Origin of the sequence: Embleya sp. NPDC008237 (assembly GCF_042956465.1) — a bacterium.
Taxonomy (GTDB): Bacteria; Actinomycetota; Actinomycetes; order Streptomycetales; family Streptomycetaceae; genus Embleya.
In genome coordinates this window covers 279,413-394,755 of the sequence record NZ_JBIBGL010000001.1, presented here as the reverse complement: position 1 = coordinate 394,755, position 115,343 = coordinate 279,413, and the positions used below count along the sequence as shown (strand labels likewise).

98 protein-coding genes, 5 tRNA genes and 2 pseudogenes (2 of these 105 running past the window's edge) are annotated in these 115,343 nt (G+C 71.5%); 35 read left to right on the top strand and 70 right to left on the bottom strand.

Annotated elements, in window-relative coordinates; translation table 11 throughout:
- The 7 genes and pseudogenes from ACFZBU_RS01615 to ACFZBU_RS01585 all read left to right on the top strand — a co-directional run.
- A protein-coding gene (locus ACFZBU_RS01615) for an adenosylcobinamide amidohydrolase (RefSeq protein ID WP_391581419.1) crosses the window boundary here: on the top strand, positions 1–586 show its 3' portion. It extends 143 nt beyond the left edge of the window; 586 of the gene's 729 nt are visible here — the last part of the coding sequence; the start codon falls outside the window, past its left edge; the stop codon is at positions 584–586.
- Positions 587–847: 261 nt separating this feature from the next.
- The gene (locus tag ACFZBU_RS01610) at positions 848–2,014 is read left to right on the top strand and encodes a PucR family transcriptional regulator (RefSeq protein WP_391581418.1); all 1,167 of its coding nucleotides are present in this window, start codon (positions 848–850) and stop codon (positions 2,012–2,014) included.
- A gap of 97 nt (positions 2,015–2,111) precedes the next feature.
- A pseudogene (locus tag ACFZBU_RS01605) lies at positions 2,112–3,047 on the top strand (ACP S-malonyltransferase); the annotation flags it as partial.
- Positions 3,048–3,366: 319 nt separating this feature from the next.
- Complete coding sequence (locus ACFZBU_RS01600) at positions 3,367–4,377, top strand: beta-ketoacyl-ACP synthase III (protein ID WP_391581417.1); 1,011 nt, start codon at positions 3,367–3,369, stop codon at positions 4,375–4,377.
- Positions 4,378–4,457: 80 nt separating this feature from the next.
- Positions 4,458–4,703: an acyl carrier protein gene (locus tag ACFZBU_RS01595; protein ID WP_391581416.1), complete on the top strand. Its 246-nt coding sequence runs from the start codon at positions 4,458–4,460 to the stop codon at positions 4,701–4,703.
- Between the two features lie 133 nt (positions 4,704–4,836).
- Positions 4,837–6,138 carry a beta-ketoacyl-ACP synthase II gene (fabF, locus tag ACFZBU_RS01590; protein WP_391581415.1) on the top strand — a complete coding sequence of 434 codons (1,302 nt, stop codon included), beginning with the start codon at positions 4,837–4,839 and terminating at the stop codon, positions 6,136–6,138.
- A gap of 103 nt (positions 6,139–6,241) precedes the next feature.
- Complete coding sequence (locus ACFZBU_RS01585; protein WP_391581782.1) at positions 6,242–7,687, top strand: acyl-CoA carboxylase subunit beta; 1,446 nt, start codon at positions 6,242–6,244, stop codon at positions 7,685–7,687.
- 347 nt (positions 7,688–8,034) lie between these two features.
- On the opposite strand, the gene ACFZBU_RS01580 is transcribed toward ACFZBU_RS01585, so the two are convergent.
- A complete protein-coding gene (locus ACFZBU_RS01580) occupies positions 8,035–8,529 on the bottom strand; it encodes a DUF3145 domain-containing protein (RefSeq protein ID WP_391581414.1) in 495 nt (164 codons plus the stop codon).
- A 352-nt stretch (positions 8,530–8,881) separates the two neighbouring features.
- On the opposite strand from ACFZBU_RS01580, the gene ACFZBU_RS01575 reads away from it, so the two are divergent.
- Complete coding sequence (locus ACFZBU_RS01575) at positions 8,882–9,829, top strand: SGNH/GDSL hydrolase family protein (protein WP_391581413.1); 948 nt, start codon at positions 8,882–8,884, stop codon at positions 9,827–9,829.
- 167 nt (positions 9,830–9,996) lie between these two features.
- Here the strand turns inward: ACFZBU_RS01575 and ACFZBU_RS01570 are convergent.
- Positions 9,997–10,070: transfer RNA gene (locus ACFZBU_RS01570), tRNA-Ile, on the bottom strand.
- Between the two features lie 225 nt (positions 10,071–10,295).
- Positions 10,296–11,270, bottom strand: a complete 975-nt coding sequence (locus ACFZBU_RS01565) for an LLM class flavin-dependent oxidoreductase (protein ID WP_391581412.1) — start codon at positions 11,268–11,270, stop codon at positions 10,296–10,298.
- Between the two features lie 107 nt (positions 11,271–11,377).
- Here ACFZBU_RS01565 and ACFZBU_RS01560 point away from each other — a divergent pair, with 107 nt between their 5' ends.
- The gene (locus tag ACFZBU_RS01560; protein ID WP_391581411.1) at positions 11,378–11,914 is read left to right on the top strand and encodes a nuclear transport factor 2 family protein; all 537 of its coding nucleotides are present in this window, start codon (positions 11,378–11,380) and stop codon (positions 11,912–11,914) included.
- Positions 11,915–11,973: 59 nt separating this feature from the next.
- Here ACFZBU_RS01560 and ACFZBU_RS01555 read toward each other — a convergent pair.
- Positions 11,974–12,049, bottom strand: a tRNA-Asn gene (locus ACFZBU_RS01555).
- Between the two features lie 162 nt (positions 12,050–12,211).
- Between ACFZBU_RS01555 and ACFZBU_RS01550 the strand changes: the two genes are divergently transcribed.
- Positions 12,212–12,511 (top strand): YtxH domain-containing protein, encoded by a 300-nt coding sequence (locus tag ACFZBU_RS01550; RefSeq protein ID WP_391581410.1) that lies wholly within the window; start codon positions 12,212–12,214, stop codon positions 12,509–12,511.
- Between the two features lie 168 nt (positions 12,512–12,679).
- Here ACFZBU_RS01550 and ACFZBU_RS01545 read toward each other — a convergent pair whose 3' ends face one another.
- From ACFZBU_RS01545 to rpsP, 18 genes are all read right to left on the bottom strand, one after another.
- Positions 12,680–14,152 (bottom strand): FGGY family carbohydrate kinase, encoded by a 1,473-nt coding sequence (locus tag ACFZBU_RS01545; protein ID WP_391581409.1) that lies wholly within the window; start codon positions 14,150–14,152, stop codon positions 12,680–12,682.
- Between the two features lie 61 nt (positions 14,153–14,213).
- Positions 14,214–15,341 (bottom strand): RNA polymerase sigma factor, encoded by a 1,128-nt coding sequence (locus tag ACFZBU_RS01540; protein ID WP_391581408.1) that lies wholly within the window; start codon positions 15,339–15,341, stop codon positions 14,214–14,216.
- 141 nt (positions 15,342–15,482) lie between these two features.
- On the bottom strand, positions 15,483–17,417 hold the full coding sequence (gene dnaG, locus ACFZBU_RS01535; protein WP_391581407.1) for a DNA primase: 1,935 nt from the start codon (positions 17,415–17,417) through the stop codon (positions 15,483–15,485).
- A gap of 52 nt (positions 17,418–17,469) precedes the next feature.
- Positions 17,470–18,777, bottom strand: coding sequence for a deoxyguanosinetriphosphate triphosphohydrolase (locus ACFZBU_RS01530; protein WP_391581406.1), 1,308 nt, complete (start codon positions 18,775–18,777; stop codon positions 17,470–17,472).
- Between the two features lie 66 nt (positions 18,778–18,843).
- Positions 18,844–19,692: an RNA polymerase sigma factor WhiG gene (gene whiG, locus ACFZBU_RS01525; RefSeq protein WP_020553224.1), complete on the bottom strand. Its 849-nt coding sequence runs from the start codon at positions 19,690–19,692 to the stop codon at positions 18,844–18,846.
- Between the two features lie 751 nt (positions 19,693–20,443).
- Positions 20,444–21,613 (bottom strand): DNA-processing protein DprA, encoded by a 1,170-nt coding sequence (gene dprA, locus ACFZBU_RS01520; protein ID WP_391581405.1) that lies wholly within the window; start codon positions 21,611–21,613, stop codon positions 20,444–20,446.
- Positions 21,610–23,220 (bottom strand): YifB family Mg chelatase-like AAA ATPase, encoded by a 1,611-nt coding sequence (locus ACFZBU_RS01515; protein WP_391581404.1) that lies wholly within the window; start codon positions 23,218–23,220, stop codon positions 21,610–21,612. Before ACFZBU_RS01515 ends, dprA begins: the two co-directional genes overlap by 4 nt.
- A 2-nt stretch (positions 23,221–23,222) precedes the next feature.
- Complete coding sequence (locus tag ACFZBU_RS01510; RefSeq protein ID WP_391581403.1) at positions 23,223–23,666, bottom strand: YraN family protein; 444 nt, start codon at positions 23,664–23,666, stop codon at positions 23,223–23,225.
- A gap of 126 nt (positions 23,667–23,792) precedes the next feature.
- Complete coding sequence (locus ACFZBU_RS01505) at positions 23,793–24,119, bottom strand: DUF2469 domain-containing protein (protein ID WP_020553228.1); 327 nt, start codon at positions 24,117–24,119, stop codon at positions 23,793–23,795.
- A gap of 145 nt (positions 24,120–24,264) precedes the next feature.
- Positions 24,265–24,834 carry an NUDIX hydrolase gene (locus ACFZBU_RS01500; protein ID WP_391581402.1) on the bottom strand — a complete coding sequence of 190 codons (570 nt, stop codon included), beginning with the start codon at positions 24,832–24,834 and terminating at the stop codon, positions 24,265–24,267.
- A 93-nt stretch (positions 24,835–24,927) separates the two neighbouring features.
- Positions 24,928–25,893, bottom strand: a complete 966-nt coding sequence (gene lepB, locus ACFZBU_RS01495) for a signal peptidase I (RefSeq protein WP_391581401.1) — start codon at positions 25,891–25,893, stop codon at positions 24,928–24,930.
- Positions 25,894–26,105: 212 nt separating this feature from the next.
- Positions 26,106–27,245 carry a signal peptidase I gene (gene lepB / locus ACFZBU_RS01490; protein WP_391581400.1) on the bottom strand — a complete coding sequence of 380 codons (1,140 nt, stop codon included), beginning with the start codon at positions 27,243–27,245 and terminating at the stop codon, positions 26,106–26,108.
- Positions 27,238–27,900 (bottom strand): signal peptidase I, encoded by a 663-nt coding sequence (gene lepB, locus ACFZBU_RS01485; RefSeq protein WP_391581781.1) that lies wholly within the window; start codon positions 27,898–27,900, stop codon positions 27,238–27,240. The genes lepB (ACFZBU_RS01490) and lepB (ACFZBU_RS01485) overlap by 8 nt, the downstream gene beginning before the upstream one ends.
- A gap of 521 nt (positions 27,901–28,421) precedes the next feature.
- The gene (gene rplS / locus ACFZBU_RS01480) at positions 28,422–28,781 is read right to left on the bottom strand and encodes a 50S ribosomal protein L19 (protein ID WP_020553234.1); all 360 of its coding nucleotides are present in this window, start codon (positions 28,779–28,781) and stop codon (positions 28,422–28,424) included.
- Between the two features lie 153 nt (positions 28,782–28,934).
- On the bottom strand, positions 28,935–29,753 hold the full coding sequence (gene trmD, locus ACFZBU_RS01475) for a tRNA (guanosine(37)-N1)-methyltransferase TrmD (RefSeq protein WP_391581399.1): 819 nt from the start codon (positions 29,751–29,753) through the stop codon (positions 28,935–28,937).
- Positions 29,750–30,469 (bottom strand): ribosome maturation factor RimM, encoded by a 720-nt coding sequence (gene rimM, locus ACFZBU_RS01470; RefSeq protein ID WP_391581398.1) that lies wholly within the window; start codon positions 30,467–30,469, stop codon positions 29,750–29,752. Before rimM ends, trmD begins: the two co-directional genes overlap by 4 nt.
- Positions 30,470–30,625: 156 nt before the next feature.
- Positions 30,626–30,865, bottom strand: a complete 240-nt coding sequence (locus tag ACFZBU_RS01465) for an RNA-binding protein (RefSeq protein ID WP_020553237.1) — start codon at positions 30,863–30,865, stop codon at positions 30,626–30,628.
- A gap of 2 nt (positions 30,866–30,867) precedes the next feature.
- Positions 30,868–31,335 (bottom strand): 30S ribosomal protein S16, encoded by a 468-nt coding sequence (gene rpsP, locus ACFZBU_RS01460; protein ID WP_126642843.1) that lies wholly within the window; start codon positions 31,333–31,335, stop codon positions 30,868–30,870.
- 260 nt (positions 31,336–31,595) lie between these two features.
- On the opposite strand from rpsP, the gene ACFZBU_RS01455 reads away from it, so the two are divergent.
- Positions 31,596–33,302 (top strand): proline--tRNA ligase, encoded by a 1,707-nt coding sequence (locus ACFZBU_RS01455; RefSeq protein WP_391581397.1) that lies wholly within the window; start codon positions 31,596–31,598, stop codon positions 33,300–33,302.
- A 268-nt stretch (positions 33,303–33,570) separates the two neighbouring features.
- Here the strand turns inward: ACFZBU_RS01455 and ACFZBU_RS01450 are convergent, their stop codons facing one another.
- The 7 genes from ACFZBU_RS01450 to ACFZBU_RS01420 form a co-directional block, all read right to left on the bottom strand.
- The gene (locus ACFZBU_RS01450; RefSeq protein WP_391581396.1) at positions 33,571–35,829 is read right to left on the bottom strand and encodes a bifunctional serine/threonine-protein kinase/ABC transporter substrate-binding protein; all 2,259 of its coding nucleotides are present in this window, start codon (positions 35,827–35,829) and stop codon (positions 33,571–33,573) included.
- A 205-nt stretch (positions 35,830–36,034) separates the two neighbouring features.
- Positions 36,035–37,753, bottom strand: coding sequence for an alkyl sulfatase dimerization domain-containing protein (locus tag ACFZBU_RS01445; RefSeq protein WP_391581395.1), 1,719 nt, complete (start codon positions 37,751–37,753; stop codon positions 36,035–36,037).
- 26 nt (positions 37,754–37,779) lie between these two features.
- Positions 37,780–38,343: a GNAT family N-acetyltransferase gene (locus ACFZBU_RS01440; protein WP_391581394.1), complete on the bottom strand. Its 564-nt coding sequence runs from the start codon at positions 38,341–38,343 to the stop codon at positions 37,780–37,782.
- 81 nt (positions 38,344–38,424) lie between these two features.
- Positions 38,425–39,993 carry a signal recognition particle protein gene (gene ffh / locus ACFZBU_RS01435; protein WP_391581393.1) on the bottom strand — a complete coding sequence of 523 codons (1,569 nt, stop codon included), beginning with the start codon at positions 39,991–39,993 and terminating at the stop codon, positions 38,425–38,427.
- A 317-nt stretch (positions 39,994–40,310) separates the two neighbouring features.
- Positions 40,311–42,641: a [protein-PII] uridylyltransferase gene (locus ACFZBU_RS01430; RefSeq protein ID WP_391581392.1), complete on the bottom strand. Its 2,331-nt coding sequence runs from the start codon at positions 42,639–42,641 to the stop codon at positions 40,311–40,313.
- A gap of 130 nt (positions 42,642–42,771) precedes the next feature.
- A complete protein-coding gene (locus ACFZBU_RS01425; RefSeq protein WP_360310627.1) occupies positions 42,772–43,110 on the bottom strand; it encodes a P-II family nitrogen regulator in 339 nt (112 codons plus the stop codon).
- A complete protein-coding gene (locus ACFZBU_RS01420; protein WP_020553249.1) occupies positions 43,107–44,420 on the bottom strand; it encodes an ammonium transporter in 1,314 nt (437 codons plus the stop codon). The genes ACFZBU_RS01425 and ACFZBU_RS01420 overlap by 4 nt, the downstream gene beginning before the upstream one ends.
- Before the next feature lie 606 nt (positions 44,421–45,026).
- On the opposite strand from ACFZBU_RS01420, the gene ACFZBU_RS01415 reads away from it, so the two are divergent.
- The 9 genes from ACFZBU_RS01415 (at position 45,027) to ACFZBU_RS01375 (ending at position 58,714) form a co-directional block, all read left to right on the top strand.
- A complete protein-coding gene (locus ACFZBU_RS01415; RefSeq protein WP_360310631.1) occupies positions 45,027–45,977 on the top strand; it encodes an ABC transporter permease in 951 nt (316 codons plus the stop codon).
- The gene (locus ACFZBU_RS01410; RefSeq protein ID WP_391581391.1) at positions 45,974–46,900 is read left to right on the top strand and encodes an ABC transporter permease; all 927 of its coding nucleotides are present in this window, start codon (positions 45,974–45,976) and stop codon (positions 46,898–46,900) included. Before ACFZBU_RS01415 ends, ACFZBU_RS01410 begins: the two co-directional genes overlap by 4 nt.
- Before the next feature lie 132 nt (positions 46,901–47,032).
- Positions 47,033–48,100, top strand: a complete 1,068-nt coding sequence (locus ACFZBU_RS01405; protein ID WP_391581390.1) for an ABC transporter ATP-binding protein — start codon at positions 47,033–47,035, stop codon at positions 48,098–48,100.
- Positions 48,097–49,515, top strand: a complete 1,419-nt coding sequence (locus tag ACFZBU_RS01400; RefSeq protein WP_391581389.1) for an oligopeptide/dipeptide ABC transporter ATP-binding protein — start codon at positions 48,097–48,099, stop codon at positions 49,513–49,515. Before ACFZBU_RS01405 ends, ACFZBU_RS01400 begins: the two co-directional genes overlap by 4 nt.
- 261 nt (positions 49,516–49,776) lie before the next feature.
- Positions 49,777–51,327 (top strand): ABC transporter substrate-binding protein, encoded by a 1,551-nt coding sequence (locus tag ACFZBU_RS01395; protein ID WP_391581388.1) that lies wholly within the window; start codon positions 49,777–49,779, stop codon positions 51,325–51,327.
- Between the two features lie 330 nt (positions 51,328–51,657).
- Entirely contained in the window at positions 51,658–53,277 is a 1,620-nt protein-coding gene (locus ACFZBU_RS01390) for an ABC transporter substrate-binding protein (protein WP_391581387.1), read from the top strand.
- A 202-nt stretch (positions 53,278–53,479) separates the two neighbouring features.
- Complete coding sequence (locus tag ACFZBU_RS01385) at positions 53,480–55,090, top strand: ABC transporter substrate-binding protein (RefSeq protein WP_391581386.1); 1,611 nt, start codon at positions 53,480–53,482, stop codon at positions 55,088–55,090.
- A gap of 147 nt (positions 55,091–55,237) precedes the next feature.
- Positions 55,238–56,824 carry an ABC transporter substrate-binding protein gene (locus ACFZBU_RS01380; RefSeq protein ID WP_391581385.1) on the top strand — a complete coding sequence of 529 codons (1,587 nt, stop codon included), beginning with the start codon at positions 55,238–55,240 and terminating at the stop codon, positions 56,822–56,824.
- 345 nt (positions 56,825–57,169) lie between these two features.
- Positions 57,170–58,714, top strand: a complete 1,545-nt coding sequence (locus tag ACFZBU_RS01375; RefSeq protein WP_391581384.1) for an ABC transporter substrate-binding protein — start codon at positions 57,170–57,172, stop codon at positions 58,712–58,714.
- A gap of 58 nt (positions 58,715–58,772) precedes the next feature.
- Here the strand turns inward: ACFZBU_RS01375 and ACFZBU_RS01370 are convergent, their stop codons facing one another.
- Positions 58,773–60,284, bottom strand: coding sequence for a hypothetical protein (locus ACFZBU_RS01370; protein ID WP_391581383.1), 1,512 nt, complete (start codon positions 60,282–60,284; stop codon positions 58,773–58,775).
- A 306-nt stretch (positions 60,285–60,590) separates the two neighbouring features.
- Between ACFZBU_RS01370 and ACFZBU_RS01365 the strand changes: the two genes are divergently transcribed.
- Positions 60,591–61,262: a bifunctional DNA primase/polymerase gene (locus tag ACFZBU_RS01365; protein ID WP_391581382.1), complete on the top strand. Its 672-nt coding sequence runs from the start codon at positions 60,591–60,593 to the stop codon at positions 61,260–61,262.
- Between the two features lie 72 nt (positions 61,263–61,334).
- Here the strand turns inward: ACFZBU_RS01365 and ftsY are convergent, their stop codons facing one another.
- Positions 61,335–62,519, bottom strand: coding sequence for a signal recognition particle-docking protein FtsY (ftsY, locus tag ACFZBU_RS01360; RefSeq protein WP_391581381.1), 1,185 nt, complete (start codon positions 62,517–62,519; stop codon positions 61,335–61,337).
- Positions 62,520–62,720: 201 nt separating this feature from the next.
- On the opposite strand from ftsY, the gene ACFZBU_RS01355 reads away from it, so the two are divergent.
- Positions 62,721–63,716, top strand: a complete 996-nt coding sequence (locus tag ACFZBU_RS01355) for an LLM class flavin-dependent oxidoreductase (protein ID WP_391581379.1) — start codon at positions 62,721–62,723, stop codon at positions 63,714–63,716.
- A 101-nt stretch (positions 63,717–63,817) separates the two neighbouring features.
- Here ACFZBU_RS01355 and smc read toward each other — a convergent pair whose 3' ends face one another.
- Together smc and ACFZBU_RS01345 are read right to left on the bottom strand one after the other, a co-directional pair.
- Positions 63,818–67,474: a chromosome segregation protein SMC gene (gene smc / locus ACFZBU_RS01350; RefSeq protein ID WP_391581378.1), complete on the bottom strand. Its 3,657-nt coding sequence runs from the start codon at positions 67,472–67,474 to the stop codon at positions 63,818–63,820.
- A gap of 399 nt (positions 67,475–67,873) precedes the next feature.
- Complete coding sequence (locus tag ACFZBU_RS01345; protein WP_078975259.1) at positions 67,874–68,080, bottom strand: hypothetical protein; 207 nt, start codon at positions 68,078–68,080, stop codon at positions 67,874–67,876.
- 353 nt (positions 68,081–68,433) lie between these two features.
- Here ACFZBU_RS01345 and ACFZBU_RS01340 point away from each other — a divergent pair, with 353 nt between their 5' ends.
- Complete coding sequence (locus tag ACFZBU_RS01340) at positions 68,434–69,261, top strand: CAP domain-containing protein (RefSeq protein ID WP_391581377.1); 828 nt, start codon at positions 68,434–68,436, stop codon at positions 69,259–69,261.
- 77 nt (positions 69,262–69,338) lie between these two features.
- Here ACFZBU_RS01340 and ACFZBU_RS01335 read toward each other — a convergent pair whose 3' ends face one another.
- From ACFZBU_RS01335 to rsmD, 8 genes are all read right to left on the bottom strand, one after another.
- The gene (locus ACFZBU_RS01335) at positions 69,339–69,941 is read right to left on the bottom strand and encodes a hypothetical protein (RefSeq protein WP_391581376.1); all 603 of its coding nucleotides are present in this window, start codon (positions 69,939–69,941) and stop codon (positions 69,339–69,341) included.
- Between the two features lie 26 nt (positions 69,942–69,967).
- Entirely contained in the window at positions 69,968–70,846 is an 879-nt protein-coding gene (gene mutM / locus ACFZBU_RS01330) for a bifunctional DNA-formamidopyrimidine glycosylase/DNA-(apurinic or apyrimidinic site) lyase (protein ID WP_391581375.1), read from the bottom strand.
- A 192-nt stretch (positions 70,847–71,038) separates the two neighbouring features.
- On the bottom strand, positions 71,039–71,779 hold the full coding sequence (gene rnc / locus ACFZBU_RS01325) for a ribonuclease III (protein ID WP_379989192.1): 741 nt from the start codon (positions 71,777–71,779) through the stop codon (positions 71,039–71,041).
- 8 nt (positions 71,780–71,787) lie between these two features.
- Complete coding sequence (gene rpmF, locus ACFZBU_RS01320; RefSeq protein WP_026218805.1) at positions 71,788–71,961, bottom strand: 50S ribosomal protein L32; 174 nt, start codon at positions 71,959–71,961, stop codon at positions 71,788–71,790.
- Between the two features lie 2 nt (positions 71,962–71,963).
- Positions 71,964–72,479: a YceD family protein gene (locus tag ACFZBU_RS01315; RefSeq protein ID WP_391581374.1), complete on the bottom strand. Its 516-nt coding sequence runs from the start codon at positions 72,477–72,479 to the stop codon at positions 71,964–71,966.
- A 317-nt stretch (positions 72,480–72,796) separates the two neighbouring features.
- Positions 72,797–73,735 (bottom strand): cell division initiation protein, encoded by a 939-nt coding sequence (locus tag ACFZBU_RS01310; RefSeq protein WP_391581373.1) that lies wholly within the window; start codon positions 73,733–73,735, stop codon positions 72,797–72,799.
- Positions 73,736–73,843: 108 nt separating this feature from the next.
- Positions 73,844–74,326: a pantetheine-phosphate adenylyltransferase gene (gene coaD / locus ACFZBU_RS01305; protein WP_020553272.1), complete on the bottom strand. Its 483-nt coding sequence runs from the start codon at positions 74,324–74,326 to the stop codon at positions 73,844–73,846.
- A gap of 60 nt (positions 74,327–74,386) precedes the next feature.
- Complete coding sequence (gene rsmD, locus ACFZBU_RS01300; protein WP_391581372.1) at positions 74,387–74,956, bottom strand: 16S rRNA (guanine(966)-N(2))-methyltransferase RsmD; 570 nt, start codon at positions 74,954–74,956, stop codon at positions 74,387–74,389.
- 258 nt (positions 74,957–75,214) lie between these two features.
- Here rsmD and ACFZBU_RS01295 point away from each other — a divergent pair, with 258 nt between their 5' ends.
- Positions 75,215–75,589 (top strand): hypothetical protein, encoded by a 375-nt coding sequence (locus ACFZBU_RS01295; RefSeq protein ID WP_391581370.1) that lies wholly within the window; start codon positions 75,215–75,217, stop codon positions 75,587–75,589.
- Between the two features lie 89 nt (positions 75,590–75,678).
- Here ACFZBU_RS01295 and ACFZBU_RS01290 read toward each other — a convergent pair whose 3' ends face one another.
- The 4 genes from ACFZBU_RS01290 to ACFZBU_RS01275 all read right to left on the bottom strand — a co-directional run bounded on the left by ACFZBU_RS01290 (position 75,679) and on the right by ACFZBU_RS01275 (position 80,879).
- Positions 75,679–76,260, bottom strand: a complete 582-nt coding sequence (locus ACFZBU_RS01290; protein ID WP_391581369.1) for a hypothetical protein — start codon at positions 76,258–76,260, stop codon at positions 75,679–75,681.
- On the bottom strand, positions 76,257–76,805 hold the full coding sequence (locus ACFZBU_RS01285; protein WP_391581368.1) for an RNA polymerase sigma factor: 549 nt from the start codon (positions 76,803–76,805) through the stop codon (positions 76,257–76,259). The genes ACFZBU_RS01290 and ACFZBU_RS01285 overlap by 4 nt, the downstream gene beginning before the upstream one ends.
- Before the next feature lie 85 nt (positions 76,806–76,890).
- On the bottom strand, positions 76,891–79,155 hold the full coding sequence (gene recG / locus ACFZBU_RS01280; RefSeq protein ID WP_391581367.1) for an ATP-dependent DNA helicase RecG: 2,265 nt from the start codon (positions 79,153–79,155) through the stop codon (positions 76,891–76,893).
- Between the two features lie 59 nt (positions 79,156–79,214).
- Complete coding sequence (locus ACFZBU_RS01275) at positions 79,215–80,879, bottom strand: DAK2 domain-containing protein (protein WP_391581366.1); 1,665 nt, start codon at positions 80,877–80,879, stop codon at positions 79,215–79,217.
- A gap of 245 nt (positions 80,880–81,124) precedes the next feature.
- Between ACFZBU_RS01275 and rpmB the strand changes: the two genes are divergently transcribed.
- The gene (rpmB, locus tag ACFZBU_RS01270; RefSeq protein WP_079026714.1) at positions 81,125–81,310 is read left to right on the top strand and encodes a 50S ribosomal protein L28; all 186 of its coding nucleotides are present in this window, start codon (positions 81,125–81,127) and stop codon (positions 81,308–81,310) included.
- A 129-nt stretch (positions 81,311–81,439) separates the two neighbouring features.
- Here the strand turns inward: rpmB and thiD are convergent, their stop codons facing one another.
- Both thiD and ACFZBU_RS01260 read right to left on the bottom strand, forming a co-directional pair.
- Positions 81,440–82,240, bottom strand: coding sequence for a bifunctional hydroxymethylpyrimidine kinase/phosphomethylpyrimidine kinase (thiD, locus tag ACFZBU_RS01265; RefSeq protein ID WP_391581365.1), 801 nt, complete (start codon positions 82,238–82,240; stop codon positions 81,440–81,442).
- Between the two features lie 46 nt (positions 82,241–82,286).
- Positions 82,287–83,237: a thiamine-phosphate kinase gene (locus ACFZBU_RS01260; protein WP_391581364.1), complete on the bottom strand. Its 951-nt coding sequence runs from the start codon at positions 83,235–83,237 to the stop codon at positions 82,287–82,289.
- Between the two features lie 164 nt (positions 83,238–83,401).
- Between ACFZBU_RS01260 and ACFZBU_RS01255 the strand changes: the two genes are divergently transcribed.
- Both ACFZBU_RS01255 and ACFZBU_RS01250 read left to right on the top strand, forming a co-directional pair.
- Positions 83,402–83,638, top strand: a complete 237-nt coding sequence (locus ACFZBU_RS01255) for an Lrp/AsnC family transcriptional regulator (RefSeq protein WP_391581363.1) — start codon at positions 83,402–83,404, stop codon at positions 83,636–83,638.
- Positions 83,639–83,683: 45 nt separating this feature from the next.
- Positions 83,684–84,187, top strand: coding sequence for a DUF3515 family protein (locus ACFZBU_RS01250; RefSeq protein ID WP_391581362.1), 504 nt, complete (start codon positions 83,684–83,686; stop codon positions 84,185–84,187).
- Positions 84,188–84,248: 61 nt separating this feature from the next.
- On the opposite strand, the gene ACFZBU_RS01245 is transcribed toward ACFZBU_RS01250, so the two are convergent.
- The 3 genes and pseudogenes from ACFZBU_RS01245 to ACFZBU_RS01235 form a co-directional block, all read right to left on the bottom strand.
- On the bottom strand, positions 84,249–85,391 hold the full coding sequence (locus ACFZBU_RS01245; RefSeq protein WP_391581361.1) for a D-alanine--D-alanine ligase family protein: 1,143 nt from the start codon (positions 85,389–85,391) through the stop codon (positions 84,249–84,251).
- Positions 85,392–85,876: 485 nt separating this feature from the next.
- Positions 85,877–86,872, bottom strand: a complete 996-nt coding sequence (locus ACFZBU_RS01240) for an NAD(P)H-dependent glycerol-3-phosphate dehydrogenase (RefSeq protein WP_391581360.1) — start codon at positions 86,870–86,872, stop codon at positions 85,877–85,879.
- Between the two features lie 329 nt (positions 86,873–87,201).
- Positions 87,202–87,876, bottom strand: a pseudogene (locus ACFZBU_RS01235) (lysophospholipid acyltransferase family protein); the annotation flags it as partial.
- Positions 87,877–88,129: 253 nt separating this feature from the next.
- On the opposite strand from ACFZBU_RS01235, the gene cofC reads away from it, so the two are divergent.
- Together cofC and ACFZBU_RS01225 are read left to right on the top strand one after the other, a co-directional pair.
- Positions 88,130–88,849, top strand: a complete 720-nt coding sequence (cofC, locus tag ACFZBU_RS01230; protein WP_391581359.1) for a 2-phospho-L-lactate guanylyltransferase — start codon at positions 88,130–88,132, stop codon at positions 88,847–88,849.
- A gap of 47 nt (positions 88,850–88,896) precedes the next feature.
- The gene (locus ACFZBU_RS01225) at positions 88,897–89,109 is read left to right on the top strand and encodes a hypothetical protein (protein ID WP_360310697.1); all 213 of its coding nucleotides are present in this window, start codon (positions 88,897–88,899) and stop codon (positions 89,107–89,109) included.
- Between the two features lie 150 nt (positions 89,110–89,259).
- Here the strand turns inward: ACFZBU_RS01225 and ACFZBU_RS01220 are convergent, their stop codons facing one another.
- The 4 genes from ACFZBU_RS01220 to leuC form a co-directional block, all read right to left on the bottom strand.
- Complete coding sequence (locus ACFZBU_RS01220; protein ID WP_391581358.1) at positions 89,260–90,066, bottom strand: HU family DNA-binding protein; 807 nt, start codon at positions 90,064–90,066, stop codon at positions 89,260–89,262.
- 116 nt (positions 90,067–90,182) lie between these two features.
- Positions 90,183–90,443 carry a hypothetical protein gene (locus tag ACFZBU_RS01215; RefSeq protein WP_379992908.1) on the bottom strand — a complete coding sequence of 87 codons (261 nt, stop codon included), beginning with the start codon at positions 90,441–90,443 and terminating at the stop codon, positions 90,183–90,185.
- A gap of 143 nt (positions 90,444–90,586) precedes the next feature.
- A complete protein-coding gene (gene leuD / locus ACFZBU_RS01210; RefSeq protein WP_391581357.1) occupies positions 90,587–91,183 on the bottom strand; it encodes a 3-isopropylmalate dehydratase small subunit in 597 nt (198 codons plus the stop codon).
- A gap of 3 nt (positions 91,184–91,186) precedes the next feature.
- Entirely contained in the window at positions 91,187–92,599 is a 1,413-nt protein-coding gene (gene leuC / locus ACFZBU_RS01205) for a 3-isopropylmalate dehydratase large subunit (protein ID WP_391581356.1), read from the bottom strand.
- 219 nt (positions 92,600–92,818) lie between these two features.
- On the opposite strand from leuC, the gene ACFZBU_RS01200 reads away from it, so the two are divergent.
- Positions 92,819–93,544: an IclR family transcriptional regulator gene (locus ACFZBU_RS01200; protein ID WP_026218813.1), complete on the top strand. Its 726-nt coding sequence runs from the start codon at positions 92,819–92,821 to the stop codon at positions 93,542–93,544.
- Positions 93,545–93,742: 198 nt separating this feature from the next.
- On the opposite strand, the gene ACFZBU_RS01195 is transcribed toward ACFZBU_RS01200, so the two are convergent.
- The 5 genes from ACFZBU_RS01195 to ACFZBU_RS01175 all read right to left on the bottom strand — a co-directional run bounded on the left by ACFZBU_RS01195 (position 93,743) and on the right by ACFZBU_RS01175 (position 95,321).
- A tRNA-Glu gene (locus ACFZBU_RS01195) sits at positions 93,743–93,815 on the bottom strand.
- 50 nt (positions 93,816–93,865) lie between these two features.
- Positions 93,866–93,941, bottom strand: a tRNA-Glu gene (locus ACFZBU_RS01190).
- Positions 93,942–93,992: 51 nt separating this feature from the next.
- Positions 93,993–94,064: transfer RNA gene (locus ACFZBU_RS01185), tRNA-Gln, on the bottom strand.
- 184 nt (positions 94,065–94,248) lie between these two features.
- Positions 94,249–95,049 carry a fumarylacetoacetate hydrolase family protein gene (locus tag ACFZBU_RS01180; protein ID WP_391581355.1) on the bottom strand — a complete coding sequence of 267 codons (801 nt, stop codon included), beginning with the start codon at positions 95,047–95,049 and terminating at the stop codon, positions 94,249–94,251.
- Between the two features lie 86 nt (positions 95,050–95,135).
- Complete coding sequence (locus ACFZBU_RS01175; protein ID WP_391581353.1) at positions 95,136–95,321, bottom strand: hypothetical protein; 186 nt, start codon at positions 95,319–95,321, stop codon at positions 95,136–95,138.
- Between the two features lie 618 nt (positions 95,322–95,939).
- Between ACFZBU_RS01175 and ACFZBU_RS01170 the strand changes: the two genes are divergently transcribed.
- The 5 genes from ACFZBU_RS01170 (at position 95,940) to ACFZBU_RS01150 (ending at position 102,107) form a co-directional block, all read left to right on the top strand.
- Positions 95,940–99,965 carry a nitrate- and nitrite sensing domain-containing protein gene (locus tag ACFZBU_RS01170; RefSeq protein ID WP_391581352.1) on the top strand — a complete coding sequence of 1,342 codons (4,026 nt, stop codon included), beginning with the start codon at positions 95,940–95,942 and terminating at the stop codon, positions 99,963–99,965.
- Complete coding sequence (locus ACFZBU_RS01165) at positions 99,962–100,390, top strand: roadblock/LC7 domain-containing protein (RefSeq protein WP_020553297.1); 429 nt, start codon at positions 99,962–99,964, stop codon at positions 100,388–100,390. Before ACFZBU_RS01170 ends, ACFZBU_RS01165 begins: the two co-directional genes overlap by 4 nt.
- Entirely contained in the window at positions 100,282–100,761 is a 480-nt protein-coding gene (locus ACFZBU_RS01160) for a DUF742 domain-containing protein (RefSeq protein WP_391581351.1), read from the top strand. The genes ACFZBU_RS01165 and ACFZBU_RS01160 overlap by 109 nt, the downstream gene beginning before the upstream one ends.
- The gene (locus tag ACFZBU_RS01155) at positions 100,742–101,332 is read left to right on the top strand and encodes an ATP/GTP-binding protein (protein WP_161364843.1); all 591 of its coding nucleotides are present in this window, start codon (positions 100,742–100,744) and stop codon (positions 101,330–101,332) included. Before ACFZBU_RS01160 ends, ACFZBU_RS01155 begins: the two co-directional genes overlap by 20 nt.
- A gap of 310 nt (positions 101,333–101,642) precedes the next feature.
- A complete protein-coding gene (locus ACFZBU_RS01150; RefSeq protein WP_391581350.1) occupies positions 101,643–102,107 on the top strand; it encodes a hypothetical protein in 465 nt (154 codons plus the stop codon).
- Positions 102,108–102,125: 18 nt separating this feature from the next.
- Here ACFZBU_RS01150 and cimA read toward each other — a convergent pair whose 3' ends face one another.
- The 11 genes from cimA to ilvN form a co-directional block, all read right to left on the bottom strand.
- Positions 102,126–103,754 carry a citramalate synthase gene (cimA, locus tag ACFZBU_RS01145; protein WP_391581349.1) on the bottom strand — a complete coding sequence of 543 codons (1,629 nt, stop codon included), beginning with the start codon at positions 103,752–103,754 and terminating at the stop codon, positions 102,126–102,128.
- Between the two features lie 333 nt (positions 103,755–104,087).
- Positions 104,088–105,218, bottom strand: coding sequence for a branched-chain amino acid aminotransferase (locus ACFZBU_RS01140; protein WP_391581348.1), 1,131 nt, complete (start codon positions 105,216–105,218; stop codon positions 104,088–104,090).
- A gap of 246 nt (positions 105,219–105,464) precedes the next feature.
- Positions 105,465–106,508, bottom strand: a complete 1,044-nt coding sequence (locus tag ACFZBU_RS01135) for a 3-isopropylmalate dehydrogenase (protein WP_391581347.1) — start codon at positions 106,506–106,508, stop codon at positions 105,465–105,467.
- A 499-nt stretch (positions 106,509–107,007) separates the two neighbouring features.
- Complete coding sequence (serA, locus tag ACFZBU_RS01130) at positions 107,008–108,597, bottom strand: phosphoglycerate dehydrogenase (protein ID WP_391581346.1); 1,590 nt, start codon at positions 108,595–108,597, stop codon at positions 107,008–107,010.
- Positions 108,598–108,846: 249 nt separating this feature from the next.
- Entirely contained in the window at positions 108,847–109,239 is a 393-nt protein-coding gene (locus ACFZBU_RS01125) for a hypothetical protein (protein ID WP_391581345.1), read from the bottom strand.
- A gap of 85 nt (positions 109,240–109,324) precedes the next feature.
- Positions 109,325–110,146, bottom strand: coding sequence for a hypothetical protein (locus ACFZBU_RS01120; protein ID WP_391581344.1), 822 nt, complete (start codon positions 110,144–110,146; stop codon positions 109,325–109,327).
- 31 nt (positions 110,147–110,177) lie between these two features.
- Complete coding sequence (locus ACFZBU_RS01115; RefSeq protein WP_020553308.1) at positions 110,178–111,008, bottom strand: hypothetical protein; 831 nt, start codon at positions 111,006–111,008, stop codon at positions 110,178–110,180.
- Positions 111,009–111,063: 55 nt separating this feature from the next.
- Positions 111,064–112,758: a PP2C family protein-serine/threonine phosphatase gene (locus ACFZBU_RS01110; protein ID WP_391581343.1), complete on the bottom strand. Its 1,695-nt coding sequence runs from the start codon at positions 112,756–112,758 to the stop codon at positions 111,064–111,066.
- A 175-nt stretch (positions 112,759–112,933) separates the two neighbouring features.
- A complete protein-coding gene (locus tag ACFZBU_RS01105) occupies positions 112,934–113,449 on the bottom strand; it encodes a SigE family RNA polymerase sigma factor (RefSeq protein WP_391581342.1) in 516 nt (171 codons plus the stop codon).
- Positions 113,450–114,049: 600 nt separating this feature from the next.
- Entirely contained in the window at positions 114,050–115,048 is a 999-nt protein-coding gene (gene ilvC / locus ACFZBU_RS01100; protein ID WP_391581780.1) for a ketol-acid reductoisomerase, read from the bottom strand.
- 140 nt (positions 115,049–115,188) lie between these two features.
- Positions 115,189–115,343, bottom strand: partial view of an acetolactate synthase small subunit gene (gene ilvN, locus ACFZBU_RS01095; RefSeq protein ID WP_391581341.1) — the end only. Its footprint extends 373 nt past the window's final position; 155 of the gene's 528 nt are visible here — the last part of the coding sequence; the start codon falls outside the window, past its right edge; it ends in the stop codon at positions 115,189–115,191.

Genomic DNA, 115,343 nt, shown 5'->3' with positions numbered 1-115,343 from the left:
CGGCGGCGGCATCGGCGAGCGCGCGTGGGTGCTCAACCTCCAGGTCCGACCCGGCTACGACCGGATGGACCCGGTCGCCCACCTGACCGAGGTGGCCGCGCCGTTGGGCCTGACCGGAGCCGGGGTCGGCCTGATGACCGCCGCCGACGTCACCGCCTGGACGCACGGCGCCGACGAGGGCGTCGAGGCCGCGGTCACCACCGGGATCGGCATCCCCACCTGGGCCGCCGCCCCCGTCCCGGGCCGCCCCGGGGCACCGCCCCCCGGCACCATCAACATCCTCGCCGCCGTCCCCGCCGCCCTCTCCGACGCGGCCTTGATCAACGCGGTGGCCACAGCCACCGAGGCAAAGGTCCAAGCCCTCCTCGACGCCGGCTACGCGTGCACCGGAACCCCCTCCGACGCGGTCTGCGTCGCCGCCCACACACCGAATCCGTCCCGGCCGACGGAACCCTTCGGCGGTCCACGCTCCCTATGGGGCGCCCGCCTGGCCCGAGCGGTGTACACGGCGGTACTGCGCGGCGCCCTCGACGACCGCCACCGCAGACACACCACCCCGAAGCCACCCCCACCCCAAGAGCGCTGACCCCACCCACGACGCAACCCCCGGAAGCGGCACCCGTTCCCCCGGCCACCACAGCAACCCCCCGGTACAGCCCCCACCGCCCACCCCCGGCACGTCAGCGCCCCCGACCCTCGCCGCCCCCGGTGATCGACGCGCGCGGCGCGGAGAGCGGCGGAGCCGCAAACCAAGACCTCGTGGTCCGGGGCGAAGCGGAGGAGAGAAAAAAGTGGTGCCTCGCGAGCCGGCGACGAAGTCGCCCGACAGCCGGAGGATGATGGCCCTGTGAGTTCCAAGCCCGATTTGCGCGCCGCGACCGTCCGCAGGCTGGAGAAGTCCGCCGGCGCACTGGCCGGAGCGGCGCTGGCCAGGATGGACGAGGCACTCCCCTGGTACCGGAACATGCCCGCCGACAACCGTTCCTGGATCGGCCTGGTAGCCCAGGCGGGTATCTCCGCGTTCACCGAGTGGTTCCGGCATCCGGAGACCCCGCAGAAGGTCAGCGCCGACGTGTTCGGCACCGCGCCGCGCGAGTTGACCCGCACCATCACGCTGCCGCACACGGTGGAGTTGATCCGCACCACGATCGAGGTGGTCGAGGCCGAGATCGCCACGCTTGCCGCGCCCGGCTACGAACAGGCGCTGCGCGAGGCACTGTTGCTGTACTCCCGCGAGATCGCCTTCGCCACCGCGCAGGTGTACGCGCACGCCGCCGAGACGCGCGGCGCGTGGGACGCGCGACTGGAGGCGCTGGTCGTGCACTCGCTGCTGCGCGGCGAGGCGGACGAGGGCATCCTCTCCCGCGCCTCGGCGCTGGGCTGGGGCTCGCCGGACTCGGTCATGGTGGTGGTGGGCAACGCGCCGGACGCGGACTCCCAGGCGGTGGTGGACGGCATCCACCGGGCGGGCCGACACGCCCGACTCAACGTGCTCACCGGCGTCCAGGGCGAACGGCTCGTGGTGATCCTGGGCGGCACCGACGATCCGATCCGGGCCACCCGCTCGCTGATCGGCCAGTTCGGCCCGGGCCCGGTGGTGGTCGGCCCCGAGGTGCCGGACCTGCTGGCCGCGGTGCGCTCGGCGCAGGCGGCGATGTCGGGACACCGGGCCTGCGTCGCGTGGCCGGACGCTCCGCGCCCGGTGTCCGCCGACGATCTCCTGCCCGAGCGGGCGCTCGCGGGTGACGAGGAGGCCCGGGAGCAGTTGGTGGAGGAGATCTACATACCTCTGCACGCGGCGGGCTCCGCATTGTTGGAGACACTCTCCGTGTACCTGGAGCAGGCGGCGAGCCTGGAGGGGGCCGCCCGAATGCTCTTCGTACACCCGAATACCGTGCGCTACCGGCTGCGACGCGTCGTCGACGTGACCGGACTCGTACCGACGGAGACCCGTTCCGCATTCACCCTCCAGGTCTCGCTGATCCTCGGCCGGCTCGCCGCAATCGAGATCTAGTCGAGACTATTTTGTAGGAAACCCACAAAGTCACCATCGGATCTTCGTCCCTGCCGATAAGGGGCTCACACCCCTCGCAGGAGAGAGGCTTGACCTCGTGCTCGTACTCGTCGCTCCCGGACAGGGTGCCCAGACGCCCGGATTCCTCGCCCCTTGGCTCGACCTCGACGGTGTGGCCGATCGGCTGCGCTGGTGGTCCGCCGTCACGGGCCTCGACCTGATCCACTACGGCACCAAGGCCGACGCGGACGAGATCCGGGACACGGCGGTGGCCCAGCCGCTGCTCGTCGCCTCGGGTCTGGTGGCCGCCCTGGCCCTGTTCCCGCACCCCTCCGACGCCTACCGCGTGGTCGGCGCCGCCGCCGGCCACAGCGTCGGCGAGCTGACCGCCGCCGCCGGCACCGGCGTGATCACCGCCGAGTCGGCGATGACCATCGTGCGCGAGCGCGGCAAGGCGATGGCCGCAGCCGCGGCCGTCACGCGGACCGGCATGAGCGCGGTACTCGGCGGCGACCCGGAGACGGTGCTCGCGAAGATCGCCGAACACGGGCTCACCCCGGCGAACATGAACGGTGCGGGCCAGATCGTCGCGGCCGGCACCCTGGAGCAGCTCGCCGCGTTCGCCGCCGACCCGCCGGAGAAGGCCCGCGTACGTCCCCTGTCGGTGGCCGGTGCCTTCCACACCGAGCACATGGCCTCCGCGGTGGACCGGCTCGCCGAGCTGGTCCCGGGCGTCACCGTGCGCGACCCGCGCACCCCGTTCATCTCCAACTCCGACGGCGCCGTGCTGCACGACGGCCGCGCCGTGGTCGGGCGGCTGGTCACCCAGGTCTCCAACCCGGTGCGCTGGGACCTGTGCATGGAGACCATGAAGGACCTAGGCGTCACCGGTCTGATCGAAGTGGCCCCGGCGGGCACCCTGACCGGTCTGGCCAAGCGCGCCCTGCCCGGCGTGGAGACGGTCGCCCTCAAGACCCCGGACGACCTGGAGGCGGCCCGCAAGCTGGTCGAGCGGCACGGCAGCCCCAGCGCGATCGACGCCTCGCCCACGTGGCGCCTGGTGGTCGCGCCGTTCAAGGGCATCATCGAACTCACCGACATCAAGTCGGGCGACGCCCTGGTGCCCGGTGCCCGGGTCGCCACGGTGCGCTCGCACCGCGACGAGCAGAGCATCACCGTTCCGCACGGCGGCACCGTGGTCGAGTGGCTCGTCGAGGACGGCGACCCGGTCGCGCCCGGCATGCCGCTGTTGCGCATCCACCCGCAGAGCGCGCTGTGACACACGTCGCAACACCCGCTCCGCACCCGGCCGCGAACCCACCCGGCCTCGAACCCGTACGGGAGGACCACGCGTGACCGCTTCCATCACCCCCCGCGCCGGAGCCGCACACGCGCGCATCCTCGGCGTCGGTGGATACCGCCCGGCTCGGATCGTGCCCAATTCCGAACTGGTGGACCGGATCGACTCGTCCGACGAGTGGATCCAGACCCGTTCCGGGATCAAGACCCGGCGCTGGGCCTCCGCCGAGGAGACCGTCGCGGAGATGTCCATCGCCGCGGCGGGCAAGGCACTCGCGCACGCCGGTCTGGATGCGTCGCAGGTGGGTTGCGTGATCGTCTCGACGGTCACGCACCTCAAGCAGACCCCGGCGATCGCGACCGAGATCGCCCACCGCCTGGGTGCGGGCGGCGGGCGGGCGGCGGCATTCGACGTCTCCGCGGCCTGCGCCGGCTTCTGCTACGGCGTCTCGCTGGCCAGTGACATGGTCCGCGGTGGCAGTGCCGAGTACGTCCTGGTGATCGGGGTCGAGCGACTGAGCGACCTGACCAACCTGGCGGACCGCGGCACCGCGTTCATCTTCGGCGACGGCGCGGGCGCCGTGGTGATCGGTCCCTCGAGCACGCCGGGCATCGGCCCGGTCGTGTGGGGTTCCGACGGCTCGCAGTCCGAGGCGATCACCCAGACCGTCGACTGGAACGAGCTGCGCGACCGGCCCGAGCAGGAGTTCCCCACGCTCAAGATGGAGGGCCAGAAGGTCTTCCGGTGGGCCGTGTGGGAGATGGCCAAGGTCTGCGAGCAGGCGTTGGACGCGGCCGGCATCAAGGCCGAGGACCTGGACGCGTTCATCCCGCACCAGGCCAACATGCGCATCACCGACGCGATGATCAAGGCGCTGAAGCTGCCCGCCGAGGTGCCGGTCGCCCGCGACATCGCCGAGAACGGAAACACCTCCGCCGCGTCCATCCCGCTCGCCATGGAGCGCATGCTCGAAAGCGGCGAAGCGGTCAGCGGCGGAACCGCACTGATCATGGGATTCGGGGCCGGCCTCGTCTACGCGGGCCAGGTCATTACGCTTCCGTAGTCCCCCGTCGGTCCACGCCGGCGGACGAGCAACACACACGCAGTACCCGTCACCGCAGAAGATTCGAATCAAGGAGCAACATGGCTGCCAGCCAGGAAGAGGTCCTCGCGGGCCTCGCCGACATCGTGAACGAGATCGCCGGCGTCCCGCAGGACGAGGTCGAGCTGGACAAGTCCTTCATCGACGACCTGGACGTGGACTCGCTGTCGATGGTCGAGGTCGTCGTGGCGGCCGAGGAGAAGTTCGAGGTCAAGATCCCGGACGACGACGTCAAGGGCCTCAAGACCGTTCGCGACGCGGTGGACTACATCGTCAAGGCCGCCTAGGTCGGATGTAGTACGGCCGTTTTCCGGGCCGGACCCGCGTCCGCGAGTCCGGCCCGGTCCGTCTCGGCCACACCGGGCCCCGGCCCGCTCGGCCGCCGGATCCCCGAAACAAGAGCGTGAGAGTGAGAAGACAGTGAAGTCGACCGAGCGCAACGACGCCGCGCGAACCGTGGTCGTCACCGGTCTGGGCGCGACCACGCCGGTCGGCGGCGATGTCGCGACCACGTGGTCCGCGCTGCTCGCGGGCACGTCCGGCGCGCGGGCGCTGACCGAGGAATGGGCCGCGGAGCTGCCGGTGACCTTCGCCGCGCGGATCGCCGTCGAGCCACTCGAGGTCATGCCCAAGGTCGAGGCGCGTCGCCTGGACCGGTCCGGCCAGTTCGCGATGATCGCCGCCCGCGAGGCCTGGCTGGACGCCGGCTACGCGGCGAAGAACACCGCGAACGAGGACGCCCCGGACGCGCTCGTGGTGGACCCGGTCCGCCTCGGTGTGGTCATCGCGTCCGGCATCGGCGGCGTGACCACCCTGCTCGACGCGTGGGACACCTTCCGCGAGAAGGGCCCGCGCCGGGTCGGCCCGCTCACCGTCCCGATGCTCATGCCCAACAGCCCGGCCGCCAACGTCGGCATCGAGCTGGGCGCGCGGGCCGGTGTGCACACCCCCGTCAGCGCGTGCGCCTCCGGCGCCGAGGCGGTCGCCTACGGCCTGGAGATGATCCGTTCCGGCCGCGCCGACGTGGTCGTCTGCGGCGGTACCGAGGCGGCGATCCACCCGCTGCCGATGGCCGCCTTCGCGAACATGATGGCGATGTCCAAGCGCAACGACGAGCCGCAGCGCGCGTCGCGCCCGTACGACAAGGGCCGCGACGGCTTCGTGATGGGCGAGGGCGCGGGCGTCCTGGTCCTGGAGAGCGCCGAATACGCGGCGGCCCGCGGAGCGCGCGTGTACGCCGAGGTCGCGGGCGCCGGACTCAGCTCCGACGGCCACCACATCGCCCAGCCCGAGCCGACCGGCCGCGACATCGCCCGGGCGATGGCCCTGGCCCTGGCGGACGGCGCGATCGAGCCGGAGGAGGTCGTGCACGTCAACGCGCACGGCACCTCGACCCCGGCGGGCGACGTCACCGAACTCAAGGCGATCCGCGCCACGCTGGGCGACGCGGCGGCCGACAAGGTCACCGTCACCAGCACCAAGTCGATGACCGGCCACCTGCTCGGCGGCACCGGCGCGGTCGAGTCGGTCGCCACGGTACTCGCCCTGTACCACCGCACGGCGCCGCCCACGATCAACGTGGACGACCTCGACGACGAGGTCGACCTGGACGTCATCCGGGACGAGCCGCGCACCCTGCCCGACGGCAACGTCGTCGCCCTCAACAACTCGTTCGGCTTCGGCGGCCACAACGTCGTCGTCGCCTTCCGCACGTTCGGGTGACCCCCGAACTCCTTGCGCCGGCTCGCGACGCGTGCCGCCGGGCCGCACCATGCCCGGCGCGCGTGCCGCGGTCGGCAGGACGGACCAGACAGCCGTGACCGTGATGGACAACCGACCCGGCACCGAGGCCGCACCCGCGCCCACCGCCCGGCCCACCCGTCCACACCGCGACGACGACCCGCGCAACCCGAGACTGCGGCTGCGGAAGCTGGTCGATCCGGGTTCGTACGAGGAGATCTCGGCCTACGAGACCACCTCGGGCACTCTCGCCTGTGTCGGCACGATCAACGGCGCCCGCGTGGTGGCCTACGCGTCGGACCCCACCGTCCAGGGCGGGGCGATGGGCGAAGAGGGCTGCGCCATCGTGGTCGAGGCCTACCAGCGCGCGATGGCCGAGCAGGCGCCGATCATCGCCCTGTTCCACTCCGGCGGCGCCCGCCTCCAGGAGGGGGTGGCGAGCCTGCACGCGGTGGGCCGGATCTTCCACGCGATGACCATGGCCTCGGGTCGCATCCCACAGATCTCGGTCGTGCTCGGCGCGGCCGCCGGCGGCGCGGCCTACGGACCCGCGCTCACCGACATCGTGATCCTGGCGCCCGAGGGCCGCATCTTCGTCACCGGACCGGACGTGGTCCGCTCGGTCACCGGTGAGGACGTCGACGCGCTGCGCCTGGGCGGCCCCGAGCCGCACGGCCGGCGCAGCGGCGTCGTGCACGTGGTCGCCGAGTCCGAGCAGGACGCGATCGACCGGGCCCGCGGCCTGGCCGACCTGCTGGCCAACCAGGGCGAGATCGACCCGGCCACCCTCGACCGCCGCGAACTGGGCGCGCTGCTGCCCGAGTCCGCCAAGCGCGCCTACGACGTGCACCCGGTGGTCGACGGGCTGCTGGACGAGCCCGGCCAGGAACTGCACCCCAAGTGGGCGCCGAACATCGTCACCACACTCGGCCGGCTCGGCGGGCGCACCGTCGGCCTGGTCGCGAACAACCCACTGCGGCTGGGCGGTTGCCTGGACTCGGCGTCGGCCGAGAAGGCCTCGCGCTTCGTGCGCATGTGCGACGCGTTCGGCGTGCCGCTCGTGGTGGTAGTGGACGTGCCCGGCTACCTGCCCGGCGTGGGCCAGGAGTGGGACGGCGTGGTGCGCCGCGGCGCGAAGCTGCTGCACGCGTTCGGCGAGTGCGTCGTGCCGCGCGTGACGATGGTCACCCGCAAGGCGTACGGCGGGGCGTACATCGCGATGAACTCGCGCTCGCTGGGCGCGACTCGGGTACTGGCCTGGCCGACCGCCGAGGTCGCGGTGATGGGCGCGGTCGCCGCCGTGCGCATCCTGCACCGCCGCCGGCTCGCGGAGGTTCCGGACGAGCTGAAGCCGCAGGTCGAACTGGAGCTGGCGGCCGAGCACGAGAAGGTCGCGGGCGGCCTGGACCGGGCGATCGAGATCGGCGTCGTGGACGAGGTGATCGACCCGGACGAGAGCCGGCTCGCGATCGCGAAGGCGATCGCCGCCGCCCCGCGAACCCGCGGCGCACACGGCAACATCCCGCTCTAGGCCGTATCCGGTGGATCTTGGTGGATGAGGTCGCGTCGTCCGGTGCCGTGGCTCGGCGTGCCGGAGAAGCAGCCGCATAGTGGTTCCATTCGGCCGTTTCTCCGGTGCGGCGAGGCGCGGTGCCGGGCGGCGCGGCCCCACCGAGATCCGCCGGACACGGCCTGGGTTGCGTCTGCGGATCTCGGTCCGCACCCGGCACCCGGTACTCCCGCGGCCCCGATGGGCCCGAAGGCGGAGACGCGGGGGGCCCTTCCGGATGATTCGGAAGGGCCCCCCGCGTCGGTATGTCTATACGTATGTCTTCTCCCCGGCCGCTCCGGCCGCCGTCGCAGGCCCGCCCGCCACGCTCAGACCACCTGGTGCAACCAGCGCACCGGCGTGCCCTCCCCCGCGTAGCGGAAGGGCTCCAACTCGTCGTCCCACGGCTTGCCGAGCAGCTTCTCCACCTCGGTACGCAGGTCGACCTCGCCGCGCGCCGCACGACCGAGCACCGCGCGCAGCCGATCCTCGGGGATCAGGATGTCGCCGTGCGCCCCCGTGACCGCGTGGAAGATACCGAGGTCGGGGGTGTTGCTGTAGCGCTCCCCCTCGGCATTGGCCGAGGGCTCCTCGGTGGCCTCGAAGCGCAGCAGGTGCCACCCGCGCAGCGCCGAGGCCAGGCGCGACGCAGTACCGGGCGCGCCCTGCCAGGACAGCTCGGCCCGCAACATGCCGGGCGCCACCGGCTGGCGGACCCAGTCAAGACTCACGCGCACGCCAAGAACGCCCGCTGCGGCCCACTCGACGTGCGGGCACAGCGCACGCGGCGCGGAGTGCACGTACAGAACTCCACGTGTCGTCACCGGGACCTCCAGGCTTCAAGGACGAGGTTCGCCTTCCCCAGCGGCCTCAAGCCTTGTCTCGGACTGCCTGTTCGAATCCCGGTCTTCCATTGTGCCCCACGGACCACGGATGTACCACAGGCACCAGTTGCTGTCCGTAATCACATGTGGGCAATTGTCCGATGCGAAGGAACAATTCGTTACTCACCGTCTCGGAATGGTGAGCCACTGCACTCAACGTGCCCGGCCGCCGACAACGCCACTCCCGGCAGTGTCGGCCTTCACACGAAGGAGTGACGTACCGTCGATGGACATCGTCGTGTCGATGCTAGGGGTCGGAGGGGGCGGCGTGGGTGGGAAACGACGAGTAGGGGTGGCAACCGCGACGATGGTCGCGACCTTGTTGACGCTGTCCTCCTGTAACGACTCGGCCGGGGGCAAGAGTGCCGCGCCGGCCGCGGTCGGGGCCGGCGCGGCGGCCGAGCCGAGTGGGGGGAAGACCGGCAAGCCCGGCAACCCGAGCGCGTCCGAACAGCCCAACGCAAAGGCGCTCGTGCCCACTCCGGACGCGCCGGCGACCGCGACCGCCCCGCCGCGGCCGCGCTCGATGGCGGCCCTGGGCGACTCGATCACCCGCGGCTTCGACTCGTGCTCGCCGCTGCGGGACTGCCCGGAAAAGTCCTGGGCCACCGGCACCTCTTCCGACGTGAACAGTCACGCCAAGCGGCTGGGGTTGCCCGCGGACGCGGTGTTCAACAACGCCGAGACAGGCGCCCGGATGTCGGATCTGGCCGGCCAGGCCCGCGAGGCGGTCCGGGAGCGGGCCGACTACGTGACGATCCTGATGGGTGCCAACGACGCGTGCCGCCGCACCGAGGCCGAGATGACCTCGCCGGGCACGTTCGAGAGCCAGTTCCGCGACGCGCTGTCGGTGTTGCGCGAGGGACTGCCGCACGCGCGGGTGCTCGTGGTCAGCGTGCCGGACCTGGGGCGGATGTGGGAGACCGGCCACGACGAGATGGTGGCCCGCGCGGTGTGGTCGATGGCGAACGTGTGCCAGACGATGCTGGAGGACCCGCAGTCGGCCAAGCCCGCGGCGCTGGACCGCCGGCAGCGGGTGCGCGACCGGGTCACCGCCTACAACGCGAAGCTGCGCGAGGTGTGTTCGTCCTGGTCCAACTGCCGCTACGACGGCGGCGTCGTGAACACCCAGCGGTTCGGCAAGAACGACGTCAGCCACTGGGACTGGTTCCACCCCAGCGTGGCCGGTCAGCGCACGCTCGCGGAGGTGACGTCCCGCCAGGGATATACATGGGGATAGCCCGTATGAGTGATTTCCCTCCCGGAATCCCCGGCGAGCCCGCTAAGCTCTCACTCGACTACGGAATAGAGTCGCTCGACGACACACAGCGACGACGCATGGTGACGAAAGCAGCCGACCGGGACATACGACGCGAGAACACACTGCGAGACGCCGACCTGAGTGGGTGGGGCGGGTGGGACTCGAACCCACGGCCAGAGGATTATGAGTCCCCTGCTCTAACCAGCTGAGCTACCGCCCCTCGCCGTCCGCTGCCGGACAACCTGAGGCAGCATAACCGGTCAGGCACGACCATCGCCCGGGGGGATCCTCGCGAGCGTGGTCTCATCCTGCCCGAAAGTGTTCGCTTCCCGTCCCCGGGTCGCACCGGGGCCGGCGCGCGCCATGCCCGCCGCCGAACCGGGCTGTCGCCGCGATTCGCCCTTCCGCTCGCCCGCCGGGCCGGCCGGGCCGGCCGGGCCGCCGGTCAGGCCAGCAGCGGCGCCAACCGTGAGCACAGCGTGGTCACGTGGGTGCGCACCATCTCCTCGCCCATGCCGCTCAGCGAGGCGAAGAACCACACCGTCTCGATCGGCGTATCGGCCACGTACGCCCGAATCTCGCGTGCCGCGTCCTCGGGCGTCGCGTGCAGGAAGTGGCCGGGTGCCGCGGACAGCCCCCGCGCCCGCCACCGGTCCGGGTCGATCGGGCGCGGCGGCGCCGCGTCGGTGCCCTCGACCGCGTAGCGGTGGTAGCCGTCCCACTGGTGCGCCAGGTGCCGGGAGACCACCGGCCAGTCCCGGTCGGGATCCTCGGTGATCCAGCCGTTCAGCAGTCCGGCCATCCGGGCGCCCGCCGGGTCGTGGCCCGCCTCGCGCAGTCCGTCCAGGTAGGGCGCGGCCATCGCCGGGTTCGCGGTGAGCAGCGATTCGCCGAGCAGTCCGGCCCGACGTGCGCCCTGCGGACCCTGGTAGCCGAGCCAGATCCGCGGCCGACGCTGGACCGGGGCCGGCGTGATGGTCCCGCTCTCCCACAACCGGCGGATCTCTCGGGCGCTCGCGTCGGTGGCCGCGAACCGGGTCCTGAGCAGCTCGGTCCGGTCGAAGAGGTCGTACTCGGGCTGCCGGTATCCGGTGCCGATGCCCAGCTCCAGCCGGCCGCCGCCGATCAGGTCCACGATCGCGGCCTCCTCGGCCAGGTGCGCCGGGTGGCGCAGCGGCGCGATGGTGACGCCGGTGCCGATCCGGGCCCGCCGGGTGCGCGCGGCGATCGCGGCGGCCAGGGTGAGCGGCTGGCTGAGGTAGCCGTCCTCGAAGCCGTGGTGTTCGGTGGTCCAGATCGAGTGCACTCCGAGCCGGTCCGCCTCCTCGCACAGTTCCAGGGTGAAGGCGTACAGCCGGGACCAGTCCTGCCGCCACTCGACCGGATTGCGCAGGTCCAGGTAGATGCCGACGTTGACCACGCGACGCTCCCCACGGGTGGGTGCCCGGATGGGCCGACCCGGGGCGTCGCCTCGGTCGGCCATCTGACACGGTGATATCTGACTGACCGTCAGCTTACGGAGGCAGCATGTCCGACCCGATCACCACCCGGCTGGATCGCCTGGAGGCGCACGAACAGATCCGCCAACTCGCCGCCCGCTACGCGCTCGCACTGGACAGTCGGGACGTGCCGGCGCTGGCCGCACTGTTCGTGGACGACGTGCGCACGGGTGACGGCGGGGTCGGTCGGGATGCCCTGGCCCGGTGGTTCGACCCGGTCCTGCGCCCGTACGGGATCACGTTTCACCTGATCGGGAACCACGTGATCGACCTGGTGGACGAGGATCACGCCACCGGGGTGGTCTACTGCCGCCCCGAACACGAGGTGGGCGACCTGTGGGTGGTGATGCCGATGCAGTATCTGGACCGCTACGAACGGCGGGACGGGCGGTGGTACTTCCGCAGCCGCAAGCCCCGGGTGTTCTACGCGGCGGACGTCCTGGAACACCCGCTGTCCGTGCCCGACCGGTTCCACTTTCCGAACAACCCGCTGATCACGGACGCCCGACTCCCGCAGGCGTGGCCCTCGTGGCAGGAGTTCTGGGCCCGCACCGGAAGCGAGTGAGCCGGACCCGCTCCACAACGCACGAACGCCCGCCGGATGGACCCGGCGGGCGCTCGTGATGGCTCCCGCAATTGGACTCGAACCAATAACCTGCCGGTTAACAGCCGGCTGCTCTGCCAATTGAGCTATGCGGGATTGCGTCGGACCGTGTGGCGGTCGCTGCGTGGAATACATTAGCGCATTCCCGGGGGTGGCCCGCACCAGGGTTTTTCCGGTAGGACCTCACAGGTTGCCCACGCACCGCGCCCGGGTAGGCGCTGACGTGCACGGGCGGGACACACGACCGCGGAGGACATCATGATCAACAAGCTCACCTTCGTCACCGGCCTCGCCATCGGCTACGTCCTGGGGACGAAGGCCGGGCGGGAGCGGTACGAGCAGATCCGGAAGTTGTCCGGCACGGTGGCGGGCAGCCCGCCTGCCCGCAAGGCCGGGCACGCGGCGGCCGGACTCGGCCGCGAGGCCGGCGTCAAGGCCGGTCGGGCCATCGGCGACCACCTGCCCGAGCGGGTGGGACGACACCTGCCGGACCGGTTCGGCCGACACCACACGAACGGCACGTCGGTGACGACCTCGCGCTACGGACAGGGGCTGTAACGGCCCGCAGCAGCGGATGAACGGGCTGCGGACCGGGTTCGTGGCGACCCCGGGCGGCCCGCGTGGAGGTTTTCGGATACCCACGGTCGGCGGCGTCGGCGGGGTGGGTCGGACACCGGGTTCGCCCGGCGCCGGCCCGCCCCGCCGGCGCCGGCATCCGCCGTCCGGTCACCCCCTGCGGTGGCGCCCACCCACCTCCGCGCCCTCGCGCGGAGGCGGCACCGCGCCCGGGTGCAGCCGATCGCGCACCTCGCGGTACTGCGCCCGGACCGCGTCGCCGAGTCCGAGTTCCTCCTCGGGGGGTTGCACGAAGGCGCCGACCCCCGAGGGCCACGCCGGCAGCGCCCCGAACAGCGCCCACGCGGCCTGACGGGCCGCACCCTGGGCCACGAAGCGTCCGGCGAGCGACGCCGCGGGCACCGCGGTGGGCACGCCGAGCAGGGCCGGCGCGATCGTGGACACCGCGGCCGAGCGGGCGCCGGGGCCGACCAGGATCACCCGGTCCACCACCACGTCCCGATCGCGCAGCACGTCCAGTGCGTCCGAGATGCCGCACAACATGCCCTCCACCGAGGCCCGGGCCAGTGCCGCCGGCGTCATGCTCTCCCGGCGCAGCCCGGTGAGCGTGCCCGCCGCGTGCGGCAGGTCGGGGATCTGCTCGCCGTCGAGGTAGGGCACCAGGACCAGTCCGCACGCGCCCGGCGTGCACTCCAGCGCGACCCGGTCGAACTCGTCGGCGTCCAGCCCCAGCATCGTCGCGGTCCCGCGCAGCACCCGGGCCGCGTTGAGGGTGCGCGCCAGCGGCAGGTGCCGCCCGGTGGCGTCGGCGTAGGAGGAGACCACGCCGGTGGGATCGGCCACCGAGACCGGATGCGGCGCGAACGCGGTGCCGGTGGTACCGATGGCGACCACCACGTCGCCGTCGGACAGCCCCGCGCCCAGTGCCAGCGCCGCCTCGGCGCCGGTGCCGGCCGAGACCAGGATGCCTTCGGGGGTGTGTCCCGCGACGCCGCCCGGCGGCAGCACGATCGGCGTGCGCGGCACCCGACCGATGGCCAGGTGCAGCAGGTCCGCACGCCACTCTCCCGTGGTGGCGTAGTAGCCGGTGGTGGAGGCGTCCGCGCGGTCGGTGACCGGGTCCGGCGGACAGCCGAGCAGTTGCCAGGTGACCCAGTCGTGCGGCAGCAGCACGGAGGCGATCCGGGTCACCGCCTCGGGTTCGAACCGGGCGAATCGGCGCAGTTGGGCGATCGCCGAGGACGAGCCCGGCACCGAGCCGGTCGCGGCGGTCCATGCGGCCGGCCCGCCGAGTGCGTCGACGAGGTCCGCGGCGGCCCCGGAGGCGCCGGGGTCGTCCCCGGGCAGCGGATGCCCCAGGATCACACCCTGTGCGTCCAGCGGGACCGCGCCGTGGTTCTGTGCGGCCACCGCGATCGCCGCCACGCCGTCGAGGAGGCCGTCCGCCGCGGCCTCGCCGAAGGCCCGCAACCACGCGCCCGGCGTGGTCGCGGCGCCCTCGGCGTACGCGGCGCGCCCCTGGCGCAGGGGCGTACCGGTCGCGGCGTCGCAGACGAGGATGCGCAACTGTCGCGCTGAGCAGTGCACCCCGGCGACGAGGGTGGGTGTCGGGCTTGTCGGCATGGGCGAATTCTGACAGCAGACGACCGACGACAACCGGTCTCCGGGTCACAACGGTCGAGGATCAGTCGAGATAGCCTCGCAGTTGCTCCGAGTAGGACCGTTCGCGAAGTCGGGACAGCGTGCGCGACTCGATCTGGCGAATGCGCTCGCGGGTCACCCCGAAGACCCGGCCGATCTCCTCCAGCGTGTGCGGTTCGCCGTCGGCCAGCCCGTAGCGCAGTTGCACCACCCGGCGCTCGCGGTCGCCCAGCGTGGACAGCAGCGCCTCCAGGTGTTCGCGCAACATCAGGGACGCGGCGGCCTCGGCCGGGGAGGTCGCGTCGGTGTCCTCGACGATGTCCCCGAGCAGCACCTCGTCCTCGCCGACGGGGGTGTGCAGGGACACCGGCTCCTGGGCCAGCCGCAGGATCTCGGTGACCCGCTCGGCGGTCAGGTCGAGCACCTCGCCGACGTCCTCGGCGGTGGGCTCCTCGCCGCGTTCCTGGAGCAGTCGGCGCTGCACCCGGATCACCCGGTTGATCAGTTCGACCACGTGGACCGGGACCCGGATGGTGCGCGCCTGGTCGGCCAGCGCCCGGCTCATCGCCTGGCGGATCCACCAGGTCGCATAGGTGGAGAACTTGTAGCCGCGGGTGTAGTCGAACTTCTCCACCGCCCGGATCAGGCCCAGATTGCCCTCCTGGACCAGGTCGAGCAGGCCCAGGCCGCGTCCGACGTAGCGCTTGGCGATCGAGACGACCAGGCGCAGGTTGGCCTCGATCAGGCGGCGCTTGGCCCGTTCGCCGTCGTGGACCAGGGTGGTCAACGCGTCGCGGACGGCGGGGTCCGCGGGCGGGTCGTCGAGCAGGCGTTCGCCGGCGAACAGGCCGGCCTCGACCCGACGGGCCAGGTCCACCTCGTCCGCGGCGCTCAGCAGCGGCACCCGGCCGATCTCGCGCAGGTACTGGCGCAGCAGGTCGGCGGCCGAGCCGCCGGACTCCGTGGTGCGCGGGGCGTCCCGCGGGGCATCGTCGGCGGCCGGTCGCTCGACGTCCTCGGCCGTGGCCGGTGCGGGTGGCGCGGGTGGCGCGGTTCCTGGGGTGACGTACTCCGTGAGGACGGTGGCCGGGCCCGGTTCAGGCTCATCCGTCCGATCCGTATGGGTGGGGTCTCCGCCGGGCGTTTTCCCCCCTCTGGTGTGCCGATGCACCTTCCCCAGTCTGCTGTACGAGGGGGCCTGTAGCCGAGAGTTGGGCGCGGAAATCTCGCCGGCCCCAAGGCGATTCGGGCGATCGACGTGGCCCGATGCCCCGGGCGGGGGCCGTTTTTCTGCCGGCCGGCGGCCGAACCGTCAGCCGCCCGGGGCGTACAGCGCCTCGGCGCCCCGGTCGACCAGGGCGCGCTTGTACGTCTCCAGCGTGTTCAACTCCTGCCAGACCAGCGCGTACTCGTCCGCGTCGCGGACCGGATCGATGCGCAGCAGGCGGGACTTGGCGTCCGCGATCCGGCGTTCGGCGGAGAACACCCGCAGGCGCACCAGGTTGCCGTCGGCGTAGGCCCGGTCCGGGTCGGCGGTGCGGTGCAGGCTCTCCACGGCAAGTTCGGTGACCATGTGCCGGACGACGTCGTCGGGTGCGGCCGTGCGCACCTCGGCGACCCAGTTCGCGGTCTGGGCAAGCTCGCAGCACACGCCGCCGGCGGCGGTGATGGCCGCACGCACGGCCGCGTACGGCGGCGCGGTGAACTCGTCGACCTCGTAGTGGTCGAACGCCGGTGCCACCAGCGCGGGAGCCTGCAACGCGAGCTTGAGCACCTCGCGTTGCACGGCCTGGCACATGTCGCGCGGGTCGGGTCGGAAGCCGGCCGGTCGTTGCGGGGCCTGCGGTTGCCGGCCGGGCTGTGCCGGGACCTGGCCCTGGTGGGCGCCCCGCTCGCCGCGCGCGGCGCGCTCGCGCTGCCACCGGTTGACCTGGGCGACCCGGGCGACCACGAACCGCTCGTCCAGGAAGCCGAGCATGGAGTCGAGTCGGACCGCGTAGGTGTGCCGCAGGGCCTGGTCCTTGATGCCCGCGATGACCGGCGCGGCCGCGTCCAGGGCGGCCACCCGGCCCTCGGCGGTGGACAGGTCGTGGCCCTCGATCCGGGACTTGATGGCGAACTCGAACAGCGGGACGCGCGCGTCGATCAGACCGAGCACGGCCTCGTCGCCGTGTGCCAGGCGCAGGTCGCACGGGTCCAGGCCGCGCGGCTCGACCGCGACGAAGGTGCGGGTGACGAACTTCTGGTCCTCCTCGAACGCCCGCAGCGCGGCCTTTTGGCCGGCCGCGTCGCCGTCGAAGGTGAAGATCACCTCGCCGCGGAACTCGCCGGAGTCCATCAGCAGCCGGCGCAGCACCTTGATGTGCTCGTCGCCGAAGGAGGTGCCGCACGTGGCGATCGCGGTGCCGGCTCCGGCGAGGTGGCAGGCCATCACGTCGGTGTAGCCCTCGACGATGACCGCCCGGCCGGATTTGGCGATCTCCTTCTTGGCCAGGTCCAGGCCGTAGAGCACCTGGGACTTCTTGTAGATCGGCGTCTCGGGGGTGTTCAGGTATTTGGGGCCGTTGTCGTCGTCGTAGAGCTTGCGCGCGCCGAAGCCGATCACGTCGCCGGTGATGTCGCGGATGGGCCAGATCAGCCGGCCCCGGAAGCGGTCCATCGGGCCGTTGCGGCCCTCGCTGGCCAGGCCGCCTTCGAGCATCTCCTGCGGGGTGAAGCCCTTGCCGCGCAGGAATCGCACCAGGTTCTCCCAGCCCTTGGGCGCGTAGCCGAGCGCGAACCGTTCGGCGGCGTCCTGCTCGAAGCCGCGGTCGGCGAGGAATTGGCGGGCGGTCTGGGCCTCGGGGCCGGCGAGCTGATCGGCGAACCAGCGTGCGGCGATCTTGTGCGCCTCGACAAGCCGGGTGCGCCGGCCCTGTTGGCGGCCGGGTGTGTAGCCGCCCTCCTCGTAGCGCAGCTCGATGCCGTACTGCTGGGCCAGCCGCTCCACGGTCTCCGAGAACGTGGTGTGGTCCAGGCGCATGACGAAGTCGAGAACGTCGCCGCCTTCGCCGCAGCCGAAGCAGTACCAGAGGTTCTTCGCCGGGCTGACCTGGAAGGACGGGGACTTCTCGTCATGGAAGGGGCACAGCCCCTTGAAGTTTCCTCCGCCCGCGTTGCGCAGTTGCAGGTGTTGTTCGGCGATCTCCGCGATGCGTGCCGTCTCGCGGACCCGCCTGACGTCTTCCTCACGGATACGGCCGGCCACAATCATCGAGTCTACGGGGCCGTGCGAGGGGTGGCGGCGCCGACCGGGCGGCTCACCGCGAGCTCAGCGCGGCGTGCAGGGTGATCGCGGCGCGGTCGGTGAGCGAGGCCACCTGGTCGACGACCACCCGCAGTCGGGCCGCGTCGTCCGCGGCCTGGGCCCAGTCCTCGCGCAGCGACGCGTCCAGGACCTCGGGGCCGCCGGCCACGAGCAGTTCGACCAGTTCGGTGATCACCGCGCGCTGGCGCTCGCGCAGCCGATCGGCACCCTCGCGGGCCATCACGTAGCGCGCGGTGACCGCCTTGAGCACGGCGCATTCGAGCCGGATGTCGCGCGGGACGATCAGGTCGGCGGTGTAGCGGGCGACCGGGTCGGTGCCGTACAGCTCGCGGGTGGCGTGTTCGGCGGCCAGGCAGAAGCGGCCGATCAGACCGCTGGTGGCGTTCTTGAGCCGGGCCTGGGCCCGGCGCGAGCCGTCGTAGCCCACCGGCCAGAAGTCGAGCGCGAGCAGGCGGTCCAGCGCCTCGCCGAGTTCGTCGGCCGCGCAGTCGGGTCGGTAGCGGCGCACGGTGAGGTCGAGCAGTTCGCGTCGTTCGCCGGCGTCGCGCAGTCGGACCAGGTCGAGCCGGTGCGACTGCACCGCGTCCTCCAGGTCGTGCACCGAGTAGGCGACGTCGTCGGACCAGTCCATCACCTGGGCCTCCAGGCAACGGCGGTTCGGGTCGGCGCCGGCGCGCACCCACTCGAACACGGCCAGGTCGTCTTCGTAGGCGCCGTAGGAGTGGGTGTCGCGCCGGCGCGGCCACGGGTACTTGAGCACCGCGTCCAGCCCGGCGCGGGTCAGGTTCAGGCCCACACTGCGGCCGTCGGGGCCGAACGTCTTGGGTTCGAGCCGGGTGAGCAGGCGCAGGCTCTGGGCGTTGCCCTCGAAGCCGCCGCAGCTCTTGGCCGCCTCGTCCAGGGCACGCTCGCCGTTGTGGCCGAACGGCGGGTGGCCCAGGTCGTGGGCCAGGCACGCGGTCTCCACCAGGTCCGGATCGCAGCCCAGCGCCTGGCCCAGCTCACGACCGATCTGGGCGCATTCGAGCGAGTGGGTCAGCCGGGTGCGCGGGCTGTCCTGGCCCGCGGCGGCGGTCTCGCCGGGGACCACGACCTGGGTCTTGCCCGCGAGGCGGCGCAGCGCGGCCGAGTGCAGCACCCGGGCCCGGTCGCGCTCGAACGCGGTGCGCCCGGGCCGCTTGTTGGGTTCGGGGACCCACCGGGCGAGATCCTCGGCCCCGTAGTGGCCGCGCCCGGATCGATCCTCCGCCCCGGGACGGGCCGCGGGAAGTCCTGTCGTGCATGCCGATTTGCTGTCCACTTGTCCACATTAAGGAATGCCACCGACATTCGACGAAGTCCGGGCCGCGAACACCGGGGGAACCCTTCACCGCGCGTCGGACAACTTGCCGCGCAGTTGCAGCACCGCCTTGGTGTGGATCTGGCAGGTGCGGCTCTCGGTCACCCCGAGCACCTGGCCGATCTGGGACAGGGTCAGGCCCTCGAAGTAGTAGAGCGTCACGACGGTCTTCTCCCGTTCGGGCAGGGCGTTGACCGCGCGGGCGAGCAGGTGTCGCATCTCTCGGCTCTCGGCCACCTCGACCGGGTCGTCGGCGGTGGTGTCCTCCAGCGTGTCCACCAGGCTGAGCCGATCGCCGCCGTCCTGCCCGGTGTGCAGGAGTTCGTCCAGGGCCATCACGTTGATCAGCGAGAGTTGGCTGAAGATCGCGTGCAGGTCCTCCAGCGCGATGCCCATCTCGCGCGCGACCTCGACCTCCGAGGGCGTGCGATTGAGCTTGGCCTCCAGGCCCGCGTAGGCCAGTTCGACCGCGCGGGCCTTCTGCCGCACGGACCGGGGGATCCAGTCCAGCGCGCGCAGTTCGTCGATGATCGCGCCTCGGATGCGGCTGATCGCGTACGTCTCGAACTTGATCGCGCGGTCGAGGTCGAACTTCTCGATCGCGTCGATCAGGCCGAACATCCCGTACGAGACGAAGTCGGCCTGGTCCACATTGGCCGGAAGGCCGACGCCGACGCGCCCGGCGACGTACTTCACGAGCGGCGAGTAATTCAGGATGAGGCGTTCCCGCAGGGTGGGATCCCCCGAGCGCTTGAAGTCGCTCCAGAGGTTCTCCAGCGCGCGGTTGGAAGCGCCACCGTCCTCGACGGTGACGGCCGGTCCGTCCTGGGACGCGGCCGCGGTGGCGCTCTTACGCCCTGGGGTTTGCTTGGGCATGCGTGGCCTTGTGTCGTTCCACGGAGACGTGCGTGCAGATCTGGGTCCTCGCGAGCGTAGCGTGACCTGACGACTCCCGAGCGCTACGAAGATCCCGCCCGGGCCGGATCGGCCGGGTCGCGGCGGTGCGGCCGGGGCCGCGCCGATCGCACCCGGCGGATTCGATCGGGCCGGCGGCGGCGGCTTCCCCCGGGGCCGGGGGCGCCGGTCGGGGCGGCCGGGCCGGCGGTTCGGCCGGACGGCGGGCGGCAGACGGGATCCGGCCCACGCGGTGCCGCCCACCGGCGATGATCCACCGATCGAGGGTGCCCGCCGGCCGGTCTGCCCGAGGCGGCGTGTGCATGTGCCCGACCGTGCTCGGCGTCCGCGCCGTGGCGCGCCCGCGCACGGCGATCGCGCCTCCCCGAACGGGTGTACCCGCCGCCCCGCGGGCCGGCCCGGCCGCCGCCGCCACCGGGAGGTCGCGGGCCGGTACGGGCGTGTCGTCGCGTGTCGGGCAGACACCGCCCGGGCACGCGCGTTCGAGCGGACCGCGGGCGGCGTCGTGCCGGATGCGCGGGCGCGGGCCGAACCGTCGGGCCCGGTCGCGGTCCGCCGGTCGGGCGGGCGCGGCCGGCGGTGGGGCGATCCGGTCGGGGCCGCCGGTGTCCCCTTCCTCGGCCGCAGCCTCGGCCACGCTCTCGTCGGTCACGGGGTATGGCACCTCCTCGATTGGGCCTCCCCTCACGGTGATGATCACTGCCGCCCCAGGTCAAGCACCGCCACGGCGACGCCACCCCTTCGAGGTGCGATCGACCAGTTCGCGGGCGGCCAGGACGTCGAGATGGCGGCGGGTGGCGGCGGGCCCGATGCCGGCCTCGCGGGCGATCCGCGTCGTGGACGAGGCGCCCCGGGTCGGCACAGTCTCCAGGATCCGGCGCGTCGGCGGCGCCAGATCGTCGCCCGGCCGGACCGGGCCGGACAACACCGGCGCGAGGTCGTCGCCGATCAGCCCCACCTGTTCGATCACCTCGGCCGCCCGGGTGACCAGCACCGAGCCCGGCTCGCGCAGCAGCGCATGCACACCGGCCGAACTCGGCGATCCGACCGGCCCCGGCACGCCCATCACCTGGCGGCCCAGCCGCGCCGCCCGCCGCGCGCTGATCAGCGCCCCGCTGCGCAGCGCCGCCTCGACCACCACGGTGCCGCGGGTCAGCGCGGCGATCACCCGGTTGCGCTCGACGAAGCGGTAGCGGGTGGGATGCGCGCCCGGCGGCAGCTCGGTGACCAGGGTGCCCTCGTCGGCGATCCGGGCGAGCAGCCGCTCGTGGCCGCGCGGATAGTTCACGTCGATCCCGCACGCGAGCACCGCGACGGTCGGGCCGGCCACCACGAGCGCGCCGCGGTGCGCGGCGGCGTCCACCCCGTAGGCGCCACCCGAGACCACCGTCCAGCCCGCCTCGGCCAGGTCGGCGGCCAGCGTCGCGGCCACGTGCGCGCCGTAGTCGGTGCACGCCCGCGCGCCCACGACCGCCACCGAGCGCAGCGCGGCGAGCCGCAGCGGAACCGCGCCGCGCACCCACAGGCCCAGCGGCCGGACATCCCCGAGGTCGTCGAGCTGGCTGGGCCAGCCCGGGTCGCCCGGGACCACGAAGGCGCCGCCCAGCCCGGCGATCCGGGCCAGGTCCCGCTCCGGGTCGTGCCCGCCCAGCCGGACCCGGTAACCGGCCGGATCCCGCCGGGCCGGCTCGACCGGCAACGCGGCGCCGGACCGCAGGTCGGCCCACAGCCGGGCGGCGCCGTGGGTGCGCACCGCACGGCCGAACGCCGCGTCGCCCGGCTCCACCAGGCGGGTCAGCGCCGCCCGGGCCACCCGCTCCGCCGCGGCGTCCCGGGCGGGCGGGTCCGACTCGTCCCAGGGCAGCGGATCCGGCCCCGTCACGGCGCGGGCTCGCCGTCGCCGGCCGAGTCGCCCCGGACGATCCCGGTCCGCAGCTCCAGGGCCGCGTCCACGTCGGCCCGATCGGGCCGCTCGTGCCCGCGCAGGTCGGCGACGGTCCAGGCGACCCGCAACACCCGATCCAGGCCCCGGGCGGTGAGCAGGCCGCGCTCCATGTCCCGGGCGGCGCGATCCAGCGCGTCCGGCTCGACGCTCCAGCGGGTGCGCAGCTCGCGCCCGGGCACCTCGGCGTTGACCGCCCACCCGGTCCCGGCCAGGCGCCGGGCGGCCCGCTCCCGGGCCGCGAGCACCCGCGCGGCCACCACCGCGGACCGCTCCCCCGACCCCTCGGGTGCGAACAGCTCGGCCCGGGAGACCGCGTCCACGGTCACCCGTACGTCGATCCGGTCCATCAGCGGCCCGGACAGCCGGGAGAGGTACTTGTGCCGCATCAGCACCGAGCACGTGCAGTCCAGGCCGCGCCCGGAGAACCGCCCGCACGGGCACGGGTTGGCCGCCATCACCAGCAGGAACCGGGCCGGGAAGCACAACATCCCGCCGCTGCGCGCCACGGTGACCGTGCCCGACTCCAGCGGCTGCCGCAGTGCGTCCAGGACCCGCCCGGAAAATTCCGGGCTCTCGTCCAGGAACAGCACGCCTCGGTGGGCCAGGGAGACCGCGCCGGGGCGGGGCAGGCCGTTGCCGCCGCCCACGATCGCGGGCATCGTGGCGCTGTGGTGCGGCGCGCAGAACGGTGGCGTGGTCACCAGTGGCAGGTCCGGGCGCAGCGTGCCGGCGATCGAGTGCACCGCGCTGACCTCCAGCGACGCCGGGCCGTCGAGCGCGGGCAGGATCCCGGGCAGCCGCTCGGCCAGCATCGTCTTGCCCGCCCCCGGGCTGCCGAGCAGGAAGAGGTGGTGTCCGCCCGCCGCGCACACCTCCAGCGCCCGCCGGGCCCGGCCCTGTCCCGCGACATCGGCCAGGTCGGGCGGTTCGGCGCCGGCCGGCGCGGGGCCCGCGGCCAGGGTGCCGACCACGGCCAAGGGGTCCGGGCCCAAGCCGATGTCGGCCACCGCGCGTTCCTGCACGGGCACCGGTTCACCGCGCAGCAGGGCGAGCAGGTGGCGCAGCGAGGTCACCCCGCACACGGTGATGCCGGGCACCAACTCGGCCTCGCCGGCCACCACGGCGGGCACCACGACCCGGGCACAGCCCGCCGCGGCGGCGGCCATCACCGCCGGCAGCACCCCGCGCACCGGCCGCAGGCGCCCGTCCAGGCCCAGTTCGCCGACCATCACCAGGTCCTCGATCACGCGGGGGTCGAGCACACCCGCCGCGGCCAGCACGGCGGCGGCGATCGGCAGGTCGAACCCGGACCCGGTCTTGGGCACGGTCGCGGGTGACAGCCCCACCGTGAGCCGTCGCTGCGGCCACTCCTCCCCGCTGTTGACCAGCGCGGCGCGGACTCGTTCCTTGGACTCCACGAGGGTCTTGTCGGGGAGTCCCACCAGCGTGAACGTGGTCACGCCGGGCTCCAGATCGGCCTGGACCTCGACCACCACGCCGTCCACGCCCAGCAGGGTGACCGAGCGGGTACGTGCAAAGCCCACGGTCAGCACACCCCCCGGATGTGCTCGACCCGGGCCGCCCCGCGCTCGGCCGGGATCACCGCGACCAGGTCGATCCGCACCTCGCGCCCCGGCGGGCCGCCGAGCGGGTGGGCCAGCAGCCAGCGCTCCGCGAGCAGCCGCAGCCGCTCCGCCTTGACCGCGCCGACCGCCTCCAGCGGGTGTTCGAAGCCGCCCGCCCGGCGGGTCTTGACCTCGCACACCACGAGCGTGGGCCCGTCCCGGGCGACGATGTCGATCTCACCGTCGCGGCAGCGCCAGTTCCGATCCAGGACGGCCATCCCGGCCCCGATCAGGAACCGGGCCGCGACCCGTTCGCCGTACCGCCCCACCGCCGTGTTGCGCGACCGGCGGGCCGGGCCGGTCCCCTCCCGCGCGCCCCGGGGCCCGTTGCCCCGGTCTTCGCCGCCACCTGCTCCGATTCGCACGACGACCACCTCCGGTACCGACAGTGCCGGTGCCGAAGGTGGTCGAGAGCGCGTGCGCGACCGGCTGTGCACAAACCGGTCGTTGTGGATGCCGCCCTTGCGGGTAGGGAACCGCGTCCGGGCCGCTCAGCCGCCGAACCCTTCGTTGCCCGAGGGCATCTCGAACTCGCTCTTGGTCAGTTCCTCGACGTTGACGTCCTTGAAGGTGAGGACTCGGACATTCTTCACGAAACGCGCGGGTCGATACATGTCCCACACCCACGCGTCCGCCATGGACAACTCGAAGAAGACCTCCCCGTCGGCCGACCTCACGTGCAGCTCGTACTGGTTGGTGAGGTAGAAGCGCCTTTCCGTCTCGATGACGTACTTGAAGAGACCCACGACGTCGCGGTACTCGCGGTAGAGCTGCAGCTCCATCTCGGTCTCGTACTTTTCGAGATCTTCCGCACTCATGCGCGCCCCTCGCTCCTGCGCTTCGCTGTCGTCTCCCATTGTGTACCGGCGACCCACGCGACCACCGGCGCACCATGGCACAACCGTCCGGGAGCCTGCGGGCGGCCCGGATCAGCCGGGCGGATCCCGGCCCGCCGGCCGTACCTCAGCCGTTCCACCACTCGAACGGCTCGTCGATCAGCTCGCCGGCCAGGAACGGTTCCAGCAGCTGCGGCAACCGGCCGGGATAGAACCGCGCCGGGGCGGCCGCGATCTCGGCCGGCGACCACCACACCGCCTCCTGGTACTCGGCCAGCTCCTCGGCCGTCCACTGCGACCGGTCCTCGCCGACCGTCGGCGCCCGCTCGGCGATCCGGACCAGGACCACGAACTCGTGTTGCACCCGCCGATGCCCCGGACGCACCCAGGTCACACTCCGCCGCCATGTGGGCGGGCCCACATCGGCGGGGGTGATCCGCAGGCCGGTCTCCTCCAGGATCTCCCGCACCGCCGCGTCGACGTAGGTCTCACCGGGGTCCAGGCCGCCGCCCGGCAGGTCGTACCACTGCGACGGATCGGATTCGGCGACCCGGGTGCGAAACAGCAGCACCCGGCCGTCCGGGTCGAGCAGCACCACGCGCACGGCGCGGCGTTCCAGGTCGGGAGCGAGGTCCGCGGGGTAGTCCGGAACCGGCTCCGGCACGTCTCCGGGCCATGACACGGGTTGAGTCGTCATCCACGGATTGTGCCCCGACCGCGAACGGCCGGGCCGCCCGGGAGAAGGATTCCCGAGCGACCCGGCCGTACCGACCGGCCCGCGGGCCCGTGGTCAGGCCGGCGGCGCTCCCGAGGGGTCGCGCGTGCTCACGCGTGCCTGCGGCGCGTCGCCCGCCCCGGCCCGGCGCCGGCGGCGCCACAGCACCAGCGGCACGGCCCCGATCAGGCCGGCCGCCATCGGCGTGCCGCCGATCACGTCGAGCCCCAGCCCCGGCTGATCGAACGTGCCCGGCACCCCGAGACCGTGGATCCGGTTCAGCGGCCACACCACGGTGAACGCGCGCCCGATCACCTGGTCCTTGTCCACGGTCCCGTTGAACGGCTGGTCCATGTGGTAGCGCGAGTCGGAGGAGTTGTCCCGGTTGTCGCCCATCAGCCAGATCCGGCCCTTGGGCACGGTCACGTCGAACACCTTCGTCGACGGGGCCACGCCCTTCTTGAGGTACGAACTCTCGTCCAACGGCTTCCCGTTGACCATCAGGCGACCCTGCGCGTCGCAACACTGCACGCGGTCGCCACCCACCCCGATCACCCGCTTGATCAGGTCCTTCTCGTCTGCGGACGGCATCAGGCCGACCCAGGACATGCCCTTCTGCAACCCGCGCACGACCGCGTTGTCGGACTGCTTCGGGGCCTCCTGAAGCCAGTTGCCCGGGTCGTGGAAGACCACGACCTGGCCGCGCTCGGGCTCCGCGCCGAACCACGGCGAGAACTTGTTCACCAACACCCGGTCGCCGACCTTGATGGTGTTCTCCATCGACTCCGAGGGAATCGAGAACGCCTGGACCAGGAAGGTCTTGATGAGCAGCGCCAAGACGATGGCGATCAGCAGGAGCAGGGGCAGTTCCTTCCAGAACGACCCCTTCTTCTTGCGCCGTTCGCCCGAGTCGGAGGCACCCTCGTCGTCGCCGGAGTCCTCCGGGCCGTGCGATCCACCGGGGCCGCCCGGGCCGCCGGGGTCGTTCGCGTCCGGCGGCGAACCGTCGCCCGGGCCGCCGGACGTGGGGGTCGGACCCACCGGCGGGAAGACCGGCGCCGCGTCCGGGGCGCCCCCCGGTCGCTTCCCGAGATCCGGCCCCGGGCGGTTCACCGGATCGGGCGACTGCGCCGGCCCGTCCCCGCTCGTTGGTTGGGTCGGTGGCGCTCCGGGATCGTGCGGCGCGTCGGTCGGGTACCGCTCCTGCGGCTCCCGCCCACGATCGTCGTCTCCACCAGCGGATCGCGCTCCGATCACGACTTCCCCCACGGCGCCTCCTCGTACCCGTGCAGGCCGGACGGCACCCGGTCGGGGCTGTCCACCGGCTGCCCACAGCTCTGTCTTGATGATTTCCGACCCGTGCCGCGCACGTTGCCGGGTCGATGTCGGCCCCAAGGGTCCGGCATGCGCCGGCGCGAGCGTACACGTCGGCGTAGCAGGACCAGCGGAACCGCACCCACCATTCCCATAACGACCGGGGTGGGCGGGGGAATCGCAACCGACAGGGCTTTGTTCCCGAACGTTTCCGGAACGGGCAGGCGATGCGCCCGGCCGAACGGCCAGGCCACCACGAAGGCCCGGCCGACCACATCACCCTCCGGGATCGTGCCCTGGTAGGGCCGATCCATATGTGCCCGCGAGTCGGCCGAGTCGCCGCGGTGGTCGCCCATCACCCACAACCGACCCTTGGGCACGGTCACGCTGAATCTCTTTTCCGAGGGCGCGTTGCCCTTGTACAGGTACGGCTCGTCCAGCGGGACACCGTTGACGGTGATCCGACCGGAGGGGTCGCAGCAGGCCACCGTGTCGCCGCCGACCCCGATCACCCGCTTGATCAGGTCCTGTTCGTCGTCCGAGGGCAACATGCCGACGAACACCAGACCCTGCTTGATCTGCTTGAGCACGGGCGGCGGGTCGTCCGACTTCTTCTTGCCCAGCCAACCGCCCGGATCCCGGAAGACCACCACCTCGCCGCGTTCGGGGGTCCACCCGAACCACGGCGAGAACTTGTCCACCAGCACCCGGTCGCCGATGTCGATGGTGTGCTCCATCGAACCGGACGGGATGTAGAACGCCTGCACGAGGAAGGTCTTGATGAGCAGCGCGAGCGCGAGCGCGATCACCGCCAGCATCGGCAACTCGCGCCACAGCGGCACCACCTTGTCCTTGCGCCGCGAGCGCCGGCCCCGCCGCCGCCGGGTGGGCGTACCCGCCTCGACCGAGGGCGCCGCGCGCGATACGGGCGTCGCCACCGGCGGTTCGGCCTCGCCGAGCACCACCGCGCCGGCTGCTCCCGCGGGCGGGGCGCCGGGGACGGGGACGTCCGTGCCGGTGGCCGGCCCCGACGTGCGGGCTGCGGCGCGGGCACCCTTGGGCTTGCCGCGCTTACCCACGACGGTCGAAGTCCGACCGCTCGAACGTCCTCGGCCGGTCCGCGCCCTGGATTCGACCGAACGGCCAGATGATCCACTGCGCCCGCCCGATCACCCGGCTCTCGGGCACCATGCCGCCGCCCGGGTCGCCCAGGTGGTCGCGCGAGTCGGCCGAGTTGCTGCGGTGGTCACCCATGACCCACAGCTTGCCCTTGGGCACCTCGGCTTCGAAGGGGAAGTCCGAGGGCTTGTCGCCCGGATGCAGATAGTCGCCCTCGTCGAGCGGCACGCCGTTGACGGTGACCCGCCCCTGTGCGTCGCAACACTTGACCACGTCGCCGCCGACCCCGATCACCCGCTTCACGAAGTCGCTGTCGTCCGGGTTGGTGAAGCCGAACACCCCGCCGAGCTTGCGCAGTGCGCCGGCCACCGGATTGGGCTTGTCGGTGTCCTCGGGGGTGAACGAGCCGCGGCCGTCGAAGACGATCATGTCGCCGCGTCGAATGTCCCCGAATCGATAGGCGAGTTTGTTGACCAGCACCCGGTCGCCGACCTGGAGCGTGTTCTCCATCGAACCACTCGGGATCACGAACGGCTGGGCCACCCACGAGTTCACCGCGAGCACCACGACCATCGCGACCGCGACCAGGAGCGGCAGTTCGACCCACGCGGGCATCCGCCGCCGGCGCGGCGCGGGGGGCGGGTCGTCGGTGCCATCGGTGCCATCGGTGCCGTCACCGCCGTCGTCATCGGTGTCGGCGGGAGCGTCCGCCGGCTCGACGGGCTCGTCCCGCTCCGCGGCCGGGTCCCGGTCGGCGTCGGGGGCGGGGGCGGGGGCCGGAACCGGGGCCGTGGCGACGTCCGCGTCCGCGGCGGGCTTCGGGTCGGCGGCGGGTTCGGGGGTCGCGGCCGACTCCCGAGTCGGGTTCGCGGCCGAATCCTTGGCCGGAATCGGAGACTTCGCCGTCTCCGTGACCGTGGCGACGGCCCCCTCGGAGCCGCTCTCGCCGCCGGCGCTCCGCGCCTGCTCCGAGACACGCGAAGGCCGCGCCTCCACGACCTCGGTGGACGAGGTACCGGCGGATTCCTCCGCCGTGGAGGCACGGCCTTTGCTCTGCTCTGCGTCGTCCATCACGAACGAGACTAGCGTCCGGGTCGCCTCGACAGGGCCGAGGCACCCCGGGTGGAACGTACGGGTCAGCGGCCCGGACGGTCCGTGCGCTTCTCCTTGATCTTCGCAGCCTTGCCGCGCAGGTCGCGCATGTAGTACAGCTTCGCGCGACGGACCGCACCGCGGGTGACCAGCTCGATCTTCTCGATCACCGGGGTGTGCACCGGGAAGGTGCGCTCCACGCCGACGCCGTAGCTGACCTTGCGGACCGTGAAGGTCTCGCGCACGCCGTCACCCTGGCGACGCAGGACGAAGCCCTGGAAGACCTGGACGCGGGACTTGTTGCCTTCGATGACTCGCACGTGCACCTTGAGGGTGTCACCGGGACGGAAGTCCGGGACGTCGTCCCGCAGGGATGCGGCATCGATGTGGTCGAGCTTGTTCATCTCGCGTCGCTTTCTCGTGGGTGCCACAGGTCACCCACGGGTTTCGTGGTCACAGGTGTGGGGTCGCCGCTCCCGAGTGGCGCTCCCCCTGTGGCAGGGGTGCCGTCCGGCTCCCGGGGAACCCGGTCCGGATCGGGACATGGCAACAGCGTCTCAGTCTGCCACAGGTGTATCGGCCGGCCGAAACCGGCCGTCCCGCTCGACCCAGCCCAGCTCGGCGAGGGTGGCCCGATCCTTCTTGTCCACGGCCGCCGGGTCGATCCGGGCGATCAGGTCGGGCCGGTGCGCGGCGGTCCGGCGCAGCGCCTCGTCCCGCCGCCAGCGGGCGATCGCGCCGTGGTTCCCGGACACCGTGATCGGCGGCACCTCGCGACCGCGCCACTCGGCGGGCTTGGTGTACACCGGCCCTTCGAGCAGGTTGGCCATCGCGCCCGGGGCGAACGAGTCGTCCCGGTGCGATTCGGCATTGCCGAGCACACCGGGCAGCAGCCGGGCCACCGCCTCGACCATGACCAGCACGGCCACCTCGCCGCCGGCGAGCACGTAGTCGCCGATCGACACCTCGTCCACCCGCATCCGGGTCGCCGCCTCGTCGAGCACCCGCCGGTCGATGCCCTCGTACCGGGCCGGTGCGAACAACAACCACGGCTCGTCGGCCAGTTCGACCGCGAGGTCCTGGGTGAACGGCCGCCCGGAGGGGGTCGGCACGATCATCCGGGGCACCGGGGCCGCCGCGCTCGCGCCGCGCTCGAGCACCGCGTCCAGCGCGAGGCCCCACGGCTCGGGCTTCATCACCATGCCGGGGCCGCCGCCGTACGGGGTGTCGTCGACGGTCTTGTGCACGTCGTACGTCCAGTCCCGCAACTGGTGCAGGTGTACGTCGATGAGCCCCTTGGCGCATGCCTTGCCGACCAGGGAGACGTCCAGCGGCGCGAGATATTCGGGGAAGATCGTGACGACGTCGATCCTCACGAGGGGTCCTGCTCGGACTCCGCATCCGACTGCGACCGCCGCGTCGGCCCCGGCTCGGGCTCGGCGTCGGCCTTCGCCGCGGCCCGGGCGGCCTTCGCCTCGGCCCGTTCGGCGGCCGTGAGCTTCTTCGGCTTGGCCTTCTTCGGCTTGCGCTCGCGCGGCTCGGCCTCGGTCGCATCCGGGTCCGGTACCGCGAGCACCGCGTTCTCCGCGTCCAGCAGACCCGGCGGCGGGGTGATCACCGCGCGCTGGTTCTCCAGGTCGATCTCCGGGACGATCTGGTGCACGAACGGGATCATCACCTCGCGACCGTCCGAGCGCCGGACCAGGAGCAGGTCCTGCGAGGGCAGGTGCACGACCTCGGTCAGCTCGCCGACCGCCTCGCCGTCCGCGGTGACCACGTCGAGCCCGATCAGCTGGTGGTCGTAGTACTCCTCGGGGTCCTCGGGGAGTTCCTCGGGGTCGATCTCGGCGATCAGCAGCGTGTTGCGCAGCGCCTCGGCGCCGGTACGGGTGGTCACGCCCTCGATGGTGAGCAGCAGCCGTCCGCTGTGCACCCGACCGTCGGCGATGGTCAGCGGACCGACCGAGGGGGGATCCGTCATCAGCACCGCCCCGGGCGCAAGCCGCAGTTCCGGCTCGTCGGTACGGACCTCGACGGTCACCTGGCCCTTGATGCCGTGTGCCTTGCCGATACGGCCGACCACAAGCTGCACCTGCGACTCCTCAATCTCTGCCCGATGGGACCTCATGCCCGGGGCAGGAGGGGGAAATGCCAAGTCGGCGGAAATGCCGGGACTGTAGATGCCAAGAAGCTGCCCGGCGGATGATTCCGCCGGGCAGCTCCCGGTTGGACGTGATGTCCGGGTACGTCAGCGAACCTGGTCGACGTCGACGAGGTCGACGCGGACTCCCCGGCCGCCGAGCGCGGTCACGACGGTGCGCAGCGCACGCGCGGTGCGACCGCCTCGACCGATGACCTTCCCGAGGTCTTCGGGGTGGACCCGAACCTCGAGAATGCGGCCGCGGCGGAGATTACGCGCCCGTACCTTGACCTCGTCCGGATGCTCGACGATGCCCTTGACCAAGTGTTCGAGGGCTTCCTCGAGCACGGTCAGCCCTCGTTAGCGGCGGTCTCGGCGGCGGCTTCGCCCTCGGCGGCCGGAGTCTCGGTCTCGGCGGCAGCCTCGACCTTCTTCTCCTTCTTGGCCTTCGGCGTGGTGGCGCCGTCCTTGGGCTCGTCCATCGCCTCACGGGCGGCGGCCTCGAAGAGCGACTTCTTGTCGGCCTTCTCCGCGGCGACGAGCAGCGGGGCCGGGGCCGGCAGACCCTTGTGCTTCTGCCAGTCGCCGGTGAGCTTGAGGATGTGCGCGACCGGCTCGGTCGGCTGCGCGCCGACACCCAGCCAGTAGAGCGCCCGCTCGGAGTCGACCTCGATGCGCGAGGGGTTCTCCATCGGGTGGTAGATACCGATCTCCTCGATCGCCCGACCGTCACGCTTGGTGCGGGCGTCGGCGACGACGATGCGGTAGTGGGGCGAACGGATCTTGCCCAGGCGCTTCAGCTTGATCTTGACTGCCACGAGAGTGGTGTCTCCTGCATCTTGACGTGGGTGAACAGCCGGCATTCACGTGGGGACATGAGGCTCGGCTGATCGTGGACACGGTAAGCATGCGGAGAGAGGGTCCGGCAATGCCCCGGGTACTCAGCTGGCCATTCTGCCAGACTTCCGGGCCCCGGCCAAAGCCGGGCGCAAACTCGACCGGCCGAGGGTCGCGCGGCTTTTAGAATGCAAGCCGCATCGCCCTTCTCCCACTCCAGTAGTTAGGTCGCCACGGTCTCATGCGTTGGTCCGAACTGTACGTACCCACCCTCCGCCAGGACCCCGCCGATGCCGACGCGGTCAGTCACCGTCTGCTCGTCCGCGCGGGGTACATCCGCCAGCTGATGGCCGGCCACTACTCGCTGCTGCCGCTCGCGGTGCGGGTGCGGGCGAAGGTGGTCGCGATCATCCGCGAGGAGATGAACCGGATCGGCTCGCAGGAGATGATCCTGCCGACCATGCACCCGGCCGAGATCTGGCAGAAGAGCGGTCGCTGGGAGGTCATGGGCGACGAGATGTTCCGGCTCAAGGACCGCAAGGGCTCGGACCTCGCGCTGGGCATGACGCACGAGGAGATCTTCACCACCCTCGCGCACGAGCTCAGCTCCTACCGCGACCTGCCGCAGACCTGGTACCAGTTCCAGACCAAGTTCCGCGACGAGCCGCGGCCCAAGAGCGGTCTGATCCGGGTGCGCGAGTTCACCATGAAGGACTCGTACAGCTTCGACCTGGACGCCGAGGGGCTGGACCGCTCGTTCGAGGCGCATCGGCAGGCGTACGTGCGGATCTTCCAGCGCCTGGGCATTCCGGCGATCGCGGTGCAGGCGTCCAGCGGCACCATGGGCGGCAGCGGCTCGACCGAGTTCATGTGCCCCTCGGCCGCCGGCGAGGACCTCGTCGTGCACTGCCCGAACTGCGACTACGCGGCCAACGTCGAGAAGGCCACCTCGCAGCTCGCGGCGATCGAGGACGGCGCCGGGCTGGACGCGCCGGAGCGGTTCGACACCCCGGGCATCAAGACCATCGAGAACCTGACCAAGGCACACGGCGTGCCGGCCGACCGGCAGATCAAGACCCTGGTCTACATGGTCGGCGGGCAGCTCACCCTGGCCCTGCTGCGCGGCGACCACGCGCTGGTCGAGCAGAAGCTGATCGACACCACCGGCTCCACCGACGTGCGCCCGGCGACGCCGGACGAGATCAAGGCCGCGCTCGGCGCCTACCCGGGCAGCCTGGGCGGGGTCGGCGTGCGCGACCTGCCGATCCTGGCCGACCAGGCGCTGCGCGGTCGCCGGGACATGGTGACCGGTGCCAACGTCGACAAGGTGCACGTGCGCGGCGTGGACGTGGAGCGGGACATCGCCGTGGGCACCTGGGCCGACCTGCGCGAGGTGGTGGCCGGCGAGCCGTGCCCCGCCTGCGGCACCGGCCTGGAGGTCGAGCAGACGGTCGAGATCGGCCACATCTTCAAGCTCGGCTACAAGTACACCGAGGCCCTGGGCGTGAACGTGCTGGGCGCGGACGGTGAGCGGGTCACCCCGATCATGGGCAGCTACGGGATCGGCGTCGAGCGCGCGATGGCCGCGGTCGTGGAGACGCACCACGACAAGAACGGCATCGTCTGGCCGGTCGCGGTGGCGCCGTTCGAGGTCGCGGTCGCGCTCCTGGACGTGGACGACGAGAAGTCGCGCGGCACCGCCGAGGAGATCTACGCCGAACTGGTCCGGCAGCGGGTGGACACGATCCTGGACGACCGCGCCGAGCGTCCCGGGGTGAAGTTCAAGGACATCGAACTGGTCGGCATCCCGTTCCGGGTCACCGTCGGCGCCCGCAGCCTGGCCGAGGGCAACGTGGAGATCGTCTCGCGCGCGAGCGGCGAGAAGGCCATGGTCCCGGTCGCCGAGGCGGTCGAGTACGTGCGCAAGCTGGTCCTCGACGCGAGCTGACCACGGCTCCGATGCGCCGACCCTGTACCGACCCGACACCTGCCCGGTGCCGGGTCGGTGCCGCGTCGGTGCCGGGTCGCTGTGCCCAGCGGGCGATCTCCTCGACCCGCACCCGGTCGGTGCCGAACGGGTCCGGGGTCAGGGCATGGGTCGATTCCCCGATGTCGCCGAGTTCCGCGCCCCGAGCTCGGCGCCCCCAGCCTCGTGCCTCGTGCCTCGTGCCGCCGGATCCGCGCCCGTCGACCCGGGCCCGCGATCCGCGACGCAGTCAGCCGAGACCGAGCAGGGCGCACGCGGACGCGAGTTCGGCCGTGCACACCTCGCGTACGTCCAGGCCCGGGAGCATGGGCAGCAGTTCCTTGAGGTTGGCCCGGGTCAGCGCGATCGGCGCCAACGCCACGGTCGGCACCCGGGTCGTCCCGTTGTCGCGGGCCGCGTTCACACCCGGCAACGGTTCGCCCCGGCCCAGCGCGATCGCCATCTCGGCGGCGGCCTCGGCCTCGGGCCCGACGGGCTTGAGCACCGAGACGGTCTGGGTGCCCGCGATGATCCGGCGCAGCGCGGCCGGGTCCGGATCCTGTCCGGTCAGCGGCACGGGTCGGCCGACACCGGCGGCCGTCAGACCCCGGAGCACGCCCTCGGCCATCGTGTCGTCCGCCGCGTAGACCCCGATCAGCTGCCGCGGCCCGCCGAGTGCGGTGACCGCGTCGCCGATCACCTGCTGGGCCTTGGACCCGCCGGCGTCCTCGACGTCGTACTCGCGCCCGATCGTCACCTCACCGTCGAGCACCTCGTGGGCGCCGCGCTTGACCTCGTTCCCGGCCCGATCGCCCGCGCGGCCGTTGAGCATCACGATCGAGCCGCGGTGCGGTCCGCCGGCCGTCCGCACCGCGTCGAGCAGCGCCTCGGCCTGGAGTCGGCCCACCGCCCGGAAGTCGAACGAGACGTGCCCGGCCACCGGACCGGCGGCCAGTTTGTCGAAGGAGACCACCGGAATGTCGTGTTCCCGGGCCCTGGTCACCGCCGGCGCCGCGTCCTTGGGGTCCACCGGGCCCAGGACCAGCACCCGGACACCGGCCGAGATCATCGCGTCGACCTGCACATGCTGTACGTCCGGCTGCCGGTCGGCCCGGGCGAAGCGCACGGTGCAGCCGGGACACAGATGTCGGATCCGGGCCTCGAACGCCGGTCGCACCGTGCGCTCCGCCCGGTTGTCGGGCAGCAGCAGACCGACCGGGAACGCGGCGGGCGGATGGGCGGCGTCGGAGGTGTCGTCTCCGAACCCGCGCCACACCAGGAGGGCGGCCGTCAGCGCGACCACGACGGCCGTCACGACCACGAGCGTGAACCGGGAGCGGGTCGACGGCAGCCGATGGCTCCCGCCCCGGCCCGCGCCGCTCGCATGCACAATGCGCGCGGCGGGGGCGGCGGCCGGCTCGACCCGGCTCGACGCGCCGTCCGGGAGATCGCCCGGCGGGTCGCCCGGCAGCGCGTCCCGAGCGGGCTCGACACGGACCCGGGCCGGCCCGAACTCCTCCGAATCGGCGGTGTCCTCGACCGCCCAGCCGACGACCGGCGGGAACCGCGGGTCGTCGGTCGCCTCGTCCCCCGGGTCGCCCGGCGCCCGGTTCGGTACATCGCCGAACTCCTCCGCGCGCGGATCCGGCATGCCCTCGGCGTCCAGCGCACGCCCCGCGATCCGCAGCAGTTCGTGGGCGAGCGGCATCGGCAACCAGCCACCCGGCAGATCCTCGCCCGTCCCGATCGGCACCAGTTCGCGGGCCCGGGTCGGCGTCGGCCGGCGGGTCGGGTCCTTGTCCAGGCATGCCCGCAGCAACGGCAGGAACGCCTCCGGGGCGTCCGCCAGGTCCGGATCGCGGCCGGTCAGGTTGGCCAGCAGGACCGGCCAGGGCCCGGATCCGAACGGCAGTCGTCCGGTGGCCGCATAGGCGAGCACCGCTCCGTAGGAGAAGACGTCGCTGGCCGGTCCGACGTCGGCCCGCTCGAACTGCTCGGGCGACATGAACCCGAGCGTGCCGAGGGTGCGCCCGGTGCGGGTCAGCGCGGTCGCCCCGTCCAGCAGCGCGATGCCGAAGTCGATCACGATCGGGCCGTCGACCGCGAGCAGCACGTTCGCCGGTTTCAGGTCCCGGTGCACCAGGCCCACCGCGTGCATGGCAAGCAGCGCGTCGGCCAGGCCCGAGGCCACCGCGCCCAGGGTGTGCGCGGGCAGTGGACCGAACGCGCCGACCGCCTCGCCGAGCGTCATCCCGGGGATGTACGCGGTGGCCAGCCAGGGCACCCCGGCATACGCGTCCGCGGCCACGACCGGTGCGGTGAACGGTCCCCGCACCCGACGCGCGGCCTCCACCTCGCGGGCGAACCGCTGCCGGAACGCGTCCTCGTCGTCCAGGAGTTCGACCCGTACCCGCTTGACCGCCACCGTCCGCCCGGCCGGACCTCGGCCGAGGTACACCTGGCCCATGCCGCCGGCCCCGAGCCGACCCAGCAATCGGAACGGTCCCACCCGACGCGGATCGTCGGCCCGTAATGGCTCCACTGGGTTCCCCCGTCGTCGACTCCGGCCGTCGCTCCCGTCCGACGGGGCCGGGATCACCCGCATGCCTGCCTCGCGTGACCGACCGGACCCAATCGTTGCCGAAGCCGACCCCGCTTCGCAGCCGGTTCGGCGGCACCCGGGACCCGGGCGCCGCCGACCGGATGTCGGGGGCTCAGCGCAGCGTGAGTTCGGTGGGCTTCTTCGGTTGGGCCGGGTCGAAGAGATCGACCAGGGTCACCGCCCGTTCGGCGCCGCCCCGGGTGGTGCGGGCGTCCTCGCCGGCCAGGGCGCCGCGCAGGTCGGTGCGGCCCAGATGCAGCGATTCCACGGTTTCGCGCGGGAGTTCGAGGATCACCTCGGCGTCCGAGGGGATCTCGCGCAGGAAACGGGCGACGCCGCGGTGGATGTGCAGCGCGACCTCCTCCTCGCCGTGCACCCCGCCCAGCACCCGCCAGCCGAGCACGGCGTCCACGTCCAGCGCCTCCTCGGCCCGCAGCCGGGTCGTGTACAGCTCGATCAGCCACGCCGCCGGGATCTGCGCGACCAGGTCCCTCGGTGCGAAGATCGCCGCGAAGTTGATCAGCGGCAGGATCGGCTGGATCCGGTCCTCCAGCTCGTCCGCGCTGGTCAGGTACCAGTTCCGCCAGTTGATGTTGAGCTGCGCGTAGCCCAGCCGGCGAAACGCGGCGGCCTTGACCGAGCGCGCGTCCGCATCCTCGCGATCGATCCGGGTCAGGTGCGTGGCCAGCTCGGCCGCCCACTGGTACTCGGCCGCCGCGTACGCCTGCCTCGCCGCGTCCAGCACCCGTTCCCGGCCGCCCATCAACTCCACCGTCCGGCGCGCGTATTCGGCGCGGGGAAGCGGGTCCAGGTCGACCGGATCGCCGCCGAACCAGCCCAGGTAGCCGAAGAAGATCTGCCGCACGGTGTGCTTGACCGTGCCGTAGTACTCGCGTGCGTAGGGCGCGTACGAGGCCAGGTGTTCGGGCAGTTCGACGGTCTCGGCCAACTCGTCCGGGGTCAGCCCCTCGTTCATCCGGCGCACCGTCTGGTCGTGGATGTACTGGATGCAGTCCCGCTCCACCGCCAGCACCTCGGCCACCTTCGCGGCTCCCGACACCGGCTGCCCGTGACTGGGGATCAGGTGCGCGGCCCGGTGCGCGCGCAGCGTGTCGATGCTGCGCACCCACTGCATCGGGTCGCGGTAGCGACAACCGCGCAGGGTATGGATGTTCGGCAGGGTCGGGCCCTGGATGGTGTCCCCGCACAGGAGCACGTCGCTGTCCGGGAGGTACACGCTGATCGCGTCGTCGGTCTCGCCGGGGTTGTGGAACAGGCGCAGCCGCACGCCCGCGACCTCGGTCTCCAACTCGTCGCCCACCAGCACCGTGGGCATCACGAACGACGGTGTGCCCACCCCCGCGTGCGGGCCGACCGCGTCGTTGACCCCCTCGGTGTCCGAGGGGGCGAGCAGGTTGCCGAGCGAGTACACCGAGCGCAGGCCCATGATGTGCAGCGCGGGACCGGACTGGTCGGTCAGACTCGCCAGGAACGTCCGGTGCGCGTAGACGTCCACGTCCGGCGTCGCGGCCCAGTGGCTCAGGCCGTTCACATGGTCGGGGTGATGGTGGGTGACCACCACGGCCCGGACCGGTGCCTGCGGGTCGCTCAGGTGCGGGCGCACCTCCGCCTCGATCACGGCGGCCAGATCCGCGCCGCTGCCGGTGTCGACGACCACCAGGCCGCCGGGGCCCTCGATCACCGTCGCATTGGCCGAGGACCAGCCCACGGCGACGTGTACGTGCTCGGCCACGGTGTACACGCGCTTGGTGAAGTGCGCGGTATGGGCGGCGAGTTCGGGATGAACGGCAGGCTCGACCTCGTACGTCATGGGCGGGCAGCCTGCCACGTCCGGCGCTACGAGGGAAGAATCGCCTTCTCCGCCCCGGGCCACTCCTCCGCGGTCAGCGCGAACCGTTCGTGGTCGCGCCACGCGTCGTTGATGAAGAGCATCCGCGGGGTGAAGCCCTCGTGCCGAAAGCCCATCCGGCGCGCGAGCGCGATCGAACTCTCGTTCCCGGGTTGCACGTTGATCTCCAGCCGGTGCAGCCCCAGCCCGTCCGCCGCGAACACCCGATCGATCACCAGGGCGAGTGCCTCGGTCATCCGCCCGGTGCCCGCGTACGGCTTGTACGCGTCGTAGCCGAGCGAGGCGTTGCAGAACCGCGAGCGCACGATGTTCGAGACGTTGACCCGGCCGGCCAGGGCCGTATCGGCGAGATCCACCACCAGGAACGTGCGGAAGCTGTCGCTCTGTCGGCGGATCAGGTCCGGCAGGTCGTCCGGGTCGGACGGATTCCAGCGTGCGATGTGGTCCGAGCGGCGGATCGCCGCGGCGGACGCCGCCGCGTCCGACTCCCGCGGCGCGCGGATACCCACGCGGGCACCGGGCACGGTGTACAGGTCCACGACCCCCGCCATCTGCCTGTGTCCCTTCGTCGTCCGATCCGACCGCACCCGGGGGTCGTCCCCGGGTGCGGTGGTCCCGTGTCGCGACCGGGCCTACTTCTGGCCCGGCGGCAGGAAGTTCTTGAACTCCTCGGGCAGTTCGAAGTCGGCCGCGCCACCCGCACCGCCGCCGGCCGGCAGGCCGAACGGGTTCGCCGCGCGCTCCTCGCGGCGCGCCGCCTCGGCCGCCGCCTCCTGCTTGCGCTTCATCGGGTTGCCCGACTGGCGCTTGCCCTTGGCCTGCTTGGGCGCCTTGCCCTTCTTCTTGCCGGCGCCGCCGCCCATGCCCGGCATCCCGGGCATGCCCGGCATGCCGCCGCCCTTGGCCATCTGGCCCATCATCTTGCGGGCCTCGACGAACCGCTCGATCAGGTTGTTGACCGCGTTGACCTCGGTACCGGCACCCTTGGCGATCCGGGCCCGGCGCGAGCCGTTGAGGATCTTCACGTCCGCCCGCTCGGCGGGCGTCATCGACTTGATGATCGCCGCGACCCGGTCCAGGTCGCGGTCGTCGATGTTGTCGATCTGCTCCTTCATCGCGCCCATGCCGGGCAGCATGCCGAGCAGCTTCGAGATCGAGCCGAGCTTCTTGACCTGCTCCATCTGCTGGAGGAAGTCCTCCAGGGTGAAGTTGTTGCCGCCGCCGTGCAGCTTCTCGGCGGCCTTGAGCGCGAGGTCCTGGTCGTACTTGGCCTCGGCCATCTCGATCAGGCTGAGCATGTCGCCCATGCCCAGGATGCGCGAGGCCATCCGGTCCGGGTGGAAGGCGTCGAACTCGTCGAGCTTCTCGCCGCTGGAGGCGAACATGATCTGCCGGCCGGTCACCGACGCGACCGACAGGGCCGCGCCACCGCGCGCGTCGCCGTCGAGCTTGGAGAGCACCACGCCGTCGAAGCCGACGCCGTCGAGGAAGGCCTGCGCGGTGACCACCGCGTCCTGACCGATCATCGCGTCGACGACGAACAGGATCTCGTCCGGCTTGACCGCGTCCCGGATGTCCGCGGCCTGCTGCATCATCTCGGCGTCGATGCCCAGGCGTCCGGCGGTGTCCACCACGACCACGTCGTACTGCTTGGTCTTGGCGAACTCGATCGAGTCGCGGGCGACCTTGACCGGGTCGCCGACGCCGTTGCCGGGCTCGGGCGCGTAGACCGCGACGCCGGCCCGCTGGGCGACCACGGAGAGCTGGTTGACCGCGTTCGGGCGCTGGAGGTCACAGGCCACCAGGAGCGGCTGGTGCTTCTGCTCCTTGAGCCACTTGCCCAGCTTGCCCGCCAGGGTGGTCTTGCCCGCGCCCTGGAGGCCGGCGAGCATGATCACCGTGGGGCCGGTCTTGGCGAAGCGCAGCCGGCGGGTCTCGCCGCCGAGGATCCCGACGAGTTCCTCGTTGACGATCTTGACGATCTGCTGTGCCGGGTTGAGCGCACCCGACACCTCGGCGCCCCGGGCGCGTTCCTTGACGCGTCCGATGAACTCGCGGACCACCGGGAGGGCCACGTCGGCCTCCAGGAGGGCGACGCGGATCTCGCGTGCGGTGGCGTCGATGTCGGCTTCGGAGAGCCGCCCCTTGCCGCGAAGGTTCTTGAAGGTCGCTGCGAGGCGGTCGGAGAGAGTGTCGAACACGTCGGCAGAGGTCCTTCGTCAGATACGGGTGGTGTCGGGCCCAGCCTAACCGCCCGCCGAGCGGTCGTGGCGGGGGCACGCGTCCGGGATCCGCCCGCCGACGCCGTGACCGGCGCCGTTCGCCCCCGCGCGGATCCCGGCACGGGCGCCCCGGCCGACGCCGACGCGAAGGGGCAGTGGCGGGGGCGTCGACCCGCGGGGCGCCCGCCGACCTGCCCGGCGCCACCGCCTGCCGGGCCGCGGCACGCGTGCCCGGGAGGCGGCGCCGGTGCCTGCGGTCACGGCGCGCGCCCCGGGCCGCGGCGCCGGACCGCTGATCACGGCGCAAGCGCCTTCTCCAGCGACCTGGCCAGGCTCCGGGCGTCGGCGGCGGTCAACGGGTTCCCGTTCGGGGCGACCACGTAGAACGCGTCCACCGCGTCCGCGCCGTGCGTGCCGACCCGGGCCTGACGCACGCTCACCCGGGCATCGGCCAGCGCCTTGCCGATCCGGTGCAGCAGCCCGGGGCTGTCGTGCGCCCGCACCTCCAGGACGGTCGCGCTCTCCGACGCGTCCGCGATCACCTCCACCCGGGCGGGCGCCCGGGTGGTACCGCGCCGGGGCGGGTAGGCCGCCTCCCGCTTGGCCAGCCTGGCGGCCACGTCCAGGCCGCCGGCCAGGGCCCTGCGCACGTCCTCGCGCAGTGCGGCCGGGTCGGGCAGCCGGCCGAACTCGGTCTCCACCGTCCACACGGTGACGCCCAACTCCTCGATCACGTCGATCGCGGCCGAGCGCACGGTGAGGCGGTGCAGCGCCAGCACCCCCGCGGAGAGCGCCATCAGGCCGACCCGGTCCGGCGCCGCGATGGTCACCTCGGCGCCGAAGGGCAGCGGTTCCAGCCGTACCACCGGAAGTTCGCCGGACACGTCGGCGGTGACGATCCGCTCGGACACCGCCGGGGCGGGCCGGCCGGCGAACACCGCCCTGGTCCGGGCGACGAGGTCCCGGACCAGGGCGTCCCGCCACTCGCTCCACGCGGCGGGTCCGGTGGCGGCGGCGTCGGCCTCGGTGAGCGCGTGGAGCAGATCGAGGGTTTCCACGCTGCCCACCGCCTCGGCGAACGCCGCCACGGTGGTCGGATCGTCCAGGTCGCGCCGGGTCGCGGTGTCCACCAGGAGCAGGTGGTGGCGCACCAGGGTGCCCAGCACGTCCACGTCGTTCTTGGCGAAGCCCATCCGTGCCGCGGCCTCGCGCGCGATCACCTCGCCGCTCACACTGTGGTCGCCCGGCCAGCCCTTGCCGATGTCGTGCAGCAGCGCGGCCACCAGGAGCAGGTCCGGCCGGGCCACCCGGCGGGTGTGCGCGGCGGCCTCGATCGCGGTCTCGATCAGGTGCCGGTCGACCGTGAAGCGGTGCACCGCGTTGCGCTGTGGACGACAGCGCACCCGCTCCCAGTCCGGCAACAACGCGGTGATCAGCCGCTTGGACTCCAACGCCTCCCACACCGGCAACACGTCCCGCCCGGCGCCGAGCAGCGACACGAACGCCTCGCGGGCGGCCGGCGGCCACGGATCGGCCAACGGCGGGCACTCGATCGCGAGCCGGTCCACGGTGTGTCGGGACAGCGGCAGGCCGGCCTGCGCGGCGGCCGCGGCGGCGCGCAGCAACAACACCGGGTCCCGGGCCGGCTGCGCGGCCTGTGCGAGCACCGCCTCGCCCGCGTACTCGACCACGCCCTCGGCCAGCGGCGTGCGCGCGGACACCCCGGTCCGGGCCCGGCGCAGTCGGCGTATCCCGGCGCCCGCCTCGCGCGCCGCGAGCACCCGGCACACCTCGCGCCAGGTCACGTCGGATGCGTAGGCCAGCGCCCGGGCCGCCTCGGAGACCCGGCGCAGCAGGGTGTCCGCGTCCAGCAGGCCCAGCCGCCGGGCGACCGCGTCCTGCTCCTGGAGCAGCAGTCGATCCGCGCCGCGCCCGGTGACCAGGTGCAGTGCGTCGCGCACGTCGAGCAGGGTGGCTCGCGCGGTGTCCACCTCCTCGTGCGGCGCGTCCGCGATCCACGAGGCCGAGACGGCCCGCAGTGCGGTCGCGTCGCGCAGGCCGCCCCGGGCCTCCTTGAGGTCGGGTTCGAGCAGGAAGGCGACCTCGCCGTGCCGCCGCGCACGCTCGCGGCAGGACTCCAAGAGCTCGGGCAACCGCTTGACCGCCGCCGCACGCCACGCGCCGAACATCGACGTGCGCAGCGCGGCGGTCAGGTCGGGGTCGCCGGCGATGTGGCGGATGTCGAGCAGGCCGGTCTGCACCCGCAGGTCCTCGGCGGCGGCTCGGCGGGCCTCGTCGGGAGTGCGCACCGAGTGGTCCAGGGCGATGCCCGCGTCCCAGACCGGATACCAGATCGCGTCGGCGAGTTCGGTGATCCGGTCGTGGCCCTCGTGCAGCAGGACCAGGTCCAGGTCGCTGCCCGGGGACAGCTCACGTCGGCCGTAGCCGCCGACCGCGACCAGGCACACGCCCTCGGTGGGCGCGCCCGCGGCGGTGAACAGTTCGGTCAGCCAGCGGTCCGACAGCGCGCCGAGCGCCTGTCGACGGGCCACGCCGGTGGGCCCGGCGGGATCGGCCAGGAGGTCGTCCCTGGCTCGGGTGTACCGCGAGGTGGCGGTCGGTTCCATCGGGGCCTGCTCCCTCGTTCACACGCGCCGGCGGCACGGGCCGCCGGGCGCTGCGAGCGGTCGACACGAAGGCGGATGGCCGGACCCGTCCCCGAAGACTGCCTTCGGGGCGGGACCGGCCATCGGGGTGTTACAGGGCTTCCGGGCCGCGCTCGCCGGTGCGCACCCGCACCACGCTGTCCACCGGGACGATCCACGCCTTGCCGTCGCCGATCTTGCCGGTGCGTGCGGCCTTGACCAGGACGTCGAGCAGTTCCTCGGCGTCCTCGTCGTCCGCGACGACCTCGATGCGCACCTTCGGCACGAGGTCGACCTGGTACTCGGCGCCCCGGTAGACCTCGGTGTGGCCGCGCTGCCGGCCGTAGCCGCTCGCCTCGGTCACGGTGAGGCCGTGGACGCCGAACGCCTGGAGGGCGTTCTTCACGTCGTCGAGCCGGTGCGGCTTGATCACCGCCGTGATGAGCTTCACGCATCCACCTTCGTGTCGGCGGGCGCCGCGGCGCCCGCGCCCGTAGAGGTGCCGATGCCCGCCGACGGTCGGGTGGAACCGCCGAGTGTGGCGAAGTCGTACCCGGTCTCGGCGTGCTCGACCTGGTCGATGCCGGCCACCTCGTCGTCCTCGGACACCCGGAAGCCGATGGTCTTGTGAATGACCGTGCCCAGGATGAACGTGACGACGAAGGAGTAGGCCAGGACGGCACCGACGCCGATCAGCTGCTTGCCCAGCTGGTCGAAGCCCCCACCGTAGAACAAGCCCTCGGCGTCGCTCTGGACGTGACCGGTGGCCAGGAAGCCGGGGGCGAGCGAACCGATGATGCCGCCGACCAGGTGCACACCGACCACGTCGAGCGAGTCGTCGTAGCCGAGCTTGTACTTCAGGCCCACCGCCCAGGCGCACACCGCGCCGGCGACCAGGCCCAGGGCGATCGAGCCGAGCGGGCTGAGCGCACCGCACGCGGGGGTGATCGCGACCAGGCCGGCCACCGCGCCGGACGCGGCGCCCAGGGTGGTCAGGTGTCCGTCCCGGATCTTCTCCAGGAACAGCCAGCCGAGCATGGCCGCGGCGGTGGCGATCTGGGTGTTGATCAGGGCGCGGCCGGTGACGCCGTCCGCGGCGAGCCAGGAGCCGGCGTTGAAGCCGAACCAGCCGAACCACAGCAGGCCGGCGCCGATCATCACCAGCGGCAGGTTGTGCGGGCGCATCGGGTCACGCTTGAAGCCGACCCGCTTGCCGATCACCAGGACCAGGGCCAGCGCCGCGATACCGGCGTTGATGTGCACCGCCGTACCGCCGGCGAAGTCGATCACGCCCTTCTCGAACAACCAGCCGTCCGCGGCCCAGACCCAGTGCGCGATGGGGAAGTAGACCAGGGTGACCCAGAACGCCACGAACACGGCCCAGGCGGTGAACTTGGTACGGTCCGCGACGGCGCCGCTGATCAGCGCCGGGGTGATGATCGCGAACATCAGCTGGAAGGCCGCGAACACCGTCACCGGGATCGTGTAGCCGTCCCACAACTCGGCGACCCCGATGTCGCGCATGCCGTACCAGTCCAGGTTCCCCACCAGGCCGCCGAAGGCGTCCGTGGAGAAGGTCATCGAAAACCCGTAGAGCACCCACAGCACCGTCACGACAGCCAGGCAGATGAAGCTCATCATCAGCATGTTGAGGACGCTCTTCACGCGGACCATGCCGCCGTAGAAGAACGCCAGCCCGGGTGTCATGAGCATGACCAGTGCGGCGCTCAGGAGTACGAATGCGGTGTTACCCGTGTCCATACTCTGCCTCTCTTCTCCGTGGCCCCGGCCGACCTCCGGGAGCTCATGGAAAGGAGCTTCGGGGTGTGAGGTTTCACGCCGTGGCGCGACGTGTTTCGCCGACGTGACGCTTGCCGCACATGTGTTTCCGGCGGATGAACGTCCGCTCACGCGCACGGCCGGCCGGATCGCGCCGATCCCCGGACGCGCGGCGGGCCGGTCTCCGGACGAGTCGGGCTCGCGCGCGAGAGGGCCGGCGGGTGTCCCGCAGGTGAGCGGCGGGCGACCCACACACAGCCCGTCGACCACATCTGACGCACCGTCAGTTAGTTGGCCTCCGCACCTTATTCCCGCAGGTCGACACGTGCCGCCGGAGCCCGACGCTCCGGTTCGCACCGGACGTTTTCGACCCGCTAACGGTTGCGTTGAATCCATTGACATTGATCGCGCCCACTGCCGTAATTAATCACCGCGCTTAACTGACGACCCGTCAAGGCACGTGTCACCACAGGTGATCGGCCCTGTCCGGGATTCGGCGGTTTCGCGCGAGCGCACGACCGCATCACCGCACGGAACGTCAACAGACCTCGTCAACCGACCAGACCAGCGAGAGGGGGTGACACCGTCGTGTTGCGCCTGCTCGGTCGCAAGTTGCTGGCCCTGATTCCGGTGCTGTTCCTGGTGACGTTCGCGACCACGGCCCTGCCCGACCTGGTGGACGGTTCACCGGTCGCCCAGATGCTCGGCCCCGGCTCCACGCCTCAGGATCTCAAGGACCTGGAGCACGAGTTCGGGTACGACAAGTCGCTGCCCGTCCGATACGTGACCTGGGTGGGCCACGCGCTCACCGGCGACCTCGGGGAGTCGCTGAAGACTCGAACCCCCGTCATGGACGGCATCACCGAGCGTTTCCCGGTGACCTTGGAACTCGCCGTCTTCGCCCTCCTCATGGCCCTGATCGTGGCCGTGCCGCTGGGTGTGTGGACGGCCGCGAAGGCAGGCGGTCGCGTCGACCGCGTCGTGGGCGGCGTGTCCTCGGCGCTGCTGTCGATCCCCACCTTCGTGAGCGTGTTCCTTCTCGTCTACTTCTTCGCGAACCGGGAGATGATCGCGGCGTTCAAGCCGACGGGATGGGAGTACATCTCGATCGACTTCGCCAAGAACATCGAGTTCGCGTTCCTGCCCGCGCTCGCGCTGGCCCTCGCCGAGATCCCCCAGTTCCAACGCCTCCTGCGCAGCGACATGCTCGCCACGCTCCAGGAGGACTTCATCCTGACCGCCCGGTCCAAGGGCCTGTCGACGTCGTACGTACTGTTCCGACACGCCCTGCGGCCCTCGTCGTTCTCGCTGCTGACCGTCTCCGGACTGACCCTGGGCCGGCTGATCGGCGGCACCGTCATCGTCGAGTCGTACTTCTCCATCCCCGGCCTGGGGCAGGGCATGTACCAGGCGATCAACGGCAAGGACATCCCGGTCGTCCAGGGCACGGTCGTGGTGATCGCGATCGTCTACGTGCTGCTCAACACGCTCGTGGACATCGGCTACTCACTCATCGACCCGAGAGTGAGGGCCCGATGAGCACACTCGAAACCGCCCCGGAGCCGGCCCTCGGCGCGGCCGAACCGACGGGCCTGCGACCCTCGCAGATCAAGCGGGCCAAGAGCGGCAAGGCCCGCAAGCGGCCCAGCGTGCTGCTGTGGTTCGCGATCGGCTGGATGGGCATCGTGCTGCTCGGCGCGGTGCTGAGCCTGATCGCCCCGGGCGTCTTCCCGCACGAGTACGGGCAGGCGTTCGGCGACGCGAAGCAGAAGCCGTTCTCGGCCTGGCCCGAGTTCCTCGGCACCGACGGTCTCGGCCGCAGCCACCTGACCCGGCTCGCCTTCGGCGCGCGCGTGTCGATGATCGTCGCGCTGGTGTCGGTCGTGGTCGGCGTCATCATCGGTGGTCTGCTCGGCCTGGTCGCGGCCTACTTCCGCGGCATCACCGAGATGATCATCGACCTGTTCTCCGACGCGCTGCTGGCCTTCCCGCCGCTGATCCTGCTGCTCGCGCTGTCCTCGGTGTACGAGCCGTCGCAGACCAGCATCACCGCGGGTCTGGCCGTGCTCACCATCCCCGGCTTCACCCGGCTCACCAAGGCGAGCGCGATCGCCCAGTCCAACCGCGAATACGTCACGGTGGCCAAGGCGATGGGCGCGGGACCGGGTCGGATCATCTTCAAGGAACTGTTGCCCAACACGTTCCCCGCGGTGATGTCGTACTCGGTGATCGTGATGGCCGTGCTGATCGTCGCGGAGGGTTCGCTGTCCTTCCTCGGCCTGAGCATCCCGCCGCCGATGCCCAGCTGGGGCGGCATGATCAACGCCGCCCGGGACGACCTCTCGCTGTATCCGGCCCAGGTGTTCGTGCCCTGCGGGGTGCTGTTCCTGACCGTCTTCTCGCTGAACGTCATCGGCGACCGGCTGCGTGCCAGGTTCGACGTCCGCGACACCAAGCTGTAGCCGAGGGATCGACGGCGGTCCCGCCTCCCACGGGACCGCCGTCGGCCTCGTTCTTCGACCCCCTCACACAGACGGGACCGCACACATGGACGGGATCCAACAGCCGCGCGGCGCGAAGGTGGCGTGGTGACCATGGCGGAGCCGAAGACGACCGGCTCGCCCACGCCGGACGAACCACTGCTGCGGGCCACCGATCTGCGGGTGCACCTGGACACCCCGCGCGGGCTGCTCAAGGCGGTGGACGGGGTGTCCTTCAGCATCGAACGCGGCGAGACGCTCGGCCTGGTCGGCGAGTCCGGCTCGGGCAAGTCGATGCTCGTGCGCTCGCTGATGGGCATCTGCCCCTCGATCGCCAACATCCACGGCAGTGTGCGCCTGGACGGCCGCGAACTGGTGGGCGTACCGCGCAAGGAGGCCCGCAAGATCTGGGGCAACCGGATCGCGATGGTCTTCCAGGACCCGATGACCTCGCTCAACCCGGTGCTGCGGATCGACCGACAGCTCACCGAGTCGATGCGGCTGCATCTGGGCCTGGGCAAGAAGGAGGCCGGCGAGCGCGCGATCGAACTGCTCAAGCTGGTCGGCATCCCCGAACCGATCAAGCGCGCCCGGCAGTACCCGCACCAGCTCTCCGGCGGCATGCGCCAGCGGGTGACCATCGCGATGGCACTCGCCTGCGACCCCGACGTGCTCATCGCGGACGAGGCGACCACCGCGCTGGACGTGACCGTGCAGCGGCAGATCCTCGACCTGCTCCAGGAGATCCAGGCCGAACGCGGCATGGGCATGATCCTGGTCAGCCACGACCTGGGCGTGGTGGCCGGGCGAACCGACCAGATCGCCGTGATGTACGCCGGTCGCATGGTCGAACACTCCCCCACCGCAGACCTGTTCCTGCACCGCCGGCATCGCTACACCGAGGCCCTGCTGGGCGCCGTGCCGCGCCTGGACGTGCCCCGCGACCAGCGCCCGCGGGCGATTCCCGGCGTCCCGCCGGACCTGGTCACGCTCAAGTCCGGTTGTGCGTTCGCGGCCCGCTGCACGGCGGCGGACGACCTGTGCCGCGAGGAGCGACCCGAGCTCGGCGACGAACTCGGCGCACACCGGTTCGCCTGCCATCACCCCGTAGGCGAGGACGTCGCGCCCGCCGAGGGTGTCGAGAGCGGGCAGCCGTCCCTGATGAAGGAGGCCTCCGCATGACCGCCGACGGCACCGCGCCGGGCGCGCTCGCCCTGGACGACAAGCCCGCCGCCGAGACCTCGACCGGCACCGATCCGCTGCTCACGGTCACCGACCTGGTCCAGCGCTTCCGGGTGCCCGGCGGGATGATGAACGCGGTCGCGGGCGTGAGCTTCGAGCTCGGGCGCGGCCGCACGCTGGGCCTGGTCGGCGAGTCCGGGTGCGGCAAGTCCACGCTGGCCCGGGCCATCCTGCAGTTGACCAAGCCGTCCGAAGGCTCGGTCCGGTTCGACGGGCAGGAGCTCACCACCCTGCCCAAGTCCGGTCTGCGCACGATGCGTCGGCGAATCCAGATGGTGTTCCAGGACCCCATCTCGGCGCTGAATCCGCGCCGGAAGATCTTCGACATCGTCGCCGAGGGCCTGGTCATCTCCGGCATGTCCGCCGAGGAGATCCGCCCGCGGGTGGAGGCGGTGCTGCGCCAGGTGGGCCTGGACCCGGAGTTGGTCTCGGACCGGCGTCCGCACCAGTTCTCCGGCGGCCAGTGCCAGCGGATCGCCATCGCCCGGGCCATGGTGGTCGACCCGGACCTGCTGATCTGCGACGAGCCGGTGGCGTCCCTGGACGTGTCGGTGCAGGCGCAGGTGCTCGACCTGCTCGACGAGATGAAGAACCGCACCGGCGTGTCGATGATCTTCGTCGCGCACGACCTCGCGGTGGTGCGCAACATCAGCGACGACGTCGCGGTGATGTACCTGGGCACCATCGCCGAGACCGGCGACACCGCGGCCATCTACGACTCGCCCGCGCACCCGTACACCCGCGCCCTGCTCGACGCGGTGCCCGCGCCCGACCCCGCGGCGGCGCCGGCCGGGCCCTCGCTCAAGGGCGAGATCCCCTCGCCGATGAACCCGCCCAGCGGCTGCCGGTTCCGCACCCGCTGCCCGATCGCGCGCGAGGAATGCGCGGCGCACGTGCCGACGCTGCGCGAGATCGCGCCGGGACACCGGGTGGCGTGCCACTTCCCGCTGGTCGGCGAGGCGGCGGTGTTCGAGCGGACCACGCCCGCCGTCGAGGCCGCACCGGGCGCCGAGCCCGAGCCGAAGCCGAAGCCGGAACCGGGGGCCGAGCCCGAGCCGAAGCCGAAGCCGGACCCGGAGGCCGGGGCCGAGCCGAAGCCGGAACCGGAGGCCGGGGCCGAGGCGAAGCCGGAACCGGAGGCCGGGGCCGAGGCGAAGGCGGAACCGGAGGTGGAGCCGGAGGCGAAGGCGGCACCGAAGGCCGAGCCCGAGCCGAAGGCCGAGCCCGAGCCGAAGGCCGAGGCCGACCCCGAGCCCGAGGCTGCGGCCAAGGCCGACGCCGAGCCCGAGTCCGGCCCCCGAACCGAGCCTGGAACCGAGCCGAAGGCCGCACCCGACGCGACCAAGCGGGACTGACCGCCGACCCCCGACGCGGTACGGCCGACCCCGGGCCGTACCGCGTCGCTGTGCGTACACGCCCGTGTCCGGGTCGACCGTGCGGGGGTCGAATCGGGCATCCCGTCGACGATGCGACACGTGTCGAGTTGTAGCCTCACGGCGCTGACCGCGCTCATCGCGCGGCATCCGGCCATCGGCCGGCCTGCTCCATGCTTGAGGACGTTTTCTGTGGCACACGCACGACCTTTCGCCCTTCGGGCACGCCGTCGCACCGCCGCCGTGATCGCGGCAATCGGCCTGTTGGCCGCGGCCGGCTGCGGCTCCGAGTCCGGTGAGGCCCCCAGCGCGGTGGGCACCCCCCGAGCCGGCGGCTCGCTGGACATCCTGGCCACCTCCGACGCCCGCAGCCTCGACCCGTTCCTGCCCTCCTACGCCGCGCAGGCGGACGGAAACCGGATGGCGGCCCTGTACGACAGCCTGGTCTGGACGAACCCCGTCACCGGCTCCGTACAGCCGCAGTTGGCCGAGAGTCTGGCCCCGGTGGAGGGCGGCGGCAACAAGATCTGGAGCCTGCGGCTGCGGCCCAACCTCAAGTTCACCGACGGCACGGTCTTCGATGCCGCGGCGGTCAAGATCAACTGGGACACGCACGCGGTGCCCACCACCAAGTCGCGACAGCGGGACGCGACGGTGGGCATGAAGAGCCAGATCGGCGCCGACGCGCTGGAGCTGCGGATCATCCTGGACAAGCCGAACGGCAACTTCGACCGCCTGGTCGCACGCAGCCTGTCCTTCATCGCCTCGCCCAAGGCGATCGCCGAGGGCGTCGACAAGCTGGCCGAACGCCCGGTCGGCGCGGGCCCGTTCATGCTGCGCCCGGGCGACTGGGTCAAGGGCGACCACCTGACCCTGGTGAAGAACCCGAACTACTGGCAGGGCCCGGCCAAGCCGTATCTGGACAGCCTCACCTTCCGTTTCGAGTCCAGTGGCAGCGCGGCGGTCGACAAGGTCAGGAAGGGCAAGGCCGACGTCGCCAACGTCAGCGACGCGTTCACCCTCAAGGCCGCGCGCGACGCGGGCGTCGGCGTCGAGTCGCTCGCGCTCTCCGGCGGCCAGTTGCTCAGCTTCGACACCTCCGGCGGTCCCACCGCCAACCCCGAGGTGCGGCGTGCGATCGTGCTGGCGCTGAGCAGCGAGGAGATCAACAGGCGCGTGTTCGGCGGCGCGGGCACCCCCGCGCGCGGCATCTTCAACCAGGCCACCGCGTTGGCCAACCCGCAGCTGTCCGCGCCGGAGAACAAGCCGAAGCAGGCCGCGGAGCTGTTCGCCAGGGTGACCGACAACGGCGCCAAGCCGATGCGGCTCAAGTTCTTCGCGCCCAAGAGCGGCGCGATCGACGAACTCGGCCGGTACATGAAGGAAACGCTGGAGAAGTACCCCGGAGTCGCGGTCGACGTGGAGACCGCCGACCTGGCGGAGTTCGTCAAGCGCTCCAACCTGGCCGAGGCGTTCGACGTCAAGGTCAGCCAACTGCTGGCCGACGATCCCGAGCCGGTGGTGTACCAGTACCTGCACCGGGGCAGCCCGAGCAACTGCTGCTTCTACGGCGACGACGTGGTGGACAAGGCGCTCGACGACGCCCGCAACACCACCGACCCGGCCCGACGCCGGGCCGCCTACACCCAGCTCCAGCTCCAGTTGGACCGGGACATGCCGCTGTGGGTCTACCAGGAGGCGGTCGTGGCCGGCGTGTTCCACTCCGGGGTGACCGGGGTGCAGCTGTCCAACGACGGCATCTTCCTCTTCGATCGCATCGGCAAAAAGGCCTGACAGGTCATCAGAAGTACAACAGTGACCCGATCTTGATGGACCAGACCGCCGGAAGGCAGTAGAAAGAGACGGCACCCTTACCAGTCGGTTCGTGGAGGCCGGGAATCACCTTGGTGATTCCCGGCCTTCACGTGTCTCGCCCGAGGGTTGCAGACAGTCGCGTACCACGCACCACCGCACAACAGCACAGCCGCACGGACGCACCACCATGCTCCACCCGGGGCGCCGTCGCCCTCTCCCCCCGAGTCGGCCGACGTACCCGGCACCAAGCACGTCCGCCGCCCGGCCACAGACGCCCGGACGGTCCGTCAGGTGAAGGTTGGCCCTGCAGTGACTCGTACTTCCCTGTTGTCCCTTCGATACACGCGCCGTCCCCGTCCCCGGCGCCGAATAGCCGTGCTGGTCGTCGCGACCGCGCTGGCCACCGTCCTCGCCGGTTGCGGGGACGACGACAAGACCAAGCCCTCGGCCGCGGGTACGCCCAAGCAGGGCGGCTCGCTCACGATGAGCCTCCCGGGCGACTCCACCAGCCTGGACCCCTTCGCCACGTCGTATGTCAACGTCGCCGACGGCAGTCGCATGTCGGCGCTCTACGACTCGCTGGTGTGGACGGACCCCAGCACCGGCAGCATTCGCCCGCAGATCGCCGAGTCGCTGGCGATCAACGGCCCCAAGGCCGACACGTGGCGACTCAAGATCCGTCCGAACGTGAAGTTCAGCGACGGCACGGTGTTCGACGCCGAGGCCGTGCGGTTCAACTGGGACCGGCACAAGGACCCCAAGGTCGGTTCCTTCCAGCGGGGCGCGGCGAGCGTGATCCTCTCGCTCAACGTCAGCGACCCGCTCACCCTGGACATCAAGCTGATCAGCGAGAACGCGAACTTCGACCACCTGGTCACGCGCAACCTCGGCTACATCGCCTCGCCCACCGCGCTGCGGGCGAGCCCCACCGGGATCGGCGACAAGCCGGTCGGAGCCGGGCCGTACAAGCTGGTGCGGTGGGAGCGCGGGGTCAAGCAGACCTACACCCGCAACCCCGACTACTGGCAGTTGGACAAGGGTCTGCCGCATCTGGACAACCTGACCATCACGGTGGACACCGACGTCAACCACTCGGTCGGCGCGGTCGACGACGGCAAGACCGACCTCACCGTCGCGGTGGACCCGCTCGCCGTGGCGCAGGCCGAGGAGAAGAAGCTGGGCGTGACCCGCATCGGCCTCAACGGCGGCCAGATGGTCGTGTTCAACCTGAACGTCGCGCCGTTCAAGGACCTGCGGGCACGTCGGGCATTCGTCTACGCGTTCAACGGGATCGAGATCAACCAGAAGTTCTTCGGCGGCAAGGGCACCCCCGCCAAGGGAATCTTCGCCGCCTCGTCCCCGGTGGCCAACATCCAGCTCGCGGCGTCGGAGAACGACCCCCAGCGGGCCAGGCAGCTCTTCGACGACGTGACCGCGGGCGGCACCAAGCCGCTCAAGTTCACCTACTGGGTTCCCCAGGCCCCCGCCTCGATCCGGGTCGCGGAGTACATGAAGTCGGTACTCAACACCTACCCCGGGGTCCAGATGGAGGTCAAGGTCGTCGACATCGCGACCTATGTCCGGACCGTCCGAGGCGGCACCACCGAATGGGCGGCGGCTCTCGGTCAACAATGGATCGACGACCCGGAGCCGGGCATCTACGATCTCCTGCACAGCAAGAGCATGCCGAACAACAGCAGTTACGAGAACCCGACGGTCGACACCGCGCTCGAGGACGCGCGCAGGACGACCGACCCCGCCCAGCGACGTGACGCGTACACGCGTGTACAGCTGCAGGTGAACAAGGACATGCCGTTCTGGGTCTACCAGGAAGCGGTCACCGCCGCGGTCCACAACCCCAGGATCACCGGCATCCAGTTGGCCAACGACGGCGTCGTCCTGTGGGACCGGATCGGCACGACCGGCTAGTCGATCGACTCGTCCCGCCCGGGTTCCGTGACCCCGGGCGGGACGCCCCGCCGTACCCGGCCGGCGCGCGACATTCGGTCCCCTCGCGCGGCTCGCGCGAGCCACCGCACCACAGCGCTACCGCACTTCCGGAACGACTGCACGACTGCACCGACGCACGAGGCACGTTCGAACCCCACAGTGATAGGTAGGTAGGCCGGCAGTGGTACTCCACCCGAAGACACCCCTACGACGACCACCGTGTCGCGGCCTGCGCCGCCGACTCTCCCTCGCCCTCGGGCTCGCCGCGGCCACCGTGCTGGCGACGACCGGCTGTGGCCTGGGCTCGTCCGACTCGGGCGGCTCGTCCGGCGAGCCCGAGCACGGCGGTTCGGTCACGATCCTGATGCCCGGCGAGGAGCGTGGGCTCGATCCGTTCACCGCGTCCTACTCCAGCGTGGCCGACTCGAACCGGTTGTCCGCGCTGTACGACGTGCTGGTGTGGACCGATCCGAGCACGGGTGGGGTACGCCCCAAACTGGCCGAATCGCTGGTCTCCGACCAGAGCGCGCGGATCTGGACCCTGACCCTGCGTCCCGACGTGCGCTTCAGCGACGGGAGCCCGCTCGACGCCGGCACGGTCAAGGCCAACTGGGAGGCGCATCGCGACCCCACGGTGCGATCGCTGGTCGGCGGTCCGCTGCGCGGTGTGCAGCTGACCGAACTCGGCCCGCTCCAGCTGCGCATCGAACTCCCGTCCTCCAACGCCAACTTCGACCACACCATCGCGCGCAACCTCTCCTTCGTCGCACCCCGGCGACTGGCCGGCACACCCGAGGGCCGTTACGAGCTCAAGCACGCGCCGGTCGGTGCGGGCCCGTTCAAGGTGAAGAGCTGGGAACCGGGCCGGGAGGTCCGGCTGGAGCGCAACCCCCTGTATTGGCAACGGGATCGGCCCTACCTCGACGAGGTGGTCTTCCGGGTGGACAAGGACGTCGAGGGCAGCAACAAGGCGATCCAGGCCAAGCGGGCCGACCTCACCCTGAGCACGGATCCGCAGAGCATCGCGCAGGCCCGCGCGGACGGCCTGGTCGCCGAGGACGCCCGGCTCAACGGCGGCCTGATGGTCGCCTTCAATGTGCGCAAGGGGCCGTTCCAGGATCCGAATGCCCGCCGGGCGACGGCACTGGCGCTCAGCAGCACCGAGATCAGCCGGCGCTTCTACGGCGGCCGGGGCGAATCGGCGCGCGGCATCTTCGACAGCGCGTCCCCGCTCGCGAACGTCAACCTGGCTGCGCCGGAGAATCGGCCCGAGGAGGCCCGCGCGCTGTTCGCGCAGGTCACCAACAACGGGAAGAAACCGTTCGTCTTCCGCTATCTGGTGCCGGACAGCGCCAAGATGCGCGCCACCGCCGAGTACATCCGGCAGACCCTGGAGGGTTTCCCGGGCGTGACCGTGATCGTCGAGGTCACCGACATGGCCTCGCTGGTGACCCGGTTGGCGGGCAACGACTTCGACGCCACCGTCTGTCAGCTGTGGGCCGACGACGTGGAGCCGACGATCTACCAATTCCTGTACAGCAAGGCCGGTTTGAGCAACATCACCGGCTACGCGAACGACATCGTGGACACCGCCCTGGAGGACGGTCGGCGCTCCACCGACGCCGGTTCGCGGCGTGATGCCTACACGCGGCTGCAGAACCAGGTCAACCGCGATCTGCCGTTCTGGGTCTACTCGTCGGCGGTGATCGGCGCCGTGCACCGCTCCGACCTGGTCGGGATCCAGCTCTACAACGACGGCCTGATCCACTTCGACGCCATCGGGCGGCGCTGATGAGCGGCTGACCCCCACAGACCCGGCCGGGTGGCCGGCCCGGCGCAGCGATCTCGGCGCCGGACCGTCCCCCGGCCGTGCACCACCGCACCATCACACCCGATCCGAACGGGGACCGGGTGTGCCTTGTGACAACGGAGGAGTCACATGAGCAAGCACCTCGGCAACAACGCACGAAAGCGCGCGGCGGCCGTCGCCGGCGTATCGGCTCTGGCCCTGATCCTCGCCGCGTGTGGCGGCGGGGACGACGGCGCCGGCGGCAAGGCCGATCCGAACGCGTCGGCGGGCGCCAAGAAGGGCGGCAACCTGACCCTTCTGACCGTGTCCGACGCCCGCAGCATGACGCCGTTCAACGCGTCCTATGCGGCGGTCACCGACCTCAACCGCATGCTCGCGGTCTACGACGCGCTGTTCTACGTGGACAACACGCAGAACAAGGTCCTGCCGCAGATCGGCGAGAGCCTCAAGAGCGACGACGGCGGCAAGGTCTGGACGCTCAAGGTCAAGCCGAACGTCAAGTTCAGCGACGGCACCCCGCTGGACGCCGCGGCGGTCAAGTTCAACTGGGAGATGCACGCCAAGCCGGAGGTGCTCAGCCAGCACCGCCCGGCCGCGAGCGGCCTGGGGCTGGAGGTGGTCGACCCGCTGACGCTGAAGATCACCCTGCCGATGCTGAACGCGAACTTCGACCGCACGGTGGCCTCGGAGTTGTCCTACATCGAGTCGCCCAAGCAGTACGCGATCGACCCGAAGGGCGAAAAGCCGGTCGGTGCGGGCCCGTTCGTGCTCAAGACCTGGACCCGGGACAGCCAGATGGTGTTCGAGAAGAACCCGAACTACTGGCAGGGCGCGGACAAGCCGTACCTGGACACGCTGACCATCAAGGTGGTCAACGACGTCAAGCAGCAGGTCGACACGATCAAGGCCGGCGGCGCCGACATCACCTTCACGATCGACCCGCAGAAGACCAAGGCCGCGCAGGAAGCGGGCCTGGGCGTCACGCCGTTCACCCTCGACGGCGGCCAGATGATCGTCTTCAACACCTCGACGGCGCCGTTCGACGACCCGCGCGCCCGGCGTGCGGTGGCGCTCGCGCTCGACCCGGCCGACCTGAACCAGAAGATGTACGCGGGCACGGCGACCCCGGCCAAGAGCATCTTCCACAGCGGCAAGACCTTCACCGACCCCACCGCCGCGCAGCCGAGCCCGAACAAGGTCGAGGCGCAGAAGCTCTTCGACGAGCTGGCGGCCGAGGGCAAGCCGGTCAAGTTCAACTACCTGGTCCCGGAGAACCCGACCTCCAACGCGACCTCCGAGTACACCATGACCGCGCTCAACGCGTTCAAGAACGTCGAGGTCAAGCTCGACAAGGCCGAGGTCGCCAGCTACTACCTGCGGCTGACGGTGCAGAAGAACTTCACCGCGGCGCTGTACCAGATCTGGTCCAGCGACCCGGAACCGGTGCTGTTCAACAGCCTGTTCTCGCAGACCCCGTTGAACTTCACCGGCTACAAGAGCCCGGAGGCGGACGCGGCGCTGATCAAGGGTCGCTCCACCACCGACGAGGCGGCGCGCAAGGCCGCGTACGCGGACCTGCAGAAGGTGCTCGTCAAGGATCTGCCGATGCTCGCCTACCAGGAGGCCGTCACCAACATCATCTCCGGCCCGCGGGCCGTGGGTGTCGTCGGCGTCCAGGACGGCGGCATGCTGATGGACCGGGTCGGCCTGAAGTAGTCCGCCGCCGGGCCCGGATCATCCCCGGCTGATCCGACGCACCGTCACCATCCGTGTTCGGGAGGCTCGTTCGCCAGGTGCGGACGAGCTTCCCGGCCGGTCCGCGGCAGCCGGGGGCAGGTTTTCCGACACGATTCGACAACTGTCTGTAACGATGTAACAGATCGGCTTACAGGTCGTGCAAGTTGCGCCCGGTGGTCCTACGGTGTGCCGCACGCAGTACCGATTCGGCTGTTCCCGCTCCACGCTCATGGCTCCCGGCACCACTTGTGTTGTTCCCCGGCGGAGGTGGCAAGAACGTTGTCTGCACGACGCACGACCGCACGTCGCACGACTCTCGTTACGATGATGGTGGTTCTCGGCATCACGGCCACCGCGTGTGGCGGTTCGGACGACTCCGGATCCACGGGCGGCAAACAGTCGACCGTCCAGGGCGAGGCCAAGTCCGGCGGCAGCATGACCATGCTGGCCGTACAGGACTCCGCCTCCCTCGACCCGTTCAAGTCCGCGTCCGTCGCGGTGGCCGACGAGCCGCGGCTGGCGGCCCTGTACGACCCGCTGTTCTACATCGACGCCGCGGACAACTCGGTCAAGGCGCACCTGGGTGAGAGCCTGACCACCGCGGACAACGGCAAGACCTGGCAGCTCAAGGTCCGCCCGGGGGTCAAGTTCTCCGACGGCACGCCGCTCGACGCGGCCGCGGTCAAGTTCAACTGGGACATGCACGCCAAGGCGGAGACCCAGTCACAGCACCGCCAGATAGCCGCGGGACTGACCAGCAAGGTGGTCGACCCGACCACGCTGGAGGTCACCCCGCTGGGCATGCCGAACGCCCAGCTGGACCGTGCCATCGCCATCGACCTGACCTACATCGCCTCGCCCGCCTCGCTGGCCAAGGGGCCGGACGAGTACCGCAACAAGCCGGTGGGCGCGGGACCGTTCAAGCTGGAGAGCTGGACCCGCGGCAGCCAGCAGGTCTACGTCAAGAACGAGAACTACTGGCAGAAGGACAAGGGCCTGCCCAAGCTGGACAAGCTGACGATCAAGAACGTGCCGGACATCAAGCAGCAGTACAACACCATCAACGGCGGTGGCGCGGACGTCTTCATCAGCTCCGACAACGCCACCATCGCGCAGGCGGAGAAGGAGATCGGCGTCGTCCAGCGCTCGGTCGACGGCGGTCAGATGATCCAGTTCAACATGACCAAGCCGCCGTTCGACGACCTGCGGGCGCGGCAGGCGATCACCCTCGCCCTCGACCCGGCCGGGATCCCCAAGACGCTGTCCAACGGCTACGTGCCCGCGAAGGGCTACTTCGCCCAGAAGTCGCCGTTCTTCGACCCGGCGAACGTGCAGGCGAACCCCGACAAGGCCAAGGCCAAGCAGCTCTTCGACGAGCTGGAGCGCGAGGGCAAGAAGGTCGAGTTCACCTACCTCCTGCCGCAGAACCCGTCCTCGGTCAAGGTCGCCGAGTGGATGCAGACCCAGCTGGCCGAGTACAAGAACGTCTCGATGAAGCTGGAGTCGCTGGAGATCGGCGCGTACATCGAGAAGTACGCGCTGCGCAAGGACTTCCAGGCGATGCTCTTCCAGCAGTGGCTGGTCGATCCGGAACCGCTGACCTTCAACAACTGGTTCTCCAAGAGCCCGACCAACTTCATCGGCTGGAACAACCCGGCGGTGGACGGCGCGCTGGTGGCCGGCCGCAGCTCGACCGACCCTGCGGCCCGCAAGAAGGCCTACTCGGACCTGCAGAAGGCGATGGTCGCCGATCTGCCGGTGTGGACGTACGCGGAGTCCTCGATCGGCGTCCTGTTCAACAAGAAGGTCACCGGTGTCGTGCAGTACAACACCGGCGTCTTCTTCATGGACCGGATCGGCATGAAGTAGCCCGCCCCCGTAGCCGTTCGGCCCCCGTCCGCCACGCGCGGGCGGGGGCCGACGCGCGTCACGCGGTCGGGAACGGCGCCTCGGGCAACTCCCGGGCCACCCGGGCGGCCAGTTCGCACACCGCCGGATCGGCCGGGAAGCGCCCGGCCAGCGCCTCCACGGTGCGCCGCAGTCGTACGATCAGCCGCTCCGAACGCACCCGGAAGGCGATCTCCAGGGCCGCCGTGGCCTGCTCGACCGCACCCGCCGGGTCGTGCTCGATCAGGAACACCGTGGCCAGCCCCACGTGCGCGAGCGCGAGGCTGCGCACGAACTCGCCGGTGCCCAGCAACAGCCGTACGGTCTCGCTCAGCCGCTCCTTCGCCGGGGCTACGAACGCCGGTCGGGTGTAGGCGAGATCGCGATAGGCGTGGCCGCTCTCGCAGAGCAGTTCGGCCCGGTTGAAATAGCGGATCCAATCCGGCTCGGTGTGCGGCCGACTGTCCGCCAGCGCCTGTTCGGCCAGTCCCAGTGCGCGCCGACATCGATCCGTGTCGCCCAGCGCGGCATACGCGCGCCCCTCCAGCGTGTACAACATCGCCTGCAACCCGGCGCCACCGGTGTCCCGGCTGCCGTACTGGGCCAGGTGAATCAACTCCAGCGCGTCCTCGGCCAATTCGTAGTGGATCATCTGCCGGGACATCACCCCGAGCACGTTCGCCCCGAACGGCGCGTCGTCGCACTCCTTCGCCGCGTGCAGGGCGAGCACCATGTACTTCTGCGCGCCCGGTTGCAGGCCGGTGTCGTAGGACATCCACCCGGCGAGCAGCGCGAGTTCGGCGGTCAGCCCGAGCAGCCGAGCACGCACGGCGGGCGGGTGCGCGTCGCGCAACAGATCGGTGAGCGCGTTGAGTTGGCCGATCACCGCCTTGCGCCGCAGCCCGCCGCCACCCTGCATGTCCCAACGCCGGAACAGCCGGACCGACTCGTGCAGATGCTCGGTCGCGGACGCCGGCAACCGCGGCCGTCGCCCGCCGCGCCCCGCACCGGCACCGGCACCGGGCACGATCGGCGCGGGCAGCGGAGCCGGCGTCGCGGGCAGCGGCGCGGACCAGCGCTGAAGCGGCTCGACCAGATCGCGGCCCGCCGCCAGGCGCAACGACGGACCGACGAACTCCTGCCGACCGAGCAGCAGATCGCCCCGGGTGTACTCGCCGAGGATCTCGACCACCGTCTCGAACGTCCAGGGCAGGTCCACGCCGAAGTCGCCGTGCGGCTCGTCCGGCTCGCGCAGGCCCAGTTCGTCGATGCTGACCACGCGACCGAACCGTCGGGTGAACAACTCGGCCAGGATCTGCGGTATCGGTTCGCGCGGCTGCTCACCGTCCAGCCAGCGGCGCACCCGGGAGGTGTCGGTGCTCACGTGCGGGGCCGACATCGCCCGCGCGTGCCGGTTCACCTGACGGGCCAACTCGCCCTTCGACCATCCGCTGCGGGCGAACCACGCGGAGAGCCGGTCGTTGGGCTGCCGCCCGCCGTCCGGTTCGTGCTCGTCCGCGGACCCGCCGTCCCGCGCTCGCGTCGTCGCCACCGCATCGCCCCCATGCCCTCAGCGGTCCGGCCGGTCAGGCGTCGGGCCCCGATGGGAACCGTACGCGCAGGCCCGTTTGCCGAACGTATTCCGACTCGCCCGCAGGCGTCGGTCGATGCGCCAAACGCCAGGCTTCGCCACCCCACGCGCCCGGGACGCGCCAGGGGGGAGACCGCGTTTGACTGATCGGCGACACAGGCCGACGACGGCTGCCGGTCCCGTTCATATCGTGCGAACCCCGCGGCCGTCGAGATGACTCGTTGCGATCACAGCGTAACCAAAAGTAATGAGTGCCGTTGGGAGGACATGGACATCATGCTCGGATCGCGCCGGCGTACGCGGGCCGCACTGTGGCAGGCGGTGGCCGAGTTCGCGGAGGAACGCGGCTGGCCGGTGGCCCAGGGTGCGCACCTGGTACGCGACGGACGCGGCACCCACTGCTCGTGCGGCCGCGTCACGTGTGCCGCGCCGGGCATGCACCCGGCGGACCCGCGCTGGGCGGAGCGGGCCACCGCATCACCGGCCGCGGTGCGCTACCTGTGGTCGCAGTGGCCGGACAGCACCGTCGTGGTGCCCACCGGTCGGGTCTTCGACGCGATCAGCGTGCCGCGCCGGGCGGGCACCCGGGCCCTGGTGCGCCTGGAGCGGATGGGCACCCCGCTGGGGCCGGTCCTGGCCACGCCGACCGGGCGGGTCGCGTTCCTGGTGGCCCCGGGCGCGGCGGCCGAACTGCCCCATCTGCTGTACCAGATGGGCTGGGACGACGCCGTCCTGGACCTGCGCTGCCACGGCGAGGGCGACTACGTGTTCGCGCCGCCGTCGCCGATGGGCATGCTCGGCCCGGTGGAGTGGATCCGCCCGCCCGAGAGCGGCGACCCCGCGCTCCCGGAGGCCCGCCTGCTCCTGGGCACCCTGGCCTATGCGTGCCACCGCAAGGACGCCTCCTCGACCGGCCGAGGTCTGTGGCTGGCCTCCTGAGCGGACCGCGCCGAGCGCGGAAAAAACGCCGGACGGGCCGTGTCGACCCGTCCGGCGTTCGTGATCGGCCCGTCAGTCCCCGATCAGCGCGTCCACGAACGCGGACGGCTCGAACGGCGCCAGGTCGTCCGGACCCTCGCCGAGGCCGATCAGCTTGACCGGCACGCCCAGCTCGCGCTGCACCGAGACCACGATGCCGCCCTTGGCGGTGCCGTCGAGCTTGGTCAGCACGATGCCGGTGATGTCCACCACCTCGGCGAACACCCGGGCCTGGACCAGGCCGTTCTGACCGGTGGTGGCGTCGAGCACGAGCAGCACCTCGTCCACCGGACCGTGCTTCTCCACCACCCGCTTGACCTTGCCCAGCTCGTCCATCAGGCCGGTCTTGGTGTGCAGTCGGCCGGCGGTGTCCACGAGCACCGTGTCCACACCCTCGGCGATGCCCTCCTTGACCGCGTCGAACGCGACGCTGGCCGGATCGCCCGCCTCGGGGCCGCGCACCGTACGGGCGCCGACCCGCTCGCCCCAGGTCTGCAACTGATCGGCGGCGGCGGCGCGGAAGGTGTCCGCGGCGCCCAGCACGACACTGCGGCCGTCGGCGACCAGCACTCGCGCGAGCTTGCCGGTCGTGGTGGTCTTGCCGGTGCCGTTGACGCCGACCACCAGCACCACGGCCGGCCGGTCGCCGCCCTCGCCGCCGGTGTGCCGGGCGGTCTTGAGCGTGCGGTCCAGGTCGGGACCGAGCAGGGTGAGCAGTTCTTCGTGCAGCAGTGAGCGCAATTCGGCGGGGGTACGGGTGCCCAGCACCTTGACCCGGGTCCGGAGACGGTCGACCAGCTCCTGCGTGGGCGCGACACCGACGTCGGCGGTCAGCAGGGTGTCCTCGATCTCCTCCCAGGTGTCCTCGTCCAGGTGCTCGCGTGCGAGCAGCGCCAACAGGCCCTTGCCGAACGTGGTCTGCGAGCGGGCCAGCCGGGCGCGCAGCCGAACCAGCCGCCCGGCCGTGGGCTCCGGGACCTCCAGCGGGACGACTTCCGGCTCGGTCGGCACGACGACCGACGTTTCCGGCAGATCGACCGTGTCGATGGTGCGCCGGGGCGCTTCGACGGGCGGGGCGGCCTCGTCGCCGACACCCGGCTCGACCGGTGTGCGCGGGGGCGCCGGCGGCACGCCCTTGCGGCGCGAGCCGACCACGAACCAGCCGGCGGCGACGAGGGCGACGAGGGCAATGACGACGATCAGGATCACAGTCTCCATAGGACCTCCAGTCTCCCAGACGGTCCGGCGCCGAACCGCGACCGGCCGCTCCCGGCGGGTCCGCGCCCGACCGGCCGTCCGTGACCCGGAGACCGTTGAATCCTGACACTGCGTCAGATAGCTTGCCCATGCCAAGCACCGTCCGGCAGATGACACGTGTCCGAGACGGCTTCGGCTCGACCCGGAAGGTGTTCACGCTCCATGGCTGTCACGAATCTGCGGTTCAACCAGGTCCTCCCCGGTCTCGACCGGCAGGAGATGTCCGCGCGCTACCGGGCCACCGTCGAGATGGCGGCCTTCGCGGACAAGAACGGGTTCGACATGATCAGCCTGGAGGAGCACCACGGCGCGGACAACGCGTGGAGCCCCTCCCCGCTGAGCACCGCAGGCGCGATCTTCGGCGCCACGGAGCGGATAGGCGTGATCGTCTGCGCACTGCTCGCCCCGCTGTACGACCCGATCCGGCTCGCCGAGGACATCGCCGTCCTGGACAACATCAGCGGCGGCCGACTCTCGCTCGTCGCGGGCCTGGGCTACCGGCCCGAGGAGTACGCGGCACTCGGCAAGGACTGGAAGCGGCGCGGGAAGATCCAGGACGAGGTGCTGGAGACGCTGCTCAAGGCGTGGACCGGCGAGCCGTTCGAGTACCGCGGCGCCACCGTCCGGGTCACCCCCAAGCCGTTCACCGACCCGCACCCGATGGTCATGGTCGGCGGCACCGCCAAGGCGTCCGTACGCCGCGCGGTCCGGCTGCGGCTGCCGTTCTACGCCGCGGCGCCGATCCCGGAGCTGGAGCAGTACTACTACGAGCTCGCGGCCGAGGAAGGCTTCGAGGGCGGCTTCGCGATCCTGCCGCCGGTCAAGACCCGGATGATCTTCTGCACCGAGGACCCGGACAAGGCGTGGGCCGAGTACGGCGAGTACTTCCTGCACGAGGCCACCACGTACGCCGGCTGGCAGACCCCCGACATAGCCTCCGTGGTCGAGTCCTCGGCCACCACGGTCGCCGCGCTGCGCGAGGAGGGCATCTACTGCTGCCTCACCCCTGACGAGTGCGTCGAGATCGGCCGGTCCGGCGGCCTGACCGACGCGCTGATCCTGCACCCGCTGGTCGGCGGCCTGCCGATCGACGCGGGCTGGGCGAGCCTGCAGCTGTTCAACGACAAGGTCATGCCGCGCAACGTGCCGGCCGAGTGATCCCACAGGCCCGGTGACCCGGCACGCCCGGCGACCCGACCGACCCGCTACCGACGACGGTCACACCCTCGACTCGACCGGGGTGTGGCCGCCGCTCGGCTTCACCCGCCCGCGGACACCCCGCTCATCGGCTCCGCGTGCTCGGACGCCACCCGCCGGTCCTCCCGACGCAGTCGCTGACTGATCACCGTGGTGACCCCGTCGCCGCGCATCGAGACGCCGTACAGCGCGTCGGCCACCTCCATCGTGCGCTTCTGGTGGGTGATCACGATCAGCTGCGAGCTCTCCCGCAGCTCCGCGAAGATCGCGATCAGCCGCTGCAGGTTCATGTCGTCCAGCGCCGCCTCGACCTCGTCCATCACGTAGAACGGACTGGGCCGGGCCTTGAAGATCGCCACCAGCAGGGCCACCGCGGTCAGCGAGCGCTCGCCGCCGGAGAGCAGCGACAACCGCTTGACCTTCTTGCCCGGCGGCCGGGCCTCCACCTCGATGCCGGTGGTCAGCATGTCGTCCGGGTCGGTCAGGATCAGCCGACCCTCGCCGCCCGGGAACAACCGCGCGAACACGCCCACGAACTCGCGCGCGGTGTCGTGGTACGCCGCCGTGAAGACCTGCTCGACCCGCTCGTCCACCTCCTTGACCACGGTCATCAGGTCCCGGCGGGTGTTCTTCAGGTCCTCCAACTGCTCGGTGAGGAAGTTGTGTCGCTCCTCCAGCGCGGCGAACTCCTCCAACGCGAGCGGGTTCACCTTGCCCAGTTGCACATGCGCCTTCTCCGCCGCGCGCAGCCGCTTCTCCTGCTCGGCCCGGACGTACGGGCGTGGCTGCGCCTCCGGCGAGTCCGGGTCGCGCTCCTCGCCCTCGGCCGGCGGCGACGGCGGCACCGGCTGGTCCGGGCCGTACTCGGCCAGCAGACCCTCGGCCTCGATCCCGTGCTCCTCCAGGGACTTGGCCTCCAACTGCTCGACCCGCAGCCGCTTCTCCGCGCGCAACATCTCGTCCCGGTGCACCGAGTCGGTCAACTTCTCCAACTCGGCCGCGAAGCTGCGGGACCGGCCGCGCTCGCGGGCCAGCTCCGCCTCGTGCGCGGCCCGGGCGCCCTCCGCCGCGTCGCGCTCGGCCCCGGCCCGGGCCAACGACGCCTCGACATGCCGCAGCAGCACGTCGGTGCCCGCGACCACCGCGCCCGCGATCCGCGCCTCCACCGCCAGCCGCTCCCGGCGCCGGGCCGCGCTCGCCCGCGCCTCGCGCTCGGCCCGCGCGCCCCGGTCGAGCGCGTCGGCCCGGCCGGCCAGCGACCGCACCCGCTCCTCGTGCGTGCGCACCGCGAGGCGGGCCTCCATCTCGGCCTGCCGCGCGGCGCTCGCGGCGCCCGCGAGCCGGTCCCGCTCGGCGGTGTCCGGTTCCTCGTCGCCCTCGGCCGCGTTGTACTCCTGCGCCGCCTCCAGCCGGGCCGCGAGTTCCTCGACCTTGAGCTCCTCCTGCGCGCGCGCCGCCTCGGCCTCGGCCACCGCACCCGCCAACCGCTCGGCCTCGCCCGCCGCCGCCCGGGCCTGCCCGCCGAGCCGGCCCAACTGCTGCGCTGCCGCGGCGGCCTTGCGCTCCGCCTCGCGGCGCTGCGCGGTGATCCGCTCGACCTCGGCCGCCGCCTCCCGCCGGGTCGCCACCGCACCGGCCAACGCCGCGGCCAACCCGGCACACCGCTCGGTCAACACCGCCGCCCGCTCGGCCGCCTCGTCCACCGCCGCCTGCACCTCCAGCAGGCTCGGCGCGCTCGCCGACCCGCCGTGCGCGAAGCCCGCGCCGACCAGATCGCCCTCCCGGGTGACCGCGCGCACCCCGGGCAGCGCCCGGACCAGCTCGGCGGCGGCGGTCAGATCCTCGACCACCGCAACCCGGTCGAGCAGCGGCTGGACCGCGCCGCGCAACTCCTCCGGTACGGACACCAGGCGCGTCGCGTAGACCACCCCCGCCGGCAGCTCCGGCCACTCCGCCGGCCCACCGCCCGTCGCCCCTTGCGCCGCGCCCCCGCCCAGCAGCAGCGCGGCCCGGCCCGCGTCGTCCTTGCGCAGCAGCCGCAACGCGTCCACGGCCGGCTGCACACCCGTGACCGCGACCGCGTCCGAGGCCGCGCCCAGGGCCGCCGCGATCGCCTGTTCGGCGCCGTGCTCGACGGTGATCAGCGCGGCCACCGTGCCCAGCACGCCGGACAACCGGTCCCCCGCGGCGAGCAGCGCGCCGGTGCCGTCCTTGCGCCTGAGCGCCGGCTCCAGCGCCTCCTTGCGCGCGACGACCGCCGACCGCTCCCGCTCGGCCTCCTTCTCCGCGTCGCGGGTGAGCACGAGCGCCTCCTCGGCCTCGGCCAGCACCTCGCGGGCCGTGGCCAACCGGGCCTCGATCGCGGCGAGTCCCCCGCCGCCGTCGTCCTGCGGGGCGCCCTCGACGCCGAGCCGGAGCTGCTCGTACTCCTCCTGCGCCGCGACCGCACGCTCGCGTGCCTCGTCCCGGGCGCCCACCAACCGACCGATCTCGGCCTCCGCCGCGGCCACCCGACTGCGCGCGGCGCCGACCCGGCCGACCAGCCGGGCCAGACCCTCGCGACGGTCCGCCAGCGCCCGGGCGACCTCCTTGAGCCGGCGCTCCTCCTCGACCAGGGCGCGTTCCAGCTCGCCGCGCCGCTCCACCGTCTCGGCCAGCTCGACCTGCGCCGATTCCAGCGCGGCGGCCAGCTCCGCCTCCTGCTCGCGGATCCGCTCGGCCTCGCGCTCCATCTCCTGCGGGTCGCGCCCGCGCCGCTCCTCGGCGGGCGCCGACGTCGCATGGCGGACCCGCTGCCGGGCCAGCCCGGCCGTCCCGCGCACCCGTTCGGCCTGCGCGGACAGCGCGTACCAGGTCTCCTGCGCCCGGGCCAGCCGCGGCGCCATCGCCCGCACCTCGGTCTCCAGTCGTGCCTCGCGCGCCTGCACCAGTGCGAGTTCGCGCTCCACGGCGGTGCGCCGCTCGCGCAGCGCGGCCTCGTCCGCGACCTCCTCGGCCAGCGCGCTCTTGAGCCGTACCAGGTCGTCGGCGAGCAGCCGCAGCCGCGCGTCCCGCAGGTCGGCCTGGATCGCCGCGGCCCGGCGGGCCACCTGGGCCTGGCGCCCGAGTGGCTTGAGCTGCCTGCGCAGTTCGTTGGTCAGATCCTGCACCCGGGTCAGGTTGGCCTGCATCGCGTCCAACTTGCGCAGCGCCTTCTCCTTGCGCTTGCGGTGCTTGAGGACCCCCGCCGCCTCCTCGATGAACGCTCGCCGGCCGGCGGGGTCGGCCTGAAGCACCGAGTCGAGCCGACCCTGACCGACGATCACGTGCATCTCCCGGCCGATGCCGGAGTCGGAGAGCAGCTCCTGGATGTCCAACAGCCGACACGTGCTGCCGTTGATCTCGTACTCGGAGCCGCCGTTGCGGAACATCCGCCGGGTGATCGTGACTTCGGAGTAGTCGATGGGCAGCGCGCCGTCGGCGTTGTCGATGGTCAGGCTCACCTCGGCGCGCCCGAGCGGCGGTCGGCCTGTGGTGCCGGCGAAGATGACGTCCTCCATCTTGCCGCCGCGCAGCGTCTTGGCGCCCTGCTCGCCCATCACCCACGACAGTGCGTCGACCACGTTCGACTTGCCGGAGCCGTTGGGCCCGACCACGCAGGTGATCCCCGGCTCGAAGCGCAGCGTCGTCGCCGACGCGAAGGACTTGAAGCCACGCAGGGTCAGACTCTTCAGGTGCACGCGACGAAAGACTAGTCGGCACGACCCGGACGATTCGCCCGCTCGGTCCGTCCGAGGGCGTGTCGAGCGTCTCGGATGGGGGTATCAACCGCTGGAAGCGAGCGGGTGGGCGCGAGGGGGCACGGCGGGGACGGCAGCAGAGGAATCGAAGTACCGGGCGCGCGGATCACGGGGCGCGCCACAGGGGTCGCGCGGGGATCGGGACCCGCGATCGGACCCATGAGCGCGAGGCAGGGCCCCGCGACAGTCACGGCACCGCGGGTCACGGACGAGAGCCACGCAGAGACACGTTGTGGGTAACGGCCGGCTAACGCTCACGGCACGCCAAGGCGTGCCCGGCCGGCTCCGGAAACGACAAAGGGACGCCTGAAGGCGTCCCTGGTTATCGCTTGCGCGAACCTACGCTCGCGAAAGCGCGGGTTCCGCCGCGGAGACGTCGAAGCCGGCAAGCAGCTCGTCCGAAGCGGCGGCGTTGAGCGCGTCGTTACGCTCCTGGGCACGGACAAGTTCCGTTTCCAGGTCACGAACACGCTGCTGGAGCCGTCGATTCTCGGCGAGCAGTCGGGGATCGGGGCCACCGACGTAACCGAGAAGCGCCTTCGCCATGAGAGGGTCCTCCACGCTGAAAATGAATGACCACGCAAGTTCGCGGGTCTAAATGTGGCACCCGGCCGCAAGGCTCCTGATAGGGTGCGCGGGCTTCCAGCGTCGCACCAAAAACGCAGAAGGTCAATATCATAACGGCACGATAACGAGACCTTCACCCGATCAAACGCGGTTCGACCGCGGACTGGGGTGACGGCTGTCGTGCTGGGTGTACGAGATCATCTTTCGACCTCCCCAGTCAAGAAGATTCCGGTTGTCCGCCAACTCCGGACGGCCGTGCCCTAGAGTCACTCCGGCACCACCACCCGTTCGGGTGAATTGATATCCCCTGCCGGAAGGTGACTCAACCCTCCATGGCTCGGCACAGTCGTACCTCGGCCTCGGCCTCCGCCCGCCCGCATCGACGACGCGCGAAGTCGCGCCGCCGGCGCGTCGCCCCCCTGCTCGCCCTGCTGGCCCTGCTCGCGGTGGGCGGCACCGTGGCCGGCATGGTCGTCTCGGACCGGGCGGGCGAGTCCTCCGCCAACCGCGTCGCGGGCGCCGACGGGCCGCTGCCCGGGCATGCCCTCGACGGCTCCGCGCCGCCCGGCGGCGTCGGGGCCGACCGGACCGGCGACGAGGCGTCCCGCAGCCTGCTCCCGGGCGCGTCGACCACCGGCCGGACCGCGCTGCCCGCGACGAGCCCCGGGCCCACGGCGAGCACCACCACCGGCGCGCCGACCACGAGCGCGGCCACGACGCCGAGCGCGAGTGCGACGCCGAGCAAGCCCGCAGGCACCCCGACCACGAGTGCGGCGAACCCGCCGAGCGGCCCCGAGGACAAGGTGCTCGCGGTGGTCAATCAGGAGCGCGCGACCGCGGGCTGCGGCCCGGTCAAGAGCGACGCCAAACTGGTCGCGCTGGCCCGCGCGCACAGCGCGGACATGGCCGACCGCGACTACTTCGACCACAACACGCCCGAGGGCCTGACCCCGTGGGACCGCGCCGAGAAGGCCGGCGTGAGCTACCTGGGCGCGGAGAACATAGCGCGCGGCCAGAAGACCGCCGACGCGGTGATGCGGGCCTGGATGAACAGCCCCGGCCACCGCCGCAACATCCTCGACTGCGGCCTGACCAAGCTCGGCGTCGGTATCCGGGAGGGCGCCAACGGCCCTTGGTGGACCCAGGAGTTCGGCCGCTGATCGGACGGATCGGCCGGGCCGGCGCACCCGGTGGCGCATCCCCGCGGGATCCGCGGCCCGGCCCGGAAACCGCCCGCTCAGCGCGGCCCCACCCCGAGCCGATCCGCCAGCAGACCGAACACGTACAGCCCCGATTCGCCCTGGTTGCGGGCGAGCACGAGGTCGACCGCCTCCGCCGCCGCCGCGCGGCCCGCCGCCCGCGCCCAGCGCACCGCCGCGTCGACCACCTTCGGTCGGGCCCGGTCCAGCACCTCGCCCACCTCGTCGCGCAGTTGGGCGTAGCGCTCCGGCCGACGCAACTCGCCGCCCCCGTCGAAGACGTCCGCACCGGCGCGGGCGGCCTCCAGTTCGAGCCGGCCCATCGCCAGGTGCGCCGCCGCCTCGCCCGGATTCAGCCACGCCTCCCAGGCGCCCGCCGCGCTCACTCCCTGGACGTGCGCCACGTGCGTCTCGAAGACCCAGCACACCAACACCGGCGAGTCCGCCTTCGCCGCCAGCGCCTCCAGCCACGGCCGCTCGAACGCGTACGGATCGTCCTCGTGCCGCACGTGCGTCGCGGTCCAACCGTCCGGCGACTCCCACATCGTCCGGGCCGGGTGCGCCGCCGTGTCCACGTGCGGCGCGAATTCGGACAACGGCCGCGCCTCGCGCACGACGACGATGTCCCCGTTGAATCCCATGACACGCGCTCCCTGGATTCCGGTGCCTACGCCCCGGCCGTCGCCTTGCGTGGCGCGCGCTGACAGGCCGGGCAGAAGTAACTGCTGCGGTTCATGAACGAGATCCGCCGGATCGGCGTGGCACACCGGTTGCACGGCTCGCCCTCGCGCCCGTAGGCGTCCAGGCCCCGGGAGAAGTAGCCGCTCTCCCCGTTCACGTTGACGTACAGGCTGTCGAAGGAGGTGCCGCCCGCGGCCAGTGCGTCGGTCATCACGTCCCGCGCGGACGCGAGCAGCAGCGTGGTCTGGGCGAGCGTGAGCTTTCCGGTCTGCCGGGCACCGTGCAGCCGGGCCCGCCACAGCGCCTCGTCGGCGTAGATGTTGCCGATCCCGCTGACCAGGGTCTGGTCCAGGAGCGCACGCTTGATCTCGGTGTTGCGCCGGCGCAGCGCCGCGTGGAAGAGCGCGTCGTCGAACAGCGGGTCCAACGGGTCGCGCGCGATGTGCGCGATCGAGGGCGGCAGTTCGGCACCGCCGCGCTCGACCGCGAGCCCGCCGAACGTGCGCTGGTCGACGAAGCGCAACTCGAGCCCGCCGTCGGTGAAGGTGAACCGCACGTGCAGGTGTTTCTCCCGGGGCGCCTCGGGCGGTTGCACCAGGAGTTGCCCGCTCATGCCCAGGTGCGCGAGCAGCGCGTCCTCCGGAGCCTCCGCGCCGGGCGCCACCAACGGCAACCACAGATACTTCCCGCGTCGTCGGGCGGCGTGCACCCGGGCGCCGACGAGCGCGTCGGCGAAGTCCACGAGGCCCGCGAGATGGCGCCGCACGGCGCGTTCGTGGGTGACCTCGACGTGCGCGATGGTGCGACCCACCACCCACTTCTCCAGTCCGCGACGGACGACCTCGACCTCGGGCAGTTCGGGCACCTTGCACTCCCCCTGGGGACGGCACAACCGGAGACGACACGACGGGAGACAACACGACGGGCGACACTGCGACCGGCGGTGGGGCCGCCGTCGGGAATGCGAAAATGCCTGCCGGTAGGTGAGATCGTGCCGGGCGACCGCGAGATCGGTGACCGGTTCGAACTTACCTATCGGCAGGCATTGGCTCGGAGACTACGCGGTGGCCGGCTGCGTGCCGGAACCGTCTCCGTACTTGGCGCGGATCGAGTGCCAAGCGCTTTCGGCGGCCTGCTGCTCCGCCTCCTTCTTGCTCCGCCCGACACCGGTGCCGTAGTCGACACCCGCGACCCGGGCGAGCGCGGTGAAGGTCTTCTCGTGGTCGGGACCGGTCTCGGAGACCACGTACTCGGGGACTCCGATACCCGCCGCGGCGGTCTGCTCCTGGAGACTGGTCTTCCAGTCCAGGCCCGCTCCGAGATTCGCCGACTGCTCGATCAGCGGATCGAACAACCGGTGGATCAGCTCGGTCGCCGCGTCGAGACCCTGGTCCAGGTACACCGCACCGAGGATGGCTTCGAGCGTGTCCGCGAGGATCGAGGACTTGTCTCGCCCACCCGTGCCCACTTCACCTCGGCCGAGCCGGATGAAGGCGCCCAGGTCCAGTCGCCGACTGACGCCCGCGAGGGCGCGCGAGTTGACGACGGCGGCCCGCAGTTTCGCGAGCTGGCCCTCGGGCAGGTCGGGGTGCCTGCGGTACAGCGTGTCGGTGACGACGAGACCGAGCACCGAGTCGCCCAGGAACTCCAGGCGCTCGTTGGTCGGGAGCCCGCCGTGCTCGTACGCGTACGAGCGATGGGTGAGGGCGCGTTCCAGAAGGGCGGCATCGAGCGACCAGCCCAGCCGCCCTTCCAGATCCGCGTATTGCGCGAGTGATTCCGTCACCGGAACGACCACCGGCCTGATCAGACGTCGAGGACCTGGCGGCGGTTGTAGGTGCCGCAGCTCGGGCACGCGATGTGCGACAGCTTCGGCTCACGGCAGCGCTCGCAGGTCACCAGGTTGGCGGCAGTGGCCTTCCACTGGCTCCGGCGGTGCCGGGTGTTGCTGCGCGACATCTTCCGCTTCGGAACAGCCACGGCTACTTCTCCTGGTTCTCGTCGGCGCTGGACGCGCCGTCAACGTCGGCTTCGGCGGAAGGTCCGTCGAAGATGTTGGTCAACTTCGCCCACCGGGGGTCGGCGAGCTCGTGACTGTGGTCGGGGTCCTCCGCGAGCAGTGCTCCGCATTCGGAACACAGACCCGGGCAGTCCTCCCGGCACAGCGGCGAGAGCGGCAGTGCGAGCACCGTCGCGTCCCGCAGCACCGGCTCCAGGTCGAACAGGTCGTCCGTGAGCCGGAAGGCGTCCTCGTCGGCTTCCGCGTCCGGGTAGACGTACAGCTCCTGGAAACGCACCGTGAGCTCACGCTCGAGCGGTTCCAGGCACCGGACGCACTCACCGGTCAGCGGCATCTGTGCGACGCCGGTGACCAGCACACCCTCCATGACCGCTTCCAGCCGGATACCCAGCTGGATGGGGGCACCTTCGGGCGCGCCGATCACATCTGCCACACCCATGTCCTTCGGGGCCGGCACGGAGCGGGACACCTTCAGCATGGATCCAGGCCGACGTCCCAGCTCGCGTGTGTCGACGACGAGTGGTTTGCGGTGATCCAAGCGGTCCAGGACGTCCTACCTCATGCAGTGCCACCCCCCGGGTCGCGGGGGGCTCGAATGGTCAGGGTGCCAACCCTCGGGGCACGCGAAAAGCACGCCTCGGGCAGGGTCGGTCCGTAAGAGTATCGCAGCCCGCGCGCCAGGCCCCAAACGGGGCCATTCGAGCGGGTCCGCGCGACGCCCGGCGAAGGGTGCCCGGCACGCGGCGCCCGACGAACGGGCGGCACGGCTGCCGGGCCCCGGCTTTGGCCGGACGGTTACTGGCGGCCGCCGTCCTGCTGGAACTGCCGCACGTCGATCAGGCTCGTGTCGAAGAAGCTGGTCTCGTCCAGCGACTGCGCGTACTGGGCCTGCGGGTCGTAGGCGGGCTGCTGCCCCGTGGTGTTCGCCGGGTCGTGCTGCGCCGGGTCGTGCTGCGCCGGGTACGCCTGCTGCTGCCCGTGCTGGTCGTACTGCGGCATGTCGTACTGGCCCTCGTAGCCACCGGAGTAGCCGGTGTCCGGTCCGGCGCCCTGTGCGTAGGCGGGCTGCCCGTAGGCGTCCTGGCCGTAGCCGTGCTGACCGCCGTAGGGGCCGGCCTGCGCGGGCACGGTCGGCGCGGCGGGCGGCGCGGCCGGGTAGTCGGGTTGGGCGGGCGCGGCGAACGTCTCCTCGTGGCCGTCGAGCTGGGCCTGCAGGCTGCCCGGGCGGCCCTTGGCCTGGGCATCGGCCAGCTCCTGCGCCTGCATGTATTCGCCGAGCTCGTCGGAGGGACGGCGACCGCGCATCTTGTCCCGACCCCGGCCGATCGCACCGAGCGTCTTGGTCAGCACGACCTCGAAGTTGGCCAGCTTCTGGTCGACGTAGTCGTCGGCCTCCTCGCGGATGCGCTGGGCCTCGCGGCGGGCCTCGGACAGGATCCGGTCGGCCTCGCCGTACGCCTCGCGCGCCACCTCGGTGTCGGCGACCAGCGAGCCGCGCTCCTCGCGCGCCTTGGCCAACACCCGCTCGGCCTCGCGGCGCCCCTCCTCGATCACCGACTCGCGGTCGCCGAGCACCCGGCGCGCGTGGTCGAACTCCGCCGGCAGCAGGTTCTTGAGTTCCTCGAGCCGGGCCACCACGTCCGCGCGGTTGACCACGCACGACGCCGACATCGGCATCGAGCGCGCGTTCTCGACCAGTGCGATCAGTTCATCGAGCTTGGGCTGCACGTCCACGGGCTTGCTCTCTCTCCTCAAACCGACGGTAGCCGTCGTGTTCGCCGGCATCGCGTGACGGACCGACTCGCCGCGGGCGGTCGGCCCGGCGACGAGGCACGTGCCGCGTCAGCCCTGCGCGAGCCGCTCGGTGAGCCGACGTAGCACCGTCTCCGGCACCAGGCCGGACACGTCGCCTCCGTACGTCGCGACCTCTTTGATGAGACTCGACGACAGAAAGCTGTAGAGGGGGTTCGTCGCGACGAACAACGTCTCCACCTCGGTAAGACCGTAGTTCATCTGCGCCATCTGCAACTCGTAGTCGAAGTCGGTGACCGCGCGCAGGCCCTTGATGATGGCCGGAATCCCGCGCTCCTTGCAGAAGTTGACCAGCAACCCCTCGAAGGCCTCGACCTTGACGTTCTTGTACTGCTCGACCACCTCGTGGAGCATCTCGATGCGCTCCTCGATGGTGAACAGACCCGAGCGCTTGGCGCGATTGAAGCCGATCGCCACGTAGACCTCGTCGTACAGGCTCGCGGCCCGTCCGATGATGTCCAGATGACCGTTGGTGACCGGGTCGAACGAACCGGGGCAGACGACTCGACGCAACGGAGGTTCCCCTCGAAATCGGGTGCCGACGGGTCCGGACCCGATGGTCCGCCCGCCTGGTCAGGCTTGCGCGGCGCGACCGTACCAGAGCGTTCCCTCGCCGTAGCGACGGGATCTGATCTCGACGAAATCCGCAGGCCACGCGAATGGCCCCCCACGCGTTGCGCGTTCGACCACGATCAGCGCCTCGGGCGCCAGCCAGCCGTGCTCGGCCAGTGTGCCGAGCAGCGTGCCGACCTCACCGTCGGTGACCGCGTACGGCGGATCGAGGAAAACCACGTCGTACGGCTCGTCGGGGCAGGGCACCGCGGCGGTCTTCTCCGCGCGGGCCGGCCGCAGCTCCGCGCCGGGCAGGGCGACGAGGCGGATGTTGGTCCGAATCGTGTTCGCCGCACGCGGGTCGGACTCGACCAGCAGCACTCGCGCCGCGCCTCGGGACAGCGCTTCCAGGCCGACCGCGCCGGAGCCCGCGAACAGGTCGAGCACCCGTGCGCCGTGCAGGTTGCCGCGCAGCGACTGGAGGGTGGAGAACAGTCCCTCACGGGCCCGGTCCGAGGTCGGCCGGGTGCCCTCGCCCGGCGGCGTGCTCAGCCGTCGGCCGCCCGCCGCCCCGGCGATCACCCGGGTCATGCGTGGGCTCGTGGACGGAGGGCGGGCCGGCGGTCGGCGCCGCGGGCGGGCCGGGCATACGTGTCCTGCATGGGGTCAACGCTATCGACTGGTCCCGGCCGACGAAATCCGGGCCGAAATACGATGTGCGACCTGTCATACACACAGGGCCACCGGATCGTATGAGGGGTGTGCACGGCGAGGGCGCCATCGCCGGGCACGGGCGACAGCGATCGCCGTTCGAGACATCGATCCCACACCCGATCCCGGGAGAGCCCGATGAAGCTCCGCACCTTCCTCGCCACCGTCGTCACGGGCGCCGCGCTGGCCGCGACCGGCCCAACCCCCGCCGTCGCCGAGACGCCCGGCACGCCGCATAAGACCGCGGCGCACTGCTACGTCGACAGCAACGGCACCCTGCACTGCGCCAACGGCGCGAGCGATCTGCGCTCCCAGCCGTACTTCCGGGCCCCGGTGGTCAGCCGACTGGACAGCACCTACAGCTACTTCAGCTGCTGGACCGAGGGCGACCCGCACTCGGGCGGCAACGACATCTGGTACTACACCGACGGCGACGACGGCGGGCACGGCTTCCTGCCCGCGCAGCGCGTGTTCACGCCGCAGGACCCGATGCCGGGCATGTACCACTGCTGACCGACCGCCGACCGACCCACGCGGCCGGCGGACGGAGATCGTCCCGTCCGCCGGCCGCGTGCCCGGGTGGGGTGCGCCCACCCGTCCGCTCAGAACGCGCAGTCCGGCACCTCGGCCTCGTTGCGGGTGCGGACGCCGGGCAGCCAGCCCTCGGCGCCGGTGCCCAGCACCACCACCCGATACCAGTGCTTGGAGGCGACGCCGGTCTCGTCGGTCACGCGCGGGCCGTCCGCGAGCAGGCAGACCAGGAGCAGTCGGTCGCCGTGCCAGACCCGATCCGCCAGATCGGCCGTCCGCGACGACAACCGCGCCTCCTTGAAGACGCCGAGCGAGCATTCGAGCGTGCGCAGCCCACGGCACGGCACCTCGGAGTTGTAGACCTCGCTCTGCACGCTGACCGCACGCGCGGCGGGCGGCCTGGGCGCCGGCTGCTCGGTCGGGTCGTGTCGGCCGACCAGGAAGGCACCCAGGCCGACCACGGCGACCACCAGCACCGCGGCCAGCGCCATCGCGAACGCTCCGCGCCACACCGGGCGCGGGGCCGGCCGGCGCATGACCCGCAGCGCCAGGCCGGGTGGTTCGACACAGGCGGCGTCCGCCGCGCGCAGCCGGGAGCGCAGCTCGTGGACCGCGTCGTCGGGGTCGTCGAGATCGGGGGGCGGCGGGTTCACCGGGTGACTCCTTCGTGTCGGTCCCGGCGGCGGAACCGGCCGGCGGGGCCGCCCAGGCCGGCCCGCAGCCGGGCCAGGGCGCGCTCGCGCGAGCGGGACACCGTGCCCCGGTGCACGCCGAGGATCTCGGCGGCCTGATCGATCGTGTATCCGTCCAGGTCGACCAGGAGCACCGCGGCGGCCTGCTTGGCGGGCAGCGAGCCGAGCATGCGCACCGCCTCCCACTCGGCCTCGCGCCGGGCGATCGCATCGCCGGCGGCGGACTGGGCCCGCTCCCCCGGTTCGGGGGGTTCGGGCAGCAGGACCTGCCGGCTGCGGGCGCGCCACATGTCGCGGGTGACGCTGACCAGGGCCCGGAAGGCGTAGGCGTAGGGCTCGGGATGGCCGAGCAGGCGGTCGGGTCTGCGGGCCAGCTTGAGATACGTCTCGTGCACCGCGTCCTCGGCGCTGCCCTCGCCGGCGAGCAACACGGCGCGTCGATACAGCCGAGGGAGCAACCCGCAGAAGAGCGCGTCGAAGCCCTCGTCCCCCGTACATGCGTCCATGGCCCATTGGTAGCCAACCGACGGGCTGTTCCGCGTGCTCCGAACGGGTGAGCCGTGGGGGCGCGCGGGAGCGGAGCGAGGGCGGTCAGCCCTTGTCGAGGTACTCCGCGCGCTCGTCGTCCAGGATGCTGGCCAGCGCGCTGCGCAGGTCGTGGTGCTCGACCAGGTCCGGGTCCTCCGCCACGATCGTGCTCGCCTCCTCGCGGGCCGCCACGATCAGTTCCTCGTCCCGGACCACCTCCAGCATGCGCAGCGACGAGCGCGAGCCGGACTGCGCGTCGCCGAGCACGTCGCCCTCGCGGCGTTGTTCGAGGTCGATCCGGGACAGCTCGAAGCCGTCCAGGGTCGCGGCCACCGCGTCCAGGCGTTCGCGCGCGGAGGTGCCGCCGGGCATCTCGCTGACCAGCAGGGTCAACCCGGGGGCGCTGCCGCGGCCGACCCGGCCGCGCAGCTGGTGCAGTTGCGAGACGCCGAACCGATCGGCGTCCATGATCACCATGACGGTCGCGTTGGGCACGTTGACGCCGACCTCGATCACCGTGGTCGCCACCAGCACGTCCAGTTCGCCGGCGGTGAAGCGGCGCATCACGTCGTCCTTGTCGTCCGGCGCCATCCGGCCGTGCAGCACCGCGATCCGCAGGCCGGCCAGCGGACCGGCGGTCAGCGCCGCGGCGACGTCGAGCACGGCCAGCGGCGGGCGGCGCTCCTCGGCTCCGCCGGCGGCGTCCGCGCCGATGTCCTCGGGGTCGTCCAGGTAGGCCTCGGCGGGCAGGTCCTCGTCCCGCTCGGCGGCCTTGGCCTTCGACTTGGCCTTCTTCTTGGCCTTCGGGTCGTCCTCCTCGTCGCCGATCCGCGGGCACACCACGTACGCCTGGTGTCCGTTCTCCACCTCCTCGCGCACCCGCTGCCAGGCGCGGTCGAGGAAGTGCGGCTTCTCCTTGGCCGGGACCACGTGCGTGGCGATCGGCGATCGGCCGGACGGGAGCTGGGCCAGGATCGAGGTCTCCAGGTCGCCGAACACGGTCATCGCCACCGTGCGCGGGATCGGTGTCGCGGTCATCACCAGCAGGTGCGGCGGGCGTTTGCCCTTGCCGCGCAGCGCGTCGCGCTGTTCGACGCCGAACCGGTGCTGCTCGTCGACCACGACCAGACCCAGGTCGTGGAACTCCACCTTGTCCTCGATCAGCGCGTGCGTGCCGATCGCGATCCCGGCCTCGCCGGTGACCAGGTCCAGCAGGGCGGCGCGGCGCGCGGGCACCCCCATCGAGCCGGTGAGCAGGGTCACCTTGGTGCCGATCTCCGACCCGCCGAGCATCCCGGCGCCCTCGGCCAGCGGCCCGAGCATCTCCACGATCGACCGATAGTGCTGCTGCGCGAGCACCTCCGTCGGCGCCAACAGCGCCGTCTGCCCTCCGGCGTCGACCACGGTCAACATCCCGCGCAGCGCGACCAAGGTCTTTCCGGCACCGACCTCGCCCTGGAGGAGGCGGTGCATCGGGTGCTCGGTGGCCAGGTCGGCCTCGATCTCGGCGCAGACCTCCCTCTGGCCGTCGGTGAGTTCGAACGGGAGGCGGGCGTCGAAAGCGTCCAGGATGCCGTTCGAACGGCGCGGGCGGGCCACCGCGGACAGGGCCCGGGCGTCCCGGCGGCGGCGGGCCAGCGCGATCTGCAGGACGAACGCCTCGTCCCACTTGAGCCGGTCCTTGGCTGCGGTGACGTCGTCCCACGAGGTCGGCCGGTGCACCCGCAGGAGCGCCTCGGCCAGTCCCGGCATGCCGCGTCGCTCGCGCATCTCGGCGGGCAGCGGGTCGCCGATCTCGCCCAGCGTGTCCAACGCCATGCCGACGCACTGGGCGATCTTCCAGGACGGCATGTTGGCGGCGGCCGGGTAGACCGGGATCAGCGCGCCCGCGAACACGTCCGCCACGCCGTCCTGATCGTCCTCGCCGATCAGTTGGTAGTCGGGCTGGCTGAGCTGGATCACGTTGTTGAACCGACCCACCTTGCCCGCGAACAGGCCGCGCCGGCCCGGGCGCAGTTCCTCCTCGCGCCAGGCCTGGTTGAAGAAGATCAGGGTGAGCTTGCCGCGCCCGTCGGTGACCTCGACCTCCAGGAGGTTGCCGCGCCGGTTGCGGAACTGCCGCTTGCTCACCTTGGCGATCTCCGCCATCACGGTGACGTGTTCCTCGGGCTCCAGGCGGGAGAGGTCGGTCAGGCGCCCGCGCTCCGCGTAGCGCCGGGGGTAGTGGCGCAGCAGATCTCCGACGGTGTCCAGCTTGAGGGATTTGGCCAGCACCGTCGCCGTGCGGTCGCCGACGAGTTTCTTCAGCGGTTCGTCAAGGCGCGACATGCCGCCCAACGGTACTGGTCGAGGGTGTCATCGGGTCGGCGCAACCGCCGGGTCAGGCCCTACTCGACCCCGATGAGCAGCGGGTACACCTCCTGGCCGCCCTCGTAGACCATCACGTCCACGCCGAGCCGGGTGGCCCGCAGGTGGCGCTCGATCGCGGCGGCCAGGCCCGGCGGGCAGGCGCTGCCGGTGACCAGGGTGACCAGTTCGCCGCCACCGGCAAGCATGCGATCCACCACCACGGTGCCGGTCTCGCGCTGGTCGTGGCCGATCACCGCGATGTCGCCCTCGATCACGCCGAGCACGTCGCCCGCCTGGCAGACGCCGGCCATCGTCCACGACTCGCGGACGGCGACGGTGAGCGCGCCGTAGCGGGTGGCGCCGGCGGCCGAGGTCATCCCGACGATGTCCTGGTCGAAGCGCCGTCCGGGTTCGTGCACGGCGAGCGCGGCCAGGCCCTGTACGGCCGCCTTGGTCGGGATCACCTGGACCCGGATGCCGTGCGCCTGGGCCTGCTGCGCGGCCACCCCGGCCACCGCGTGGCAGTCGGCGTCGTTGGGCAGCAGCACCACCTCGCGCGCCTCGGTGCGCCGGATCGCGTCCACGAGCACCCCGGTGGAGGGCCGCCGGCCGGGACCGGCCTGCACGACGTGCGCGCCGTTCTCGGCGAACAGCGTGGCCAGGCCGCCGCCCTGGGCGACCGCGACGATCCCGCGCGTGGGGGCGGGCTCGGGCGCGGCGAGGCCGGCGAGGGGGCGCTCCAGGTGGGTGATCCGGATCCGGTGCGGCCGGCCGGCCTCGATGCCCGCCTCGACGGCCGCACCCGCGTCGTCCACGTGCACGTGCACGTTCCACAACCCCTCGCCGCCGACCACCACGAGCGAGTCGCCGAGCGCGCCGAGCCGCTCGCGCAGCGCGGGCAGCGCGTCGGCGGGCGCGTCCAGCAGGTAGATCACCTCGAACCCGGGCCCCTCGGGCGAGGCGTCCGGCCCGACCGGTCCGGCGAACGGAACCGGGACCGGGGTGTGCACCTGATGCGGGTGGATCCGGTACGCCGAGCGCTCGCCGGTGACCACCGCGAGCAGCGCGTCCAGCAGCACGGTCAGGCCGCGGCCGCCCGCGTCCACCACGCCCGCCCGGCGCAGTACGTCCAGTTGCTCGGGGGTGCGGGCCAGGGCCCCGCGCGCCGCGGTCGCGGCCGCTCGCACCACCGGCCGCAGCTCCACGCCCGCGCCGGCCGCGGCGTCGGCGGCGGCCCGGGCCACGGTGAGCATGGTCCCCTCGACGGGCCGGGCCACCGCGGCGTACGCGGCGTCGGCGGCGGTGCGCAGGGCGTGCGCGAGGGCGAGGCCGGAGGGCACCTCGCGGCCGGTCTCGATCGCGGCGGCCTGTTCGGCCTCCAGGCGCTCGGCCATGCCGCGCAGGAGTTGGCTGAGGATCACCCCGGAGTTGCCGCGCGCGCCCATCAACGCGCCGTGCGCCAGGGCCCGGAAGGCGGTCGGCAGGTCGGGTTCGGGCAGGTCCCCGCCGAACAGGGCGTCGACCTCGGCGGTTCCCGACTCCAGGGTCAGGAACAGGTTCGTGCCGGTGTCGCCGTCGGGCACGGGATACACGTTGAGGGCGTCGATTTCCTCGCGCGCTCGCCCCATCAGTTCCAAGGCGACGCGACCCCAGCGGCGTACCGCCGGACCGTCCAGCTCTCCCAGCAGGCCCTGCACGCCCACCTCCTGTACGAATCCGTCTCTGCGCGTCCCGTCCGCCGGCCACGTTATCGAGACGGGGAGCGGTGAAGCGGCCGACCCGGATGGGTTAGGCTTGGCGGGAAGCATGACGAGATCAGCTGATTGCGTATGCCCGGATCATCCCGGGTTCGCGCAGCGCATGGTTCGTCGGTTACTCTTCTGCGGTTGTCCGGCATTCGGCCGGCACGTGTTCGTACGCAATTCCCATTCGTCTTTGGAGTGTTCCCGTGGCTGCCAACTGCGACGTCTGCGGCAAGGGGCCGGGCTTCGGCAACAGCATTTCGCACTCTCACCGCCGGACGCCCCGTCGCTGGAACCCCAACATCCAGACGGTGCGCGCGATGGTTGGTGCCACGCCGAAGCGCCTCAATGTCTGCACCTCTTGCATCAAGGCGGGCAAGGTTTCCCGCTAGTTGCTCGACCGCACGACTTCGAAGGGCCGGTTCACCCCAGGGTGACCCGGCCCTTCCGCTTGTCCGGGGTCCGTGCCGAGCGGGCCGGGACGTACACCGCCGTGGGCGCGGGGCCCGGCCCGCTCGGGTTCAGAACCCGTCCCGCCACCGCCATGCGTGGTCGACCGGCCCGATCCCCTCGCCCAGCGGGAAGCCGGCCCGGATCGCGCCGGTGACGTACTCCTTGGCCGCGGCGACCGCGTCCGGCACGGTGTCGCCGACGGCCAGCCGCGAGGCGATCGCACTCGCCAGCGTGCAGCCGGTGCCGTGGGTGTGCCGGTTGTCGTAGCGCGGACTGCTGAACCAGTACTCGCGGGTGCCGTCGAAGAGCAGGTCGGCGGCCTCGCCTTCGAGATGACCACCCTTGACCAGCGCCCAGCGCGGACCGAAGGCCAGCACCGCCTCGGCCGCGCCGCGCATGTCCGCCCGCTCGCGCACCTTGTGGCCGGTGAGCAGTTCGACCTCGTACAGGTTCGGGGTGACGACGGTGGCCACCGGGAGCAGTCGGGTGCGCAGCGTCTCCAGCGCCTCGTTGGCCAGGAGGGTGTCGCCGTGCTTGGAGGAGGCCACCGGGTCGACCACCACCGGTACGGACACCTCGGCCAGCAGCGCGGCGACCACCGCCACCAGGTTCGGCGACGCGAGCATCCCGGTCTTGATCGCCTGCACGCCGATGTCGTCCACCACGCTGCGGAACTGCGCCCGCACGGCTTCCGCGGGCAGTTCCCAATAGCCCTGCACGCCGAGCGAGTTCTGCGCGGTCACCGCAGCGATCACGCTCATCCCGTGTACGCCGTGGGCCAGCATCGTCTTGAGGTCGGCCTGGATCCCGGCGCCGCCGCCGGAGTCGGAGCCGGCCACCGTGAGCACGCGCGGAGGAGTCTGCACCATGCCGGCAGCCTATCCACGCCGACCGTGCGCCCGACGTGTGCGCCCCTCAGCCGCGGCCGAAGTGATCCCACCCGCCCGCCAGGCCCGGGTCCCGCCCGTCCACGGTGACGCCGGCGCCCGGATGCACGCGGCCGATCACGCGCCAGCGCGCGGGCAGCGCGGTTCCCGCCGGGAAGGTGGCGACCAGGGCGTGGTCCTCGCCGCCGGTGAGCACCCAGTTGAGCGGGTCGGCGCCCAGCGCGCGGGCCACGTCGCGCATCTGGGCGGGCACGTCCAGCCGGGCGGAGAGGATGTCGATCCGCACGTCGGAGGCGCGCGAGACGTGGCCCATGTCGGCGAGCAGGCCGTCGCTGACGTCGATCATCGAGGTCGCGCCGAGGATCGCCGCGCCGGGGCCGGCGTCGTAGGGCGGCTCGGGCCTGCGGTGCGCCTCCACGAAAGCGCGCGGTGCGCGGTGCCCGTGGCCCAGGATCGCCAGCCCCGCGGCGGACCAGCCCAGCCAGCCCGCGACCGCGAGCAGGTCGCCGGGTCGGGCGCCGGAGCGGACCACCGGGGCCCGGCCCTGGAGGTCGCCCAGTGCGGTCACCGCGACGGTGACGGTGTCGCTGCCGACCACGTCGCCGCCCGCGACGCCCGCGCCGACCACCGCGCATTCGTCGCGCAGGCCGTCGTACAGCTCCAGCGCCCACCCCGTGGGCAGGTCCTGCGGGCCGCACAGGCCGATCAGCAGCGCGGTGGGCACGGCGCCCATCGCCGCGACGTCGGCCAGGTTCTGCGCGGCGGCCTTGCGGCCGACGTCGTACGCGGTGGACCAGTCCCGTCGGAAGTGCCGCCCCTCGACGAGCAGATCCATGGTGGCCACCACCCGCCCGTCGGCGGCGGCGACCACGGCGGCATCGTCGCCCGGGCCCAGGGACACGTGCGGCCCCGTCGGCACGCGGGCGACCAGTGCCCCGATCAGGCCGAACTCGCCGAGATCGCCCAGCGTCCCGCTCATCGCCGCTCTCCTGCCATGCCCATCAGCCCTGATCCGCCTCGTTCACCGTGTTCACTGTGATCCATCGGCTCCCGCTGTGGTCGCCGAGGCCCGCCGGGCCGACAATGGTCGCAGCAGCGGGGGTCACGTCAAGATCCCATCATCCTGCGCGCCGGGAGGCCGTGGTGGTACAGGCATACATCCTGATCCAGACCGAGGTCGGCCGTTCGGCTTCGGTGGCCCGAGCCATCGCCGAGCTGCCGGGGGTGACCCGGGCGGACGACGTCACGGGTCCCTACGACGTGATCGTGCGAGCCGAGGCCGCCGACGTCGACCAGCTGGGTCGCATGGTGGTCGCCGAGGTGCAACGCATCGACGGCATCACCCGCACCCTGACGTGTCCGGTGGTCAACCTGGGGTGACCCCGCGGGAGTGCCCCGGAGCGTCGCGCGTCTAGGATCGGGGCCGTGCGCCCGACTCGACTTCTCGCCTGGCTGCTTCCGGTCACCGTGCTCACCGCGACGGGGTGCGGCGGTTCGGACCACGTCGAGGTTGCGGCGCCGACTCCGCCGGCGGGCGCCGCGGCCGAGGCCTGCCGCGCGTTGCACGACGCGCTCCCGGCGAAGGTGATGGACGCCGGGGTGCGCGAGACCTCGCCCAAGTCGACGCTGACCGCGGCGTGGGGCGATCCGGCGATCGTGCTGCGCTGCGGCGTGGGGCTGCCCGCGTCGTTGCGGGTGGTGGACCCGACCAAGGTCGGTTCCGAACCGGTCGACTCGGTCGAGGTCAACGGCGTGACCTGGAGCTTCGCGAAGTACGCCGGCGGCGTGCGGTTCACCACGGTCTATCGCCGGGCCAACGTCGAGATGACCGTGCCGAAGAAGTTCACCGAGCCGGCCGCGCCGCTCGTCGACGTCGCCGACGCGGTCGCCCGCACGGTGCCGGCCACACTGGACCTGAGCAACGCGTGAGGGGCGGGCGACGCGTCGCCCGCCCCTGGTTCGCGGCTCCCGGGCACGGCCCGGCGGATGCCTAGCGCAGCAGCGTGTTGGGCCGGCGCAGGGCGGCCTGGATCAGCCGGTCGACCAGGTCGGCGTAGTCCACCCCGGTCGCCTGCCACATGCTCGGGAACATCGACACCGGGGTGAAGCCCGGCATGGTGTTGACCTCGTTGATCACGAAGTGGCCGTTCTCCAGCAGGAAGAAGTCCACTCGGGCCAGGCCCTCGCAGGACAGCGCCTCGAAGGCGGTCACCGCGAGCCGCTGCACCTCGGCGGTCTGCTCCTTGGTCAGCGACGCCGGCACGTCCAGCTCGGTGCCGTTGTCCGGCAGGTACTTCGCGGCGAAGTCGTAGAACTCGTGCTCGCCGCCGACCCGTACCTCGGCCGGCAGGCTCGCCCGCGGTCCGTCCTCGAACTCCAGGACGCCGCACTCGATCTCACGACCGATCAGCATGCCCTCGACGATCACCTTGGGGTCGTGCCGGCGGGCTTCCTCGATCGCCGCGTCCAGGTCCTCGATCCGGTGCACCTTGGTGATGCCCATGCTGGATCCGGCCCGGGCCGGCTTGACGAACACCGGGAAGCCGAGCGAGGACACCGCTTCGCGCACGGCGGCCGGGTCGCGCTCCCATTCGCGCGGGCGCACCGTGGCGTACGGGCCCGACGGCAGGCCGAAGCCGGTGAACAGGGCCTTCATGTACTCCTTGTCCATGCTCGCCGCACTGGCGAGCACGCCGGACCCGACGTAGGGGACCTGGGCCAGTTCCAGGAAGCCCTGGAACGTGCCGTCCTCGCCGTAGGGGCCGTGCAGGAGCGGGAAGACCACGTCGATCTCGCCGAGCAGCTTGGGCAGCGCGCCGGGTTCGAGCACGGTGATCTCGCGTGATGTGGGGTCGGCGGCGAGCACGACGGCTGCGGAGGACTCCGCGATGTCGGACACCGCGGGCAGCCGGTCACCGCGGATCGCCAGCCGTTCCGGGTCGTCGCCGACGAGCAACCAGCGCCCGTCGGTGCCGATGCCGATCGGCAGCACGTCGTACTTGGAGCGGTCGATCGCGGCCAGCACGCTCCCTGCGGTGACGCAGGAGATCGCGTGCTCGGAGCTGCGGCCGCCGAAGACGACCGCGACGCGGGGGCGCGAGGTGGAGTGGGGGGTGCCGGAAACGTCGTTCATGGTCGGACGACCCTATCCCCATCGTTGTTCGAACGCGGTATTGCCCGCCGGGCGCGCGGTGTTGCGTCGCCGCCGACCGGGGCGCGTGGTCCGGCCGGCACGCGGGTCCGACCGGGTACGCGTCCGGCCGGCGCACGGGCCTCGCCGGCACGCGAGTCCCGCCGGCGCGCATCCGACCGGGGCGCGGGTGCCCCCGACACGCGAGTCCCACCCGCGCGGGCCCGGCCGGCGCGAGTGCCCCCGGGGCGCGAGTCGGGCCGGCGCACGAGTCCGGACGGTCGGCGGGCCGGCCGCCGCGACGCCATCCGGCCGCCCCCTTCGGCGCGTCAGCGCCCACGACTCGATCGTCGACCAGTGATCGACGAGCTTGCGTGGAGAGCGGCCGGAGGCCGCCGGCGGCGGAGTCGCCGTCGCGCGCAGCGCGTTTTGCCGGAGCGGCCGGAGGCCGCCGGAGGCGGCGCCGCCGGCACGCGCAGCGCGGCTTCCTACCGCTCCGGCTTGGCCGAGCGCGAGAGCAGGGCCATGCCCACCGACGGGGGCTTGCCGTCGTGCATGATCGAGACGACGACGTCGGTGATCGGCATCTCGACGCCGTACCGCCGGGCGAGCAGTTGCACGGATTCGCAGGACTTGAAGCCCTCGGCGATCTGCCGGCTGTCCCGTACGGCCTCCTCGATCGGCATGCCGCGGCCGATCTTCTCGCCGAACGTACGGTTGCGCGACAGCGGCGAGGTGCACGTGGCCACCAGGTCGCCGAGGCCGGCCAGACCCGCGAAGGTGTGGGCGTCGGCGCCCATCGCCGCACCCAGCCGGGCGGTCTCGGCCAACCCTCGGGTGATCAGCGTGGCCTTGGTGTTGTCGCCCATGCCCATGCCGTCGGCCATCCCGACGGCGAGCGCGATCACGTTCTTGACCGCGCCGCCGAGTTCGGCGCCGACCACGTCGGTGTTGGTGTACGGGCGGAAGTAGGACGTGTGGCAGGCCGCCTGGAGCCGCCGGGCGACCTCCTCGTCGACGCACGCCACCACGCTCGCGGCGGGCTGGCGCTGGGCGATCTCGGGGGCCAGGTTGGGCCCGCTGACCACCGCGATCCGGCCCTCGGACACGCCGGTGACCTCGCGGATCACCTCGCTCATCCGGTTCGCGGTGCCCAGTTCGACGCCCTTCATCAGGCTGACCAGGATCGCGTCGTCGGAGAGCAGCGGCGCCCATGCGGTGAGGTTGCCGCGCAGTGTCTGCGACGGCACCGAGAGCACCACGAACTCCGCTCCCTCCGCCGCCTTCGCCGCGTCGGTGGTGGCCTGGATCCCGGTCGGCAGGGCGATCCCGGGCAGGTACTCGGGGTTCTCGTGCCGGGCGTTGATCGCGTCGGCCATCTCCGGGCGCCGGCCCCACATCACCACGTCGCAACCCGCCTCGGCGAGCACGATCGAGAAGGCGGTGCCCCAGGAACCCATGCCGAATACCGCGCAGCGCGTCATGCGCGGCCATCCTCGGTGTGCTCGGTCCCGGCGGGCTCGGCCACCGGGTGCTCGGTCTCGGCCTTCGCGGCGTTGTCGCGCGCGGGCGCGGTGTGGATCGGCTCGGCGTGGATCGGCCCGGCGGAGGTCCGCTCCGGCGCTGCGACCTGCTCCGCCGGGGCCTTCGCGGCCGGATCCCGTCCGGCCCGCTCCTTCTCCACCGGCTCCTTCTCGGCCGGGACCTTCTCCACCGAGACCTTCTCCACCGGGATCTTCTCGACCGGCTCCGGTCCAGCCGCCTCGATCTCGGCCTCGACCCGGCGGCCGGGCACCCGGCGGCCGGCATCCGGCGGGGCGGCCTCTTCGCGCAGTTCGGCCAGCAATTCGGTCACCGACTCCATGATCCGGTCGGTCGCCCCGCGCAACACGTCCGCGGTCAGTTCGCGGCCGCGGAACTCGTCCAGGTCCACCGGCGGTCCGGCCAGTACGTGCATCGTCTTGCGCGGCAGCAGGCGCGGCCGCTTCCCGTACGGCGGCAACAACTCGTGCGCGCCCCACTGGGCGACCGGGATCACCGGGGCACCGGTGGTGAGCGCGATCCGGGCCGCGCCGGTCTTGCCCGGCATCGGCCACAGGTCCTTGTCCCGGGTGATGGTGCCCTCCGGGTAGACCGCGACACACTCGCCCTTCTCCACGGCCTCCACCGCGGCGCGGAACGCCAGCGCGGCATCGGCGGAGTCCCGATAGACCGGGATCTGGCCGGCACCGGCCAGCACCCGGCCGACGAAGGGAATTTTGAACAGTCCGGATTTGGCCAGAAAGCGCGGCACCCGGCCGCTGTCGTACTGATAGTGCGCGTAGGTCAGCGGGTCGACATAGGAGATGTGGTTCACCGCCGTGACGAACCCGCCCGACGTCGGGATGTTCTCGGTGCCCCGCCAGTCACGTTTGGTGAACAGCAACAGCAGGGGCTTGATCACCACGACCGCCAGGCGGTACCAGAAACCGATCCTTCGGCGGGCCACCGGCGTTCCTCCCGTTCATGTGTTTCGGATCTGTGCGTGTCGGCGCGGAAGTCCCGCTGCGGTGTTCCGCTGCCGTGTCGCTCCTCACACAATCGACGCTCCCCGCGAGAAGCACGAAGCATCGATTCTGGCGGAACATCGATTCTGTACACGCGGACCCCACAGTTTCCCCTGGGCCTTCCGCATTGTCGAGAAACGTCCTCGTCGACCGACGAGGATATGGGCTTACGGTACGGATGCGAGGATCTTGCCGATGTCCCCCGCCACGGATTCCGCCGGCCGGCGCCGGCCCGCCGGCAACGGTCGCACCGCACCCTCCGGCACGCGCGCATGGCGACTCGTGGTGCCGGTGAAGCCGTTGTCGATCGCCAAGAGCCGGCTCGCGGGCACGATCGGCCCCGGCCATCGCCCCGAACTCGCCCTCGCCTTCGCACTCGACACCGTGCGCGCGGCGCTGACCTGCACGCGGGTGCACGGGGTGCTCGTGGTCACCGACGACGTCCGGGTCGCGCGGGAGATCCGGGCGCTCGGTGCGGACGTGCTGGCCGACGTCGGCGGCGGCCTGAACGCCGCGCTCGCACACGGGGCCCGGTCGGCCGGCGCCGAGCGGCCGCGGACCGGGGTGGCCGCGCTGTCCGCCGATCTTCCGGCCCTGCGCGCCGAGGAGTTGGATCGGGTGCTCGCCGCCGCGACGTTCGCCCGACGGGCCTTCCTGGCGGATGCGGCGGGGGTGGGCACCACGTTGCTCACCGCCGCGGCGGGCGTGCCGTTGGCACCCGGCTTCGAGGGCCGTTCCCGGGCTCGGCACCTGGCCTCGGGGGCGATCGAACTCACGCCCCACGACGTGGATTCGGTGCGCCGGGACGTGGACACCGGGGAGGATCTGCGGGCCGCGATCGGGCTCGGGGTCGGCGCGGCCACCGCCGCGGTGCTCCCGTCCGTGCCGTTTCTGCCGCGTGCCGCCGCTTCCTGACGTCGCGTCGGATCCGTGGTGGTCGCGACAGCGGTCACAATGGGGGCATGCAGGGCACCGTGTACACCTTCGAGACCGACTCGCGAGAGGGCGTCGTGCTGCTCGACGACGGCTCTCCCGTGCCCTTCGACGCGGCGGCGTTCGACGCCGGCGGAATGCGCTTCCTGCGGCCCGGTCAACGCGTACGGATGACCATGGACGCGACGGGTGATCGGGTGGTGCTGGTGACGCTGTACACGTTGCCGGATCCGCTGCGCTGAGCCGCACGTCGGCCGGGCCGGCAACCGGCGACCCGCACGCGTCGGTCGGGAAACGGCAGTCGCGAGACGGCGACGGGCCGGAACCCACGCGTGTGGGTTCCGGCCCGTCGCCACCGTCCGGCATGTCGCCGGCCCGGGAAATCCGCTGCGTCAGGCCTTCTTGGCCGCGCGCTTGGTAGCGGGCTTCTTCGCCGCCGGCGCCTTGGCGGCAGCGGCGGGCTTGGCCGCGGCCGGCTTGGCGGTCGCGGTCTTCGGCGCGGCCTTGGTCGCCTTCGCCTTGGTCGCCGGAGCCTTCGCCGCCGCCGGCGTGCTCTTGACGGCCTTGGTGGTGGTGGCCTTGACCGTGCTGGTCGCGGCCTTGGCCGTGACCTTCTTCGCCGCGGCCGGCTTGCTCGCGGCCTTCGTCGCGGGTGCCTTGGTCGCGGGCGCCTTGGTCGCCTTCTTGGCGGCGGGCTTGGCGACCGCCGTCGTCTTGGCCGCGGCCGCGGTCTTGCGCGTCGTGGCGGCCGGGGTCTTGACCGCCGCGGCGCGCGAGGTGGCCGGCTTCGCCGGCGCCTTCTTCGCCGCGGTTGCCTTGCGGGTCGTCGCCTTCGCGGCGGGCGCCGTGGCGTCCGTCGCGACCACGCGCGGAGTCGGGCTGCTCTTGGCGGCCGCGCTCTTCACGTTGGGCTTCGGGAGCTTCTTCGTCCCGCTGGTGTAGTCCTTGAAGCCCTGGCCCGCGCGGAAGCGCGGCACCGAGGTCTTCTTGACGCGCACCCGCTCACCGGTCTGCGGGTTGCGGGCGTATCGAGCCGGGCGGTCCACCTTCTCGAACGAGCCGAAGCCCGTGATGGACACCCGGTCTCCCGCCGTGACCGCACGAACGATGGTGTCGAGGACGGCATCGACTGCCTCTGCGGCGGCCTTGCGGCCACCCAGTCGGTCAGCGACCGCCTCGACGAGCTGCGCCTTGTTCACGTCTTCCCCTTCGGAAACCGATGCCGGGACAGTTCAGCCGGCATTGGGCACGCTAAGCATCCAAAAGTGCCGAAGCAATTACCGAACGGGCGAATCACCCTTGTGTCGCAACGGATTCAGGCTTCGGCGGTGTCCCGCGAACTCGCGGGTCCCGCGTCCAACTCGTCCATGAGCTTGGTCAGTCGCCGCGAGGCGTCCGCCAAATCATGTTTTGCCGCGTCGGTGATGACCAACAAGCGGCGTATTAGCGCCACTTTAGCCTCGTTCGGTAGTCGGAGCCTACGCACCCGGGCGTGGGCGACCTTCAACCGGGTGGCCAGTTCGGCGAAGAGTTCCACTTCTTCGAACTCGTTCACGTGTCGGCCTTGGTGCTCCACACCGCAATTGTGACAGCTCATCCGGCTATGGGCACAACGGGGCGGCCATTGGGGGCGGACACCGAACATGCGAACGGCGGGACGCATCCGCGCCCCGCCGTTCGATCCTGGCAGATTTGCCTGCCCTGTAAGGGAGTTGGTGATCAGCCCACCGGTTGGGTACGCGGCAGCCAACTCGGCCGGGTCGTCTCGAAGGAGGTGATGTCCTCCTCGTGACGCAGGGTCAGACCGATGTCGTCCAGCCCTTCGAGCAGCCGCCAACGCGTGTAGTCGTCGATCTCGAAGTCGGCGACGAGCTCGCCGGCGCGGACCTGACGATCCACCAGATCCACGGTGATTCGCGCGGTCGGGTCGGCTTCGGTCAGTGCCCACAGGCGTTCGACCGTCTCCTGCGGCAGCACGACGGTCAGCAGACCGCCCTTTTGCGAGTTGCCCCGGAAGATGTCCGCGAAGCGGGCCGAGATGACGGTCTTGAACCCGTAGTTCTGCAGGGCCCACACCGCGTGCTCACGCGAGGACCCGGTGCCGAAGTCGGGGCCGGCCACCAGGACGGTGGCGCCCGCGCGCTCCGGCTGGTTCAGCACGAACTCCGGGTTCTTGCGCCAGGCTTCGAACAGTCCGTCCTCGAAGCCGTCGCGCGTGACCTTCTTGAGCCAGTGCGCGGGGATGATCTGGTCGGTGTCCACGTTGCTCTCGCGCAGCGGGACGGCCGTTCCGGTGTGGGTGGTGAAGGCTTCCATCGCTCAGACTCCTGCGGTGCTCAGGTCGGCGGGTGCGGCCAGGTGGCCCAGCACGGCGGTCGCGGCCGCGACCTGCGGCGAGACCAGGTGGGTGCGGCCGCCCTTGCCCTGCCGCCCCTCGAAGTTGCGGTTGGAGGTGGACGCGCTGCGCTCGCCGGGGGCGAGTTGGTCGGGGTTCATGCCCAGGCACATCGAGCAGCCCGCGTAACGCCATTCGGCACCGAAGTCGGTGAACACCTTGTCCAGGCCCTCGGACACGGCCTGCAGCGAGACCCGCACCGAACCGGGAACGACCAGCATGCGCACGCCGTCGGCGACCTTGCGGCCCTTGATGATGTCGGCCACCTCGCGCAGGTCCTCGATCCGACCGTTGGTGCACGAGCCGACGAAGACCGTGTCCACCGCGATGTCGCGCAGCTTCTGGCCGGCCGTCAGGCCCATGTACGCGATCGCCTTCTCGGCTGCCGCACGCTCGACCGGGTCCTCGATCGCGACCGGGTCCGGCACGGATTCGCCCAGCGGCGCGCCCTGGCCGGGGTTGGTGCCCCACGTGACGAACGGTGACAGTTCGGCCGCGTCGATCACGACCTCCTTGTCGAACACCGCGTCCGCCTCGGTGGCCAGGCCCTTCCAGTACGCCACGGCCGCGTCCCAGTCCGCGCCCTGCGGCGCGTGCGGACGGCCGTTCAGGTACGCGAACGTGGTCTCGTCGGGCGCGATCATGCCCGCCCGGGCGCCGGCCTCGATCGACATGTTGCACACGGTCATCCGGCCCTCCATCGAGAGGTTCCGGATCGCCTGGCCGCGATACTCGATGACGTAGCCCTGACCGCCGCCGGTGCCGATCCGCGCGATCACCGCGAGGATCAGGTCCTTGGCGCCCACGCCCTCGGGCAGGTCGCCCTCGACGGTGACCGCCATCGTCTTGAACGGCGCCATCGGCAGCGTCTGGGTGGCCAGCACGTGTTCGACCTGGCTGGTGCCGATCCCGAACGCCAACGCGCCGAAGGCACCGTGGGTGGCGGTGTGGCTGTCACCGCAGACCACCGTCATGCCGGGCTGGGTCAGTCCCAGCTGCGGACCGACCACGTGCACGATGCCCTGCTCGACGTCGCCCAGCGAGTGGATCCGGACCCCGAATTCGGCGGCGTTCTTGCGGAGCGTCTCGATCTGGGCGCGCGAAACCGGATCCGCGATGGGTTTGTCGACGTCGAGCGTCGGCGTGTTGTGGTCCTCGGTCGCGATCGTCAGATCGGTCCGGCGAACCCGCCGACCGGCCTGACGCAGACCGTCGAACGCCTGCGGACTGGTCACCTCGTGCAGCAGGTGCAGGTCGATGTAGAGCAGGTCCGGCTCGCCCTCCGCACGACGCACCACATGTGCGTCCCAGACCTTCTCCGCGAGTGTCCGTCCCATCGCTGTCCCTCCGGCCGGCGCCATTGCCGGCGCTGTGTGTCCTCATGTCGCGCGGGTGCGGCTGATTCCGCATCCGCGGTCGACGCCCCTGACGCGTGCCCACGTCCCGACGCTTCCCGGTGGTGTTCCGGTGCTCGGCTCGGCGCGTTGCGCCACTGTGCCGGCACCGGCCTCGGTCGCGGACTTGCGTCTCGTAATCCGAGACGGCAATATCAAGGCATGGACAATTCTAGCGGAGTCGGCGTTCTCGACAAGGCCGCTGTCGTGCTGGCCGCGCTCGAAGCCGGTCCTGCCACGCTGGCGGGACTCGTCGCCATAACCGGTCTTGCCCGGCCCACCGCGCATCGACTCGCGGTGGCCCTGGAACACCACCGCCTGGTCGCGCGCGACATGCAGGGGCGCTTCGTGCTCGGTCCGCGCCTGGCCGAGCTGGCCGCCGCGGCCGGCGAGGACCGCCTGCTGGCCGCCGCGCACCCGGTGCTCGCGCACATGCGCGACATCACCGGCGAGAGCGCGCAGCTGTACCGGCGCCAGGGCGACATGCGCGTGTGCGTCGCCGCGGCCGAGCGGCTCTCCGGTCTGCGCGACACCGTCCCGGTGGGCAGCACGCTGCCGATGAAGGCCGGTTCGGCCGCCCAGTGCCTGCTCGCCTGGGAGGAGCCCGAGCGCCTGCACCGGGGCCTGCAGGGCGCGCGGTTCACCGCGACCACGCTCTCCGGCGTGCGCCGCCGCGGCTGGGCGCAGAGCATCGGCGAGCGCGAACCGGGCGTCGCCTCCGTCTCGGCGGCCGTGCGCGGCCCGAGCAACCGCGTGGTGGCCGCCGTGTCCGTCTCCGGTCCGATCGAGCGGCTGACCCGGCACCCGGGCCGGCTGCATGCGCAGGCCGTGATGGAGGCCGCCGCCAAACTGTCCGACGCGCTGCGCCGGGCGCAGGTGGAGGTCTGAGCGCCCGGTCCCCGGGCGCCGGCCGGCGTCCGGGGAGCCGTGCCGCGTACGGCGGTTGGCCACCGGCACCCCGACATCCCACGCAGGCGGCACGCGCAGGCGGGCAGCCGCGACACACAGCCTGCGACACCGATACCGGTGTCCGCTCCGGAAACGAAGAAGACCTCCCGCGACTGCGGAAGGTCTTCTTCTTCGAGGTAGCCCCGACGGGATTCGAACCCGCGCTACCGCCTTGAGAGGGCGGCGTGCTAGGCCACTACACAACGGGGCCTCGTACTGCTGGGTGGTGCTCGCTGCCGTGGAAGCCGCGAACGGCTGATCTGGTAGCCCCGACGGGATTCGAACCCGCGCTACCGCCTTGAGAGGGCGACGTGCTAGGCCACTACACAACGGGGCCAGATCATCAATCATGAACTTCTTCCAGCGACATCGCCCGAAGACGATGCAGCTGGGGTACCAGGACTCGAACCTAGACTAACGGAACCAGAAACCGTCGGGCTGCCAATTACCCCATACCCCAATGCTCCGTCCTTCGCGGTGCCCGGGGGCTTTTGCGAGGACTTCGCTCCGTGCCGCTCCCTTGCGGGGCGGCACGAGAAGAACTTTACCCGATGAGGCGCGCGTGACCAAAACGGGTTACCGGACCCTCGTTCGAACCGTCACAAGTCCGGCTGTCCCGCCCATGATTGTCCGCGCGCGCCGGATCAGCCGCGCTTGATCACGGTATTGGTCAGGGTGCCGACACCACCGACGGTGACCGAGACACGGTCGCCCACGTGCAGCGGGCCGACGCCCGCCGGAGTGCCGGTCAGCAGCACGTCGCCGGGCAGCAGCGTCATCGCCTGGGTGACGTGCACGATCAACTCGGTGACGGTGCGGATCATCTGCCCCGTGCCGCCCGCCTGGCGCACCTCGCCGTTGACGGTGCACGCCACGGTCAGCCCCTCGCCCTCGTCGACCTGGGCGAGCGTGATGTCGGTCTCCACCCATGGGCCCAGCGGGCAGAAGGTGTCCATGCCCTTGGCCCGACCCCACTGGCCCTCGGTCCGCTGCAGGTCGCGCGCGGTCACGTCGTTGGCGCAGGTGAAGCCGAAGATCACCTCGGCCGCCCGCTCGGCCGGCACGTCCCGGCACATCCGGCCGATCACCACGGCCAGTTCGGCCTCGTGGTGCACGTCGTCGGAGATCTGTGGGTACGCGATGCCGTCGCCGTGCCCGATCACCGACGTGGACGGCTTGAGGAAGGTGATCGGCACATCGGGGACGGCCGAGCCCATCTCGGCGGCGTGCGCGGCGTAGTTCCTGCCGATCGCGACGACCTTGCTCGGCAACACGGGCGCGAGCAGGCGGACCGAGGACAGCGGGTATTGGGCGCCGGTGGGCTGTAGTTCGCCGAACGGGTGGCCGGCGAGGGCGTGCACCACCAGCGACTCGGGCCGGTCGGTGTCGCCGGTCACCACCCCGAAGGAGACGGAGTCGTCGGTGGAGAACCTGGCGATGCGCAAGATGGGTCACCCTTGCCGAAGAGACACGAACGAGACGTGCCCAAGGCTACGCGGGCGCGAAGCGCCTCGGCGGGTGGTGTCGCGGGTCAGGCGTGCGTGTCCACCGGCGGGATGTCCATCAGGTTGGTGCGCCTGGGGTTCGCGGTCCGCACCTCGGCGATGACCGACTGCCCGACTGCCGTCTCGGCCACGCGCTGGTGGGGCAGGACCACGTCCACCCGGGTGCGCCTGGGGTTGGCCGTGCTGGGGCGGTGCGTACTGATGTTGTCCACGGTTCCCGGTTCTCGCTCTTCCTTGATCGTGCCGTTGATCGTGCCGCATTGTTTCGCGCCGCATGCGGAGCGCGGTCACAACTGCATGCAGGGTGCAGCCTTGTTCTTCAAGATTACCCGTGGTTACGTCAGGGGTGGTCACGGGTCACCCCGATGGGCTGGTCACCGAATGCACATCACGGTTTACACCAGGTGTTCGAACCGGGACATCAATATGTGATTTTCACCTCCCCGGAACCTCGACAAACGTGTGGCATTTTGCCCCCTATCGTCCCTTAATACCGGTTGTTAACCCCTCGAAGCGGGTTAATCGCCAAGACCGGTTGCAATGGCTCTATGTCCGGACCCCGCTATCTTGTTGCGGCCCCGTGGCTGTGCTGAAATGCCTGCGACCACGGGGGTGGTTCCCAACAAGCGGAGTTCCTTCACCTCGGCGCGCGAACGCAGCCGAGGTGCCCTGGGAAGAACGCGAATCCAGGGATTTACGCACACGAGCCTCGCCTTACCGGCGGGTCTAACGACTGGTCACAAGAGGTTGCGACGCTAGTGCAGGGACGTCGGAAGAAGCAGCACGACTCCGCAGGGGCCCCGGCCACGGCCGGTCCCTCCACGCCGGAGGTGCGAGCCCCGCAGCAAGCCAGCGGACCCCAGGACGCCAACGAGCCCTCCGACTCCGTCGGGGACTCCATAGCCGGCGCCGGGGCAGCCCGGCCCACCGGGGCGGCACCGTCCCGGTTCAAGTTGCTGTTCTCGATCAGGAACTGGCGCATCCGTACCCGGATCACCGCGCTGCTCCTGCTCCCGGTCGTGGTCGCCGCGTTGCTCGGTGGCCTGCGCATCCAGTCGTCGATCGACAAGACGCAAGAGATGGACACGGTGCAAAAAGCCGCGGCCATCATCGACCAGGCGTCGACGCTGGCCACGTGGCTGGAGCAGGAACGCGACCTGCTCGCGCAGGCGAGTGTGTCTCCCTCGTCGGATCTGACGGCCGAGGTCAACAAGGCCAAGAAGACCACCGACGACCAGGTCACCGTCTACAACGCGACCGTCGCGAAGATGAACACCGACTCGATGCCGGTGCTCGGTGCCACGCTCAAGGACATCGGCCACTCGCTGACGGAGCTCAACCGCACCCGTCAGGACGCCTTCCGCACCAGCACCCGCAGCACGGTCGACGCCTACAACAAGATGATTCTGCAGCTGCTGCAGATCAACCAGGAGGCGCCCGAGGTCACCCGCGACCCCGACCTGATCCAGGGCGCCCGCGCCCTGGGTTCGTTCGGTGAGTCGAAGGCGTACGCGTCCTCGCAGCGCGCCGCGGTGATCGCGTACGGCCTCAAGCCGAACGAGATCCCGCTGGAGGCGAGCGAGACCCTCGCCCGCCTGAACGAGTCCGAGCAGAACGCGATTCGCGGATTCACCAGCGTCGCGCCCGCCGACTGGAACACGGTCTACAAGGCCGGCGTCAGTCGGGACAAGATCACCGCGGTCGAGGAGCGGTTCCAGCTCTTCAAGAGCATGGTCACCGCCGCGCTGGCCTCCAACAACAAGCCGAACGGCGCGGCCCGGCTGGAGAACGCGAACGACTTCACCCCGCAGGAGTGGTGGACGCTGTCCACCGACAAGATCAGCGCGCTCGGCCAGGTCGAGGCGCAACTCGGCCTCAAGCTCACCGCCACCGCGAAGGAGCTGCGGGACGAGGCTCGTACCGACGCGTTGATCAACACGATCCTCGTCGTCGGCGCGCTGTTGATCACCATCCTGCTCGGTGTGATCGTGGCGCGGTCGCTGGTGCGTTCGCTGAACACGCTGCGGCGTTCCGCGCTGGAGGTCGCCGAGGAGCGACTGCCCGAGACGGTGCGCAGGCTCTCCGAGTCCGATCCCGGCGACGTGGATCTGGCGATCGAGCCGATCGGCGTGTTGTCCCGGGACGAGATCGGCCAGGTGGCCCGCGCGTTCGACGCGGTGCACGCCGAGGCCGTGCGACTCGCCGCCGAGCAGGCCCTGCTGCGAGGCAACGTCAACGCGATGTTCGTCAACCTCTCGCGGCGCAGCCAGAGCCTGATCCAGCGTCAGCTCGCGCTCATCTCCGACCTGGAGAACCGCGAGGCGGACCCGGACCAGCTGGCCAACCTGTTCAAGCTCGACCACCTCGCGACGCGTATGCGCCGCAACGGTGAGAACCTCCTGGTGCTCGCGGGTGAGGAGCCCGGCCGCCGCTGGACCCGACCGGTTCCGCTGGTCGACGTGCTGCGCGCCGCGGCCTCCGAGGTGGAGCAGTACGAGCGGGTCGAGTTGGGCGCACTGCCCACCACCGACATCGCCGGCCGCGCGGTCAACGACCTCGTGCACCTGCTCGCCGAGTTGCTGGAGAACTCGACCACGTTCTCCAGCCCGCACACCAAGGTGCGCGTGACCGGCCACATCCTGCCGGACGGTCGCGCGCTGATCGAGATCCACGACAACGGCATCGGGCTCACCGGCGACGACCTCGCCGACGCCAACCAGCGGCTGGCTCGCCCGCCGGTGGTGGACGTGTCCATCTCGCGCCGCATGGGTCTGTTCGTGGTCGGCCGACTGGCCACCCGGCACGGCATCCGCGTCCAGCTCCGGCCGGGCGAGGGCGGCGGTACCACCGCGCTGGTCATGCTCCCGATCGAACTCATCCAGGGCGACCGCCCCGGTGGCGGCGACGGGTGGAGCAAGGGCGGCGACAAGACCGCGGCGGCCGTCTCCGGCTGGACCGAGGAACTGCCCGCGGCCGCACCTGCCGCCCAGGCCCTGCCCGGGCCCCGGGTGGGCAGCCGGGCCGAGGAGCGCAACCGGCGACGCGAACTGCCGCAGCGGAGCACCGAGGCACCGGCCCAGCCGGTCAACCAGGCCCCGCAGCCGACTCGGATCCCGACCAACCGGCCCGCACAGCCGCCGGTTCAGCAGGAGCCGTCGTACGGCAGCACGCAGTCCTTCGCGGCCCCGTCCTTCCAGGACGGCTCGGTCGGGACGGACACGCCCTACCCGGGCACGGTGAACCCGTTCGCGAGCGAGCCCGGTGTCACCAGCACGGGTGCGCACCGCGCGCCGAGTTCGCCGCCGCCGGCCACGCCGGGTCGGGACGACAACCCGTTCGCGCCGGTGCTGCCGCAGCCGCCGCAGCACCAGCCGCACGCGGACGACCCGCGTACCGGGGCCTTCCCTGCCGCACCCTCGGCGCCGATGTTCGGCAACGACGACGGCCGCGAGGCCGAGTCGCTGCAGCCGCAGTACGGGCAGGACACCGGCTCGTTCCCGACCGCGCCGCAGCCCGTGGACGGGTCCGGACGCGGGGGTGACACCTCGCAGTTCGCGTCGCCGTTCGGTTCGCCGTACGCGGACGAACCGCGGCCGGGGGCCGAGATCGACCGGGGCGGCTACGAGCAGCCCGCGCAGCCGTTCGGCCGCCCGGGTGCGGAGCTCGCGCCCCGGCAGGACGAGCGCGCGCCCGCTCCGTGGGGCACCGATTACGACGAACTCACGCCGGTGGCACCGCTGCCGGTCGAGCCCGTCGCGCCGCCGGCCGAGGTGCCGACCGGCTACGACACGCCGCGCCGCGAGGAACTGACCCGTCGGGAGGACCTGCCGCAACGCGGCCGCGCTCCTCGCGACGGCGAGCAGCCCCCCACCGGGGACTCGCTGCCGGTGCTGCGCGGTCCCGCCCCGCAGGCTCGCCCCGAGCCCGCGCGGCAGGAGCAGGACGAGCACACCCGGGCCGAGCAGGTACGCGGCCCGCAGGGCGATGTGCGGCCGGCGGCATCGCCGTTCGCACCGGTGGGATCCGGCCGCTCGGAGGGCTCGCCCTTCGCGCCGGTCGGTACGCCGGAAAACGCCGAACAGCTGCCCGCTCCGTCCGAGTTGGACATGAGCGCGCCGCCGAGCACCGGCGACGACGGTAGGCTGCCGATCTTCGACACGCTCGAATCCGACTGGTTCCACCGCCAGGGCAACCGTGGCGGCCGGATGCGAGCAGCGCAGGTCCGTTCCACGCCGCGAGGCGGGGAGCAGGCCGCGCCGGAGCGCGAGCAGGAGGCAGCCGAGGCGAGTCCGCTCGGCAACCTCGACCGTCGGGTGCCGATGGCGACCAACCCGCCGCAGGCAGCGGCACCGGTCGAGCAGGCCCCGGCCTTCGGTGGTGGGCGTCAGCAGCCCGTCACCGACATGTTCGGGACGCCGACGGAACCGGACGAACTTGTCGAGCAGTCCCCCGCGGTCGCACCCGCCGTCGGCCCTCAGGGTCAGCAGTCCGGCTGGTACTCGGCCGGTGACGACGGTTGGCGCGCGGCGGAGGCCGCTCGCGAGCCGTCCTCGGGTGGCACCACCGGAGCGGGCCTGCCTCGCCGTGTGCCCCGCGCCAACCTGGTGCCGGGCGGCGTCGAGCAGTCCGGCGGGGCTCAGGCCCCGGGCCACCCGGGTGCGGGTCCTGCCGCACCCGGCACCCGTCAGGAGCAGTCGGGCCGGCCCACGCCGGGCGCTCCGGGCCTGTCCCGGTCGCCCGACGAGGTTCGCGGGCGACTGACCAACTTCCGCCGGGGCATCCAGCAGGGTCGCACCGCCGGGTCCGGGGGATCCGCCCCTCGGCCTCGTGACGAGAACAACCAGGAGCAGGCATGACTGAGAAGTCGTTGAGCCAGGCCGCGCAGAACCTGAACTGGCTGATCACGAACTTCGTGGACAACACCCCCGGGGTGTCACACACGGTCGTGGTCTCCGCGGACGGCCTGCTGCTCGCCCTGTCCGAGGGCTTCCCTCGCGACCGGGCGGATCAGCTCGCCGCCGTCGCATCGGGTTTGACCAGCCTGACCCAGGGTGCGTCCCGTATCTTCGAGGGCGGGCACGTGACCCAGACGGTCGTGGAAATGGAACGGGGTTTCCTCTTTATCATGTCGATTTCGGACGGCTCCTCGCTGGCCGTGCTGGCGTCGCCGGAGTGCGACATCGGCCTGATCGGCTACGAGATGGCCCTGCTCGTCGACCGCGCGGGCGCCGTGCTCACGCCGGCCTTGCGCGCCGAACTCCAAGGTGCACTGCCGCGATGACACCTCCGGATATGTCCGATCACGGGGACCAGGAGTTTCACGAGACCCTGGTCCGCCCGTACGCCATGACCGGTGGTCGCACCCGGCCTCGCTATCAGCTCGCGCTGGAGGCCCTGGTCACCACGACACCTCAGGTGGCCAACCCACCCGGCCTGTTGCCCGAGCACCAGCGCATCTGTGCGCTGTGTCGGGAGGTCAAGTCGGTAGCCGAGATCTCGGCTCTGCTCACCATCCCGCTCGGCGTCGCCCGCGTACTCGTCGCGGACCTCGCCGAAGCCGGGCTGGTGGTCATCCACCAGCCCGGGAACGACCAGGGGCAGCCGGACGTCACGCTGCTCGAAAGGGTGCTCAGTGGACTTCGCAAGCTCTAGCCCGGGCCCGGCTCCCGCCAGGTCCTCCACCACGTCGGCGAAAATCGTCGTCGCCGGCGGATTCGGCGTGGGCAAGACCACGCTCGTCGGTGCCGTCTCGGAGATCGCTCCGCTGCGTACCGAAGCGGTCATGACGTCCGCCAGCGCCGGAGTCGACGACCTGTCGGCGACGCCGGACAAGCAGACGACGACGGTCGCGATGGACTTCGGTCGCATCACGCTGGACGAGGATCTGATCCTGTACCTCTTCGGTACGCCGGGTCAGCACCGATTCTGGTTCATGTGGGACGACCTGGTCCGCGGCGCGATCGGCGCCGTGGTCCTGGTGGACACGCGCCGACTCGCCGATTGCTTCCCCGCGATCGACTACTTCGAGAACAGCGGGCTGCCGTTCATCGTGGCGTTGAACTGCTTCGACGGATTGCAGACCCACCACGCGGAGGATGTCCGCGAGGCATTGCAGATAGGGCCCGACACCCCGATCGTGAGTTGTGACGCACGGCGTCGCGAATCGGCCAAGTCGACCCTGATCACGCTGGTGGAGCACGCACTGATGGCCCGCCTGCGCTGACCGTCGGGCTCGCTCGCGCCGGCCTTCGGTAACTGCTCGAACCTGTTTATTTCGTATTGCGCACCACTCCACCTCAGGCGAATCCCATTGCGGGGTTCGCCTGAGGTGTTGTGGTCGCGAAGCCCGAGTGGCGGGATTCCCAAGGGCGTTCGAGAAATTCGACAAATGTGTGACAGGACTCGGCGACATGCCCGGCCGAGTGCCCGCCTCGACCCGCACATTGCTAAGGTCCTCCCATAGTCATCTGTTGCCCAATTGATATCAGAACGTTTTGAGGCGCAGGCCCAACAACGAACCGAGGTGGGGTTCGGTGGACGACAACAGCAGGCGCGCGGCGCAAGCGGCCCGCCTTCCGATGGTCGACGGCACGACCGAGTCGGGGCTGCCGCGAAGGCCCCCGCAGGCGAATCTGCTGCCGGGCGCGGCGGCCGAGGAGTTCGGCCTCGACCGGGAACTACCCGTGTCGCGGGAACCGGAAGAGGTCCGAGGGCGGCTCGAACGTTTCGCCGTCGGACGCGAGTTGGCACGTCTCGAAGAGAGCGAACCGCTGCTGCCGCCCAACCCGATGACCGCGGCCAGCCCGCTGGCCTCCGCACCCGTCCGTCCGCCCGCTCCGGCGCCCGCACCCTCACCGGCGCCGCTGCAACCGCGGGCCGCGGCGCCCGTGCAACCCGCGCTGCCGTCGCCGCCCCCGGGGTCCCTGTCACCGCTGCCGGCGGGCTGGGACGAACCGTGGGGCGACGGGTGGCGGTCGTTCCGCCCCGGCCGCCCCTGACGGTTCATCACCTTCGGTCTACGCGCGGTCCGAACCCTCGGTGTCCTGGGCGCCGGGGGTCAGGCCCGCCTTGAGCAGGCCGTAGGTGTACGCGTCCTCCAGGGCCTGCCACGACGCCGCGATCACGTTCTCCGCGACCCCGACGGTGCTCCACTCCTGCTTGCCGTCGGTGGTCTCCACCAGCACGCGCGTGATCGCGTCGGTCCCGTGTCGGCCCTCCAACAGCCGCACCTTGTAGTCCATCAGCTCGAACGCCGCGAGCTGCGGGTAGATCCGCTCCAGGGCCAGCCGCAGCGCGCGGTCGAGCGCGTTGACCGGGCCGTTGCCCTCGCCGGTCGCGACGATCCGCTCCCCCTTGGCGTGCAGCTTCACGGTGGCCTCGTTCACCGGTACGCCGTCGCCGCGCTGTTCGCTGATCGCACGCCACGACTCCAGCGTGAAGAACCGCGCGCGGCCCAGGCTTTCGTCCCGCAGCAGCAGTTCGAAGGACGCGTCCGCGGCCTCGTACGTGTAGCCGGCGGCCTCGCGCTCCTTGACCTGGTTGACCACCCGGCCGACCAGATCCTTGTCGTTCGAGAGGTCGTAGCCCAGTTCCTTGCCCTTGAGCTCGATCGAGGCGCGCCCGGCCATGTCCGAGATCAACATCCGCATGTCGTTGCCGACCAGCGCGGGGTCGATGTGCTGGTACAGGTCGGGGTCGACCTTGATCGCGGACGCGTGCAGCCCGGCCTTGTGCGCGAACGCGGACACGCCCACGTAGGGCAGGTGGGTGGAGGGGGCGAGGTTGACCACCTCGGCGATCGCGTGCGAGATCCGGGTCATCTCGCGCAGCTTGCCCTCGGGCAGCACCCGCATGCCCTGCTTGAGTTCGAGGTTGCCCACCACCTGGAACAGGTTGGCGTTGCCCACCCGTTCGCCGTAGCCGTTGGCGGTGCACTGGACGTGTGTGGCGCCGCCCTCGACGGCCGCGATGGTGTTGGCCACCGCGCAGCCGGTGTCGTCCTGTGCGTGGATGCCCAGGCGGGCTCCGGTGCCCGCGTGCACGGCGGTGACGATCTCGCGGACCCCGCTGGGCAACATCCCGCCGTTGGTGTCGCACAGCACGACCACCTCGGCGCCCGCGTCGTGTGCGGCGGCGACCACGCTCAGCGCGTACTGCGGGTTGGCCCGGTAGCCGTCGAAGAAGTGCTCGCAGTCGACGAACACCCGGCGGCCCTGGGCCCGCAGATGGGCGACGGTGTCCCGGACCATCTCCAGGTTCTCGTCCAGCGTGGTGCGCAGCGCCAGCGAGACGTGCTTGTCGTGCGACTTGGCCACCAGACACACGACCGGCGCCTCGGCGTCGAGCAGCGCCTGCACCTGCGGATCCGCGGCGGCCGTGGTACCCGCCTTGCGGGTCGAGCCGAACGCGACCAGGACCGCGTGGGCAAGCTGCAGCTCCTCCTTGGCGCGGCGGAAGAACTCGGTGTCGCGCGGTACGGCACCGGGCCAGCCGCCCTCGATGAAGCCCACGCCGAAGTCGTCCAGGTGGCGGGCCACGGTGAGCTTGTCGGACACCGTCAGGTTGATGCCCTCGCGCTGCGAACCGTCCCGGAGGGTGGTGTCGAAGACGTGGAAGGCGCTCGGGTCGGTCGTCGTGGGGTGCATTGGCCTCGGTTCTCCCGTCGATCAACAAATGGCGGGCCCACACTCGCTGCCGCAGGGGTGGCGCGGCCAAACAAAAAGACCCCTCGCGGTCGCGAGAGGTCTGCGTGCGGGCGATGGGCGATAAGCACCCCTTGTGGGGGGATCAACCCGTTGCCGGCACGCTGCGGCTAATAATGAGCCACTGCTGCATGCTGCCGAGTCTGGCACATCCGCTCGGCGCGTGGCCGTGCGGTCTCACGATGTGGTCGGGCTGGGTTTTGGACGCCCACCCGCCCACCGTTTCGACGGGTGGGCGGGCTGCGATGTATCCCCGGGGCCGGACGGCCCGGCGGACTATTCGATCGTGTGCGTCCAGCCGTGGGTGTCTTCCGCTCGGCCGGTTTGGATGTCGACCAGGGCCTTGCGCAGTTCCATCGTGATCGGGCCCGCCTCGCCGGAGCCGACGGTCCAGTTCGCGGTGCTGGACTTGACCGAGCCGACGGGGGTGATCACCGCGGCGGTGCCGCAGGCGAATACCTCGGTGAGGGTGCCGTTCGCGTTGCCCTCGCGCCAGTCGTCGACCGAGATCAGCGCCTCCTCGGTGGCGTAGCCACGATCCGCAGCGAGTCGGAGCAGCGAGTCGCGGGTGATGCCGGGCAGCAGCGAGCCGGTCAGGCGCGGCGTGACGATCCGCGCGTCCTTGCCCTCCCCGTACACGAAGTACAGGTTCATGCCGCCCATCTCCTCGATCCAGCGACGCTCGACCGCGTCCAGCCAGACCACCTGGTCGCAGCCCTGCTCGATGGCCTGGGCCTGGGCGACCAGCGATGCGGCGTAGTTGCCGGCGCACTTGGCCTCGCCGGTGCCGCCGGGCACCGCGCGCACGTACTCCTGGGACAACCACACCGAGACCGGCCGCACGCCGCCCGCGAAGTAGGGACCGGCCGGCGACGCGATGACCAGGAAGAGGAACTCGTTCGCGGGACGCACGCCGAGGCCGACCTCGGTGGCGAACATGAAGGGTCGGATGTACAGGCTCTCCTCGGGCGCGCTGGGCACCCACGCGGCGTCCTGGCGGATCAGCGCGTCCACCGCGGCCACGAACAGGTCCTGCGGCAGCTCGGGCATGGCGAGCCGGCGGGCGGAGTTCTGGAAGCGCGCCGCGTTCGCGTAGGGCCGGAAGGTGGCCACGCTTCCGTCGGGGCGGCGGTACGCCTTGAGACCCTCGAAGATCGACTGCGCGTAGTGCAGCGTCATGTTCGCGGGGTCGATGTCGAGGGACGCGTAGGGCGTGAGTTGCGCGTCGTACCAGCCGCGTCCCGCACTCCACTTGATGCCGACCATGTGCTCGGTGAACACGCGGCCGAAGCCCGGGTTCTCCAGGCGCGTGGCGCGCTCGGCATCGCTCAGCGGGTGTGCGGAGGGCTTGAGGTCGATCGTCAGGGAAGCCTGGAGGGCGGGCTCCTGCGGGGCGGCAGTCGTCATGGCTGGTTCTCGTCCTTCACCGTGGAGTATGGCGGGGCCGGGTGCTGCTGGGACCCGGTTTCCCGTACCTGGACGTACTGGAAGTGTTCCCGGGAACCGCACCCGCGTTCCACCCGGTGAGACGTTAACGCAGTCGACCGGGATCCCGACAGGCGCGGCCCCTGACCCGCCGAACGACCGACTCGCCGGTCCGGCAGGGGGCACGCGTCGACGGTCCCGGTCGACGGACGTGGTGGTGCCGGCGAATCAGCCGGCTACTCGGGCGGCGAGCGCGTCGCCGATCTGCGACGTGCCGCGCGTGCCGAGGGTGCCGCGCTCGGCGAGGTCGGCGTCGACCGCGGCCTCGACGCGGCGGGCCTCGTCGGTCAGGCCCAGGTGCTCCAGGAGCATCGCGACCGAGAGCACGGTGGCGGTGGGGTCGGCCTTGCCCTGGCCGGCGATGTCCGGCGCGGAGCCGTGCACCGGCTCGAACATGGACGGGAACTCGCGGGACGGGTTGATGTTGCCGCTGGCCGCGAGGCCGATGCCGCCCGCGATGGCGGCGGCGAGGTCGGTGATGATGTCGCCGAACAGGTTGTCGGTGACGATCACGTCGAAGCGCTCGGGCTGGGTAACCATGAAGATGGTCGCCGCGTCCACGTGCAGGTAGTCGGTGGTGACGTCGGGGAACTCGGCCGCGACCGCGTTGAACACCCGGGTCCACAGGTGGCCCGCGTACACCAGCACGTTGTTCTTGTGCACCAGGGTCAGCTTCTTGCGCGGCCGGGCCTGGGCCCGGGCGAACGCGTCCCGCACGACCCGCTCGATGCCGAACGCGGTGTTCACGCTGACCTCGGTGGCCACCTCGTGTTCGGTGCCGGTGCGCAGCGTGCCGCCGTTGCCGGTGTACGGGCCTTCGGTGCCCTCGCGGACCACCACGAAGTCGATCTTCGCGTCCGCGCCCAGCGGCGAGACCACGCCCGGCGCGAGCCGGGCCGGACGCAGGTTGACGTGGTGGTCGAACGCGAAGCGGAGCTTGAGCAGCAGACCGCGCTCCAGGACCCCGGAGGGCACGCTGGGGTCGCCGATCGCGCCGAGCAGGATCGCGTCCCGGCCGCGCAGCTCGTCGAGCACGCTGTCGGGCAGCGTCTCTCCGGTGCGGTGGTACAAACGGGCACCGAGGTCGTACTCGGTGGTCTCGACCTTGACGTCGGGGGGAAGTACGGCGCCGAGGACCTTCAGGCCCTCTGCGACCACTTCCTGGCCGATGCCGTCACCGGGAACCACTGCGAGACGAATGCTGCGAGACATACGGGGGACCATACCTTCCGTCCCAGGGGCTGACATGTGCAGTCCGGATGGTGGGACGCAGTGGTGCGAATCGGGGCTGTCAGCGTTCCTCGTCGGCGGGGCTGCCGCCGTTGTCGCGACGGTCGAGAGCGCGCTGGAGGGCACGGGCGGCGTTGCGGCGCGTGGTTTCGTCCATGGTTGCACTTCCTTCACAAGGCGGGGTTTCTACACGGCGTGTGACGGACACGTGCAGGGGCCTTGTGGGCGTGCTGAAATTTCCTGCCGTACGGGGATTTCCGGGTACGGAAGGGACCGTCTTCCTTCACGGTAGGCGACGGATCGCACCGCTGTCTGCAATTTACTCGGAGTTCCTACTATCTGAGATCGCCGGCCCACCGACCGGCGTAATCGGGCCCGGATCGCGCGGGTGCCGGCGGGCGGGCATGCCGAAGGCCCGGGAACCGTGGGGTTCCCGGGCCTCGTGGGCTGCCGGACCGAGTTCCGGCCGCGCGCGGCGCGGTCAGTCGTCCAGGTTCACCGAGCGCACGAACGTCGCGCCGATTTCCTCGGCGATGGCGTTGAGGGTGGCGGGCTCGACCGTGGTGTCGACGGTGAGCGCGACCAGCGCCTGACCACCCTTGGCGGCGCGGGCCACCTGCATGCCGGCGATGTTGACGCCCGCCTCGCCGAGGTGACGGCCGATCACGCCGACCACGCCCGGCTTGTCCGCGTAGCGCAGGAAGACCATGTGCGCGGTGAGCACCAGGTCCACGTCGAAGCCGTCCACCTCGACGATCTTCTCGATGTTCTTGGGTCCGGCGAGCGTGCCGGAGACCGAGATCTCGCCGCCGTCGGCGAGGGTGCCGCGCACGGTGACCAGGTTGCGGTGGTCCGGGCTCTCCGAGCTCGTGGTCAGCCGGATCTCCACGCCGCGCTCCTGGGCCAGCAGCGGAGCGTTCACGTAGGAGACCGACTCCTCCACGACGTCCGCGAACACGCCCTTGAGCGCCGCGAGTTCGAGCACCTTGACGTCGTGCTGGGTGATCTCGCCACGCACCTCGACGTCCAGCCGGACCGCGACGCCGCCCGCGAGGGCGGTGAAGATCCGACCCAGCTTCTCGGCCAGCGGCAGGCCCGGACGTACGTCCTCGGCGATCACGCCGCCCTGCACGTTGACCGCGTCCGGCACCAGTTCGCCGGCGAGGGCGAGCCGCACCGACCTGGCCACCGCGACGCCGGCCTTCTCCTGCGCCTCGTCGGTGCTCGCGCCCAGGTGCGGCGTGGCCACGACGTTGTCGAACTCGAACAGCGGGCTGTCCGTGCACGGCTCCTTCGAGAACACGTCGAGGCCGGCGCCGGCGACCCGGCCCTCCTTGAGCGCGGACGCGAGCGCGACCTCGTCGACGATCCCACCGCGGGCGGCGTTGACGATGCGCACCGTCGGCTTGACCTTGCGCAGCGCCTCGTCGCCGATCAGGCCCAGCGTCTCCGGGGTCTTCGGCAGGTGCACGGTGATGAAGTCGGACTGCTCCAGCACCTCGTCCAGGGTGAGCAGGCGCACGCCCATCTGCGCGGCGCGGGCCGGCTGCACGTAGGGGTCGTAGGCCACGATGTTCATCCCGAACGCGGACATCCGCTGCGCGACCAGGACGCCGATGCGGCCCAGGCCGACCACGCCGAGGGTCTTCTCGGAGAGTTCGACACCGGTGTACTTGCTGCGCTTCCACTCGCCGTTCTTGAGTGCGGCGCTGCCCTGCGGGATGTTGCGCGCGACCGAGATGATCAGGCCGCAGGCGAGTTCCGCGGCGGTGACGATGTTCGAGGTCGGCGCGTTGACGACCATGACGCCGGCCTTGGTGGCGGCGGGGACGTCGACGTTGTCCAGCCCCACACCGGCGCGCGCGACCACCTTGAGGCGGCCGGCCGCGGCGATGGCCTCGGCGTCCACCTTGGTCGCGCTGCGGATCAGGATGGCGTCGACGTCGGCGATCGCGGACAACAGCTCACCGCGGTTCGCACCATCGCAGTGGCGGATCTCGAAATCGGGTCCGAGGGCATCGACGGTGGCCGGGGACAGCTCTTCGGCGATGAGAACGACGGGCTTGCTCACGGTTTTCCTTCGCGTGCTGCGATGACGGGTGGCCGCGTGGAAGACGCACGACGGGGTGGCCTGACGCGTGGCCGATCCTACCGCCGCCCTTGTGAAGGACTTCACAGATGTCCGATGTGTGGACTCCGGACGCGCGGGGCAACGCTTCTGACTCATCGTCAGGTCAGCGGCCGGCCCGGTGTCGAGCGGATCGGCCGGACGATGGAGCGGATCGGCCCGACGGAGGGCGGATCGGCTACCGCTCGGCGATCAGTCGGCGGCCAGGAACCACCCGATGGTGACCCGACGCTGCCCGTTCAGGTCGAGGATGACCACCTCGCCGGAACCGGGAGTGGGCAGCGGCGCGGTGCCGCCGTAGGGCAGCGTGCGCGCTTCGCCGTCGTTGACCTGGACCTCGGCCACCGGCGCGTCCTGCGATCCGCGCCGCCAGGTCACCCACCACATCGTGTCGTCGCCGCACTGGAACTCCAGGTGCACCCGGGAGACGAACAGCCAGTCGGCCGGCGTCACGAGATGACAGCGGGTCGCGTCGCGACCGACCGCCAACGTCGCCCCCGGCCGACTCGGCGCGCTTGCCATCAGCATGGCAACCGTCGCCGCGTCGTCCGCCCCCGAAGTCGACGCCATGTTGAGATCGAGCACCGGTTTCCTCCCCCACGCTCCTGGCCGTCAGTCGATGCCGCGCCCCGGCCGTGCCGCCCCTGCGGCCCGGCCGTTTCGTGCCGTCTCAGTCGATCGATCCACCGCGACGAGCACACGGACACGGTTCGCGTCCCACAATGCCGCAGGTGACCGCCGTCTGGGCGATCAGGTCCCACCCTCCGTGCACGTGCGGGGTCGTGTCCAGGTAGTCGGGCCCCAGCAGAAGATTCAATTCCGGGCAAAGCAGCGAGCTGTAGAAGTCGCGACGCAGCTCGGTCTTGCACCGCTCGACCGTGGCCTTGGCCATGTAGAGCATCTCGCACAGCTCGTCGGTGGTCCTGGGCCGCTTGGTGGCGCGACCGTGGATCCAGTCGCAGGACATCGCCGCGAGCACCTCCAGCCGGACCCCGTGCAGCTTGTCGCGCAGTTCCTGCGGTCCGACGTCGATGGTCGGCGGCGCGTTCCCGTCCAACGAGGAGGACGTGCTGGGCCGAATCGGCTGCATCGCCCGCCACGCGAGCACCACGCTGCGCCGCCGGGCCAGATCGCTGATCAGGATGTTGCCGCCGGTGCGCGCGGGCAGCGGCAGGATCGCCCCGTACGGCATGTCCTGCGAGGTCTCGCCGCGCTTGATCCGCACGATCGCCAGCGGGGTGTCCCGCTGTCCGCGCGGCCATTCCACCGTCCAGCCCCGGTCCTCGCTGTACTCGAACACCAGGTGCTTGCGCGAGACGAACAGCCAGTCGTGCGGCGTCAGCAGCGGCCGGCACACGCCGGGATCGCGGCCCACGAACACCCGCTTGCCGACCACGCCGGGCTCACGCACGCTCTTGGGGCTCGGCAGCGGGTCCCGCTCCGCCTCGCGACCGTCCTCGATCGCGACGAACGACATGTTCAGTTCGAGCATGATCCCCTCGCCCCCTCCCCGGTCCTACCGCTCACCTGGTACCCGCGTGCGGCGCGTCCGCACCACACGGGCAGGGACCGCGCCCCGTTATGCCGTGGGTGACCGCGGTCTGCGCTATCAGGTCCCAGCCGCCGTGCACGTGCCGCACGGTGTCGAGGTAGTTCGGACCGAGCAGGGCGTTCAGCTCCGGGCACAGGCCCGAACTGTAGAACTCGCGGCGCAGCTTGGTCTTGTACCGCTCGACCGTGGCCGCCGACAGGTGCAACAACTCGCACAGTTCCTTGGTGGACTTGGCGCGCTTGACCGGGCGGCCGTGCACCCAGTCGCAGGACAGCGCGGCCAGCACCTCCATCTCCGTCTCGGAGAGGCGGTTCTGCAACACGAACGGTGCGACGTCCTGGGTCTCGGGCACACCGACGTCCGGCTCGGTGGGCTCCTCGCCCGGGCGTTGCGGCAACGACACCCGCCACTCCACCAGGACCCGCCGGCGTCGGGCCAGGTCGGTGACCACGACCCGGCCCGGGCGCAGCGAGCCCAGCGGCAGCGTGGCGCCGTAGGGCACCGGTTCGGACACGCCCTCGCGATCGATCTGCACCAGCGCGACCGGGCGCGGGTGCGAGCCCTGGAGCCACTCCACGCTCCAGCCGCGCTCCAGGGAGTAGACGAACTCCAGGTGCACACGCGACACGAAGCGCCAGTCCTTCGGCGTGACCAGGCCGCATCGCGACGGGTCCCGGCCGATCGCGATCTTCTTGCCGGGCTCGCTTTGCACCTTCACCGTGCGCGGCCGGGCCAGGTCCGACTCCTGCTGGTCGGCGTCGTCCGACGTCGCCACGGTGAGGATCAGTTCGAGCATCGCCATCCGTCCGGTCTCGTGCCCCGCCCTGGGGCATCGCCCATCTTCTCCCGGTGAACCGTCACCAGGCCGTTCCGCCGTCCGACCGTAGGGCCCCGGGGGCACCCGACGCATCCTCCGGTTGTTCCCGAGGGTCGGCGCCGGAGCGATGACCCTCGGGTACGGGCAGTGCGTCGCATTCGACCACGACCGCCGTCGCGTCGTCGTCACCGCTCTCGACAGCCGTCCTGGTCAAGGTCGTTGCCGCGTGGAAGGGATCGCCGTGCACCAGGTCGGCCACCGTCTCGTCGGGCAGGTGTCCGACGCCGTCCGTGGCGAGGACCACACGGTCGCCCGGGTGCAATTCGATCCGTTGCAGTTCGGGTTCGGGCGCCTGCGAGCCGCCCAACGGGGTGGAGGTGAGCAGCCACGGTCGGCCGAACTCGGCGGCATTGCCCTGTTCGGTCAGCCGGAACGCCCGCCCGCCGCGCACCAACCAGCACACGCTGTCGCCGCATCCGGCCAGATGCAGCCTGCCGTGCTGGAGGACGGCCGCCACCACGGTGGTACGCATGCCCTCGTACTGCGCGACGCCGTGCCGGCGCACCGCGAGGTCGGCCACCGCGATCGCGGCGCTGAGGCGGTCGCTCCAGCCTGCGGACAGGTCGGCGGCGGCCAGTTCGGCCACCAGCGTGCGCACCGCCACGTCGGCCGCGTACCAACCCGCGGGGTGGCCGCCGAGGCCGTCGGCGACGATGAACACCTCGCCCGTCGCGGCATATCGGTCGTCGTTGTCCCGGGCGGTCAGCTCCGGGCCCAGGCCGCGCCGTTCGCGCCGGGCGGCGCGCCGGCGGCCGGGGTGCGAGGAGGTCGACCACGCGGACGCCTGGACGCCCAGCGGGGGGCCGCTGTGGGCCCGGGGGTCCTCCTCGGCCGCCTCGGCCCGGCGCAGGCTGTCGCTGCGCGAGGTGGTCGGCACGTCCAACTCGTCCGCGTCCTCGACCGGCTCGGGCACCGGCACGGCGGCCGGCAGCAGTTCGGTCTGCGGCTCGGGCACCGGCGGCGGAGACGTGGGCATCGGCGGCACCGTGGGCGGCGGCGGCACCGCGTGTCCGGCGGCGAACGTGGTGTCGGCGGAGCCGCCGGCGACCGTGGGCGGGGCGGGAACCGGCGGCGGCGGTGCCGGAGTCCGGGCGTCCGGACGGACCGCGCGCGGGGTCACCGTGTGCGGAACCGGGCCGGGCACACCGTTCGCCTCCGGCTCGTTCGCGAACGTCTCGGTGGGCCGGGGGGCCTGGTCCCACAGCGATCCCGACGCGACCCGGGATGCCGAGGCCGCCTGCGGCACGGGGCCGGGGTCCGGCTCGGCCTGCGGCGCGGGCGGCGGGCCGGCGGCGTGGTCGGGGTCCGGCTCGCGGACTCGGTCCGCGGCGGGTTCGTCGGCCCGTTCCGGCTGCGGGTCGGGTTCGTGGGCCGGTCGCGGCTCGGGCTCGTAGGCCCTTTCCGGCTCCGGCTCCGGCTCGGCTTCGGCCGCGTACTCGTCGTCGAACGTGGTCGGCGCGGGCGGGTGGGCGGAGCGCGGCTGTGCCGGTTCGATCCGCTCCACCGGCTCGCGGGTCGGCGCGTCCTCGAAGTCGAGATAGAGGTCGCCGAAGATGTCGTCGTCCGCCGCCGGTGGCCGTTCGGCGCGCAATTCGTCCTGCCGCAGCGTCCGTTCCGGGAAGCCACCGCGAGCCGGCACGGTCGTCTCCCGACCCGAGTCCCCTCTGCCCCTCATGTGTCTCACGCTCCACGATGTCGGACCGGAACGGCAAGTCCGGTGCGGCGATAGCACTGCCTCGTTCAAGCATGCTGCCTCGGATGCGGCCCTGGCATGTGAACCCGAAGGCCAATTCCTTCGGGTTTCTCGGCACACGGCCGCCGAAGCACACCCGAATCGATTGCGCCGGAGCCTAACCGCGTCCGGTCCGGACCGCCTCCGAACCGTCCGCGAGCAGCCCGGCGAGCGCGCTGCGCCCCCGGGACAGACGGGCTTTGATGGTCCCCTCGGGCGCGCCCTCGTGCGCGGCGATCTCGGCGACCGACAGGCCGCCCATGTGGTGCATCACCACCGCGCGCCGCTGGGCTTCGGGAATCTGTCGCAACGCGGTGACCAGGGCAACGGATTCGGGGCCCGGCGCGGGCAGGTCACCGTCGGGGCCGTGCCGGATCCAGCTCTTGAGCGCGGTACGGGTGCGCCGCCAGCGGCTCACCGCGATGCGTTGGCCGACGAGTCGGATCCACGCGACGGGGTTCTCGTAGTCGCTGATCCGGTCCCAGTCCTTCCAGGCCCGGATGTACGTCTCCTGCGCGGCCTCCTGGGCCTCGCCGAGATCGCCGGTCAGCGCGTACAGGTGTGCGACGAGGGCGCCGTGGCTCTCCGCGTAGAACACGTCGAAGTCGGCGCGACCGCCCGTGTCCCGTCCCATCGTTCCCCCGCGTCCCGTCGCGGCGTGTTCGTCCTGCCGTGACCCGGTACCTTATCCGGCCCGAGACGCGGACCCGATGTCGGTTCGGGTCCCGGAATACTCGCCTGTGGCGTCTCTCCCCCACCCACGCACACGACCGGGTGATCGGTTCCGGCCGGCGGCCAAGCGATAGGCCGCGAACAGCGCCGGCACGAGCGCGAACCCGACCCCGACCAGGCCACGCCGCCGCCGACGCCGAGCGATCACCACCCGAATCGGCATCCCCCCGCCACCCGACCGCCCACCGAGAACGCGACCGACATCACGTTCGAACGCGCCGAACGCAACGGCAAGCACCTCCTCATCCCCCATCGCCGAACGCCCCCCACCACTCCCCGACCCGACCCGCATGACACGTCCGGTACGGTCCACACGCCCACCACGGAGGGAAGGTTGCGCGAGACCCGGGGCGGGCCGTGTCGAGGACGCGGCAAGGCGACGCACCGGGTCGCGAACGGCAAAGCGACGCCACTTCCGCCACCCAGGCCCGTTGAAAAGTGCCCCGGACCGATTCGGTCCGGGGCACTCACACCGCCTGGGAGGCGGGCAACTCGTCGAGGATCAGGCCTCGTTGGTCACCCAGCTCATCATCTTGCGGAGTTCCTTGCCGGTGGTCTCCAGCTTGTGCTCGGAGTCCGCCTTCACGTACTCCTTGTACTTGGGCAGACCCGCCTCGTACTCCGCCATCCACGCGGTCGCGAACGAACCGTCCTGGATCTCGGCGAGCACCTTCTTCATCTCGGCCTTGGTGTCGGCCGTGATGATCCGCGGGCCGGTGATGTAGTCGCCCCACTCGGCGGTCTCCGAGATGGACCAGCGCATCTTCTCCAGGCCGCCCTCGTACATGAGGTCGACGATGAGCTTGAGCTCGTGCATGCACTCGAAGTAGGCGATCTCCGGCTGGTAGCCGGCCTCGACCAGGGTCTCGAAGCCCGCCTTGACCAGCGCCGAGGCGCCGCCGCAGAGCACGGCCTGCTCACCGAACAGGTCGGTCTCGGTCTCCTCGGTGAAGGTGGTCTTGATGACGCCGGCGCGGGTGCCGCCGATGCCCTTCGCGTAGGAGAGCGCGAGCGCCAGGGCCTGGCCCGACGCGTCCTGCTCGACCGCGACGATGCACGGCACGCCGCGACCCTCTTCGTACTGGCGGCGGACCAGGTGACCCGGGCCCTTGGGCGCGACCATGCACACGTCGACGTTGGCCGGCGGCTTGATGAAGCCGAACCGGATGTTGAAGCCGTGCCCGAAGAACAGCGCGTCGCCGTCCTTCAGGTTCGGCTCCACGGCCTCGGCGTAGACCTTCGCCTGGACCGGGTCCGGGGTGAGGATCATGATGACACTGGCCTCGGCCGCGGCCTCGGCGGGAGTGACGACCCGCAGACCGGCCTCCTCGGCCTTGGCGCGGCTCTTCGAGCCCTCCAGCAGACCGACCCGCACGTCGACGCCGGAGTCCCGCAGCGACAGCGCGTGGGCGTGGCCCTGGCTGCCGTAGCCGAGCACCGCGACCTTGCGGTTCTGGATGATGGACAGGTCGGCGTCGTCGTCGTAGAACAGCTCGGCCACTTCGGGGTTCTCCTTCAAGACAGGGTGTTTCAGGGGCCACGCCCCGCTCGTCATCTTCGCAAATCACGAGCGCGGCGCGTGCCGCTGGTTTGAAATGTGGACCGTGACGGTCCGTCAGGACCGAGGTCCGGACATATCCGTCAGGCCGAGCGCTCGACCGACCGCAGCGAACGGTCGGTGATCGAGCGGCCGCCGCGGCCGATCGCCACGACGCCGGACTGGACGAGTTCCTTGACCCCGAACGGCTCCAACATGCGGAGCATCGCGGCCAGCTTGTCGGGGCCGCCGGTGGCCT

Bases quoted from the DNA above. Each gene is read 5' to 3' on its own strand.
- ACFZBU_RS01165 (WP_020553297.1), top strand. From the start codon at position 99,962: ATGACTGAGAAGTCGTTGAGCCAGGCCGCGCAGAACCTGAACTGGCTG.
- ACFZBU_RS01440 (WP_391581394.1), bottom strand. From the start codon at position 38,343: ATGGCGGGGGTCGTGGACCTGTACACCGTGCCCGGTGCCCGCGTGGGT.
- ACFZBU_RS01380 (WP_391581385.1), top strand. From the start codon at position 55,238: ATGAGCAAGCACCTCGGCAACAACGCACGAAAGCGCGCGGCGGCCGTC.
- ACFZBU_RS01420 (WP_020553249.1), bottom strand. From the start codon at position 44,420: ATGGACACGGGTAACACCGCATTCGTACTCCTGAGCGCCGCACTGGTC.
- ACFZBU_RS01405 (WP_391581390.1), top strand. From the start codon at position 47,033: ATGGCGGAGCCGAAGACGACCGGCTCGCCCACGCCGGACGAACCACTG.
- ACFZBU_RS01120 (WP_391581344.1), bottom strand. From the start codon at position 110,146: ATGCTCGAACTGAACATGTCGTTCGTCGCGATCGAGGACGGTCGCGAG.
- ACFZBU_RS01315 (WP_391581374.1), bottom strand. From the start codon at position 72,479: ATGCTGAAGGTGTCCCGCTCCGTGCCGGCCCCGAAGGACATGGGTGTG.
- ACFZBU_RS01225 (WP_360310697.1), top strand. From the start codon at position 88,897: ATGCAGGGCACCGTGTACACCTTCGAGACCGACTCGCGAGAGGGCGTC.
- ACFZBU_RS01365 (WP_391581382.1), top strand. From the start codon at position 60,591: ATGGACATCATGCTCGGATCGCGCCGGCGTACGCGGGCCGCACTGTGG.
- rplS (WP_020553234.1), bottom strand. From the start codon at position 28,781: ATGAACAAGCTCGACCACATCGATGCCGCATCCCTGCGGGACGACGTC.
- ACFZBU_RS01340 (WP_391581377.1), top strand. From the start codon at position 68,434: ATGGCTCGGCACAGTCGTACCTCGGCCTCGGCCTCCGCCCGCCCGCAT.
- ACFZBU_RS01200 (WP_026218813.1), top strand. From the start codon at position 92,819: ATGGACAATTCTAGCGGAGTCGGCGTTCTCGACAAGGCCGCTGTCGTG.
- ACFZBU_RS01455 (WP_391581397.1), top strand. From the start codon at position 31,596: ATGCGTTGGTCCGAACTGTACGTACCCACCCTCCGCCAGGACCCCGCC.
- ACFZBU_RS01115 (WP_020553308.1), bottom strand. From the start codon at position 111,008: ATGGCGATGCTCGAACTGATCCTCACCGTGGCGACGTCGGACGACGCC.
- ACFZBU_RS01560 (WP_391581411.1), top strand. From the start codon at position 11,378: ATGTCCGACCCGATCACCACCCGGCTGGATCGCCTGGAGGCGCACGAA.
- thiD (WP_391581365.1), bottom strand. From the start codon at position 82,240: ATGGTGCAGACTCCTCCGCGCGTGCTCACGGTGGCCGGCTCCGACTCC.
- ACFZBU_RS01445 (WP_391581395.1), bottom strand. From the start codon at position 37,753: ATGACGTACGAGGTCGAGCCTGCCGTTCATCCCGAACTCGCCGCCCAT.
- ACFZBU_RS01110 (WP_391581343.1), bottom strand. From the start codon at position 112,758: ATGAGGGGCAGAGGGGACTCGGGTCGGGAGACGACCGTGCCGGCTCGC.
- ACFZBU_RS01585 (WP_391581782.1), top strand. From the start codon at position 6,242: ATGGACAACCGACCCGGCACCGAGGCCGCACCCGCGCCCACCGCCCGG.
- ACFZBU_RS01505 (WP_020553228.1), bottom strand. From the start codon at position 24,119: ATGAGTGCGGAAGATCTCGAAAAGTACGAGACCGAGATGGAGCTGCAG.
- ACFZBU_RS01240 (WP_391581360.1), bottom strand. From the start codon at position 86,872: ATGACGCGCTGCGCGGTATTCGGCATGGGTTCCTGGGGCACCGCCTTC.
- rsmD (WP_391581372.1), bottom strand. From the start codon at position 74,956: ATGACCCGGGTGATCGCCGGGGCGGCGGGCGGCCGACGGCTGAGCACG.
- ACFZBU_RS01430 (WP_391581392.1), bottom strand. From the start codon at position 42,641: ATGGAACCGACCGCCACCTCGCGGTACACCCGAGCCAGGGACGACCTC.
- cimA (WP_391581349.1), bottom strand. From the start codon at position 103,754: ATGCACCCCACGACGACCGACCCGAGCGCCTTCCACGTCTTCGACACC.
- ftsY (WP_391581381.1), bottom strand. From the start codon at position 62,519: ATGGAGACTGTGATCCTGATCGTCGTCATTGCCCTCGTCGCCCTCGTC.
- ACFZBU_RS01355 (WP_391581379.1), top strand. From the start codon at position 62,721: ATGGCTGTCACGAATCTGCGGTTCAACCAGGTCCTCCCCGGTCTCGAC.
- ACFZBU_RS01550 (WP_391581410.1), top strand. From the start codon at position 12,212: ATGATCAACAAGCTCACCTTCGTCACCGGCCTCGCCATCGGCTACGTC.
- ACFZBU_RS01400 (WP_391581389.1), top strand. From the start codon at position 48,097: ATGACCGCCGACGGCACCGCGCCGGGCGCGCTCGCCCTGGACGACAAG.
- whiG (WP_020553224.1), bottom strand. From the start codon at position 19,692: ATGCCCAAGCAAACCCCAGGGCGTAAGAGCGCCACCGCGGCCGCGTCC.
- ACFZBU_RS01245 (WP_391581361.1), bottom strand. From the start codon at position 85,391: ATGAACGACGTTTCCGGCACCCCCCACTCCACCTCGCGCCCCCGCGTC.
- recG (WP_391581367.1), bottom strand. From the start codon at position 79,155: ATGTCGCGCCTTGACGAACCGCTGAAGAAACTCGTCGGCGACCGCACG.
- ACFZBU_RS01105 (WP_391581342.1), bottom strand. From the start codon at position 113,449: ATGGGACGGGACACGGGCGGTCGCGCCGACTTCGACGTGTTCTACGCG.
- ACFZBU_RS01345 (WP_078975259.1), bottom strand. From the start codon at position 68,080: ATGGCGAAGGCGCTTCTCGGTTACGTCGGTGGCCCCGATCCCCGACTG.
- ACFZBU_RS01285 (WP_391581368.1), bottom strand. From the start codon at position 76,805: ATGGACGCATGTACGGGGGACGAGGGCTTCGACGCGCTCTTCTGCGGG.
- ACFZBU_RS01410 (WP_391581391.1), top strand. From the start codon at position 45,974: ATGAGCACACTCGAAACCGCCCCGGAGCCGGCCCTCGGCGCGGCCGAA.
- ACFZBU_RS01545 (WP_391581409.1), bottom strand. From the start codon at position 14,152: ATGCCGACAAGCCCGACACCCACCCTCGTCGCCGGGGTGCACTGCTCA.
- ACFZBU_RS01295 (WP_391581370.1), top strand. From the start codon at position 75,215: ATGAAGCTCCGCACCTTCCTCGCCACCGTCGTCACGGGCGCCGCGCTG.
- cofC (WP_391581359.1), top strand. From the start codon at position 88,130: ATGTCCCCCGCCACGGATTCCGCCGGCCGGCGCCGGCCCGCCGGCAAC.
- leuC (WP_391581356.1), bottom strand. From the start codon at position 92,599: ATGGGACGGACACTCGCGGAGAAGGTCTGGGACGCACATGTGGTGCGT.
- ACFZBU_RS01375 (WP_391581384.1), top strand. From the start codon at position 57,170: ATGATGGTGGTTCTCGGCATCACGGCCACCGCGTGTGGCGGTTCGGAC.
- ACFZBU_RS01140 (WP_391581348.1), bottom strand. From the start codon at position 105,218: ATGACGACTGCCGCCCCGCAGGAGCCCGCCCTCCAGGCTTCCCTGACG.
- ACFZBU_RS01335 (WP_391581376.1), bottom strand. From the start codon at position 69,941: ATGGGATTCAACGGGGACATCGTCGTCGTGCGCGAGGCGCGGCCGTTG.
- lepB (WP_391581781.1), bottom strand. From the start codon at position 27,900: ATGCCCGCGTGGGTCGAACTGCCGCTCCTGGTCGCGGTCGCGATGGTC.
- ACFZBU_RS01135 (WP_391581347.1), bottom strand. From the start codon at position 106,508: ATGTCTCGCAGCATTCGTCTCGCAGTGGTTCCCGGTGACGGCATCGGC.
- leuD (WP_391581357.1), bottom strand. From the start codon at position 91,183: ATGGAAGCCTTCACCACCCACACCGGAACGGCCGTCCCGCTGCGCGAG.
- ACFZBU_RS01500 (WP_391581402.1), bottom strand. From the start codon at position 24,834: ATGACGACTCAACCCGTGTCATGGCCCGGAGACGTGCCGGAGCCGGTT.
- ACFZBU_RS01260 (WP_391581364.1), bottom strand. From the start codon at position 83,237: ATGAGCGGGACGCTGGGCGATCTCGGCGAGTTCGGCCTGATCGGGGCA.
- ACFZBU_RS01595 (WP_391581416.1), top strand. From the start codon at position 4,458: ATGGCTGCCAGCCAGGAAGAGGTCCTCGCGGGCCTCGCCGACATCGTG.